The sequence below is a fragment of the Pseudomonas sp. R3-57 genome (genome assembly GCF_051132065.1).
Classification (GTDB): domain Bacteria; phylum Pseudomonadota; class Gammaproteobacteria; order Pseudomonadales; family Pseudomonadaceae; genus Aquipseudomonas.
In genome coordinates, this window is record NZ_CP071655.1 from 4520423 (window position 1) to 4635765 (window position 115343).

Sequence of the window (115343 nt, forward strand, 5' to 3'; positions counted from 1 at the left end):
CAGCAGCGCGAGCGCTTGTTGAAGAAGATCGAGGGCGTGCGCAAGGATTTCAATGACCTGAAATGCCTGAAGGCGGCACAGAAACCCTGAGTAAACCGAGATCCCCCTGTAGGAGTGAGCCTGCTCGCGATAGCGGTGGTTCAGTCACCAGTGATGTGACTGAAAAAACGCTATCGCGAGCAGGCTCACTCCTACAGGTCAGGTGTTGGCTTCAGGCAATCTGCGCCTTGGATGCCACTTCATCAAACGTCAGCTCATCCAGCGCATCTTCCTGCTCGTCCAGCACCTCACGCGGGTGGTCATTGCCGGGAATGCTGCTGTCGATCAGGCTCAGCAGGCTCGCACCGCGCGGGGTCAGGACGAAGTTTTCGCCGTTGCCGCCCTCGTCCTCTGGCCGTGGCTCGATGAAACCGCGTTCCAGCAGCAATTTCTCGTATTGGCACGCCTGCGTTTTCAAATGATCCAGATTCTCCACCGGCTCACCCGACGCCGCCATATTCGCGGCGTGTTCCTCGGCATACGGGCGCGGCGTAAAACTGTGCCCGGCGCTGTTCTGCACTTCATGCAGCAAGCGTTCAATCAAATCCCAGTTGTATGTGGTCATCCTGATTCAACCTCCGGTGCGCATCGGTAATGGTGCGTTCTTAGGTTGTGACCGGAGCGGCACACAGCCGTTCAGCCGCGTTCGCGGCACTGACCGACCGGCGGTCTGTCGATTTCCCTCCCCGTTGAACGACTAATCTGAAACAGCCGCTTCAACCCCGCAGGAGACATCGTCATGAACGTTGAAAACCATCCGGTGGTATCGCGCGAAGAATGGCTCGCCGCGCGCCAGCAACACCTGGCCCACGAAAAAGCCTTCACCCGCGAGCGCGACCGTCTCAGCGCCGAGCGTCGCGCCCTGCCCTGGGTCAAGGTCGACAAGGACTATCACTTTCAGGGCCCGAACGGCGAGCTGAAGCTCACCGACCTGTTCGGCAAGCACAGCCAGTTGATCGTCTACCACTTCATGTTCGCCAAGGACTGGCAGCAAGGTTGTCAGGGTTGCTCGTTCCTCAGCGACCACATTGACGGCGCCAACCAGCATCTGGCCCATCACGATGTCGCCGTGGTTGCCGTGTCTCACGCGCCGTTCAGCGAGTTTCAGGATTTCAAAAAACGCATGGACTGGAAATTCGACTGGGTGTCCTCAGAAGGTTGCGACTTCAATTATGACTTCGGCGTCTGCGCACGCGCGGCCGACGTCGCGGCAGGGACGGCTACCTACAATTACGAAAAGACCGACAGCGCCGAGGAAGAAATGCCCGGGTTGAGCGTGTTTTATCGCAACGATCAAGGCGAGATTTTCCACACTTATTCAACCTATGCCCGCGGCCTTGACATGCTGGTCGGCGCCTACCACTACCTTGACCTCACGCCCAAGGGCCGCAATGAAGACGAGATCATGGACTGGGTGCGGCATCATGATCGTTACGAAGGGGCTACCCGCTCCGGTTGCTGCCACGGCAGTTGAGACGAATGAACTTTTCCCTGCGTCTCGCCCTCAACCGCGTAACCCGCCTTAACCGGAACTGAGGCCTGCCCCGATGAAAACCCTGCTCAAGCTGTCTCTTGCCGCCACTCTCGCCTGCGCCCTGCCCGTCTGGGCCTGCACGCCGGAAGAAGCGACGATCAAACGTGAACAACTGGCGAAGGAAGTCTCCAAGCTCACCGAACAGAATCCGCAAAAAGCCAAGGAGATCAACGCCGAGTTGCAGAAGATGGATCTGGGCACAGCCAGTGCCGATCTACCGGACAAGTGCCAGTTGATCGATCAGCGTCTGAAAGAGCTGAGCTCGGCAGAGAAAAAAGCCGATAGCTGAAGGCATAAAAAACCGGACATCGTCCGGTTTTTTTGTGCGCGATGAAAACGCTTACTCAGCCGCAGGCTCGGCCGGCTTGCGGCGCTTGAGCGGGGCCATGCCGTCGCTGCTCACCAGCGAATCCGGCTTTGGCCGGTTGGCGCTCTTGCGCTTGGTCGGCGTCTTGGCCGCGGTTTTCTTCTTGTCGCCCTTGGCGTCAGTCTTTTTCTTTTTCACGCCTACCGCTTTGCCCGAGGCCTTGACCTTCTTCGGCCCGCCGTAGGTGCCTTTGACTTCCTTGATAGTGCGGCGCTCAAAGCTCTGCTTCAGATAGCGCTCGATGCTCGACATCAGGTTCCAGTCGCCGTGGCAGATCAGCGAGATCGCCAGACCGTCGTTACCGGCACGGCCAGTACGACCAATGCGGTGCACGTATTCATCGCCGCTGCGTGGCATGTCGAAGTTGATCACCAGATCCAGACCATCAACGTCCAGACCACGGGCCGCAACATCGGTCGCCACCAGAATCTTCACGCCGCCCTGCTTCAGGCGATCGATCGCCAGTTTGCGATCCTTTTGGTCTTTTTCGCCGTGCAGCACGAACGCCTTGTATTCCTGCGCCACCAGGCGGCCGTAGATGCGGTCGGCCATGGCGCGGGTATTGGTGAAAACAATCGCTTTCTGGTAGGTCTCGTTGGCCAGCAGCCAGTTCACAATCTGCTCTTTGTGCTGATTGTGGTCGGCGGTGATGATTTGCTGGCGAGTCGTCGAGTTGAGCTGGCTGACCGCGTTGAGCTGCAAGTGCTCGGGGTTGTTCAGCACCTTGGCAATCATCTCGCGCAGGCCGGAACCGCCGGTGGTGGCGGAGAACAGCATGGTCTGCTGACGGTTCGGGCATTCATCGACCAGACGCTGTACGTCTTCGGCAAAACCCATGTCGAGCATGCGGTCAGCTTCGTCGAGCACCAGCACTTCGACTTCCTTGAGGTCGAGGTTGCCGGCGTTGAGTTGCTCGATCATCCGGCCCGGGGTGCCAATGAGGATGTCGGGCACTTTGCGCAGCATCGCCGCCTGGACCTTGAAGTCTTCACCGCCGGTGATCAGGCCGGACTTGATGAAGGTGAACTGCGAGAAGCGTTCGACTTCCTTCAGGGTCTGCTGGGCCAGTTCGCGGGTCGGCAGCAGGATCAGCGTCTTGATGCTGACGCGAATCTTCGCCGGGCCGATCAGGCGATTGAGAATGGGCAGAACGAAAGCGGCGGTTTTGCCGCTACCGGTTTGCGCCGTCACCCGCAGATCACGCCCTTGGAGCGCCAGCGGAATGGCCGCGGCTTGCACAGGCGTTGGCTCGACAAATTTCAGCTCGGCCACAGCTTTAAGCAGGCGTTCGTGCAGGGCGAATTGGGAAAACACGGGTGCTACCTCGAAGATATGCAAAAAAACAGCTGCATAGGTTACCGGTTTCGAGCGCTCAGGCCGAGTTTCTTTATGCAAACGGGCGCAATCAGTGGTTTTTTTGTTGCCTGATTTGTCTCCAATCGTAATACGCAGCGTCTTAAATGCTCTAATCGTCCCTCGCGTCTTATAGAAGAACCGTTTCGCTTATGGATATCAAACAGCTCTGGCTCAAAGCTCAGGACCTCTGGGGCACCCTCGAACAGCACCCGCTGTTGCAATCAGGGCTGGCGCTGATGGTGCTGCTGGTGGTCGCCCTCGTCCTCGGACGAGTGGCGCGCTATCTGATCCTGCACGCCAGTCGCATGCTCGGGCGTCAACCGGCGCTGCACTGGATCAACGACTTTCGTCACAACAAGGTGTTTCAGCGTCTGGCGCAGATGACGCCGTCGCTGGTAATTCAGTTCGGCCTGCATCTGGTGCCCGAGCTGAGCAAAAACGCGATGAATTTCCTTGGCAACGTGGCGCTGGCGTTCACTATTCTGTTCCTGCTGCTGGCGGTCAGCGCCCTGCTCAATGCCCTGCTCGACATCTATGCGCGTACCGAACACGCGCGCACCCGCTCGATCAAGGGCTACGTGCAACTGGCGAAAATGGTCTTGTACGTGTTCGGCGCGATCATCATCGTCGCCACCCTGATCGACCGCTCGCCGCTGTTGCTGCTGTCCGGTCTGGGTGCGATGTCGGCGGTGATTCTGTTGGTCTACAAGGACACGCTGCTGTCATTCGTTGCCAGCGTGCAACTGACCAGCAACGACATGCTGCGGGTCGGCGACTGGATCGAAATGCCGCAGGTCGGCGCCGACGGCGATGTGGTCGATATCACCCTGCACACGGTCAAGGTGCAGAATTTCGATAAGACCATCGTTTCGATCCCGACGTGGCGGTTGATGTCCGAGTCGTTCAAGAACTGGCGCGGCATGCAGCAATCGGGCGGACGACGGATCAAGCGCAGCCTGTTCATCGACGCCAGCGGCGTGCGCTTCATCCGTGACGATGAAGAAGAAAAGCTCTCGCAAGTGCACCTGCTGACCGACTACATGAGCCGCAAGAAAGCCGAACTCAAGGCCTGGAACGAGGCGCAGGGCAATGTCGCAGCAATGTCGGCCAACCGCCGACGCATGACCAATATCGGCACCTTCCGCGCCTATTCGCTGGCATACCTGAAGAGCCATCCGGAGATTCAGCCGAACATGACCTGCATGGTCCGCCAGATGCAGACCACCGCGCAGGGCATTCCGCTGGAAATCTACTGCTTCACCCGCACCACGGTCTGGGCCGATTACGAGCGGATTCAGGGGGATATTTTTGATTACCTGCTGGCGGTGCTGCCGGAGTTTGGCTTGAGCCTGTATCAGCAGCCAAGTGGCGGGGATTTGCGTTCGGGGTTGTTGCCGGCGGTGTTGGGCGCTTCCAGCATTCCCGAGCCTGAAAAGCATTTGATGTAGTTCATAAAACCAATGTGGGAGCCAGCCTGCTGGTGATTGAGGGGTGTCAGTCACATCGATACTGAGTGACACTGCGGGCGCTTGAGCTTGAGCATATAAAGTCTCTCAGGCGCTACTTCGCTCCCCCCAAGATCGCGCCTCCCTTCGCCACCAATAACCAGCATGCATCCCCATCTGTCGAGCGCGGTCATAGAGGTCTGATCGGTGGACAACGCGCGTTGACATCGGATAATTTCCATAAAGACACTTGGAAACTGGTCATCATTCATGATCTCAAAAATTAGAGCTGAGCATGGTACCTGTTCGTAAGCCCCAGCACTTGGCAGCACTTCGGGAGGTACTAGCCCCCTACCAATATCTTCTGTGTATCGATCTTGAGGCGACGTGTGATGAGCCCCCCAGACCGGGCGAGCCTCCACGGCAACTGATGGTGAAACGCGATGAAATGGAAACCATTGAGATTGGCTTGGCTGTGATCCAGCTTTCGTCCCTCAAAGTGATTGATCAATTTCAGAGCTTTGTCCGACCTACTCTGCACCCCGTGCTTACCGACTTTTGTCGAGGGCTGACGACGATCAGGCAAAGCGACGTTGACGCAGCTCCCGGCTACGCCAAAGTTGGTCAGATGCTTGAAGTATTTCTGGCAGCCTACCCAAACTCGATGTGGTGTTCATGGGGGGATTATGACTTCAAGCAACTGCAGCAAGATGCCTCTCGCCTACATTGCAGACCAATGCTCGATGGGATGCTTCACACCAACTTGAAGAAATGGCACTGGAAAATTTTCGACTGCCGTGCATTAGGCCTTCAGCCTGCCGTGGCGATGTCAGGACTGGTGTGGGAAGGCACCTACCATCGTGGCATCGATGATGCCCGGAATGCGGCAAACGTGGCGACTCACATGCTTGGTCGGTAATAGACTGCGTACCAGGAGGCCCATCCAAGTCACAAGGGCCTGATCACGAATGGCCATACATCCACTTCCCGCGGCCATGAGCACCGACACTTGCCCGAACTCACACAAATTATGCTCAACGAACGATCAGCGAGACACCCTTGCGCGCTCAAGCAGCACCACTGACTGCATCAATGGCGTCATTGCTGGCTGCACAATGATCCAGCAAATAATGCGCGACCCTTGCAAACGCTGCAAAGCAGGTGTCGAAATCAGGTGTTTCTTCAGCGTAAAGCAGAGGTATGAGCCTTTCTCCGAAATTGGCTTTCAACCCATCATGTATCGCGGCGACCTCAAGGGCATGCCGCAAGACCCCGAACGGATCTGCTCCGAACTCTGGGTGCCGTCTGCCAAACTCGGTGACGTCCTTACCTACCGACAAGGCGAATACTTTTGCAGCAGGCTCTATCGCCCCGGGGTACGCCGTCGCGATACGCCACACATCGTATACATGGCGAACCAGCGCAGTATCGAACTCTTCAGGCTGATACCCAGCCCAACTGCTGGCACAGCGTCGCAGCAGTGAGAGTATCTTTTCCGCTAGGGTCTCAGCTACGGTGATGCACTCCATGGGGAACTGGAAAGGGTCTTTACACCCATCAAGTTTTTCAAGCATGTAACCCAATTTTTGTGTTTGCGACGGAATCATGGGAGGCCGACAAACGAGCTCAATCTTTAGCTGCGGACGCAAAGTTCCTACCGCATCCTGAAAGTGAGCTTCGTACGACACCATCAAACAGTAGTAACGATGGGTATCCCTATAAATTGGATTACTTCTATTCACGACTCATTGAAAATCAAGCTCGGACAAGGCCGCCTCGACCGCTCCGTGCAGCGCTTTCAGCCGGCTACGATCCCCCAGGTCTTTTGGAAAAGCGTAACCTTCAGGCGGATTATCCAGCTCAACCTTGATGTCAATATCTTCCGACATCCGCTCGATAAGGCCGTATGCCTTCGATAGACAGGTGCCGCCAGCAAAAACCATTCGCGTTGCAACATTGACCGTCGCAGGCTTGGGATCACCCTTTTTCCGATTCACCTGGGTTGCGAGGTGAACCATGTGGATTCGCGAAAGTGCATGCAGCGCATCAGTGATGTGCTGGTCTTTCTCTGCGACAGCAGCTGGCATGTTTTTAAGAATGCCAGCCGTGGACGCATCCTCGATGCTAACCCGCAGCGGTTCTGGAAGAGTTTTCATAAACTACAGCGTTGTCCCCTACCGTCACTTTACGAGAAATACGTCGACTTCCGGTATTGACAACCGTACCCATAGGGATTTGAGTCGTTCTACCGCTGTTGTACTCAGCAACAAGGCTACTGGGCGCGATCGTAATATTGAGCTTGCGGAAAAGCTCAGTAGCAATCTTTTCCAGAGTGCCTGCGGGCGTTGGTTTGCCCGTGTACTGATTAATACGCGCTTTCGCAAATGCGCCTTTACTCACACGCACAAGCATACCGTTCGCAACAAACCGCGCCAAAACACGGCCGACCTGCGAATCGCTACCCATGCTTGAAAACTCCGAGCGCAACACGACGATGCCCGCACGCTGCTTGATTGAACGGCTCATGCGGTCTTCGAGTTTCATAAATCACCTCCCAAGACAAGCTATTTACCTTCAGGTCACTATAGGTCTTCACCGCGAGATTGGCTAGTAGGAGCCAGCCTTTGACCTGACAAAACCTGCGCATCCATGCGCGAAGCTCTATTGGTGCAGGAAGGCCGAATTCAGAACTGGAAAAAGCACCGGGACGATGTCGAGTGGGGAAGATTCGCTCTCAGGCCTCCCGCCAGTAGCACTAGATCGGTCAGCATTCGCGAGCTTGGAAAACATATCAAGCAACGCCGATGAAATATGCGGGCAAGCCCGCTCCCATCGGATATTTTGTGGTCAGCAATTACGCGCTGGCCGGGAAATTGCGGAAACCCAACCGGCTAATCCAAACTGCGGCGAGAATCACACTCCCGCCAAGGAACAACCGCCCCAGTTCCTCATCCTGATTCCAGATCAGCAGGTTCAACAACAACCCCACCGGCACGTGCAGGTTGTTCATCACCGCCAGCGTGCCGCCGTTGACCATGCACGCGCCCTTGTTCCACCAGTACAGACCCAACGCCGTCGACACCAGCCCCAGAAACAACAACACGCCCCACTGCAGCGGCGCTTCCGGCAGGAAGTTGGCTTTACCGAACAACAGGAACGCCGGCAATACCACGGCCAGTGCGCCGAGGTAGAAATAACCGAAGCGCCGGTAATGCGGCAGATCGCTCGGGTGTTTCGCCACCAGATGCTTGTACAGCACCTGCCCCGCCGCGTAAGTGAAGTTGGCCAGCTGCAGCAGCAGGAAACCCATGAAGAAGTCCGGACTGATGCTGTCGAAGCGAATCACCGCCGCCCCGCCCACCGCCACCAGCGCAGCAATCAACGCCCAAGGATTAAAGCGACGGTTCAGCGCGTCCTCGATCAACGTAACATGCAGCGGCGTCAGGATGGTGAACAGCAAGACTTCCGGGACGGTCAGCACACGGAAGCTCAGGTACAGGCAGACGTAAGTCACACCGAACTGCAACGCACCGATCAGCAGCATGCCGCGCATGAACCCAGGCTCTACCGAACGCCAGCGCGTCAACGGAATGAACACCAGGCCGGCCAGCACCACACGCACCAGCACGGCAAAATAACTGTCAACATGCCCCGCCAGGTATTCGCCGATCAGACTGAAGGAAAACGCCTGGATCAGCGTGACAAAAAGTAGATAGCCCATGCTCGCCTCGGAAATCGAATGGCGGCGACGATAGCGGTTTTCGATTCTGCAACCAACAGAAATCCCCTGTAGGAGTGAGCCTGCTCGCGATAGCGGTCGTTCAGGCACATCTGCATTGGCTGACACACCGTCATCGCGAGCAGGCTCACTCCTACAAGGGAAATTGTGTTGGCCGTCAAATCGTGGGCAAAAAAAAGCCCGATCTCGCTAAAGCGTTCAATCGGGCTACAGCACTCAGGAGCAAAAGTGCAAAGGGAGGTTCGTTGCGCGTAAAGCCTTGAAGGGGTTGCGCCAGGTCACTAGACCATCCAGCGATTATCTGGCGATTAACATCTCAAGCGACCTGGGACAGTTTGGCGTTGGCCTGATTGAGGCCCTTCTCCTGGAAGTCGCCACCAAGGTTCATGCCCTCGGCGTGAATGAACGTTACGTCGTGGATGCCGATGAAACCCATGACCTGACGCAGGTACGGTTCCTGATGATCCGCCGGGCCACCGGCATACACCCCGCCACGCGCCGTCAGGACAAAGGCACGCTTGTCATTGAGCAGGCCTTGCGGACCGGTTTCGGTGTACTTGAAGGTCACCCCGGCGCGCAGCACATGATCCAGCCAGGCCTTGAGCGTGCTCGGAATAGCGAAGTTGTACATCGGCGCCGCCAGCACCAGCACATCGGCCGCCAGCAACTCATCGGTCAGGGCGTTGGAGCGGTCCAGCGAAGCTTGCTCGATTTCGTTGCGCTGTTCGACAGGCTTCATCCAGCCGCCCAGCAGGTTGGCGTCCAGGTGCGGCACCGGGTTCACGGCGAGGTCACGCACGCTGATCTGATCGTTCGGGTGCGCGGCTTTCCACTGAGCGATGAAGGTCTGGGTCAGTTGACGGGAAACCGAGTCTTGCTGGCGGGCGCTGCTTTCGATGATCAGAACGCGGGACATGCTGTGTAGCCTCCATCCGAATATGTTGTAGGTCGATGGAGTGAAGGTTAAACAGGGCTGAATCGATTAAAAAGCGCAATTATCCGCTGTAACCGATCGATAAATTCGTTTATAAGCTAACCCATACCTGTAGGAGTGAGCCTGCTCGCGATAGCGGTCGATCAGCCGACATCATCGGTAACTGACACACCGCTATCGCGAGCAGGCTCGCTCCTACAGGGGATTACCGTTATTTCGGGGTGCAGGTCAGTTTGATGCGCAGCTTGATGATCTCGCGGGTGAACTTGGCCGTGGCGTTTTTATGTTTTCCGGCCGGCACGTCGATGCTGCGCGTGCGCGGCGCTTCCGGGCCGTTGCTGAATACGGCACGACACGTTGCATCAACGTCACCGTAGTTGGCCACGCGGATCGAGCCGATATCGTTATCGGTGTCGAAGGTCTCGTAGTCGATCTTCATGCCGTTGAGGTCTTTCCGCACATCGATCGGATAAGCAAAGGCCGTCAACGGCAGCAACGCCAGCACCACACAACAGAATTTTTTCATTCGCCGCTCTCCATGGGGAACGGCCAGCTTAGGACAAGAGGAGCTATTGATGAAAGCGCCCCGCGTGACCCTGGATCAATGGCGAACGTTGCAGGCCGTGGTCGACCACGGCGGATTCGCCCAGGCCGCCGAGATCTTGCACCGTTCGCAATCGTCGGTGAGCTACACCGTCGCGCGCATGCAGGACCAGCTCGGCGTGCCGCTGCTGCGCATCGACGGCCGTAAAGCCGTGCTCACCGAAGCCGGCGGCGTGTTGCTGCGCCGTTCCCGGCAACTGGTGAAACAGGCCAGCCAGCTCGAAGACCTTGCCCACCACATGGAGCAAGGCTGGGAAGCCGAAGTGCGCCTGGTGGTCGATGCGGCCTATCCGAGCGCGCGCATCGTGCGGGCATTGACCGCGTTCATGCCGCAGAGTCGCGGCTGCCGGGTGCGTCTGCGCGAAGAAGTATTGTCGGGCGTTGAGGAAGTCCTGCTCGAAGGCGTTGCCGATCTGGCGATCACCGGCCTGAGCATTCCCGGTTACCTGGGTGCGGAGTTGAGCGATGTCGAATTCGTCGCCGTGGCCCACCCTGATCACCCGCTGCACCGGCTCAATCGCGAGCTGAGCTTTCAGGATCTCGAGACCCAGATGCAAGTAGTGATCCGCGACTCCGGTCGCCAGCAGCCGCGCGACGTCGGCTGGCTCGGCGCCGAACAGCGCTGGACGGTCGGCAGCCTTGCCACTGCCGCAACGTTTGTCAGCAGCGGACTGGGCTTCGCCTGGCTGCCCCGGCACATGATCGAGCGGGAACTGAAGGATGGCTCGCTGAAGCTGCTACCGTTGGACAGAGGCGGCAATCGCAATTCCAGCTTCTATCTGTATTCGAACAAGGACAAACCGCTGGGCCCGGCCACGCAAATCCTCATCGAGCTGCTGCGCACCTTCGATACCTTGCCGCTGGACGCCCCGTTCGCCGCCCCCGAACAAGCCTGACACGGAGTTCACCGATGGCTTTTTTCGAGCACGATGGTTGCAACCTGCACTACGAAGAATATGGCCACGGTGCCCCGTTATTGCTGGTCCACGGGCTCGGTTCGAGCACGCTGGACTGGGAGATGCAGATTCCGGCCCTGGCCGCGCATTACCGGGTGATCGTCCCGGACATTCGCGGTCACGGCCGCTCGGACAAGCCGCGCGAGCGTTACAGCATCGCCGGTTTCAGCGCCGATCTGCTCGCCCTGATCGATTATCTGAACCTCGGCCCGGTGCATTACGTCGGCCTGTCGATGGGCGGCATGATTGGCTTCCAGCTCGGCGTCGATCAGCCGCAGGCGCTGAAAAGCCTGACCATCGTCAACAGCGCGCCACAGGTCAAATTGCGCAGCCGCGACGACTACTGGCAGTGGTTCAAACGCTGGAGCCTGATGCGCCTGCTCAGTCTGGAAACCATCGGCAAAGCCCTCGGCAGCAAACTGTTTCCCAAACCGGAACAGGCCGACCTGCGACGAAAAATGGCCGAACGCTGGGCAACAAACGACAAACGTGCTTATCTCGCCAGCTTCGATGCGATTGTGGGCTGGGGGGTTCAGGAACGACTTTCCCGGGTGACCTGTCCAACCCTCATCGTCAGCGCCGACCGCGACTACACGCCCGTGGCGCTGAAAGAAACCTATGTAAAACTGCTACCGAATGCGCGGCTGGTGGTGATCGCCGACTCGCGCCACGCCACCCCGCTCGATCAACCCGAACGCTTCAACCACACGCTGCTGGAGTTTCTCGCCGCAGCCGATATTCAATCTCAGGATCACTGACCCATGCTGAAAAAACTCGCCCTCGCCGCTGGTACCGTGCTGTTTGCCGCCAACCTGATGGCTGCTACCCCAGCCAAGGCGCCCCATGTTTTGCTCGACACCACCAACGGCCAGATCGAAATCGAACTGGACCCGGTCAAGGCACCGATCAGCACCAAGAACTTCCTTGAGTACGTCGACAGCGGCTTTTACACCAACACGATTTTCCACCGTGTGATCCCGGGCTTCATGGCCCAGGGCGGCGGCTTTACCCAGCAGATGCAGCAGAAAGACACCAAGGCGCCGATCAAGAACGAAGCCAGCAACGGCCTGCACAACGTTCGCGGTACCCTGTCAATGGCGCGCACCTCCAACCCGGATTCGGCCACCAGCCAGTTCTTCATCAACGTGGCTGACAACGCATTCCTTGATCCGGGCCGCGATGCCGGTTACGCGGTATTCGCCAAAGTGGTCAAGGGCATGGACGTGGTCGACATCATCGTCAACTCGCAAACCACTACCAAACAAGGCATGCAAAACGTGCCTGTCGACCCTGTGATCATCAAGTCGGCCAAGCGCATCGACTGATTGCTGCAGGGCATTACGAGCGGCGACGGCCTGATCCCGCGCCGCTCACACTGATAAAAGGAGAGCCCGTCTTGCGGGCGATTATCTGATGCTCTATCGCCGTTTCGAACAACTGATCGACATATTCCGCGACGCCCCGACGGCGTCTCCTCCAGACCGTGTCTGGCCTTTCTATACCTATTATCTCAAGCAAGTCTGGCCGAGTTTCGCCGCCCTGCTGGTCGTCGGCCTGTTTGCCTCGCTGATTGAAGTGGCGCTGTTCAGTTACCTGAGCCGCATCATTGATCTGGCGCAGGGCACGCCGAACCCGAATTTCTTCAGCGACCACGCCCTCGAACTGACATGGATGCTGGTGGTGGCCCTGGTGCTGCGGCCGATCTTTTTCGCCCTGCATGACCTGCTGGTGCACCAGACCCTGAGCCCCGGCATGACCAGCATGATTCGCTGGCAGAACCACAGTTATGTGCTCAAGCAGAGCCTGAATTTCTTCCAGAACGACTTCGCCGGGCGCATTGCCCAACGCATCATGCAGACCGGCAACTCGCTGCGCGATTCGGCCGTGCAGGCGGTCGACGCGCTGTGGCACGTGGTGATCTACGCGATCAGTTCGCTGGTGCTGTTCGCCGAGGCCGACTGGCGCCTGATGATTCCGCTGCTGACGTGGATCGTCGCCTACATCGGCGCGCTGTATTACTTCGTACCCCGCGTCAAAGAACGCTCGGTGGAAGCTTCCGACGCGCGCTCGAAACTGATGGGCCGCATCGTCGACGGCTACACCAACATCGCCACGCTGAAACTGTTCGCTCACACCAATTTCGAACAGCACTACGCCAAAGAGGCCATCGAAGAGCAGACCGTCAAAGCACAAATGGCCGGCCGTGTGGTGACCAGCATGGACGTGACGATCACCACCATGAACGGCCTGCTGATCGTCGGCACTACGGCGCTGGCCTTGTGGCTATGGACGCAGTCGCTGATCACGGTCGGCGCGATTGCTCTGGCGACCGGGCTGGTGATCCGCATCGTCAACATGTCCGGCTGGATCATGTGGGTGGTGACCGGGATCTTCGAAAACATCGGCATGGTCCAGGACGGTTTGCGCACCATTTCGCAACCGGTCAGCGTCACCGATCACGAGCAGGCCAAACCGTTGCAAGTGGCCCATGGCGAAGTGCGTTTCGAGCACGTGGACTTTCACTACGGCAAACAGCGCGGGATCATCGGCGACCTCAACCTGAACATCAAACCGGGAGAAAAGATCGGTTTGATCGGCCCGTCCGGCGCCGGCAAATCGACGCTGGTCAACCTGCTGCTGCGTCTCTACGACGTCGAGGGCGGGCGGATTCTGATCGATGGCCAGAACATCGCCGAAGTCGGCCAGGAAAGCCTGCGCGAGCGTATCGGCATGATCACTCAAGACACCTCCTTGCTGCACCGTTCGATCCGCGACAATTTGCTCTACGGCAAACCCGACGCGACCGACGCCGAGCTGTGGGAAGCGGTGCACAAGGCCCGCGCCGATGAGTTCATTCCGCGGCTGTCCGATGCCGAGGGCCGTACCGGCTTCGATGCACATGTCGGTGAACGTGGGGTGAAACTGTCCGGCGGCCAGCGGCAACGTATCGCCATCGCGCGGGTGCTGCTCAAGGACGCACCGATCCTGATCATGGACGAAGCCACCTCGGCGCTCGACTCGGAGGTCGAAGCGGCGATTCAGGAAAGCCTGGAAACCCTGATGCAAGGCAAAACCGTGATCGCCATTGCCCACCGCCTTTCGACCATCGCGCGCATGGACCGGCTGGTGGTGCTGGAAAACGGCAAGATCGCCGAAAGCGGCACCCACGCCGAACTGCTCGCCCATCGCGGCTTGTACGCGCGGCTGTGGGCGCATCAGACCGGAGGCTTTGTCGGCATCGATTGACGCACCCCATGATCGTTCCCACGCTCTGCGTGGGAATGCAGCCCGTGACGCTCCGCGTCACTGGACGCAGAGCGTCCTTTGAGGCGTTACCACGCAGAGCGTGGGAACGATCATGTCAGGTCTGGCGGTAGGGCAAGGCGGCGCGGGCTTCTTCGGCATAGGCCAAGACGCCGGCCCGTTCCTGCTGGAGGAAGTCCTTCACCGCCGCCTTCAACCCTGGATGGCGCAAGTAATGCCACGAATGGGTGATCACCGGCTCAAACCCGCGAATCAGCTTGTGCTCACCTTGCGCACCGGCATCAAAGCGCTGATAGCCCTGGGCAATCGCATAGTCCATGCCCTGATAGAAGCACGTCTCGAAATGCAGCCGATCGAACTCGGCCAGGCAACCCCAGTAACGCCCGTAAAAACTGTCGCCACCGACCAGACTGAAGGCCATCGCCACCGGCCGTGAAGCTTGTTTGGCCAACACCACGCGAATCGCTTCGGGCATGCGCTCGGCGAGCAGACTGAAGAACTCACGGGTCAGGTACGGCGTCTGGCGCCGCACCGCGTAGGTATTGGCATAACAGGCGTAGACGAAATCCCATTGCGTCTGGTCCAGCTCACGCCCCTCCAGCCACTCGAATTTGAAACCCTGCCCAGCCACCTGCTCGCGCTCTTTGCGCATCTGCTTGCGCTTGCGTGAGCTGAGCGCATCGAGGAAATCCTGAAAGTCGCGGTAGCGGCGGTTCTGCCAGTGATACTGACAGCCGATGCGCTGCAGCCAGCCCGGCTGTTCAGCCATCGCCGCGTCGGTGAACGGGTCGGTGAAATTGATGTGCGCGCTGGACAGCCCTTCGATCTCCAGATAGCCCGGCAGGCTTTTGAGCAGTTCGAAACCGTCTTCAACCTTCGCTGCCAACAGGCGCGGGCCGCCAACCGGGCTGAACGGCACGGCGCTGAGATACTTGGGGTAATAGTCGATGCCGGCACGGGCACAGGCGTCAGCCCAGCCGTGGTCGAACACGTATTCGCCGTAGGAATGCCACTTGCGGTAACCGGGCAACGCGGCGATCAGGCGATCCCCTTCAACATGCAGCAAATGTTCGGGCTGCCAGCCGCTGTGCGGGCCGACGCTGCCGCTGTCCTCCATCGCACTGAGGAAAGCGTGACGCAGAAACGGCTGGTTTTCCGGCACCAGTGCGTCCCAGCTCGCCGGGGCGATTTGCGACAGGTTTTGCAGGCATTGCAACGGCATCGACAGGCTCTCCAGACAGACTTCAGCGCCCGGCGAGTATCGCCGATTGCGCACCGTTGCACACCCGCCATCGCGACGACAGTGCTCTAGCCCGATAGTTCAGGGCGCATCGCGATCGTCATCATCCTGCCATCACCGTGCCACTGCTCTGTCATAAACGATCGCGATACTGGCGCCTGTTTTTAGAGCGCCGGGTTCTAGCCCGGACACAGTTTTCCGACGTCAACGTCGGTTGTGCCCAGGATGGTTCAGCCATCCCTTTCATCTTCGGAGATTGCTATGCGTCTTGCTTCCACGAAAACTGCGGCAGCCCTGTGTGGCGGCCTGTTGCTGGCCATGAGTGTTCCGGCCAGTGCCGCAGTCGACGCCAAACTGCTCGACATGCTCAAGGCCAACGGTTCGATTTCCCAGGCGCAGTACATCGAACTGCAAACGGAGCTGGCCAAGGATCAGAAGGCTCAGCAAATCGCCCAGCAGGCGCAGCAAGAGACCAACGAACAAGTCGCGGCTGTCGCCAAGAAGAGCAACGAACAAAGCGCCTTCGACCAGAAACTGGCCTGGGCGGCCAAGACCCAGTTCAAGGGCGATGTGCGTGTCCGTCAGGAAACCATCAAGATCGATGGCGAGCCGAACAACGGCGGCCGCGACAAGGATCGTCAGCGTATCCGTGCCCGTCTGGGCGCCTACACCGAGATCAACCCGCAGGTCGACACCGGCATTCGTATCGCCACCGGCGGCGGTGACGACGCGCGTTCGACCAACCAGGACCAGGACAACTACTTCGACAAGAAGCAGATCTGGCTCGACCTCGGCTACATCGACTACCACCCAGACCAGATCAAGAACCTGCACATCATCGGCGGCAAGATGCTGCAACCGTGGGTGAGCATGGGCGACGTGATCTGGGACAGCGATATCAACCCGGAAGGTCTGGCACTGACCTACAAGTACCCGTTGGGCGGCAGCGCCGAGCTGTTCGGCAGCCTGGGTAACTACAACCTCAAGGACAACGTCGACGGCGACGGCGTGCAGTTCCGTCACGACTTGCGTCTGACCGCCGGCCAGTTGGGCAGCCGCTTCAACATCACCGATAACCTGAAAGTGACTTTGGGCGGCAGTGTCTACGCCTACCAGAACGACGACGACAGCCGTTGCACCGGTACTTCGACACCGTGCGCCCTGGCCGTCAACGGCAACTCGGCCAACAACGAATTCCGTCTGTATGAAGGGTTCAGCCAGGTCGACATCGGCGGTCTGCCGATGCCACTGTCGTTCTACGGTCAGTACGTGAAAAACAACGATGCCGTGACCGATCAGGACACCGCCTGGTTGCTCGGCGCGAAATCGAAAGTGTTCGGTATGAACCTCGACTACAACTACCGCGACGTGCAGCGCAACGCCGTGGTCGGTGCCTTCACCGATTCCGACTTCGCCAACGGCACTACCGGTTCGCGTGGTCACAAGTTCAAGGTCGGTTACGACATCGACAAGAACTTCGCCATCGGCGCGACCTACTTCCTGACCAAGGCCGACTTCGCCAGCCGCGGTCAGCGCGATGCAGACGCCAACACCCTGCAACTGGATGCCGAAGCCAAGTTCTAAGAAAACAGCTCCAGGCTTCGAGCGACAAGCTGCAAGTCACCGCTCCCCTTGCGGCTTGTCGAACGAAGCTGGTTTTCCTGCAGCCCGGTACAGTTACAGCGATCCCCATCATCCGTTCGCTGGCGCTGCCCCGGGCTGATTTTTTCAAGGGCTGTCGTCGCGTCTCTGCGTCGCCAGCCGTTCAGCCAGCGCGTCTATCCCTTCCTGCGGTTGCTCCGGCATCGCCTTCAGCGTCGCCTGCATCAAGCGCATCTGCCGAATGAACCGGCGGCAGTTGGGGCAGAACAGCAGGTGATGGCGCACCATCAGTTTTTCCCGAAAGCTCAACTGGCCATCGAGATAATCGCTGGAGCGCGCCACTTGTTCCTTGCAGGTCAGCATTCTCCGGTCTCCTCAAAATGCTCCACGGTCGCGAAGACTTTCAGCCGCGCACGATGCAGCAGCACACGCACGTTGGAGAGCGAGATCTCCAGAAGATTACAGATTTCTTCCAGTTCCAGTCCCTGCCGCTCGCGCAATAGCAAGACGCTGCTCTGCAGTTCCGACAGGCTCAGCAGCGTGTGTTCCAGGCAGTCACGCAATTCGCCTTCGGTGAGCAGCGCCTCGGGCGTGTCCTGATGCCAGGCGAACGGTGCTACCAGCCAATGGCCGTCAGCCGAGGAAAAACGATCGTCGTCGATGCTGCCGTGAGGCGATGGCAAGTCATCCATCAGCACTTCGCGACGATTGAGCTTGTAGCGACTTTTCGCCGAATTGGCGGTGATGGTCAGCAGCCAGGTCTTGAGGCTGGAACGCCCCTCGAAGCTGCCCAGATGGCGCACCACCGACAGCCAGGCGTCCTGTACCACCTCTTCGACGTGACGCTGACCGACGATGGCGTAAGCCACGGCGCGCATGGCGCTCTGATACGTCGTCACCAGTTCCTTGAATGCCTGTTGCTCGCCGGCCAGCAGGCGCGTGAGCAGGAGGGTATCGTCAGCCGCCATCCATCATCCCCTTGTTCCGATTCCATAGATGAACGCGGCAGGTGATTGGCCTGCCGCTCTCTGCGGAAAAATTACAGCGTCAGAGCCGATTCGGATGTAGGAAAGGTCGCCGCGATTAAGCGGAAATTAAACCGATTTTCAACGCTTGCGCAGAATCACGCTGCCGATCGAGTAACCCGCACCGAACGAACTGAGCACCGCCAGCGAACCGGAGGCGAGATCGTCCTGATATTTGTGGAATGCAATCACCGAACCGGCCGAACTGGTGTTGGCGTAGGTGTCGAGAATCACCGGCGCTTCTTCTTCGGTGGCTTCGCGGCCGAGCAGTTTGCGCACGATCAGGTGGTTCATGCTCAGATTGGCCTGGTGCAGCCAGAAGCGCTTCACGTCAGCGACATTGAGCTGGTTTTCCTGCAGATGGTCGCCGACCAGTTCGGCAACCATCGGGCAGACATCCTTGAACACCTTGCGGCCTTCCTGCACGAACAGCTTGTCGCGGGTGCCAATGCCCTCTTCAGCCGCACGGTTGAGGAAACCGAAGTTGTTGCGGATGTTGTTGGAGAACTTGGTCAGCAGCTTGGTGCTGACCACGTCGAACTGGTACTTGGAAGTGGCCAGATCGGCACGCTCGATGATCACGGCTGTGGCGGCGTCACCGAAAATGAAGTGGCTGTCACGGTCGCGGAAGTTCAGGTGCCCGGTGCAGACTTCCGGGTTGACCATCAGAATCGCTCGGGCCTGGCCCAGTTGCACACTGTTGGCCGCTGCCTGAATGCCGAAGGTCGCCGAAGAACAGGCGACATTCATGTCGAAACCGAAACCTTCAATGCCCAGCGCTTCCTGAACTTCAATCGCAATGGCCGGATAGGCGCGTTGCAGGTTCGAGCAGGCAACGATCACGCCGTCGATGTCGGCGGCGGTCTTGCCGGCACGCTGCAAGGCTTGCTCGGCCGCACCCACGGCCATCTGGCAGAGCACCGACCATTCGTCGTTGGAACGCTCCGGCAGACGCGGGGCCATGCGTTGCGGATCGAGGATGCCGTCCTTGTCCATGACGAAGCGGCTCTTGATGCCCGAGGCTTTTTCAATGAACGCGGCGCTGGATTCGGTCAGGGCCTGAATTTCGCCGCGGGCGATGGCCTCGGCATTGTCGGCGTTGAACCGGGCGACGTAGGTATTGAAGGATTCCACCAGCTCTTCGTTGGAGATGCTGTTGGCCGGGGTGTACAGGCCGGTGCCGCTGATGACGACGTTATGCATGCTCGTTTCTCTAATCTGTTCAGGCAGAAAGTGCTGGAACCGTCGTACCAACACACAAAGGGTCTATTCCCGTCCGAGGGACGCAAACCTGGCATCGTTTTATTCCGCGGCGCGACACGGCCGAAGGCTCTGAGTCGCGAAACCGGCGTTTATGGTGGCGAAGTTTGCCATAAACCCTGCGTTTTGGCGCCATTCTCCTGCTAAACGCCGCTCCCCCTGTAGGAGTGAGCCTGCTCGCGATAGCGATCTGTCTGCCAGTGATAATGTGACTGACACACCGCAATCGCGAGCAGGCTCACTCCTACAGGGGATTGCGCATGGCTCGAGGTCAGGGTTCTACCTGGCTCCACTGTTTGCTCAGGCGCTTGTCGGAGATCGGTACTTTCGTGCCCAACTGCTGGGCGAACAGCGAGACGCGGTATTCCTCCAGCCACCAGCGGTACAACTCAAGCTGCGGATCGCGTTTGCCTTCCTGCGCATGCTTGGCCGCGCGGGCCTGGTATTGCGTCCAGAGACCGGCGAGTTCGCCGCTCCAGACCCGGTCTTTCTGCAATTGCGCAGCAAGCTTGTCGAAGCGCTGTTCGACTGCTTTCAGGTAGCGCGGCAGCTCCTTGAGCCACTGCATCGGCGTTTCACGGACGAACCCCGGATAAACCAGATGGCCGATTTGCTGCTTGATGTCATTCAGCGCCACAGCCTGAGCGAGGTCGATCTTGCCCTTGAAGCGTTTTTGCAAACCGTGCCAGAGCTTGAGAATCTCCAGCGTCAGGCGTGCCACGCGCTCGGCGTGCTCGGTCCAGTTGCCGCGTTTGCGCTCGGCCAGTGCCGCCAGACCGGCACCGTCACGGGGCAACGGGTCTTCGCCGTCAAGGATGCAGCTGTCGAGACTGGCCAACAGAATGTCTTCGACCAGCGCATCGACGCGGCCCAGCTCACGATAGAGCAAGCCCAGCTCGGTCTGCCCCGGCAACTTGCCGCGCAGGAATTTGGCCGGCTCGGCCAGTTGCTGCATCAACAAGCGCTGCAAGGCGCGACGATGCTGGAACTCGGCTTCGGCCGGCGTCGAGAAGCGCCCTTCCTTGACCGTACCGCCCTCCTCGACCAGCGCCGGATACACCGTCATCGACAGGCCGGCAATTTTTTGCTGAGTCTTTTCCGCCACCGGTGCGAAGACTTTCGCCTCCACCGGCTGCTGACTTTTGGCACTCTGCGGCACCGCCAGCGCCGCCTGACTGGCTTCGGCAAAGCGCGCGGTCAGCTCGGCCAGATCGCGACCTTCACCGAGGAACTTGCCTTGGCCGTCGACGATTTCCAGGTTCATGCGCAGATGGCTTTCGACCTGCTGCGCTGCTTCCGCCCACGCCTCGTCACTGACCCGCGCACCGGTCATGCGCAGCAATTCGCGACCCAACGCCTGCGGCAGCGAACCTTCGGCGAAGGTCATGCGCTGCAACGCAGCCTTGATGAAGTCGGGCACCGGCACGAAATTTTTGCGCAGGGCCTTCGGCAGGTTGCGCACCAGCGCAACGCATTTGGCCTCGATCAGCCCCGGCACCAGCCACTCCAGGCGCTCCGGCGGCAGCATCGGCAACAGCGGCGCCGGCACACGCAGGGTCACGCCGTCGCGCGGGTGATTGGGTTCGAAGTGGTAGGTCAGCGCCAGTTCCAGATCGCCGATGTGCAGCGTGTCCGGGTAATCGCGTGCGGTGACTTCACTGGCCTCGCGGGCCAGCACGTCCTCTTCGCGCATGATCAGCAGTTGCGGGTTCTTATGGCTGTTGACCTTGTACCAACTATCGAAGGTCGCGGTCTGGTGGATTTCGGCTGGCAGACGGGCGTCGTAGAACGCGTAGAGGGTTTCTTCGTCGGCAAGAATGTCGCGGCGGCGCGCCTTGGCTTCCAGTTCGTCGAGCTGCTCGAGCAATTGCTGGTTGGCGCTCAGGCATTTGGCCCGCGACTGAATCTCGCCGCGCACCAGGCCTTCGCGGATAAACAGCTCGCGCGACACCACAGGATCGACCGGGCCGTAGTGCACCGGGCGCCGGCCGACGACGATCAGGCCGAACAAGGTGATCTGCTCGAAGGCCACGACCTGGCCGCGCTTCTTTTCCCAGTGCGGTTCGAAGTGGTTTTTCTTGATCAGGTGCCCGGCCAGCGGTTCGATCCAGTCGGCGTCGATCTTGGCGACCATGCGCGCATAGAGCTTGGTGGTTTCCACCAGCTCAGCCGCCATCAGCCATTGCGGGCGTTTCTTGCCGATACCCGACGACGGATGAATCCAGAAACGCCGCTGCCGCGCGCCAAGGTAATCGCCGTCTTCGGTTTTCTGGCCGATCTGGCTGAGCAAGCCGACCAGCACCGCTTTGTGCAGTTTCGGATAGTCGGCCGGCTCTTTGTTCAGGCTCAACTGCAGGTCGCGGCAGATCAGGCTCAACTGGCGATGCGAGTCGCGCCATTCGCGCAAGCGCATGTAATTGAGGAAATTCTTGCGGCACCAGTTGCGCAGCGGACTGGCCGTCAGCGCCTGGCGCTGCTCTTCAAAACCGCGCCATAGATTGACCAGCCCGGCGAAGTCCGAGTCGCTGTCTTTCCATTGCGCGTGGGCCTGATCGGCCGCTTGCTGACGCTCCGGCGGACGTTCGCGCGGGTCCTGAATCGACATGGCGCTGGCAACGATCAGCACTTCCTGCAGGCTGCCGAGTTTCGCCGCTTCGAGCAGCATGCGGCCCATGCGCGGGTCGACCGGCAAGCGCGCCAACTGGCGGCCGAGCGGCGTCAGTTGACTGTTGCGGTCGACTGCCGAAAGCTCCTGCAGCAGATTGAAACCGTCGCTGATCGCTTTGCCATCCGGCGGTTCGATGAACGGGAACGCTGTGATTTCGCCAAGGCGCAGGTGCAGCATCTGCAAGATAACGGCGGCGAGGTTGGTGCGCAGGATTTCCGGATCGGTAAATTCCGGGCGGCCGAGGAAGTCTTCCTCGCTGTACAGGCGCACGCAGATACCCGGCTCGACCCGGCCGCAACGGCCCTTGCGCTGATTGGCGCTGGCCTGGGAAATCGCCTCGATCGGCAGACGCTGGACCTTGGCCCGGTAGCTGTAGCGGCTGATGCGTGCGGTGCCGCTGTCGATCACATAGCGGATGCCCGGCACGGTCAGCGAGGTTTCGGCAACGTTGGTCGCCAGGACTACGCGGCGACCGGGGTGCGACTGGAAAATCCGCTGCTGCTCGGCCGGCGACAGGCGCGCATACAGTGGCAGGATTTCGGTGTGTTTGAGCTGCGCCTTGCGCAGCATGTCGGCGGCATCGCGGATCTCGCGCTCGCCTGGCAGGAACACCAGCACATCGCCGGGACTGCGGCGTTCGCTGCGCTCGTAAGCGGCGATTTCATCGAGAGTGGCGAGAATCGCCTGATCGACGGTCAGGTCATCCTCGACACGATTGCCCTCCTCGTCCTGCTCCAGCGTCAGCGGGCGATACCAGGTTTCCACCGGGAACGTGCGGCCGGATACTTCGACAATCGGCGCGTCGTCGAAGTGTTTGGAAAAACGCTCCAGATCGATGGTCGCCGAGGTGATGATAACCTTCAGATCCGGACGACGCGGCAGCAGGGTTTTCAGGTAACCGAGGAGGAAATCGATGTTGAGACTGCGTTCGTGGGCTTCGTCGACGATGATCGTGTCGTAGCGTTCCAGATAGCGGTCGTTCTGGGTTTCCGCGAGCAGGATGCCGTCGGTCATCAGCTTGATCAGGGTGTTGGCGTCGCTCTGATCTTCGAAACGCACCTGATAGCCGACCAGCGACCCGAGCGGTGTGCCGAGCTCTTCGGCGACGCGACTGGCGACGCTGCGCGCAGCGATTCGACGCGGCTGGGTGTGGCCGATCAAACCGTGCTGGCCGCGACCGATTTCCAGACAGATCTTCGGCAACTGGGTGGTTTTGCCCGAACCGGTTTCGCCGGCGATGATCAGCACCTGATGCTGTTCCAGGGCCTTTTTGATTTCGTCACGCTTGGCCGCGATCGGCAGGCTGTCGTCGTAACGAATCACCGGCAGGCTGGCCTTGCGCGCCAGCACCTGATCACAGGACGCCTGCATGCGCGCCACCCACTGAGCCAGTTTCGCCTCGTCGGGTTTCTTGCGCAGCTCAAGCAACTGCCGGCGCAACCGATGACGGTCGGCGAGCATGGCGTGATCGAGGTTTTTCAGCAGTTTGTCGATGGAGGGCGATTCGTCGGTCATCGGGTAGGCAATTCGGTCGTCTGTTAATGCAGGGGGCGATTGTGGCAGAAAAGCAGCTGTCAGCGCCAAGCCGCAAGCTGCAAGTTAAAAGCCGCTGTGACTTGTAGCTTGGTGTTTGCCGCTTGTAGCTGCTTGTCTGGTGATCGTTCCCACGCTCCGCGTGAGCATGCAGCCGGGGACGCTCTGCGTCCCAGAAGCGGACGCGGAGCGTCCGGTGAGGCATTCCCACGCAGAGCATGGGAACGATCAGGGCAAAGCAGCTTTCAGCAGCCAAGCCGCAAGCTGCAAGTTAAAAGCCGTAGCGGCCTTTAGCTTGAAGCTTGAAGCTTGTAGATGCCGTCATTCGTTATTGAGGCCCTTGCGCCGATACGGGAAGACGTCGATGACTTTCCCGGCGCGAATCGCCTCTTGCAGGCTTTTCCAGTAATCGGCGTCGTACAACTCGCCATGCAACTGATCGAACAGCTTGCGCTGCCCGGCATCGGCGAACAGAAACGGTGGAAACTCCTCAGGAAACACGTCCAGCGGCCCGATCGAATACCACGGTTCGGATGCCATTTCATCTTCCGGCGTGCGCGGCGCGGGGATGTGGCGGAAGTTGGCTTCGGTCAGAAAACAGATTTCGTCGTAGTCATAAAACACCACCCGCCCGTGCCGGGTGACACCGAAGTTTTTCAGCAGCATGTCGCCGGGAAAAATATTCGCCGCCGCCAGTTGCTTGATCGCCAGCCCATAATCTTCCAGCGCCTCGCGCACCTGAGCCTCGTTGGCATTTTCCAGGTACAGGTTGAGCGGGGTCATGCGCCGCTCGGTCCAGCAGTGGCGGATCAGCACCGTGTCGCCTTCCACGGAAACCGTCGAGGGCGCGACTTCGAGCAGTTCCTGCAGGCATGCCGGCTCGAACTTGCTCAGCGGAAAACGGAAGTCGGCGAATTCCTGGGTATCGGCCATGCGCCCTACCCGGTCGACACTTTTCACCAGTCGATACTTTTCGATCACCGTCGCGCGGTCGACGTTTTTCGACGGTGAGAAACGGTCCTTGATGATTTTGAACACGGTGTTGAAACCCGGCAGGGTAAACACGCTCATGACCATGCCGCGCACACCTGGCGCCATGATGAACTGATCGTCGGTGTTGGCCAGGTGATTGATCAGTGCGCGATAAAACTCGGACTTGCCGTGTTTATAGAAACCGATCGAGGTGTACAGCTCGGCAATGTGTTTGCCCGGCAGAATGCGCCGCAGAAAACCAATGAACTCCGCCGGCACCGGCACGTCGACCATGAAATACGAGCGGGTAAACGAGAAGATGATCGACACGTCGGCTTCGTCGGTGATCAACGCATCAATCTGAATCCCCCGTCCTTCGCGGTGCAGCAACGGAATCACCAGCGGCCATTGCTCGTCGCGGGTGTAAATGCGCCCGACCAGATAGGCGCCCTTGTTGCGGTACAACACCGAGGAAAACAGCTCGACCGCCAGTTCCGGGTCCTTGCACACCCAGTCCGGCAGGTTTTCCCGTAGTTGCGCTTCGAGCCGACTGAGGTCGCCGGGCAGATCGGCGTAATCCTCGCTGAAGCGGAAGTCGGCGAAGATACTGGCGAGCATGCCCGACAGTTGGCCCTGGGGCTTGTAGGTGCGGGTCTGCGCGGCGCGGGCGCGACGCAAGGTCGGCCGGGTGGTATGGATGAACATGCAGCCATCGCTGATCAGGTCATGGCTGAACAGTCCGCAGAAAATCGAGTTGTACCAGGTTTCGGACAGCTCATCGTCGAAGCGCAGGTCGATCACACTGATGTAGGCGCTTTTGACCAGCGGCCAGCAACTGACATTCATCAGCGTCTCTTCATCGAAATGCTCGCGCAGGCGCGCAACGGTTTCGCCGACCTTTTCCTCGTAGAGGCTGATCCGCGCGGCCGAGGCAGTCTGGGCCTCTTGCCAGCGAGCCTGCTCGAAACGCTCGCGGGCACCGTCGGTGATGCGCCGGAAATGCTCGCGGTAATCGTCGAAGCCAGCGAGGATCATGCGGGCGATATCGGTGGCTGGCCATTGCTGCGGCATGGGTGAAACCTCGGCGCGAATTCGGTTCGCTTGAGCTTAGTCACGGAAAGGCTCGCAGGAAAAGTGCAATTTCAGCCAAAACCGATACCGGGCTGCCCAACAAGCCCACTGGTGCGGGGTGATGCGAAATTAAATGCCCGATTAGCGGTTGCCATGGCCAAGGCACTCGGCAACACTCTCGTCCCGATCAAGGAAGGAGACCCGCCGTGAGCCCTGTCGATATTTTCCGCATGTTGTCGCTGGCCGCTATCTGGGGCGCGAGTTTTCTGTTCATGCGCATCATTGCGCCGGTGATCGGCACCATTCCGACCGGTTTCTTCAGGGTGTCGATCGCGGCTGCCGGCCTCTTGGTGATCCTCGGGCTGATGCGCGTCAGCTGGGATTTCAAAGGCAAACTGAAAACCGTGATGCTGCTCGGGGTAATCAACTCAGGCATTCCAGCGACGCTGTACTCGGTGGCGGCGCAAGTATTGCCGGCCGGTTATTCCGCGATTTTCAATGCCACCACGCCATTGATGGGCGTGCTGATCGGCGGTTTGTTCTTCAGTGAAAAGCTCACCGCAGCGAAACTGGGCGGAGTGTTTCTCGGCTTGTTCGGCGTCGGCGTTCTGACCCGCGCCGGTCCGGTGGCTTTTGACCTGCAATTGCTGATGGGCGCTGTCGCCTGTTTGCTCGCGACCACTTGCTATGGCTTTGCCGGGTTCCTCGCACGGCGCTGGCTGGATCAGGCCGGCGGCTTGGACAGTCGCCTCTCGGCGCTGGGCAGCATGCTCGGGGCAACCCTGTTTCTGCTGCCACTGTTTGGCTACAGCGTCATCACTGCGCCGCCAGTGAGCTGGGGCGGCTGGCACGTCTGGCTGTCGCTGCTCGGCCTGGGCCTGGGTTGCACGGCGTTTGCCTACATCATTTATTTCCGCCTGCTCAGCTCGATCGGCCCGGTCAAGTCGATGACCGTGACCTTCATGATCCCGCCGTTCGGGGTGTTGTGGGGGGCGTTGTTGCTGGATGAGCCGTTGTCGATGGCGCATGTGTATGGCGGGGTTCTGATTGCGCTGGCGTTGTGGCTGGTGTTGAAACCTGCGGTGGTGAAGCCGCCAGTAGTGGCTGATCGTTGATTGCTTTGCTGGCGAAGATCGCTATCGCGAGCAGGCTCACGCCTACAAGTTGAAATGCGTTCCCCCTGTAGGAGTGAGCCTGCTCGCGATGGCGGCCGAACAGCCACCATCGCAACTGAAGGTCATTAAGACTTACGAAACACAAACCCCAGACCAACAATAATCAACAACATCCCCAGCACGCTCAACGCCGCCAGGCGATTGCCGAAAATCAGGTAATCCATCACCGCAGTCACCGCCGGTACCAGATAAAACAGGCTGGTGACGTTGACCAGATTGCCCCGTGCGATCAAGCGATACAGCAACAGCGTCGCCAGCACCGAAACCACCAGTCCCATCCACAACACCGGCACGATAAACCCTGCCGAGTGTTCGAAATGGAATGGCTGAAACGGCACGAATATCCCGCACAACAACAGCCCGGCCAGATATTGCACCGGCAGTGTGCCGAGCGGATTGTCAGTGATGCGTTTCTGCATGATCGAGCCCAGCGTCATGCTCGCCAGCGCCAGCAGCCCTAACAGCATGCCGGCCCAGGACATCCCGGCCAGACCGATGCCTTGGTAAACCACCATGATCAACCCGGCCAACCCAAGCATCAGCCCGAAGATCCGGCTGGCCGAGCGCTGCCGCTCCATCAGCACCACCGTGAGAATCGGTTGCACGCCCATGATGGTCGCCATCACCCCCGGCGTTACTTTGCTGTTCAAGGCCAGCAGATAAAAAATCTGATAGGCCCCCAACAACACCACACCCGTAGCGAGCGCGAACAACATCGGCTTGCCGCCCTTGGGCAACTTCAGTTTGAGCAGCGGCACCAGCAGCACCAGCCCGCACAAGGCAATCGCAAAGCGGATCAGCAAAAAGGCGAACGGTGAAGCGTGGGCCAATCCCCACTTGGAGAAGATCGCCCCGCTGCTCCACAGCAGGACGAACAGGCTCGTGGACGCCGCCGCGAGCGCGGATTGTTTCGAAAGGACAAACATGAATACCACCTGTAGTCAGGCACAAAGCCAACTCAGCCGAAGCTGAAATTCAGTAGGTTGTTCTGGCGGGCGCAGGGGTCAGCAAAAAATTGCCGATCAGCCCGAAACGCCAACGCCCGGCGGTGCTACGACTGCGCGCACCGGCGTGCTACTGACAGGTGGGGGGTAATGACTGATCTGCACAGGCTGCTGATTCCCGCACGGCACGACGCCAGCGTTGACCGCTGAATCGACTACCGCGTAGATGTGGGATGCAGGCATTGAGCAGATCTCTTTGGGAGGAACGTGAACCGCCTGATTCACGAGCGCCGACTATAACCAGCCCGGGACACAGATTGCAATGACTTGGGCAAAGGGCCGCCAGCGACAATGCAGTGATGGGTGATTAGGGTAATTGGCAGTGGCAACGGATTGTCAGGAGACAGGAATGCAAGAGATCACATGCCAAGGGAACGGACGTATTTGCGGTATCAGTTGTATCGGTCAGAGGCCAGGAAACGAGCTGCAGCTACATTTTCGAAGCTGCAGAGCGAATTGGAGGGGCGCGGAATTGTTGACATCAATCATTCCAGAGTTCGCTTCGAAGCGATTGATGCGTCCGCCATGAATGCTTATGAGGAATGGCTTGATCCGCATTTCTGCTGGGAGGAAATTATCCGATGGAAAGCCAAGGAACCTATGAGCTTCGATCTGGCAATCTGGTTCAATCATGAACTTTGCGGGCTTTGCTTTGCCAATCCAAACCAAAGCCGCCTGCGCGTCAAGATTGTGCGGCTTGAAGGGCAGCCGGCAAACGATCACCCCCTCAAGAGCCGCATAGCGACTTTTGCCCTGACTGCCGTCACTCACTTCGCACTGATCATCGGCAGCCAGCAAATCGAAATCCAGGAGCCTCTTGCGGGAGCTATACCGCTATACCGACAACTAGGGTTCGAGTTCGATTCTGAGGGACGGCTTGTGAAGCATATTGACTGAGCCTAGTATTTGAGCAACTGCTTATTTACTGATCAACGTCGGGGGATCCATGAAAGCAGTCGTTGAAAAGAAAACATCAGGTTCCAAATCCAGAAAGACGGAAAAAAAGCGGCTTTCCAACGAATTGCCTGAAAGTGAGATGAATCGAATCAGAAATGCACTCGCCAGCCCAGCCATTGAAGAGCCAAGCGGCGTGTTGGCCGGTGCGTCCTTTTCCTTCAGCTAATAAAAAACCGCTCCTCAAGGAGCGGTTTTTTATTGCAAGGTTCAACCTCAGCCAAACAGCCAATACCCCAACAACGTCAGCACAATCACCGCCAGCACCGGGCGCATCACGCGGTAGGCCTTGGGATGACGGCGCTTCCACTGTTTGACCACGCCGCTGAATTTGTCGCTGAAATTTTTGCTCCACGCGTAAGCCTGATTGATCCCGCCGACGCGTTCGTCGTCAAGGTTCTGCGGAGCAGTGGCCCGACCGAGCCAGCCGCTGATGAAGCGGTTGATGCGGGTCATCAAGCGGTTGCTCAATGGCCGTTCGATATCGCAGAACAGGATCACGCGAGTCTGCTCGGTTTCGTTCTTGACCCAGTGCACATAGGTCTCGTCGAACATCACGTCTTCACCGTCACGCCAGGCATAGACCTGACCATCAACGAAGATCCGGCAATCGTCCGAGTTCGGCGTCGACAGGCCCAAGTGGTAACGCAGTGAACCGGCGAACGGGTCGCGATGCGGATTGAGGTGACTGCCGCCCGGCAGCAGCGCAAACATCGCACCTTTGACGTTGGGAATGGCACTGACCAGCGCCACGGTTTTCGGGCACAGGGTTTGCGCCGATGGCAGCGGTTTGTCGTACCACTTGAGGTAGAAACGCTTCCAGCCCTTCTTGAAGAACGAACCGAAACCGGCGTCGTTGTTCTGCTCTGCGGCGCGGATATAGCCTTCGTCGAACAGGTGCATCGCTTCGTCGCGAATGGTTTCCCAGTTATCGCGCAGCACATCCAGTTCCGGAAACTTGCTGCGATCCAGATACGGTTTCGACGGCACCCCGGAAAACAGGTACATCAAAGCGTTATACGGGGCGAACAACGCCGAGTGATTGACGAACTGACGCAATACCGGCAAACGCGCCTTGCCGCGCAAATGCACATAAAGCGTGCTGCCCAAAAACAGCAACAGCACAAACGCCTTGGCGGCAAACGAAACGGTCATCAACAACTCCTTGAATAAAGACAACGCTGCGCATGCCTTTTACCCGGCATGGCAGCCGGCCATGATAAACACTACCGGCGCCGGGAAAAACCCGCCTGACAAGATTCAGTGTCAAGCGGTTCGCAACAAAGCATTTATTAGCACAGGGCTCCTGAACCCTGGCTGACCTGCATCAATCTGCCTACTGCTGGTTCTCCTGGTCGGTGAACAAGTCGCTGAACAGCATGCTCGACAGATAACGCTCACCAGAGTCCGGCAGCACCACGACAATGGTCTTGCCTTGCATTTCCGGCGTTTCAGCCAGACGCACGGCAACCGCCATCGCCGCACCGCAGGAAATTCCGCACAGAATCCCCTCTTCCTGCATCAAGCGCAGCGCCATGGCCTTGGACTCTTCGTCGGTCACCTGTTCCACCCGGTCGACCATCGACAGATCAAGGTTCTTTGGCACGAAACCAGCGCCGATCCCCTGAATCTTGTGCGGGCTCGGTTTGATCTCCTGACCGGCAAGGGCCTGAGTGATGACCGGCGATGACGTCGGTTCCACGGCCACCGAGATAATCGGTTTGCCAGCAGTGTTCTTGATATACCGCGAAACGCCGGTGATGGTTCCACCGGTACCGACGCCCGCGACCAGCACGTCGACCGCACCGTCGGTGTCGTTCCAGATTTCCGGGCCGGTGGTCTTCTCATGGATTGCCGGGTTCGCCGGGTTATCGAATTGCGCCGGCATGAAGTATTGGTCGACATCGCTGGCGACGATCTCGGCCGCTTTTTCGATAGCGCCTTTCATGCCTTTGGCCGGTTCGGTCAGCACCAGCTCGGCGCCCAGCGCCTTGAGCACCTTGCGCCGCTCGATGCTCATTGAGGCGGGCATGGTCAGCATCAGCTTGTAGCCACGGGCCGCCGCAACGAAGGCCAGGCCAATACCAGTATTGCCCGATGTCGGTTCGACGATGGTCATGCCCGGCTTGAGCTTGCCGCTGCTTTCAGCGTCCCAGATCATGTTGGCGCCAATCCGGCATTTCACCGAATAACCCGGGTTGCGCCCCTCGATCTTGGCCAGAATGGTCACGCCGCGCGGCGCAATGCGGTTGATCTGCACCAGCGGTGTGTTACCGATGGAATGGGCGTTGTCAGCAAAAATACGGCTCATTGGCTGGGTCCTTGTGCAGCGTTGAATTCAGCTTTCCACGGTAAGCCTGTTGCCCATCACAGTCCAGTCGGGTCGAACGTCTGCGAACGCGCGCAGTCAATCGCAAAGATCCTCAAGGACCTTATTCAGGAAGCCTCGTCATGAAGCGTCGTTACAGCTGGCCGCTCTGGACCCTCGCAGGTGTCGTCGTGCTGCTGCTGGCCTTGCACATCGCCCTGCCCTATCTGGTGCGCGACTACCTCAATGACAAACTCGCCGACATGGGCGATTACCGCGGTCAGATCACCGATGTTGACCTTGCCTTGTGGCGCGGCGCGTACAAAATCAATGGTCTGAAAATCGTCAAGGTCGACGGCAAGGTGCCGGTGCCGTTCGTCGACGCGCCGTTGATCGATCTGTCGGTGAGCTGGCACTCGCTGTGGTACGACCATGCGGTGGTCGCGCAGGTGCAATTCCTCAATCCCGAAATCAACTTCGTCGATGGCGGCGCCAATAAACAGAACTCCCAGACCGGTCAAGGCACCGACTGGCGTGAGCAACTGGGCAAACTGCTGCCAATCACCCTCGACGAAGTGCAGATCAACGATGGCCGCATCACCTTCCGCAACTTCAACTCCAAGCCGCCAGTGAACATGAATGCGAGCAAGGTCAATGCGAGCATCTACAACCTGACCAACGTGGTCGACAAGGAAGGCAAACGCGATGCCCTTTTCGAAGGCAAGGCCCTGCTGTTGGGGCATGCCCCCGTCGAAGTGACCGCCACTTTCGATCCGCTGAGCGACTTCGAAGATTTCGAATTCCGCCTGCGCGCGCGCGATATCGAACTCAAACGCATGAACGATTTCGCCTCGGCCTATGGCAAGTTCGACTTCAATGCCGGCCATGGCGATGTGGTCATCGAAGCCAAGGCAGACAATGCAAGGCTCACCGGCTACATCAAACCGCTGCTGCGCGACGTTGACGTGTTCAACTGGCAGCAGGATGTAGAAAACAAGAACAAGGGCATTTTCCGCTCGATCTGGGAAGCGCTGGTCGGCGGCACCGAAACCGTGCTGAAAAACCAGAACAAAAACCAGTTTGCCACCCGTGTTGAAGTCAGCGGCAATGTCCACCAGCAAGATATCAACGCGTTCGAAGCGTTTTTGCAGATCTTGCGCAACGGCTTCATCCAGGCATTCAACGCCCGTTATGAGCGGCCGAAGCCAGACGAGGGTTAGGGTTTACGGTTGAGGATATAACGGCCGCTATCTTCTGCTGCGATGGTCGACGGCTGCAGCGAATCCCAGCCCAGACAAGCCAGCGCGAGCGAACGAGGCACGACCTCGCGACCATTACTGTAACGGCTGATGCTGCGAGCACTGACGCCCAATGCTTCGGCGGCCTGCTGAAGTGATAGTCCCGTTCGGGCGCGCCAGTCAATGAAGATCCGGGTGTTTTCATCCAATGCATTCTGTGCCAGCGCGTCCATATAAAGGGTGTCTGCGCCGATCTGTATATCCGGTTCAGGCCATTCAACCATCCAGCCGTCCTCATCGAGCGTTGCAGTGGCGAACACGTCGCTATCGAGCAACGGTCGTAGTCCCGGAAATCCACGAATGTCTCGTCCCAGATCGAGCGTCATCTGCTGGCCATCAATGAACGTCAGCGCAAGGCGCAGATCCGGCAGCACTTTTAAAGCGGCCAGACGAGGCCGCTTCATGGGTAACATCGTTGCCAATCCTCCAGTAATTGCGCCTGATGCGCGGCCACCCATGCGAGGGCCTCCTTGACAATCAGCGGCGGTGCCTTGCCCATCATCACTTCAATGGTCTCAAGGCTCAGCATCACATCAACGCCGCCACCGGTAAGGTGAACGTGAGGCGGTGGGTGATCCTTTTCCCGCAGCTGAATTCGGTATTTATCGCGAAATCGATATTTTAGTAGACATGCCGCAAGGCTATCGCCAAATCGGCGATACCTGAATACTGGCCATCAGCCGAGACTGAGTCAACATGTGACGCCCCATTCAGAGACTGAATAAGCCGTCTGCGTTCACAGTCGACCGGGCTGCGCGTTATAGTCGGGCATCCGATTATTTCGCCCCCGCCCTGCCCGTCAGGTCGGCGTTACCGTTCGAGGATTAGCAGATGAAGTTCGAAGGCACCCAGGCCTACGTCGCCACCGATGACCTGAAGCTGGCGGTCAACGCCGCCATCACCCTGGAGCGGCCGCTGCTGGTCAAGGGCGAGCCGGGCACCGGCAAGACCATGCTCGCCGAGCAACTGGCCGAGTCGTTTGGCGCGAAGTTGATCACCTGGCACATCAAGTCCACCACCAAGGCCCATCAGGGTCTGTATGAATACGATGCGGTCAGCCGCCTGCGTGATTCGCAACTGGGCAACGAGAAAGTCCACGATGTGCGCAATTACCTGAAGAAGGGCAAGCTCTGGGAAGCGTTCGAGTCCGAAGAGCGGGTAATTCTGCTGATCGACGAAATCGACAAGGCCGACATCGAGTTCCCGAATGACCTGCTGCAAGAACTCGACAAGATGGAGTTCTACGTTTACGAGATCGACGAAACCATCAAGGCGAAGAAACGCCCGATCATCATCATTACTTCCAATAACGAGAAAGAGCTGCCGGACGCGTTCCTGCGCCGCTGCTTCTTCCACTACATCGCCTTCCCTGATCGCAGCACCCTGCAAAAGATCGTCGACGTTCACTACCCGGACATCAAGAAAGACCTGATCAGCGAAGCGCTGGACGTATTTTTCGATGTGCGCAAAGTGCCGGGCCTGAAGAAAAAACCTTCCACCTCGGAACTGGTCGACTGGCTGAAACTGCTGATGGCCGACAACATTGGCGAAGCGGTGCTGCGCGAGCGCGATCCGACCAAAGCCATTCCGCCGCTGGCAGGCGCACTTGTGAAGAACGAACAGGACGTGCAATTGCTTGAGCGTCTGGCGTTCATGAGCCGGCGCGGCACCCGCTAAGAGGCTGCTGCCATGTTGCTCAACCTGTTCAATGAAATGCGCGCAGCGAAAGTGCCGGTGTCGGTGCGTGAAATGCTCGACCTGATCAACGCGCTGAAACAGCGCGTGACCTTCGCCGACATGGACGAGTTCTATTACTTGTCGCGCGCGATCCTGGTCAAGGACGAACGTCATTTCGACAAGTTCGACCGTGCCTTCGGCGCCTACTTCAATGGCCTGGAGAAGCTCGACGATCACTTGCAGGCACTGATCCCCGAAGACTGGCTGCGCAAGGAATTCGAGCGTTCACTGACTGACGAAGAACGTGCGCAGATCCAGTCCCTTGGCGGCCTCGACAAACTGATCGAGGAATTCAAGAAGCGTCTGGAAGAACAGAAGGAACGCCACGCCGGCGGCAATAAATGGATCGGTACCGGTGGCACCAGCCCGTTCGGCTCCGGCGGTTTCAACCCGGAAGGCATCCGTGTCGGCGATGCCGGCAAGCGCCAGGGCAAAGCGGTGAAAGTCTGGGATCAGCGCGAATACAAGAACCTCGATGATTCAGTGGAATTGGGCACGCGCAATATCAAGGTCGCCTTGCGTCGTCTGCGCAAGTTCGCCCGCCAGGGTGCAGCGGAGGAGCTGGATATCGACGGCACCATCGACCACACCGCCAAGGATGCCGGCCTGCTGAATATCCAGATGCGCCCGGAGCGACGCAACACCGTCAAGCTGTTGCTGCTGTTCGACATCGGCGGTTCGATGGACGCCCATGTAAAGATTTGCGAGGAACTGTTCTCGGCCTGCAAGACCGAGTTCAAGCATCTGGAGTATTTCTACTTCCACAACTTCATTTATGAATCGGTGTGGAAGAACAACATGCGCCGCACTTCCGAGCGCACCTCGACGCAGGATCTGCTGCACAAGTACGGCGCCGACTACAAAGTGATCTTCATCGGCGACGCCGCCATGGCGCCTTATGAAATCACCCAGGCCGGTGGCAGTGTCGAGCACTGGAACGAAGAACCGGGCTATGTGTGGATGCAGCGGTTCATGGAGAAGTACAAGAAACTCATCTGGATCAACCCGTATCCGAAAGATACCTGGGGCTATACCTCATCGACCAATATCGTCCGTGATCTGATCGAGGATCAGATGTATCCGCTGACCTTGCGCGGGCTTGAGGAAGGCATGCGGTTTTTGTCTAAATAAACCGGTTCGTCCCCCTCGCTTCACAGGGGGGACAATCCAGAGACCCGAGAATCCTTACCAGCCTAATTTGATATAGGACGTGCAAAGCCTGTCCATGAATTCACGGTCGTCCGTTTCGCAAATGACCGGAGGCTGCACACCTGGCCTTCTTGCCAACAGCTTCATTTTCGCTGTGTTCTGGGCCAGCAGCGTTCGCCGTTTTTTTCTTTCCAGATCGGTTTCAGGGCTGAGCAGCGTTTCATGTTTCAGCTCACCGTCTGCCGCAAAAAAACGAAATAAAACACCTGTAGCAACGCCGGCTTCGTTGTGCCCCTCGGCATTTAACAGCATGGATCTGCCGTGCTGATTTCCTCGGTGATGCCGGTCAAACATACGCTTCATACCCATACTGGCCCTGGATATGAACTGCTCGAACAAGCTCGCCGTTTCTTCGAAGCCGACCTTGTCGATACTCAACTTCTGCAGATTGCCGAAACGATCCAGTTCGCCTTTGTAAACGGCATCGTTATCGTCGGCCTCGTAGAATTCAACAATGCGAGTTTCAACACTGGCGGTGCCCTCAACGCTGACGTGAGCACTGACTTTCATATAACGCATCTGAAACTTCCTTGTGAGAGATGAAGTTCCATGATTTCACACATCGCCGAAAAGCAATGTAGGGCAATGTACTCAGCCTCAACGAATCGTCCCGGTTTTCAGTCCGAAGTTCGGACAGTCATAAGTAGGACTTCAGATAGTTGCTATGAACTTGCCAGGCACGCTCCTGCATGACCGGCGTAAATCGAACTCTGTCGCCCGGCAGACATTGCGCCAGCCGCGCCAGCGCCAGCGGCGTCAACGCTCCCAACCGTGGATAACCACCAATGGTCTGGCGATCATTGAGCAGCACGATCGGCTGCCCGTCCGGCGGCACCTGCACCGCCCCCAGCGGAATGCCTTCGGAAATCATCGGTTGTCCCTGGTATTGCAAGACTGTGCCCAACAAGCGAATACCCATGCGGTCAGCGCGACTGTCGAGGGTCCAGACCGTGTTGAACACATCGAACAGACTCTGCCCGCTGAACTCGCCGATCTGTGCGCCGAGCACCAGATCCAGCGGTTTATGTGATCGCAGATCAGGTTGATGCTGCCGGGGCACTTCAAGCATTGGCCGCGATGGCCCGTGATAGTCCAGCGTCGCCCCCTTGGCCAGCGGCAACCCCATGCCATCGAGACCGCCGAGCTCTTCGCGCAAAACGGTCGCAGTGCTGCCGAGCACCTTCGGCGCCACAAACCCGCCGGGCGCTGCCAGATACGCCCGGGCACCGAGCAAAGGTTGCGTGAGCTGCAACGTCTGCCCTTTATCCAGGTTGAAACTGCGCCACGGCGCCAGTGGCTGGCCGTCGATCTGCGCGCCAAGATCCGCGCCTGCCAATGCCAGGCAGCACGTTTCTTCAGCCACTAGCGCAAAGCCGCCGAGGGTGATTTCGATCACCGTGGCATCCAGCGCATTGCCGAGCAACCAATTGGCCCAGCTCATCGAGCACCAATCCGCCGCGCCGCCCTGTGTCACGCCCAAATGGCGCACGCCGAAGCGCCCAGAGTCCTGCAACAGACACAGCGGCGTGCTCGCGGTAATCGTCAGTCGGCTCATGCCAGCGCCTCCAACGGTGTGTCGTCACCGCCCAGGTTGATGAATTCGGCATGGCTGACCGCTTCGAAGCGCACCGTGTCGCCGGGCTGCATCAGGCTGTAGCCATCGCGTTCACGGTCGAACAGTTTTGCCGGGGTGCGCCCGATCAGGTTCCAGCCCCCCGGAGACACGACGGGATAAGCGGCGGTCTGGCGCTCGGCAATACCGACGCTGCCGGCCGCGACTTTCTTGCGCGGGGTATTCAAACGCGGCGCGGCGAGCACTTCTTCAACCAGGCCCATGAAGGCAAACCCCGGCGCAAACCCGAGGGCGAACACCTGATACTCCCGTGCACTGTGGCGGCGGATCACCTCCTCCACCGCCAGCCCGCTGCGCTCGCCGAGCAGGCGCAATTCCGGGCCGACGCTCAAGTCATACCAGACCGGCAAGACATGGGATTGGCCAGCGGCGCGCGCATTCGGCGACAGGTCAATCAGCGCTTCGGCGATTAACTCGCGCGCTTGCGTCGGGCTCAATGCACTCAGGTCGTAATGCACCATCAGCGTGGTATACGACGGCACCAGATCGATCAGATGCCCGGCGAAGACTGTGCGCAAACGCTCGCTGGCGGCGAGCATCCACGGCATGTTGGTTTCGGCGATCTCATCAAACAGACGCAGCATCAGACAATCCAGTGCTACCACTTCTACCCTGGGATTCATGGCGCACTCAGCTGATTCAAGGCTTCACGGATGCGCTGCACGGCGGCCACCGAACTGGCGTTGTCACCGTGTACGCAGAGGGTATCGGCGTGCAGGCGCAAGGCGCTGCCGTCGCTGGCGGTGAGGTCGCCGCCGCGAGCAATGGTGAGCGCTTGCGCGACGATTGTTTCGCCATCGTGATGCACCGCGCCCGGCAGTTGTCGCGAGACCAGCCGGCCGGCGCTGTCGTAGGCACGGTCGGCGAAAGCTTCGAACCACAGGGTCACGCCGTACTCATCGCCGATCCGCTGCGCCACTGCGTTGTCACGCGTGGCCATCAGCATCAACGGCAGGCTGCGATCGTAGGCCGCTATCGCCTGAATCACCGCGCGCAACTGCGCCGGGTTGGCCATCATGTCGTTGTACATCGCGCCGTGGGGCTTGACGTAACTGACCCGCGCGCCCTGCGCCTGGCAAATGCCGTCGAGAGCGCCGATCTGGTAATGCAGGATGTCCTGCAGTTCTTCTGCGGAATAGGCCATGGAGCGCCGGCCGAAGCCCACAAGATCCTGATAGGCCGGATGCGCACCGATCTGCACACCATGGCTCAAGGCCAGGCTGACCGTTTTGCGCATGATGCCCGGATCGCCGGCGTGAAAGCCGCAGGCCACGTTGGCGCAATCGATGAAAGGCATGACCTCGGCGTCCAGACCCATGGTCCAGCTACCGAAGCTCTCGCCAATGTCGCAATTCAAAAGCAGGCGGTTCACGGTGAACACTCCTGTAGGTGCTGATCTTTTTATCTGTAGGACTTTGCCTGGCAGGTTATCAGTTACTGCGCGTCGAGTTGCTTGCCACGGGTTTCCGGCAGGCTCAGCGCGGCGATTATCACCACGCCATACGACACCGCCGCGAACGCACCAATACCTACGCTCAACGGCACCTTCTGGCTGAGCAGGCCGATCAACAGCGGAAACAGTGCCGCCAATGCGCGGCCAATGTTGTAGCAGAAGCCCTGCCCGGATCCGCGAATACGGGTAGGAAACAGTTCAGTGAGAAACGCACCCATGCCGCTGAAAATCCCTGAAGCGAAAAAGCCCAGTGGAAAGCCCAGCCAAAGCATTACCCCGTTGCTCACTGGCATCTGCGTATAAAGCAGAACGATGGTGAACGAGCCGACCGCGAACAGGATGAAATTCTTTTTGCGCCCCAGCAGGTCGGTCAGATAGGCGCTGATCACATAGCCGACGTAAGAACCGACAATCACCATCGCCAGATAGCCGCCAGTGCCGAGCACACTCAAGCCGCGCTCGTTTTTCAAAAAGGTCGGCAGCCATGAGGTGATTGCGTAGTAACCGCCTAGCGCACCGGTGGTCAGCAACGACGCACGGAACGTGGTGAACAGCATGCCCGGGGCGAAAATCTCATAGAACTTCGCTGGGTTCTCCGGCGTTTGCGCCGCTTTGGCCTCGCGATAGATCTCCGGATCTTTCACCAGACGCCGCACGAATATCACGAAAATCGCCGGCACAATGCCGAGGATGAACAGCGCGCGCCAGGCGTCTTCCGGTGGCAACAGCGAGAACAGCACGGCATAGAGAATCGCCGTCAGGCCCCAGCCCAACGCCCAACCTGACTGCACCATACCGACTGCTTTGCCGCGGTCCTTGGCGCGGATCACCTCGCCGATCAGCACCGCGCCCGCGGTCCATTCACCGCCAAAGCCGAAGCCCATCAAGGTGCGCGCGATCAACAATTGTTCGTAGTTTTGCGCAAAGCCACAGAGGAACGTGAAGAAGGCAAACCACAGCACCGTCAGTTGCAAGGTGCGCACGCGGCCGATGCGGTCGGAGAGAATCCCGGCGACCCAGCCGCCAATGGCCGAGGCGATCAAGGTGCTGGTGTGAATCAGCCCCGCTTCGCCGGTGCTGATGCCCCACATCGCGATCAGGGTCGGCACGACGAAACTGAGCATCTGCGTGTCCATGCCATCGAGGCCATAGCCGATCTTGCAGCTCCAGAAGGTACGGCGCTCCTGCTGGTTGATGTTGCGGTACCAGTCGAACGGCCCCGGACGTGCCGCAGGCTCGGATAAAGGGAGGGTGTCGGGAGCACTCATGGCAAATCTCCGCAGGTTTTTATTGGTCTTGTTCGAAGCTCCGACGACGCCTATCGTGGGAACCGCATGCGCCGATTTTTCGCCGCACGGCGCTTGTGCGTCCAACGAATAAAAACCCGCCTTAGGCATAAGAAAAACTTGTCACCCGAGCCTTGCCCATGAACCTGAAGTTTCTCGAGACCTTTGTCTGGGTCGCCCGACTGAAGAGTTTTCGCCTGACCGCCGACAAGCTGTTTACCACGCAGGCGTCAATCTCCAGCCGCATCGCGGTGCTCGAAGGCGAGCTTGGGGTGAAGCTGTTCTTGCGTGACTCGCGCGGCGTGAGCCTGACGCCCGAAGGTTTGAAAGTACTCGACTACGCTGAGCAGATGCTCGACACCATGGCGGCGCTGAAACAATCGATCGAAACCCGTTCAAGCAAGATCGGCCGAGTGCGCATCGGTGTGATGGACACGGTAATTCACACCTGGCTCAGCCCGTTGGTGGCGCAGATGACCGATCTGTATCCACGGGTAGAAATCGAACTGGTCGCGGATACCGCGCTGAACCTCTGCGATCAACTGCAAAAAGGCTTTCTCGACATCATTCTGCAGACCGATCTGATCCGCCATGAAAGCGTGCGCAGCCTGGAACTGGCCAGCCATCCGTTGGGCTGGATCGTCGCCAGCCAGTCGATCTACCACCGCGACTACGCCGACCTCGCCGAACTGGCGCAGGAACGCATCATCACCTACTCGAAAAACTCACGGCCGCATCAGGACTTGCTGGCGTTGATGCAGGCCAATGGCGTGCTGGTGCCACGCCTGAACTGTGTGAATTCGGTGTCGGCGATCACGCGGTTACTTCGCGACGGATTTGGTATCGGTGTGCTGCCGCCGGTGCTGGTGGCCGAAGAACTGGCGCGCGAGGATTTGATCTTGCTGAATGTTGATCAGCGGCCGGCGGATTTGCCGGTGGTGGTGTCGTGGCGGATCGGGGTTGAGTGGGTCGAGGAGATTGTGACGTTGTGTCGGCAGGTGTTGGCGGACTATGCGCGCAAGGTGGGCACGGGTTACGTCACCCTCACGTCATGATCGTTCCCACGCTCTGCGTGGGAATACTTCCACGGACGCACCGCGTTCGGCTTGAAAGGGACGCAGAGCGTCCCGGGCTGCATTCCCACGCAGAGCGTGGGAACGATCAAAGGCCGCGCACATCGCGGTCTTCGATCGGTCGACTCTGGCGCAGGCGTCGGCCGCCGAGCACAACCCAGTCGATCAGGCGGAACAGGCATTCGATGCCGAACGACAGCAGCAGCGCGCCACTCATGCCCCAGATCATCGCCTCCGGGGTCAGCAGAATCTGATAGCTGTAGCCGTTCCAGGTTTCCTTGCGAATGTCCGGATCGGCGGCCAGCACCACTTGCAGAAAGCGGATGTACCACGGCCCTTGCATCGCCTGGAATTGTTTGTCCAGCGCAACCTGACGGGTGAGCAAGGTGTTCAGGCTGTCGGCATCGCTGCGGAATATCGGGTCTTCGCTGGCGCGGTAATGCGCGACCAGCGCCTGCATGTCACCTTTGAAAAACTGCTCGGCCGTGCCCTGGAAGCCACGCAGGCCGGTTTGCGCTTCGATCAGATGCGCCTCGACACGTTTCGCGTAATCGTTGATGAACCCCGGCACCTGGACACCGATCAACAGACCCGCCGCAAACAACACCAGCCGTACATAACTGAGCAACATGAGCTGCAATCCTTATTCGGTCTTGCCCTGGCTGACGCATTCGCCGCGTCGCCACAGGCTCCATTGGCCCGGTTCGTAGCGGGTCCAGGTTTCGTTTTCGGTCAACGGTTCGGTGGCGATCACCGTCACTACGTCGTTGGGCGTGGTTTCCGCCTGGAAGTCGACGATCACATCGACATCTTTCAGCCGCGCCGGGCCGAACGGTGCGCGCCGGGTTATCTGCGCCAGTTTGGTCGAGCAATAGCAGAACAGCCAGTCGCCGTCGCTGAGCAGGCAGTTGAACACGCCCTTGCTGCGATATTCAGCGCAGGCCGCGACCAGGTCTGGCAACAGCACTTCGATATCGACCGGCTCCGGGAACGCGGCGCGCACACGGTTAAGCAAATCGCAGAACGCCGCTTCGCTGTCGGTATCGCCGACCGGACGGTAGAAACTTTTGATCGGAGTGAATTCGGCAAGCTGGCCGTTGTGCGCGAAGCACCAGTTGCGGCCCCACAGCTCGCGCACGAACGGATGGGTATTGGACAGGCAGACCTTGCCGACGTTGGCCTGACGAATGTGCCCAATGACCACTTCGCTCTTGATCGGGTAGCGCTGCACCAGGTTGGCGACTTCCGACTCGCTGCTCGCCGCGGGGTCCTGGAACAGGCGCAAGCCGCGACCTTCATAAAAGGCGATGCCCCAGCCGTCGCGGTGCGGGCCGGTACGACCGCCGCGCTGCATCAGGCCGGTGAAGCTGAACACGATGTCGGTCGGCACGTTGGCACTCATGCCCAATAATTCACACATGTGCGGACTCTCGGATTACAGACGCGGCTCGACCCGCATGCGCTGCGGATTGTTCGGCACTGGCGGGCGGCCATAACGGTCATCACCGGCACCACCGAAGGGCTGATCGTCGTCGCGTTCATCGGCGCGCGCCGCAGCCCTGGCCGCTTCAGCCTGCTCGCGGCGTGCTTTGGAGGCACGCTCGATCGGTAGCCGAATCAATACGAACACCAGATAGATACCCAGCGCGATCATGCCGTACATGAACAGGTCGGACACCGCCCGCCAGGCGTTGTTGCCGACCTTGAACAGCAGGTCCAGGGCGGTAATGGCGATGGCCGGCGCGACCTTGGCTTTCACCGGATCGACGATGGTCGGGCTGAACAGCAACACCGCCATCAGCACACGCAGCGGCTCGCGCAACCAGCGCCACATCCAGGTGGTCAGGCGCATCCATACCAACAGGCAGCCTACGGCAGCAAAGGCGTAGAGGCCCCAGGCGATCAGATAGTCGTTCTCGGTCATGGTGTCCATGGCAAGGCAGGCAAAGAGGCGCTTATAGTAACGACTTTTCGCCCATGCGGCTTGTCCCAATAGACACACACCTTGTAGGAGTGAGCCTGCTCGCGATGGCGGTATCTCAGTCAGAATTGATTTGAATGACACACCGCTATCGCGAGCAGGCGAAGGCCTACAGGGTTTTGCGGCGCTTTCAAGACCCGCGAAAACCCTTATTCCGAATTGTCCGAGAGCCTTCCATGCCCGAATCCGCCAACGTCATCACTGCCCCGATCGCCCACCGGGCGCCCGGCGCCGACCCGTATGCCTGGCTGCAGGAGCGCGACACCGACGCGGTGCTCGATTACCTCAAGGCCGAAAACGCTTACCAGGAAGCGCAAACCGCCGATCAGGCCGAGCTGCGTGAAACCCTGTTCAACGAGATCAAGGGCCGGATCCTCGAAACCGACCTGTCGTTGCCGTCGCCGTGGGGCCCGTACCTGTATTACACGCGCACCACCGCCGGCGACGAATACGCCCGGCACTATCGCTGCCCGCGTCCGGCCGACGACAGCCTGACCCTCGACGAAAGCCGCGAACAATTGCTGCTCGACCCGAACGCCCTGGCCAACGGCGGCTTCTTTTCGCTGGGCGCGTTCAGCATCAGCCCCGACCATCAGCGTCTGGCCTACAGCGTCGATGCTTCGGGCGATGAAATTTACACACTGTTCGTCAAAGAGCTGTCCAGCGACCGCGTCAGCGAGCTTGAATTTGCCGACTGCGACGGCAGCATGACTTGGGCCAACGACAGCCTGACCCTGTTTTTCGGCGTGCTCGACGACACGCACCGCCCGCACAAACTGTTCCGTTATCGTCTTGACGGTACCGCAGCGGAAGAAGTGTTTCATGAGCCGGATGGGCGTTTTTTCCTGCACTGCTATCGTGCAAGCTCCGAGCAGCAGTTGCTGCTGTCGCTGGGCAGCAAGACCACCAGTGAAGTCTGGGCACTGGATGCCAACCAGCCGCACCTGCCGTTCACCTGTCTGGCGCCGCGGGTCGAAGACCATGAATACGATGTCGATCACGGCATGCTCGACGGCGTCTGGACCTGGTTCATCCGCAGTAACCGCGACGGCATCAACTATGCGCTGTATCAGGCGCCAGACACTGGCGTGCCGCCGAGCGAGGCGGAGTGGCAAAACCTGATCCCGCACAACGAAGAGGTGATGCTCGACGGGGTCAGTCTCAACGCCGAAGCCATGACCCTGAGCCTGCGCGAAGGTGGCTTGCCGATCATCGAAGTGCACCCGCACGGTCTGGCACCGTATCGCGTGCAATTGCCGGATGCGGCCTACAGTCTCTATGTGCAGAACAGCCTGGAGTTTGTCAGCGACCGCATTCGCCTGCGTTACGAAGCGTTGAACCGCCCGGCGCAGGTGCGTCAATTGATCCTCGCCACGGGCGAACAAACGGTGCTCAAGGAAACGCCGGTGCTCGGCCCGTTCGATGCCGATGCCTACGTCAGTCAGCGCCTGTGGGCGACCGCGCCGGACGGCACGCAAGTGCCGATCAGCCTGGTGATGAATCGCGAAATGCTCGGCAAACCGGTGCCGCTGTATCTCTATGGATATGGCGCTTACGGTTCCAGCCTCGATCCGTGGTTTTCCCATGCGCGCCTGAGCCTGCTCGATCGCGGCATGGCCTTCGCCATCGCCCATGTGCGTGGCGGCGGCGAACTGGGCGAGGCGTGGTACCGCGCCGGCAAACAGGAACACAAGCACAACACCTTCAGCGATTTCATCGCCTGCGCCGAGTTTCTGATTCTCAACGGCATCACCACCGCAGAAAAACTCGCAATCAGCGGCGGCAGCGCCGGTGGCTTGCTGATCGGCGCGGTGCTGAACCAGCGTCCCGACCTGTTCGGCGTGGCGATTGCCGAAGTGCCGTTCGTCGACGTGCTCAACACCATGCTCGACCCGGAACTGCCGCTGACCGTCACCGAATACGACGAATGGGGCAACCCGGAAGAACCGGACGTCTATGATCGGATCAAGGCTTACGCGCCGTACGAAAACGTCACCACGCAGGCTTATCCGCCGCTGCTGGTGATCGCCGGCTACAACGACAGCCGCGTGCAATATTGGGAAGCGGCCAAGTGGGTGGCTAAATTGCGCGCGACCAGGACCGACAACAATCTGCTGCTGCTCAAGACCGAACTGGGCGCCGGGCATGGCGGCATGAGCGGGCGTTATCAGGGATTACGTGACGTAGCGCTCGAATATGCGTTTGTGTTCAAGGTTTTGGGCCTGGCCTGAGGAACTCTGTGGGGCGCTTGGGTCTTAACTCAGACCCGAGCCTTCCACAGAACCCCTGTAGGAGTGAGCCTGCTCGCGATAGCGGTGTGTCAGTCACCGGTGATTTGAATATGGCACACCGCTATCGCGAGCAGGCTCACTCCTACAAGGGGATCGTGTAACGCCTGAAAATGTGAAAACAAAAAGACCGTGACGACATGTCAGAACCGACCTTACTGAACAACGAAATCCGCGACTGGCTGATGGATTGCGGCCTGTTCGACCAATTGCAACTGGCCGACTTTGCGGCCGCGTCCGGCTACTTCAGCATCAGCACCGTGGCGCAAGGCGAAGCAATCTTTCACGAGGGAGATGCCGGCAGTTTCATGTGCATCATCCATACCGGCCAGGTGGCGGTGCAGAAAACCGGCGCCGACGGCCAGGTCATTACCATGGCCACCCTGCGCAGCGGCCGGGCGTTCGGCGAAATGGCCGTGCTTGACGGCGAGCGGCGCTCGGCCACCTGCATTGCGGCGAGTAACTGCCAGTTGCTGAACCTGGGCAAGGATTCGCTGGAAAAAATGCTCAACGACGCGCCAAAGATCGCCGCAAAGATCATCCGCGCCCTCGCCGTCTCGCTGTCGAAACGCCTGCGCATGGCCGACGGCCAATTGGCGGCGCAACAGGTTTAACCGCCGGGTGATTTGGCCTTGGTGCCGTTCGGTTCGATGCCCGGTACCGGTTGATCCTTGCTTGGCGGGCTGGGCATCTCGATCGGCACCAGCGGCGGGCTGCCACTGCCGGCGCCGGACTTGGGCAGAGTGATCGGCGTAATCTGCGGATACGGCGTCGGTGTCGCGGTGCCGGGCGAACCGGGCTGCGGCGTCGGGCTGACCGGAATCGCCTGCTGCGCCTGCGCCGCAGTAATCGCGAGCGCGGCCAGGGCAATGACCGTTAGAATGGTGCGCTTCATCAAGGGCTCCGTTTGGCCTCTAGTCTGTGCTCAGGCTACTCCCAACAAGCCTGCTTGCCTTCCCCCCTGTAGAGATTTCCATGAAACGTTTCGTTCTGCTCGACACCACCCCGATCCCTGAAAGCGGCGGTGCCCTGTGCCTGTTCGAGTATGGCGAGGACTTCGTCATCAAGATCCAGGGCGGCGACGGCGGGCAATTGATGAACACGCGCATGCACGGCTCGGAAGATGCGCTGGCCGAGATTCCCTGCCGCAAGGTCGCCGGACGGCCGGATTCGCGCGTGCTGATCGGCGGCCTCGGCATGGGCTTCACCCTGGCTTCGGCACTTAAGCATCTGGGTAAATCCGCCGAAGTGGTGGTCGCCGAACTGGTGCCCGGCGTGGTCGAGTGGAACCGTGGCCCGCTGGGGGAAAAGTCCGGTCGGCCATTGCTCGATCCGCGCACGGTGATTCGTCAGGAAGACGTGGCCAATGTGCTGCAAAGCGAACCGAACGGCTTTGACGCGATTATGCTCGACGTCGACAACGGCCCCGAAGGCCTGACCCAGAAGGCCAACAGCTGGCTGTACTCCGCCGCCGGGCTGAATGCGTGCGCCAAGGCCTTGCGCCCCAAAGGTGTGCTCGCGGTGTGGTCGGCCAGCGCTGACCGGCAATTTTCCGACAAATTGAAAAAAGCCGGCTTCAAGGCCGAGGAAGTCCAGGTCTTCGCCCATGGCAACAAGGGCACCCGGCACACGATCTGGATTGCCGAGAAACTCAAGGGCTGAGCTAAACTGCCTGCATAACCGTCATTCGTCTTCTGCAAAGGTGAATCCATGAGTTCGTCCACCCCCACCAACACGTCGAAGCTGGACCGCATCCTCGCCGACAACCAGCGCGACAAGGAAATGGGCTACCGCGACAAAGCCCTGAAGATGTACCCGCACGTCTGCGGCCGCTGCGCCCGTGAATTCTCCGGCAAGCGCCTGAGCGAACTCACCGTGCACCACCGCGACCACAACCACGACAACAACCCCCAGGATGGCTCGAACTGGGAGCTGCTGTGCCTGTACTGCCACGATAACGAGCACTCGCGTTATACCGATCAGCAGTACTTCGGCGAAGGCTCGCTGAGCACGCCGAAAATCGCCAAGGCCACGCATAACCCGTTTGCCGCACTGGCCGGGCTGATGAAAAAAGAAGACTGAAATTCTTCAGTGCCTGAACTGGCCCCATCGCTGGCAAGCCAGCTCCCACAGTGATCAGGGTCGTTCACAAATTTTGTGGGTATCCCGGAAAACCTGTGGGAGCTGGCTTGCCAGCGATGAGGCCGGGCCAAACACCGCAGATCTTGAACCTGCCCGCCCTCCCCCAATCCCCGTATAATCGCGCTCTTTTTCCCGAAGGCACCCCGCTCGTGGCAGACAAACGGTACAGCTGCATTGGTTTGTATAACCCCAAATCACCCGAGAACGTCGGTTCGGTGATGCGCGCCGCCGGCTGCTATGGCGTGGCGTCGGTGTTCTATACCGGCAAGCGTTATGAACGCGCCGCGGACTTCGTCACCGATACCAAACGCGTGCACTATGACATCCCGCTGATCGGCATCGATGATCTGAAAAAGATTCTCCCGCTCAATTGTGTGCCCGTCGCCGTGGAACTGGTCGAGGGCGCCCGCCCGCTGCCGGAATACACCCACCCGGATCGCGCGCTGTACATCTTTGGCCCGGAAGACGGCTCGCTGGACAAAGAGATCCGCGACTGGTGTGAAGACGTCGTGTACATCCCGACCACCGGCTGCATGAACCTCGCCGCCACGGTCAACGTCGTGTTGTACGACCGCATGGCCAAAGGCCTGAACACTCGCTCCGGACCGAAATTCCGCTGAAGCGTCGCACATTCGATGGAACAAGCTGGTCGCCGCGGCAGTCAGCTTGTTTATCCATCATTGATTGCCTGGAGAACCATCATGTCCGAGCTCAAGCGCGTCGAATCGACCCCGTTTCAATCTCATTCCAACCAGAACGTCCACGGCTGGGAGCGCATTGGCTCGTTGACCGGCGGCGTGCTGATGGTCGGCAAAGGGCTGCGCCGCGGGGGGGTATTCGGCCTGATCCAGGTGGCCCTCGGCGGCATGGCCATGGCCCGCGGGATTACCGGGCACTGCTCGGCGAAGAGCCTGTTGGAGAAAAGTCGTCAGGACATGAATAACGTGCGGGCGAAAATCGAGCGCGCCGGGGAAGAACTGAACAAGCTGAAAACCAATGCCGAAGTGGCGACTGAAACCGCCACCGTGACCGGCAATGATTCGCTGAAGTCGCCGAAAGCTGCGGTTTGATCCGAATCTTGCGGTGAGGCATATGACGTCATCGCGAGCAGGCTCACTCCTACAAGGGAACGCGTTTCTAAGGTAGGAGTGAGCCTGCTCGCGATGACGGTGCCGCAGAAACATGCGGGTCTACAGGCTCATCCCGCGCGAAAGATCAGGTGATCCTCCCAGTCATCCTCGGGCACGCTGCCCTCGGCCAGCATGCGCCCGGACTGAGAAATCCGCTCGTGGTGCACCGCGTCGCGATCGCCACACACCAGGTGATGCCACAATGGCAGGTCCTTGCCCTCGCTGACCAGGCGATAGCCACAGGTCGGCGGTAGCCATTTGAATTCTTCAGCCTGACCCGGTGTGAGCTGAATGCAGTCTGGGACGAACTGGATGCGGTTCGGATAATCGCTGCACTGACAGGTTTTCAGATCCAGCAGTTTGCAGGCTATGCGCGTGTAATAGACGCTGTTGTCTTCTTCATCCTCGAGTTTCTGCAGGCAGCACAGACCGCAGCCGTCGCACAGCGATTCCCATTCCTCGTGATCGAGCTGATCGAGGGTTTTGCGTTTCCAGAACGGTTCGACTATCGCGGCCATGGCTCAAGCATCAACATCAGGTGGTGAAAAGGCCGCCAGTCTAGTGCCAGCGGGGCTGCGGGCCAAGCGCTGGCGACTGTCGGTAAAGGGCGCTTGTTAGTCATCGCCCCGCCAGCCTTCCGAACCACACCACAAAACACTGTGGGAGCCAGCCTGCTGGCGATAGCGTCCTGTCAGTCAACAGTGTTGCTTACTGCCACTGCGCAATCGCCAGCAGGCTGGCTCCTACAGGTTTTGCGCATCTCAAGGTAAGCAGCGGGTCAATAACCGCGGTCGAAATCCACTTCCCCGCGCAACGTCTCGCCCGCCTGATAGGCCTTCAGGTTGTCGACAAACAGTTGCACCATCAACGCCGGTGAAGTCGGCGCCGAGCTATGCCCGGTCAGCAACAGGCCCCAAGCGGTCCAGAACGGATGGCGCTGCGGCAATGGCTCCTGCCGACAGACGTCGATCACTGCGCCGGCCAGATGCCCTTCTTTCAGCGCCTCCACCAGATCAGCATCGACAACCGCGACACCGCGCCCGGCGTTAATGAACAATCCGGTCGGTTTGAATTGCTTGAACAGCGCCGCATCGTAGATATCGTGGGTGTGCTCGGTGTTGGGCAGCAGATTGACCACGTAATCGACCTCCCCGACCAGGCGCGGCAGATCCACCATCGAGCCGACTTCGACAAACGGCGCCTGCTCACGGGCGCTGCTGGCGATGCCGTACAACTCGATGCCGAACGGCAACAGAAACTGCGCCACGCTCTGGCCAATATCCCCGGTGCCGACGATCAGCACCTTGCGCCCGGCCAGGCTCTGGCCACTGCGGTTGTCCCACTTGCGCTCGACCTGGCTGACCAGACGCGCCAGCACTTCGCGCTCATGGCCGAGCATGTAGGTCAGCACGTATTCAGCCATCACCTGACCGAAAATCCCCACCGCACGGGTCAGGCGATAATCGCGGCGCAAGCCGTCGGCGAGCAACGGCGTGATCCCGGCCCAGGTTGATTGCAGCCATTGTGGCTGATGCCCTTGGCGCAACAGCGTTGCCAGCAGGTCCGGCTGGCCCAGCCACACCGGGCAATCGGCAGCCTGCCGCGCCAGTTCGGCGGAGTCGCCGCTGGTCAGTACTTCAAGCTCGGGCGCTGCCTGACGCAGCAGCCGGGCGTATATCGCGTGGTCGTGTTCAGCAATCAGAACGCGCATCTTCAAACCTTTCGCAAGCCGTGCAGACGGTCGCCGGATTCCGGCGGCCATCGCGGTAAAAACAGTTCCAGGGGGAATCGAGGCTCAGAACAGAGCCACGCCGATCAGACCGGGTCGTTGCGGCGCAGCAACTCTTCGGGCAAGTGCTCGATGTACTCGTCCTCGGCCGGCGGCATCTGCAGGTGATAGCCCTGCTTGTCGAGGTTTTCCAGGACCACGGTGATGTCTTCGCTGGCCAGTTTGCGCTCAGGCGACAGCACCAGATCGAAGGAATGTTTCGCTTTGCCGAACGCCAGCATCAGCGCTTCCGGCACGCGCTCGAGCGCATCGCTTTTGAGCACGTAAAGGTACATGCCGCTGCGCTTGGAGCTTTGGTAGATGGAGCAGATACGTTTCAAGGCTGTTCTCCGGCGGTGGCCAGGCTGTCGAGCAGCTTCTGACCCATGAGTTCGCGGCGCCAGCCACGCAACGACTCGGGCAATTGGTAAGGCCCCTCGGGGAAGCCGCTTTTGACCAGCGCTTCGAGGGTTTTCTTGCGCAGCATCAGTTCCGGCGCGATATCCAGACGCTCAGCCTCGGCCTGCCCCAGTGCGCGCAGGCGTTTGATCAGCGCAGCGGCTTCGATCGGCAACGGCTCCGGGACGGCGGGCGGCCATTGATCAGGCCCCACACTGCCAGAGCGCTTGATCAGATCAAGCAGAAACTGGCCGTCCTGACGCACGGTACGCGGGTGCATGTCTTCGATCTTGCCCAGCGCGGCGAGATTGTCCGGTTGCGTGCGGGCCAGCGGCCACAGTGAATGCTCGCGGACGATGCGGTTGCGCGGCAGGTCGCGGGCTCGCGCCTCACGCTCGCGCCAGGCGCACAGTTCGCGCAGCACGGCCAGTTGCGCACGGGACAGTTTCCACGCCAGCTTGGCCTCGCGGTAAACCTCGTACGGATCGGTTTCGCGGCGCAGGTTGGCGACCAGTTCGGCGCCATCTTCCAGCACCCAGGCGAACTTGTCGGCGGACAGCCTGGGCTGCAGTTCGACAAATACTTCGGCCAGATGCACGGCATCTTCGGCGGCGTAGCTGATCTGCGTCTCGGACAGCGGACGTTGCAACCAGTCGGAACGGGTTTCGCCTTTGGGCAGGTCGATGCCGAGCACTGACTGCACCAGCCGCGAGTAACCCATCGAGAAACCGAGGTTCAGGTACGCGGCAGCCAACTGGGTGTCGAACAGCGGCGCCGGCAGGCTGCCGGTCAGACGCAACAGCACTTCGAGGTCTTCGCTGCAGGCGTGCAGCACTTTCAGCACCGCCGGGTTTTCCAGCAACGCCGCCAGCGGTTGCCAGGCATTGATGGTCAGCGGATCGATCAGGTAGGCGCGTTTGCCGTCGCCAACCTGCAGCAGGCCAGCAATCGGATAGAAGGTGTCGACCCGCATGAATTCGGTGTCGAGGGCAACGAACGGCAGCTGCTGCCACTCAGCGCAAAACTGCGCGAGGCTTTCGTTGTCGCGAATCCAGTGAATATCGATAGCCACACGGCTCTCCCTTGAAGAATGGCGCGCAGTATATATCGCCACCGGCGATTTACGCGCCTGGGAAGGGTAACAGCTGTAACGAAATGTCCTGCGATATGGAAAGAATAGTCTGACAGAGGAAGTAGACAGGCCCGTCGCGTCAGCACGACGGGCCCGAGATTGTTCAGTCCTTGGCCAGCACGCCGTCGATCACCGCACCACGGCAACCGGCAAACAAGTCCAGATCGGCCTGGTAAACACTGCTTTTGACTTCCAGCAGGCCGAGCATCGAGTGAAACAGATTGTCCTGGCTCAGCGGTTTGTCGCGGCTCATCTGCAGGCAGTGCGTGTCGACCGAGTAGGCTTTTTGATAACTGTCGGAGAACCACGCCAGCATCGCCACATGTTTCTGTTGTTCCGGCGCCAGCATGTAAGGCGTGCCATGCAGGAACAGGTTGTACTCGCCCAGCGACTCGCCGTGATCGGACAGATACAACATCGCGGTATCGACTTTGTCTTGATTGCTGCGCAATACATCGATCAGGCTCGACAGCACATGATCGGTGTAGACCAGCGTGTTGTCGTAGCCATTGACGATACTTTCGCGGCTGCAATTGTTCAGCGCGTTACTTTCGCAGACCGGGGTGAAGTGCTCGTATTCCTTCGGATAGCGCTTGAAGTATTCCGGGCCGTGGCTGCCCATCTGGTGCAATACCAGCACGGTGTCCTTGTCCAGATGATCGATAAAGCTCTGCAGGCCTTGCAGGAGAATTTCGTCGCGGCATTCGCTGTTGGCGCACAGCGCCGGATCCTTCAGATTGCTGACATCCTGCACCGTGACGCGATCGCAAGTGCCTTTACAGCCGGACTGGTTGTCGCGCCAGATCACGTCAATGCCGGCACGCTTGAGCACATCGAGCAGACCTTCCTCATTCTTCGCCTTGCTCGCGTCGTAGTTCTTGCGGCCCATGTTGGAGAACATGCACGGCACCGACACGGCGGTTTCCGTGCCACAGGAATGTACATCGGTGAAGGCGATCAGCCCGGCTTCCTTGTCGAGTGTCGGGGTGGTGTCGCGGGGGTAACCGAGGATGCCGAAGTTTTCCGCACGGGCGCTTTCGCCGACGACCAGCACGGTCAGGGATTTACGCGGTTGCAACTTGATGTCCGGATTCCGCTGGGCGTCTTCGCCGATTTTGATGAACGGCTGCTGTGCGGAAGCGACTTGTTCACGCAAATAACCAGCAGAGGCGCCGATAAAGTTGCTCGGCACCAGCATCAAGCGAATTTCATGATGGTTGCGAAACAGCGAGGACAAGCCTTGATAGTTGGCCAATGCCACCCCGCCAATAACGGCAGCGCTGGCCACACTCACCACAACTTTACTGAAGAGCTCGCGATGCCAGCGACGATAATTAACCGGCACTTTCCACAGCAGCCATGAAGGCAAGACACCGAGCACCAGAATAAAAGCAAACAACTTCAACGACAGCAGATCGCGAACTTCCGTGACATTGGTTTCGGCAAAATTGCGAAACATGCCGGCATCCATCATCACGCCATACTGATTCATGAAATAAGCCACGCCGGCACTGGTTAAAAACAGCGCGATCAGCAACGGTTTAAGCAGCGGGCGAAAGGCAAATACCGTCAGCACCAGATTGAATGCGGCAAGGATCATCACAGCAAAAGCCACACACATGGCGATGCCCCGGCCATCGGCGCCGGTGATCGCGAACAGGCGCTGCCAGAGCACCAGGTTGAAACCGATCAGAAGAAAGGCACTGGCGATCAACGTCACCCATTCCGGGCGCACGGCTTTTGACTTGAACATAGAAGGGGCTGTTCCTGAAAAGAAGAGCCTTGGTTGTAACGACTTTTTCATTTGTGAAAAACTCATTAACCAAGTGCATACAAACTTTAGGCAGGCAACCATCAATTTTTTGTGAAAAAGACGCCAACGATTAGTTGGCCTTTAATAATATCGCCGGACCAAGTATGTATTTGAGAATGGTTCAGGTTTTATTCAGTTATACAGGGCCCCCTGTAGGAGCGAGCCTGCTCGCGATAGCGGTGTGTCAGGCAACACTTATGCTCAATGACACACCGCTATCGCGAGCAGGCTCACTCCTACAGAGGGTTGAGGTGGTATCGAGTTATTAAGTAGTGCTGTGGATTTTCTGGTTTGCCCGGCACGGGTGGCTTCGCGCCTAATCCATCGCCGCAGCTCGCCAGGGACACGCCATGCACACCGCCCACGCCACCGCTCGCCCCGCTGCGGGATTGATGCTCGCCATCATCCTCGTCGCACTCAATCTGCGGCCGTCGATGGCGGCGGTCGGCCCCCTGCTGTCGGCCATTCGCGGTGAAATCCCGCTGAGTTTCAGCCTCGCGTCACTGCTGACCATGCTGCCAGTGATGGCGATGGGGCTGGCGATGTTTTTCGGTCTCGCAATCAGCCAGCGCCTCGGCCAACAGCGCACGGTGTTGGTGTCGCTGCTGATCATTGCGCTGGCAACGCTGGCGCGGCTGTTTGTCGATACCGCGACCGGGTTGATTATCAGCGCCGTGCTGGCAGGTATCGGCATTGCGTTGATTCAGGCGTTGATGCCTGCGTTGATCAAGTCGCGTTTCACCGACAACGTGGCGCTGTGCATGGGCCTGTATGTCACGTCGATCATGGGCGGCGCGGCGCTGGCGGCGACCTTCGCGCCCTGGGTGATGGTGCAGACCGCGAGCTGGCGTATAGGTCTGGCGGTATGGTCCTTGCTGGCAGTAATGGCGCTGTTGGTCTGGTGGGCACAAGGGCGTCATTTGCGCGATAGCCTGACGCTGGCCGCGAAGAAGGACGTTTTCGCCAGTAACGGTCGTGCCTGGTTACTGGCGATTTTCTTCGGACTGGGGACTGCGTCCTACACCTGTGTGCTCGCCTGGCTCGCTCCGTACTACGTTGAACAAGGCTGGAGCGAAGAAAACGCCGGGCTGTTGTTGGGTTTTCTGACGGCGATGGAAGTGATTTCCGGCCTGCTCGTTCCCGCTATCGCCAACCGCAGCCGCGATCGACGCGCGATCCTGATGATATTACTGGCGCTGATCATTGCCGGGTTCTGCGGCCTGGTCCTAAGTCCACAGCAATTGAGCCTGGTCTGGCCGTGCCTGCTGGGCCTGGGCATCGGCGGTTTGTTTCCGATGAGTCTGATCGTCGCGCTCGATCACCTCGACGACCCGCAGCGGGCCGGTGGCCTGACGGCGTTCGTGCAGGGCATCGGGTATCTGATCGCCGGGCTCTCGCCACTGCTGGCCGGGTTGCTCCGCGACCGCCTGGGCAGCTTCGAGTGGGCGTGGTGGTCGCTGACGGCAGTCATGGCGCTGATGCTGCTGATGGTGTTGCACTTCGACCCACGGCACTACCGCCGACACTTTTCACCAGCGAGCTGAAGGCCTCTGGCCAGCTTTATCCGCTTTGATCGCTGACGTCGTATTGCTAAAAGTTTCTGTCCCACATGTGACCGTGAAATGTCTTACAGGGCTTTCTCCTGGCACCATCGTTCCGCTAGGATCGTTCGCACACGTTTGCGCGGTTTCAGCGCAAGGAGCACAGCGAGACAGAACGGATGCTGAACAGTAACTTGCTTCGAAAGCTCGACATGCAGGACCTCATGGTGTTTGTCGCCGTGTATGAGCAAAGCAGCGTCACCGATGTGTCGGAAACCCTGTTCGTCAGCCAGTCCACCGTCAGTTACTGCCTGAAAAAACTGCGCACCAGTTTTGAAGACGAACTGTTCATCAACACCCGCACCGGCATGCGCCCGACCTACAAGGCCAGCAGCATGTACGGCCATGTGCAGAAGATCATCGAAAGCATCAACCTGTGTCACGCCGGCGCCCCGACATTCGACCCAAGCCAGCAAGCCGTCACCTTCAACATCTGCGCGCCGGAATATTTCGAGCAACTGATCCTGCCGCGGCTGTTGAAGCGCTTCGACTTCGACGATTTGCCGGTGATGGTCAACGTGCACAAGCTCGAGACCGACGTCCCGGCAGAAGAACTGCGCGACGGCAGCCTCGATCTGGTGATCAGCTTCGGCCCCAACTTCCATCGCCAGCACAACGATCTGAAATCACGCCTGCTGCTGGAAGATGATCTGGTTTGCGTGTTCGACAAACGCGCTACACCGCTGGAACCGCGCTTGAGCCTGCAAGCCTTCACCGAGCGCCGCCACGTTTTCCCGACCCCCTGGACTTCATCCACCAACATGGTCGATGGCTGGCTGGCGCGGCAGGCGCAGAAACGCCAGATCATCGCGCGTTCGAACAGCTACAGCGCGGCGTTGAAGATGATTACCGGCACCGATTTCATCCTCACCCTGCCCCGCCGTATCCAGCGTCTGCTGACCAACGAGGCAGTCTTCAACCACTGCGAGGCGCCGAACGGCTTGCCCGGCTTCACCCTCGACATGCAGTGGTGCCAGAGCGTCGATCAGGACAGCGCCAACGTCTGGCTGCGCGAGCAAGTGGTCAATGTGTGCAGCGAACTCGATGCAAGCTGAGTCCTACACGCCCACCACAGCTTTGCTGTAGGACTCGCGGTCGATATCGAGCAGTTCTACACACAATTGCACTTCGACACCGGCCGGCCATTCGCAGATGTCCTGCAACGCCGCCAGCAGACTTTGCGACAACTGCTTCTTGATCTCCGGCGACCGCCCGCTGAGCAATGCCAGTTTTATGTGAACGAAAGCACGCTCGGCGAGTGCGGTACCGACCTTGAATGTCTCAACCTTGACCGCACGGCCCTTGATATCGAACTCGGCAGCAAACTGACCGGACCCCACCAGAGTGTTGTTGAGCCGGATCAATGCAACATCGGCGTTCAGCGGCAGGTTGGCGGTGTATTCCATGTGCAGATGGGGCATTTAAAGTCTCCGGTCAGTGGGGCGTAGGGCGGTACATATACCACAGTCGCACCCAGGCTTTTTGTAGGAGTGAGCCTGCTCGCGATAGCGGTGTGTCAGGCAACACTTATGCAGAGTGAAACACCGCAATCGCGAGCAGGCTCACTCCTACAGAGGATATGTTGGTCAAAGCGGATTTTGTGGCCGTTCGCTCATGAAGGCTTCCAGCCGCGAACGCAACCAGCGCTCGGCCGGATCGCTGTCGACGTGGCTGAGCCAGACCATCGACAGGTCCAGCATCGGCGTCTTGAACGGAAACGGCTCCTGGAACAGCAATCCAGACGCAGCCATCGCCGCCGCGGTGTAATCCGGCAGGCTGGCGATCAGGTCCGTACCGGCCAGCAGCGCCGGCAACGCGCTGTATTGCGGCACCGATAACACCACCTGGCGCGTGCGACCCAGCTCCGCCAGCCACTCGTCAGCGTAGCCACTAACATTGGCCGTGTGCGAAACCAGTACATGCGGACGCGCGCAATATTCATCCAGGGTCAGCGGCGTATCGCTGGCATCGGCGCGCAGAATGCTCGGCTGGATGTGCCGCAGCAATTTACGCTTGGCGTTGGCCGGCAGGCCGCGGGTCTGGCTGATGCCAACGGTGATATCGCCCGCCGCGAGCAGATCGGGAATCCGCCAGTAATCGGCGTGTTGCACCACAAACACCACGTTTGGTGCTTCCTGGCGTAGCGCTCGCAACAACGGCGGCAGCAGGCCGAACTCGACGTCATCGGACAGGCCGATGCGAAAGGTCATGGTGCTCACGGCCGGGTCGAAATCACGGGTCAGGCTCAGCGCCACCGACAGCGAATCCAGCGCCGGCTTCAGATGACGGAAGATATCTTCGGCGCGGGCCGTCGGTTCCATGCGGTGGCCGACCCGGATGAACAGCGGGTCGTTGAGCATCGTGCGCAGGCGGTTGAGTGCCGAACTGATGGTCGGCTGGCCGAGAAACAGTTTCTCCGCCGCCCGGGTCACGTTGCGTTCGAGCATCAAGGTCTCGAACACCACCATGAGGTTGATATCGGCCTTGCGAAGTTCATTGCGGTTCATCCATTGCCCCCTGCTCCCCGGAATGCGGGCAGTGTAGAAAGACGCCGAGCCCGGCGTCCATCAACGTTTTCGCAACAAAACGCGATTTCAACGGACGGTCAGCGATTTCAGCCCCAGCCCCATCACGCGTGCGTCATCGTTCAAGCCGAGGTTTCGCGGACTGGTCGCGTCCGGCAGATGGATTTGCAGGATCAACGGCTGGCCATTTTTCAATTTGTCCTGGACCGCTGCGCTGAGCGGAATTTCCAGCACGTTGTCTTGCACCTGAGTCAGGCGCGTCGACAAGGCCTCAACCCCGTCGATGCTGACGATCACCCGCTGAGTCAGCCGGGGCGGCATGACGAACGCCAGCACGTCCATGACGATCGCAGTGCTCTGCGGCGCGACACGCAGAGCGATTTGCGCCTCTAGCCCTTCGCTCCAGGTTCCCCAGCTTTCCGGCGCGGCCCAGCCCTTGAGCAACTGTCGGCTGTTGCGATTGAACAGTTGCACCAGTCCCGGTTGGCTCAAGGGCAGCGCCGACATCGAGCGCCCCTCATCGACCATTGGCAGGCATTGCTCGCAACGCTTCCAGCCTGGTGCCAGCACGACAAAGTCGTCAACGCGAGCCAGCAGATCTGTCTCGCTGCGCACACTCTTGACCGCCAGATCCAGCGCGTCATCGTCGAGGATGTACAGCGAATCGGCCGCATAATCTCCGGCATTCAGCCGGCGTTGTGCGTCACGCTGAGCCTGGTCGAGTGCCTTGGGGCTCATGCGGCCCATATACACGGCATCGGTGCTCAAGCCATGCGTCGCGGCAAACCAGGCAATGGGCTGCCATTGATCCGACTGGTTTTTCGGCATCAGGGCACGGATCTTCTTGTAGTGCGCCGCGGCGCTGCCCCAGAACGGGTCGCGCATCGGGCTGGTCCACACCGAGGACGCCGGCAGCATTTTGGTCGCGCGTAGCCCCTGCCAGGCAATACGGGTGTCGGTGACTTGTGCGGTCAACGCCACGGCCAGCAAGGCGATGGCGATGGGCGCCCGGTATCCACGCACAATCAGATAGATCACCAGCAGCACCAAGGTGTAGAACACCGGCCAGAACATCCGGCCCGAAGCGCGGAAAATGCTCGCCAGCCCTTCGATGATTTTCGGCAGCGGATAACTGAACGTGCTCGCGCCGAAGCCGATCTGATTGGACAGTGCAAACAGAGTCAGCCCGATCATTGCCACCAGCAGCCATGGCCAGCGCAGCAGCAGCGATTTCAGGCTGATGTTGCTTCGCCACAGTGCAATCGTTGCCAACGGCAACAGCATCAGCACACCGAGGCCCAGATAATTGAAACCTTCGTAGTCGCCGCCGCCTTTGGCGAAACCCGGCAGCACGTACGACCAGCCATCCGCATCGATCAGGGCGAGCAGATTCATCCGGTACCAGCCGAAACCGCCGCCGCCCGCCCCGTCGACAATGCTGAAATAGCCCGCCTGCCAGCAACACACGCTGACCAGCGCAAACAAGCCACCAAACTCGATCAGCCCCCGACGCCGACTCAGCTTGCCGGCCATGACTTTACCGAACAGGTCAGCCACCCAGATCAACGCCACCATCACTAATAAATAGGCATGCACCAACGCCGTCGCCCCCAGCAGCGTGCCCCATGCCAAGCGGCGCCGACCCAGTGCCGGATGCAAGGACAGATACAACGCGGCGAGAATCAGAAAGTGTGCGACAAGCGACAGGTGCCCCCCGGTGCGCAAGAACATCGGCGGCGAAAACACCAATAATCCGCAACCCAACAGGCGCAGCGCGGCGTTATCGGTGATGAGCCCAAGCAATTTCCAGCCGAACCAGGCTTGCAAGACAAAACAGGCCAGCAACCATAAGCCGAAATACTGAAACGTCTCGGGCAACCAGCCATCGACAGTTTTGAACAGTATTGCCAGCAGCGGATTGGAATCGGAAAAAATCACCGCACTGCCCAGCTCCAGTCCATAAGACGGATTGAGCCCGAGCGGAAATGTCCACGGCCCATGACGAAAATTCACCCAGCCCAGGTAATGCGTTGCCGGGTCGCCGTCCTTGAGCCAGGCGATGTTCTGCGGGTCCAGCGCATGCGGGCCGATCACCAGCAAAAACGCCAGCACACCCAGCAATACAGGTAAAAGCGCGAGGGCTGGATGCTTGTTCAATTCCCTCATCGGTACGTCCAGAAGTTATGCAGCACAAACGTGAAAGCCGGAATCGTCAGCGCTACCGCCACGATGCCCAGCAAATAATGCAGCCCCGCCATTTGCGCCGCCCAGGCGACCAACATGGCCAGGAAAAATCCGCCGAGCGACACCAGCAGGAACCGCAGCAGCGTTCGGCCATGTAACCGCGCCGAAAAGCTCCAGGTGGTGTTGATCACATACGACACTACCGTTGCCACGGCGAACGCCACGCCGTTGGCCAAGGGCGGTAAAGGGCTGATGAAGTTGATGAACCCGATCGCGACCAACGCATGCAAAGCCGTGACGAACAAACCGGTCACGGCAAAGCGCACGCCACGCTGGATAAACGCGGCTTTTTCGCGTGGGGTCACGGTTTCTGCGCCAGTATAAATACGCTCAGACCCGCCAGACGATTCATCCCCATCAGCGGTAACTCAAGGCTGCAAAGCGTCTTGAGCACGGTATTGACCAGCGGGTGATGCCGCTTGAGTTGCGAGCGCGGCGGTTGCGCCTGGGCGCCCTGCGGCAGCCAACGCAACGCTGCGGCAAGCGGAAACACCGCGCCGAAATAATAGGCACCGCGCTGCACTGTCAAACCGGCATCGCGCGCCAGGGTTTCGAACTGCGCCAGGGTGTAACGGCGCTTGTGTTCGAGAAAGTCGTCATGACCACTCCACAGGAACTGAAACGCCGGCACGGTCATCAGAAAGCGGCTGCCTGACGGCACTTTGTCGACGTACATCTTGAGCAGGCCGAGGTCGTCGTCGACATGTTCGAGCACGTCCATCAGCAGCACCAGATCGGCGTCGACGTGGTCGATGTCGCGGCGATAATGCACCGGTTTGCCAGCGGCAGTACCGCTGGAATCGGCGGGGTAACTGATGTCGACGCACCACGCCTCGCGCGCCTGGGTGTGGGTCAGCAGGTGGTGCGAGAAGAATCCCGAGCCGGCGCCCACATCGAGAATCCGCTGGATCGGCCCGTCGCCAAGCAAGCGTCGCGTGGCCGCTGCCTTGGAGCTGTAATACCAATGCTCATCGATGCTGTCGCCGAGGATGTCGGTTTCCTTGAGATCCATGTGTCAGTCCTTGGGGTCGTAGACGCGACGCACCAGAAAAACCGGCCGGCGTTTGGATTCGATATACGTGCGGCCCAGGTACTCACCGAGCACGCCGATGCCGATCAATTGCAAGCCGCCGAGAAACGTCACGGCAACCATCAGCGACGCGTAACCAGGCATGTCGACGCCATGGATCAACGTGCGCAGGACAATGAACATGGCGAAGGCAAACGATACCAGCGACACCGCCGCGCCCACATACGTCCAGACGCGCAGCGGTTCGGTGCTGAAACTGGTGATGCCTTCAAGGGCGAAATTCCACAGCCGCCAGCCGTTGAACTTGCTTTGCCCCGCCACGCGCTCAGGGCGTTCGTAATCGACGTGCGTGGTGCGAAAACCAACCCAGGCGAACAAGCCCTTCATGAAGCGTCGGGATTCGGGCAGCGTCAGCAACGCATCGACCACGCAGCGATCCATCAGACGAAAATCGCCGACATTCTCGGGTAATGGCTGTTCGGCGATCCGGTTGTGCAGGCGATAGAACCAATGCGCCGAGGTCTGCTTGGCCCAGGTGTCGCTGCGGCGACTGACACGATGCCCCAGCACGACTTCATAACCTTCGCGCCAACGCTCGATCATTGGCAGGATGACTTCCGGCGGGTCCTGCAGATCGGCATCGATCGGCACGACAATTTGCCCGCCTGCGATCTGCAGCCCGGCAGACAACGCCGCCTCTTTACCGAAGTTGCGACTCAAATCAACGATGCGCAGGCGCGGGTCATGCCGCTGATGCCCGAGCAGCCGTTCAAGCGTGGCATCGGTGCTGCCGTCATTGACGAACACCAGCTCAAGGTCAATCAACGGTTGCTGTTGAAAGACTTCATTGATCCGCTGCACAAAGGTGTCGAGGCTGTCCTCTTCGTTAAAAACCGGGACCACCAGCGATAACGTCACCTGCGCGGCCTGTTGCGTTCCGTGCTCAGTCAAAGGGAGTGCTCTTTTTTATAGTGTTTGTCGGTCGCCGATCAGTTTCGACGCCATGAGCCGTCCCGTATTAAGCAGTAGCGCTGGCAGCGTTGCAACAAACAAACAGCGGCATATCGGCCAATCCGGACGCCTATCCCCCCGCTCTAGTCCGCGCCCCTCGGAAACATCCGCCAACGATTGGAAACAAATGTCCGATAGCCAAAAAAACCGTCTGCGCTAGGCTTGCGACGATGCGCCACACCGACTGACGCACATCTAAATCGCATGGAGCGAACTGAATGTATTTCGAGATTTACAGGCAATCCAGAGGCACCCCCCGCACCGGCCAGGGACAATGGCGCTGGAGACTGAGAGCAGGCAACCACGAGACCATCGCCAGCGGCGAGTCGTATGTGAACAAGGCGGACTGTCTTCACGTGATCGGGTTGATCAAGGCGGTGCAGGGAGAGACGCCGGTGAAGGAGATTTGAAGCCTCGGCCTGATAGGAATTCGTTCTCGTAAAACCAGGAAGCCCTGCAGACACATAACCGTCTGCTGGGCTTTTATCCGTACCGGTAACGGAGCGAATCCTTGCGCAATGGCAGACAAGGTCACAGGATTTTTACGGGACGACCGGTTCCCAGGCTCTCGATGACCAATGGATTGCGCCAGAAAAAAGCGAGTTCAATGCGCAGTGTCGACCGGAATCATCGTCTATCGGTTTGTATAGGTCAGATGTGCGGACCCGCGTACGGCCGATACCGGCTTTTGTCATCCAATGAAGGCATTCACGACGAGATACTGCGCGCCTGGCTCTCACTTTCGTCTATGCATATGCGGGTCTCACCCAATGTCAAATTAAACATCTCCTCTTGCTGCCGCTTCCCCCTTTCCAATGATCGGACACAAGCAAAAGAGCTTTACTGAACTAATATTTCAGCGTTAGTGCAATTCTTGACCGAAGATCGATATCCGAAAACGGCTTATGCAGGACCGGACAATCCGCAAACTCTTCCGGCAGGCCGCTAGCGCCGTAACCCGTACTGAACAAGAACGGGATGTTGCGCGCACGCAGAGTCCGAGCTGCCGGAAAAACGCGCTCTCCAGCCAGGTTTACGTCGAGAATCGCCAAATCTACATCCACCACACTTGCCGCCTGCAGAGCCTCCGCTAGTCGGGCCACGGAGGCGACTACCGTGCACTCCCATTCCTCGAGCATCTCCTCGATCAACATGGCAATGGCGCCTTCGTCTTCAACCAGAAGCACCTTTATTCCTTTGATAGAGGTCATGATGAATCCCCAGCGAGTGTGAACGAGAACCGGCAGCGAACGCCCTCACGGGAGAAGTCGAGTTCAAAAGAACCGCCTAGATCACGCTCGATGCAGCGCTTCATCAACCGCGAACCCAATCCTTCTCGCTCAGGCGTGAACACGGGGGGACCGCCCTGTTCACGCCAGTCCAGGCTGAGTAGCGCTCCGTTCGGTTTGGGTTGCACGCTCCACCTCACCGAAAGTGTCCCCCTCTCGGTGGACATCGCTCCGTATTTAAGGGCGTTGATTGCCAGCTCATTGAGCGTCATGGTGAGGTTCAGTGCGACGCGACTGTCAACGTTGAAGGCATCACCAGTGATCACGACGCGGCCGGGCTCTTGGCCAAATATCGGCATTAACACTTCATGGGCTAGCAGATCCAGCGGGGTAAGGCCCCAATGCCGCTTAGTCAGCAGATCGTGGGCACGCGACAATGCGAGCAACCGGGCTTCGAACCGTGTGTACCCATCATTGGCATCCTTCGCGTTGCGCGCTGTTTGCGCCGCTAAGGACTGAACCGTAGTCAGCGTGTTCTTGACTCGATGATTCAGCTCGTCGATCAGGTTTTTTTGTCGGTCTTCTGCTTGCTTACGCTCGGTGATATCCACCAGCATGTTAATGGCACCGACAAGGTTTCCGTCGGCATCATGGAGGGGGGTCGGATAAGGCGTAAATGGCACACGTGTGCCATCCGGACGCTCTGCTATGGCCTCAACGCCCCGAATCGGCCGATTTTCCTTAAGAGCTACGGCCATGGGGCATTGGTCGTGAGGAAGATAGGAGCCATCGGTGTTGAACAATTTCCAGGTTACGCACCATAATTCGCCCAGTTGCGGCGTTCGCCCCGACAACTCGACTGCCGCACGGTTATAGAATGTGATGCGCCCCTCAGCGTCAGTAGTGTAGGTGGCCGCCGGCAGCGCTTCTAGTAAATTGCGCATGTGACGCTCGCTTTCTCGCAACCGGTTTTCCGTTTTTCGGGCCAGCGTCACATCCTGGATGACGCGCACACCATAGCGGAACCTGCCGTCAGGAGCCCTTACCGACGAGCTATGAATATCGAGATAAAGCGGCTGGCCATCGAGCTTCATGGCCCTTTTGCGCAACACGTAGTTGTCCAGGTTACCTGCCACCTGCCGTGCATATAACTCTCTATCCTGCTCAACACTGTCCGGATGGGTATAGTCAAAAAAGGTCATCGCCAGCAGCTGCTCGCGAGAGCGACCTAGCATGGTACATAGGGCATCGTTCACCCGGAGTAGGCGGCCATCCTCTCCCGCCTCAGCAATTCCGATGGTCGCCGCCTCGTAGGTAGCCGCAAGTCGATCATCGCTCTCCTGGCGCTCAACTTCAGCTTCATGCACGCGCGTCACATCCACAGTGAAGCAACGTGTGTTGAAGAACTTACCGTCTTCAAATCGCCCGTTAGAGGTAATCGCGACATGTTTGATGGTGCCGTCCTTAGCCCTCAGACGCGCCGGATAACTTTTCAGGCAATCACCGCTACTGAGTTTATTGAGGATGTCTCCGATTACCGGCTCGTCAACATGAAAATCGGTGATGTGACGGCCAATGTACTCGTTCGGGGAATAACCCAGCAGCGACAACTCCGCTTTATTGGCCCGCAGGATAATGCCCTCGCCGCTGACAATATGAAGGCCGACGGCGCTGTTTTCGAAAAAGTCTTCAAGATCGGAGCCTTGGCGTCGCAATTCTTCGGCCATTGCATGGTGCATCGAGACGTCTTGAAAACAATTGATCGCGCCTTGGATTTCCCCACGCCGGTCTCTAAGGGTGCGGATATTCATGAGCGCTACAAAGCGTGATCCGTCCGGGCGCTCGATCAAAACCTCCTGGTTACGCGAATTCAGGCCTTTGATGAGGGTGGAAGCCATGGGACATTCGTCAACAGCTAATGGCGTGCCGTTTGTCGTGTAGAGCCGGTACGAGCCGCAAAAACGGTCCCCATTCTCACCTAGGTCAGGTGTTCTTCCCCACAGATTGACCGCTTCGCTGTTGAAGCTGACGAGCCATCCATTGCGGTCACACAAGTAGATTGCCCCCGGGATGGCATCGAGCGAATGGGGCCCCCTGGTGATCAGACTCTCGTACTCAGTGGGTTGCCCATTGTCCGTGGGGAACTCGTCAACATTCAACATGCTTCTTCCTCAATGCCTGTATTCCTAAAACGCGCCATCTATCGACGTCTTGGCTTTCTCTGAGAGTATCTCCTGAGGTCGTATTCCACCTCAGATAAATTTCATGAGCACAGCAAGCTTTTTCTTGGGGCAGCAAGGGACTGGATCGCTACTTGTTGCGCTAGTTCAGTAATTGGTACAAAGCCCCTGCACGTTTTGACGACGTTAAGAGCGTAGCCTTGCTGGGCGGCGTGACGAGGCCACAATGAATATGATCGCCTCCAAGAGGCACTGTCGACCAAGCGAATAGCCCGTGATATCTACCATATGAATTTCCAGATTAAGAAAGCAGCCTCACCCTGTTCATCGAAAATACCACTTGGATAACCAGGCCGTCGGAATGCCATTCGCGTCATGATGATCAGAACAAGCCGCCCAACGATTCTGGCGCCCAGTTCATGATCACCCGCTCACCGCTCACCGCTCACCTCGGCTTTGCCTTGCCGCTGGTTGGTTGGTTGGTTGGTTGGTTGTGGTGTAGCGGATGTCTAAGGTTTCAAAATGGAAACCATCGAACACACGGCGGATATCCGGATGGTCGTTGATGCTGATCATCACCTTGCCTTTGCAGCGGCGCATGAAGTCGGCCATCCGCTCGTAGCTCTCGAACGGAAAGTCCACGCCGTAACCGGCTGTCTGCCAGTAAGACGGGTCCATGTAGTGGAAGGTGTGGACGCGGTCGTGACGTTCAGCGAATTCAAGCCAAGGGACATTTTCGACGTAGGTGCCGGACAGTCGTTACCAAGCGACTGAGAGGTTTTCCTCGATCCGCAGCAGGTTAATGGCTGGGGCAGTCGTCGCCGTGCCGAACGTCTGCCCCGAGACCTTGCCGGCGAAGGCATGGTGCTGCAGGTAGAAGAATCGGCATATGCGGATATGAGTCCGACAAGCAGATCGCTCGTGACACTGATCGTTGCGTCTGCACATAGAAATGCGGCAATAGCTCCGCCTTCCAAAAACTGCCACAAAGGCAACCTGAGGTTTATACCCCTGCCACCAACAGCCAACGCTGTCGTGCTTCCTGCCAAACCCACATACGTAACTCCCTGATAGGCTCCAATATCTCGCGCGCGCCCTCGCCATCAGCGCAAACCCAACAGCACGCTTTCGAAATTGGCTGAAGCATACACAGGCCTAAAGCGTCCTCATGATGTCATTTTTTGCCTTAAAAATGCCCTAAACGAAAGTCCGGAAACGAAAAAGCCCCCGTAATCATCAATGATTACGGGGGCTTCGTCTTGTTCAATAATGGCGGAGAGATAGGGATTCGAACCCTAGGTACCGGTGAAGGTACAACGGATTTCGAATCCGTCCCATTCGGCCACTCTGGCATCTCTCCAACGGCGCGCATCATAACAACACTTTTACCGAAAGCAAACCCTCTTTCGAAATTTTCTTCGTGCTATCAGATGCTTGCGTCGATTAAAGCGGTACACCCAGACGATTGGCGACTTCTTCGTAGGCTTCGATGACGTCACCGAGGCCTTGGCGGAAGCGGTCCTTGTCCATCTTCTTCCTGGTGTCCTTGTCCCACAGACGGCAGCCGTCCGGGCTGAACTCGTCGCCGAGGACGATGGAGCCGTCGCTGAACACGCCGAATTCAAGCTTGAAGTCGACCAGCAGCAGACCTGCGTCGTCGAACAGCTTGGTCAGTACTTCGTTGACCTTCAGCGACAGTTCTTTCATGCGCGCCAGTTGCTCGGCGGTGCCCCAACCGAATGCCACGACGTGGGATTCGTTGATGAACGGGTCGCCCTTGGCGTCGTCCTTGAGGAACAGTTCGAAGGTGTATGGGTTGAGCTTCATGCCCTCTTCGACGCCCAGACGCTTGACCAGGCTGCCAGCGGCGTAGTTACGCACGACGCACTCGACCGGGATCATGTCGAGTTTCTTCACCAGGACTTCGTTGTCAGCCAGCAGCTTGTCGAATTGGGTCGGAATGCCGGCCGCTTCGAGTTTCTGCATGATGAAGGCGTTGAACTTGTTGTTGACCATGCCTTTGCGGTCAAGCTGCTCGATGCGCTTGCCGTCGAACGCCGAGGTGTCGTTGCGAAACAGCAGGATCAAGCGGTCAGCGTCGTCGGTCTTGTAAACCGATTTGGCTTTGCCGCGGTAGAGTTCTTCACGTTTTTCCATGATGGGCTCCGCTTGCTAGGTAGGTGGGCTAGGCGATGTGGCGCCAGTCGAGCCCTGAATCTTGATCGGCCAGTTGCAGCCAGTCCGGGTCGCACCCGAGGGTGTCGACAAAACATTGCCGGGCCAGCTGCGGCAGGTTGTTCTTGCTGCTCAGATGAGCCAGGACCAGGTGTTGCAAACCCTGCCAGCCCAACTCGGCCACCAGGAATGCCGCCTGATGGTTGTTCAAATGTCCCAGCTCGCCGCCCACCCGTTGCTTGAGGAAGTACGGGTAATGACCGCGCGCCAGCATGTCGCGGCAATGATTGGACTCGATCATCAATGCATCGAGATCCCGATAATTGTCCAGCACCCGCTCGCAGTACGATCCCAGGTCGGTGAGCAGGCCGAAGCGCCGCTGTTCCTGATCGCTGAAGACATACTGGGTCGGTTCCTGCGCATCATGGGCCACGGCAATGACCCCGACGCTCAGCGCACCGATCTGCAGTTGCTCGCCGCCGGCCAGAAAACCTGCCGGCTCAAGCGGTTTGCGCATCCCGCGCAGTGTGCCGCGACTGAGGTAGACCGGCAGATTGTAGCGCCGAGACAGCAAACCCACGCCATGCACGTGGTCGGCATGTTCGTGGGTCACGAGTATCGCGCTCAGTTGCGCCGGGTGAACACCCAGGCGCAACAGGCGTTTTTCGGTTTCCCGCAGGGAAAAACCACAATCCACCAGCACGTACGTATCAGCACTGGCGATCAGCGTGCCGTTCCCTTGGCTACCGCTGCCGAGAACGGCAAAACGCATGGTCGATCAGCCCAGATTGTCCTGAATCACGCTCAGCACTTTACGCGCCACATCAGCTGGCGCGACGGTATTGATGTTTTTCTCGACGGTCACCTGAATGTTCTCGCCGACCTTGCTCAGGCGTACCTGATAACGCTCGGCGCGGGCTTCCACTTCTTCCTTGCTCGGCGCGCTGCCGAACAGGCTGCTGAAGAAGCCAGGCTTGTCGTCTTTCTTCTCGGCTTTTTCGGCCAGGTTGATGTAGTACAGGCCCAGGCTGCGGTTGATGTCTTCAACGCGCCACTCACCCTGTTCCAGTGCACGGCCAACGCTCGACCAGGCACGGTCCAGATCGGTGCCGACGTTCAATACCGGGTTGCCGCTGCCGTCTTCGCTGAGGCTGACGCGGCTTGGCGCGTCGAAATCACGCGAAGCCAGCATCGATACCGAACCGCCCTTCTCGGACGTACGGCTCATGCTCGCGAGCATGTCGTCGACCAGCGCAGCATCCAGACCGGTGTTGACCGAACGGTTGGTGAAGGCGACATCGGCGGTGCTGCCGGCAGGACGCTCGGCGCTGACCACGTAGATCTCACTGGTATTGCGCTGCACGCCCGGCTCGATGCGTACACGCACGCGGGTTTCGCTGTCGCTGGCGATGCCGGCCGCGCTCAGACGCTTGGCCATCGATGCCGAAAGCTCATCGGAGTGCTGCCAGGTCGTGGTGAACTCGCCGGTCTGCGGACGCTGTTCATCCAGACGGAAACCGTTGTCCTGGAAGAACTGCAGCGCCACTGGCCAGACTTCGGCCGGCGGATGCTGGGCCACGACCCAACGCGAGTCGCCGCTCTTCTGCAGCGAGTAATCGCTGGCATCGGCCACGGCGGACAACGGCTGCGGACGCGGCACGATGTATTCGCCCTTGGCGGTGTCATCGGCGACGTTGCGCGGGATCGGCAACAGCGGATCGAGACGCTTGGAGGTGTTCACATCCGGTGGCAATTGCATCGGTGCAGTCTGTTGCGCTTGCAGGTAATCGCTACCACGGTCGCGGAAATAACCTTCCGGCCCCCAGACCCATCCGCAGCCGCTGGTGCTGGAGATAATCAAGGCAAGTGCGGAAAGTCCGGCCATTCGCTTCATGCGTTGTACTTCCTCAATTAAACCAGGACGCTGCACTGGCGCAGGGCCGTGCGAAGCGTTTCGTGACAAGGTGTGCTCAGCCAGGTCAGTGGCAGGCGGATGCCTTCGTGCATCAGGCCCATTTCGACCAGCGCCCACTTCACCGGAATCGGGTTGGCTTCGATGAACAGGTCTTTGTGCAGCGGCATCAGTTTTTCGTTGATTGCGCGTGCGGTGTCGGCGTCGCCCTTGAGCGCGGCCTCGCACAGGTCGGCCATCTCACGCGGCGCGACGTTGGCGGTCACCGAGATATTGCCTTTGCCGCCCAGCAGGATCAGTTCGACCGCGGTCGGATCATCGCCGGACAACACGATGAAATCCTTGCCCACGCCATCGATGATCGCTTTGGCACGCTTAAGGTCGCCGGTGGCTTCCTTGATACCGATGATGTTCGGAACGGTGGACAGGCGAATCACGGTCTCGGCCTGCATGTCGCAGGAGGTGCGGCCAGGAACGTTGTAAAGAATTTGCGGAATGTCGACCGCTTCAGCGATGTGCTTGAAGTGCTGGTACAGACCTTCCTGGGTCGGCTTGTTGTAATAAGGAACCACCAGCAGGCAGGCGTCGGCGCCTGCTTCCTTGGCATTACGGGTCAACTCGACGGCTTCGCGGGTCGAGTTGGCGCCAGTACCGGCGATGACCGGAATGCGCCCGGCAACCTGTTTGACCACGGCTTTGATCACGGCGATGTGTTCATCTACATCAAGGGTTGCCGACTCGCCGGTAGTACCGACCGCGACAATGGCATGGGTGCCGTTCTTGAGGTGGAAGTCCACGAGTTTGCTGAGGCTGTCCCAGTCAAGACGCCCTTGTGCATCCATGGGAGTGACCAGTGCCACCATACTGCCCGCAATCATGAAACCGCTCCTGCCGGAAAAAGAGAGCGGTAATGGTACTGGCGCCAAGATGCTTGCACAAGCGAAGTACTGCGCTGCCGCCATTCCCCTTGGCGCCGCTTTTCGCTACCCTTCAGACTTTGATCGGTACTGATCAGCTTGTACGCCGGGTTTCTGCCTCCCGTTTCGGCCTTCCAGACCCTGTTCCTGCATCGCCTCGTCGTGCTCACGCGTCAATGGAGCGAGCCGCGGGCGCTGGCCGGGTCGCCTTGAACGGACCGTCACAACAGGCACCTTCCGGCATCCAACGCCTCAACCTACCGACCGCTCATCGCTTTAGGAATGCTGCATGTCCACCCCCACAGTTCGCGAACAATTCCTTGTCATCAGTGCTCTCGGCGCCAACCCGATGGAGCTGACCAACGTGCTGTGCCGCGCCAGCCATGAAAATCGCTGCGCCGTGGTGACTTCGCGCCTGACTCGCCACGGTGAGTGCAGTGCGCTGGTTCTCGAGATTACCGGCAGCTGGGACGCCCTCGCCCGCCTCGAAGGCAGCCTGCCTGGCCTCGCCAAGAAACACGCGTTCACGGTCAACGTGGTGCGCAGCGCACCGCTGGAAAACCGCCCACAGGCATTGCCGTATGTGGCTTACGTCAGCTCGGCGTATCGCCCGGACATCATCAATGAGTTGTGCCAGTTCTTCATGGACCACAACGTCGAGCTGGAAAACCTGACCTGCGACACCTATCAGGCACCACAGACCGGCGGCACCATGCTTAACGCCACGTTCACCGTGACGCTGCCGGCCGGCACCCAGATCAGCTGGCTGCGCGATCAGTTCCTCGATTTCTCCGATGCGATGAATCTGGATGCGCTGATCGAGCCTTGGCGCCCACAAAACCCAATGTAAGGAAGCTTTAATGGCTGTTGTCATCGACCAACCGGTTGCCGATTTCGAAGCCCCTGCCACCAGCGGGCAAACCGTCAGCCTGGCAGCGCTCAAGGGCCAGCAAGTGGTGATCTACTTCTATCCGAAGGACAGCACCCCGGGCTGCACCACCGAAGGCCAAGGCTTTCGCGATCAATATGCAGCGTTCAAGGCTGCCAACACGGAGATCTTTGGCATCTCCCGCGACAGCCTGAAGTCCCACGAGAACTTCAAGTGCAAGCAGGAGTTTCCGTTCGAGCTGATCAGCGACAAGGACGAAGCCGTCTGCCAGTTGTTCGACGTGATCAAGTTGAAGAAGCTGTACGGCAAGGAATACCTGGGCGTTGATCGCAGCACCTTTCTGATCGACAAGGATGGTGTGCTGCGTCAGGAATGGCGTGGTGTGAAGGTGCCAGGGCATGTAGATGCGGTTCTGGCTGCTGCGCAAGCTTTGAATAAAGCCTGATGCTCTTGCCTTGAATTTACCGACGCTTTCGCGAGCAGGCTCGCTCCCACGGGGAATCAAATTCCAAATGTGTGAGCGAGCCTGCTCGCGAATGCCCCTTCAGCTTGACCGAGCAATTGGAATCAATCGCTACAGCAGCGGCGCCACCACCGGCTCTTTTCGCGGCCATGCATCGAGCACAGCCTTGAACAGCGTCGCCAGTGGAATCGCAAAAAACACGCCCCAGAATCCCCAAAGCCCACCGAACAGCAGCACCGCGCAGATGATCGCTACCGGGTGCAGGTTGACCGCCTCCGAAAATAGCAGCGGCACCAGCACGTTGCCGTCCAGCGTCTGAATGATTCCGTAAACCGCCATCAGATAGATGAACTGATCGCTCCAGCCCCACTGAAACAGCGCAATCAGCAACACCGGCACGGTCACCACCACGGCGCCGACATACGGCACCACCACCGACAGGCCCACCAGCAACGCCAGCAACGCCGCGTAGTTGAGACCGAGCGCGATAAATGCGATGTAGGTCACGCCACCGCAAATGACGATTTCGATACCTTTACCGCGGATGTAATTGGCGATCTGCCGGTTCATTTCCTGCGCAACGCGAGTAATCAGCGCGCGCTCACGGGGCAGATACCCACGCACCCACTCACCGATCATCGCCCGGTCTTTAAGGAAGAAAAACACCAGAATCGGCACCAGCACCAGGTAGATCATGATGTTCACCAGCAGCGGCAGACTCGATAGCGAGAAAGTCAGCGCCCACTGGCCGAACTTGCCGATCTCGCCGCGCGCCGCCTCGATCGCCTGCAGCACCTGCTCATCGGAGACCAGATGCGGATAGCGCTCCGGCAGCAACAACAGCAACGATTGCCACTTGGCGAGCATGCCCGGCAGTTCGTTGAACAGGGTGATCAACTGATGCCAGAGCAACGGCAGCACGACGACGATGAACAGCATCAGTGCGCCCATGAACAGCGCAAACACCAAACCCACCGCGACACCGCCCGGCACGCGCATTCGCTCAAGCGTGACCACTAGCCCCTGCATCAGATAAGCCAGCACCATGCCGGCCAACACCGGCGCAAGCATGCCGCCGAGGGTGAGTACCGCGGTGAAAGCAAGAAACAGCAGCACCGCCAGCACCACCGCTTCCTCATCGGAAAAATAGCGCTGAATCCAGTCGCGCAACACTTTGAACATCAATAATCCTCAGGTTCTGACGCTGTCGTTTTCAGGCTTTTTTCAACCAGTAACGGAAGACGCCGGCTTCGTCCTCTTCACGCAGTAGTGCATGACCGGCGAGTTTGGCAAAGGTGCGAAAGTCGCGTTGCGAGCCCGCATCCGTAGCGATCACCTTGAGTACTTCGCCGCTGGCCATTTTATTGAGCGCCATTTTTGCCTTGAGCAACGGCAACGGACAGTTCAGGCCAGTGGCGTCCAGTTCTACGTCAGGGACTACAGCGTCACTCATTGCGTCACTCCGGTTCAGGTCTCGAGCTGCCTAGAATATCTGGTCGCAGCGTTGGTGTCCGGCTACAGTAAGGTCTTTGTCTTTTAAGGCTTTGTGCATGACTTTTCTGCGCCCTACCCTGCTGACGCTCGCTTGCCTGCTCGCCTCACCAGGCTTTGCCGACGATCTGCCGTCACTCGGGGACGCCAGTTCTGCCATTGTCTCGCCACAACAGGAATACCAGCTCGGCCGCGCCTGGCTGGCCATGTTGCGCAGCCAGGTGTCACAACTCAACGACCCGCAATTGAAAGACTACGTTGAATCCAGCGTGTACAAACTGGTGGAAACCAGCCAGGTCACTGACCGGCGTCTTGAATTCATCCTGATCAACAGCCCGCAACTCAACGCCTTCGCGGCGCCCGGCGGCGTGGTCGGGGTCAATGGCGGCCTGTTTCTCAACGCGCAGACCGAAGGCGAATATGCCTCGGTACTCGCACACGAACTGGCGCACTTGTTGCAACGCCACTTCGCCCGCGGTGTCGAGGCTTCACAGCGCATGCAGGTGCCGATGATGGCTGCCCTGCTGGCCGGGATCGTCATCGCTGCGGCTGGCGGAGGCGATGCCGGGATTGCGGCGATCGCCGGTAGCCAGGCGGCGGCGATTCAGGCGCAACGAACCTTTTCCCGACAGAACGAACAGGAAGCCGACCGCATCGGCATCCTCAATTTGGAAAAGGCCGGCTACGACCCGCGCTCGATGCCGACCATGTTCGAACGCCTGATGCGCCAGTATCGCTTCGATGCCAAGCCGCCGGAATTCCTGCTGACGCACCCGGTGACCGAATCGCGTATCGCTGACACCCGCAACCGCGCCGAGCAGGCCAGACCGGGCGGCATCGAAGACTCCAAGCGCTATCAACTGATCCGCGCGCGGGTGCAGTTGATCTATGAAGAAACACCGGGGCTGGGCGCCAAGCGTTTTCGTGCGCTGCTGGACGAGAATCCGAAAAACGATGTAGCGCGCTATGGTCTGGCCATCGCTCAGATCAAGGGCGGGCAACTGAACGAGGCGCGCGAGAACCTCAAACAATTACTGGCAACATCGCCGAACGAGATCATCTACAACCTCGCTCAGGTCGATCTGGATATCACCAACAATCGTTTGCCCGACGCGCAGTCACGGGTAGACCGCATGCTGACGCAGTATCCGGGCAACTATCCGCTCAATCAGGTGCGCGTGGATCTGCTGCTCAAGCAGAACCGCGCGCCGGATGCCGAGAAAGCCTTGGAAGCCTTGCTCAAATCGCGCCCGGACGATCCGGACGTCTGGTATCAAGTGGCGGAAACCCGTGGCTTGTCAGGCAACATCATCGGCCTGCATCAGGCTCGAGCGGAATATTTTGCCCTCGTCGGCGACTATCGACAGGCTATTCAGCAACTGGACTTTGCCAAGCGCAAGGCCGGCAGCAACTTCCCGCTGTCGTCCCGCATCGATGCCCGCCAGCGTGAGCTGATGGAGCAGGAGCGCATGATCAAGGACATGATGGGCTGAGCCCGGTCGCTGAGCAAAAGCTTCAGGCATAAAAAAACCGCCTCTTTCGAGGCGGTTTTCTTTTTATCTTCCCAGCGGATTATTCAGCCAGTTTGAAGGTGATGAAGCTGGCGCGACCCTGGCGCAGAACGCGCATCGACACCGAGCGGTTCTTCGGCAGTGCCTTGGCGATATCCGTGAACTCCTTGGCCGAACCGATGGCCTGGTTGTTCAGGTGGGTGATCACGTCGCCTGGCTGCAGGCCGATCAGGGCGGCAGGACCATCCTGCACCTCCTTGATCACCACACCACCTTTGAGGTCGTAGGCCTTCTTCTGCTCAGCGGTCAGCTCGCCGACCGCCACACCGAGGCGATTGCTGCTGCTTTCAGCGCCGGATTTCGCCAGCGTATCCAGCTCTTTGTCTTCGTCCGGAATTGCGCCGACCGTCAGCTCGACGTTCTTGCGCTTGCCCTCGCGGATCACCTCCAGATTGGCTTTGGCGCCAGACTTCAGCGCGCCGACCAGATGCGGCAGGTCTGCGGACATGACGATCGGCTGGCCGTTCATGCTCAGAATTACGTCGCCGACCTGCAGGCCGCCCTTGGCTGCCGGACCGTCATCCTGAATCTGCGCAACCAGCGCACCGGCCGGTTTATCCAGACCGAACGATTCAGCCAGATCCTTGTTCACTTCCTGGATCACCACACCCAGCCAGCCTCGGCTGACCTTGCCACCGCTCTTGAGCTGATTGGAAACGTCCATCGCCACATCGATTGGAATGGCGAACGACACACCCATGAAGCCGCCAGAACGGGTATATATCTGCGAGTTGATGCCGACCACTTCGCCGTTGAGGTTGAACAGCGGGCCACCGGAGTTGCCCGGGTTGATCGGCACGTCGGTCTGGATGAACGGCACATAGTTTTCATTCGGCAGACTGCGGCCAACGGCGCTGACAATGCCTTGAGTCACGGTGTGGTCAAAGCCAAATGGAGAACCGATGGCAACAACCCACTGACCGGCCTTCAGATCCTGGGACTTGCCGAGCTTGAGTACCGGCAGATCCTTGCCTTCGATTTTCAGCAGTGCCACGTCGGAGCGTGGGTCAGTGCCGATCAGCTTGGCTTTCATCTCACTGCGGTCAGCCAGACGCACGAGGATTTCGTCAGCGTCGGCAATCACATGGTTATTGGTGAGGATGTAGCCATCCGGGGAAATGATGAAGCCCGAACCCAGCGATTGCGCTTCACGCTGGCGACCATCACGCGGGGAGCGCTGTTGCGGCGGCATGCCACGTTCGAAGAACTCGCGCAGCATTGGCGGCAGGCCCTCCAGATCGGGCATCTGCTGATTGACCTTGCGATCCGGCAGTTTCTGCGTGGTACTGATGTTCACCACGGCTGGCGAAGCTTGTTCGACCAATTGGGTGAAGTCAGGCAGATCGGCCGCCTGCGCAGCAGGAACTGCCTGACCGAGCACCAGCACGGTGGCAAAAATGGAAAGATAAGACTTCAAGCTAAGTATCGACATACAGCTCCCGTTACGACGAGCAGGGTTAAGCGATATGGAGCAAGGAACACCGGAAACCACAGACCGGCATTTTTGTTCCGGCAACAACAAACAAGGCCAGAGCCGTGAGGCTCTGACCTATAAAAAATTTCCGGGGTATTTGCAAATGAAAATGCTCAGCAAACATTTCCACGCCTCGTTGATGAAACGCGAATAGCTGAAATCAGCTCACTGTTTGCTGGTTGCGGCGCCATCGGTATTTCGCATCGACAGAGCAATTCGTTCGGCAGTGCCGATCGGGATCTCGCCGACCACGGTCACCATCATTTCACCCGACGGCGTGGTCAGGCGACGGGACACGGCAACTGTCGGACCGAGTTGCGTGCGGGTATCGGTCACTGTCGCGCCGTTCAATGGCTCGAGAAAAACCGAGAAACGTGCAAGACCGTCGTCGTACAGCAGGCTGTTGACCTGCGTCTTGGTCTCGGCATCTTTGTGCGACGTACTGCTGGTCAGTTCGAAGCCCGGCGGCAGCCAGTCCGAATGCCAGGTTTGCGCCGTTTTGACTGCCGATGCCTTGTCGCTGTCGAGCTTGACTGGCTTGCAATCGGCATTGGCCTGCAAATCACCATCAGACGGCACTTCATCAGTGTCGAGGCTGGTGAACTGGAATCGCTCGAGCAACTGCTCCTTGTCGTTCAACAGCAACGACTTGAGCGGCAGGCCGGTTTTTTTGTCCAGATGCAATTCGAATCCGTAGCGATGCTGATCTCGAGGCTTCAACGCCACGATCACGGCGTCTCGGCCGGCCACGCGCGACTTGCCAATGACCGCAAGGTCATACCAGTTTTTCAGCTTTTTGGGATCAAGAGGACGAGCCGCAGCATTTGGCGAGTCTCCCAGCCCGGCAATCAGGGTGCCGCTGACGCATTGAGTATGCCCATCAATGCGCACGACTTCCTGTGCCGAACCGTCGAGCTGAAGCAACCGCTCGCGGACCTGACCGTTCTGGACGCGATGCCAGATGTTGTGGGTAGAAAAGCTACCGTTACGCTCGTAAACGAAAGTACCGTGAAAGCTTTGCTGCTGCTCGGCCTGGCCCAGCCGGGTCAACCAATCCTGGGCCTCATCAGCGTGGGCTGGAACAACGAACCAGCCACTGAGCAGAAGCGAAAGTAGAGGTATGGCGCGCATGATCCTCCTTAACGGTTTTCCAGGCTTGCGGCACGTGCATAAGGCAGCGCGCTTTCAGTGCCTTTCAAAGCAGCCTGTTGGGCATGCTGACGCAGGTAGCCCGGCAGACGCTGATCATGCCAGCCTGGCTGACCTTGCAGTACGCCGTTGGCCATCGGGCCAGTGGCTTCAGAGCTCTCACTGTAGCCTGCCAGAACAGCCGGACCCTTGACTTGCGGGGTCGCCAGCGTTGGCTGGTTGGATTGCTGAGCCAATTCGACGCCAGCGATTTCGTCCTGATTGTACAGGCGAACACCCGCCAGCACGGCAACCGTCACCGAAGCTGCAACAGCCAGACGGCCGAGGCTGCGCCATGGGCTGCGAGATACTTTGGCCGGGACCGTTTCGTCTTCCAGCGCAGCAGACACTGCCGCAGCGATATCCAGACGCGGAAGCAGCAGATCCTTGTGCATGGCTGCCCGAGCGATCTGGTAACGAGCCCAGGTCTCACGGGTTTCAACATCATCCAGTGCATTAAGCACTCGACGCAATTCCAGTTCGTCCGCTTCGTTATCCATCACTGCGGACAGCGATTCCTGCAGGGCTTCACGACTCATGGCGTTCCTCTCTTGGCTGTCGCCGCTGTCTCAGTTTTCCTGCAACAACGGTTGCAGGGCTTTGTCGATGGCCTCCCGAGCGCGGAAAATCCGGGAGCGCACGGTACCCACCGGACACTGCATGACGCTCGCAATGTCCTCGTAACTCAGACCGTCGAATTCGCGCAAAGTTAAAGCCGTACGCAAATCTTCTGGTAGTTGCTGGATGGTTCGATGGACGGTGCCTTCGATCTCATCCCGCAGCAACGCACGTTCTGGTGATTCGAGATCCTTGAGGCCGTGATCGCCGTCGTAGAACTCTGCATCCTCGGAACTTACATCGCTGTCCGGCGGCCGGCGGCCGCGTGAAACCAGGTAATTCTTTGCCGTGTTAATGGCAATACGGTACAGCCACGTATAAAACGCACTGTCGCCGCGAAAGTTTCCAAGCGCTCGATACGCCTTGATAAAGGCTTCCTGAGCCACGTCCTGGGCTTCATGGGTGTCGTGCACAAACCGCACGATCAACCCGAGAATCTTGTGCTGATACTTCAGCACCAACAGATCGAAAGCTCGCTTGTCGCCGCGTTGAACGCGCTCGACCAGCTGCTGATCCTCTTCCTGGGTTAGCATGAACACTCCTCGATAAGCCCGGAGGAGGCTTGCATAACTAAACGACCAGACTTGCAAACATAGACTCGGGCTTTTCGCAAAAGTTCTCCCCCTCCAAGCAAGTTTCCTGCGGGCTCTGATTTGACACGCACGAAAAACGCAGCGCGGGATGAACCGGCTGCGCGAATAATCTTGTCATCGGTTTCGCGGACCGCAATCCAACCACAGATTGCATACTGAAGCCGACACGTCCCTTATCTCTGGCACCGACTATTGATCTTGGGCCTTTGGCAAAAGTTCCAATTATTTATAGCCGCTACCTACCGACATTCGACAACCCTGCGCGGAAAAACCGTGTTTCAGCGCCGATACAGTCGCCTTCACCCGTTAGGGATAAGAAAAACTTCCGACGAAGCGTGCGGTTTTTGCGGTCACAGTAGTTTCACAATGCCATACCGGCCCGGCTATTGTGCCGTCCCACCCCTCTATATACTAGTGGGCTGTGTGGCTGTCTTGACTCGCCAATCCAGCTGTCTTGCGCCAACCCCGATCCGGGTCGCTTTGAGCGGAATCCTGAAATGAGCCAACAGTTCCAACACGATGTTCTGGTCATTGGCAGCGGTGCTGCCGGTTTGAGTCTCGCGCTGACCTTGCCCGGTCATTTGCGCATTGCCGTACTGAGTAAAGGCGATCTGGCCAACGGCTCGACATTCTGGGCCCAGGGTGGCGTCGCCGCGGTGCTCGATGACACCGACACAGTCGAATCCCATGTCGATGACACGCTTAACGCTGGCGGTGGCCTTTGCCATGAGGATGCCGTGCGCTTTACGGTCGAGCACAGCCGCGAAGCCATCCAGTGGTTGATCGATCAAGGTGTGCCGTTCACTCGTGATGATCAGTCGGGGACCGAAGACGGCGGATTCGAATTCCATCTGACCCGCGAAGGTGGCCACAGCCACCGGCGCATCATCCATGCCGCCGATGCCACAGGCGCGGCGATTTTCAAGACCTTGCTGGCCCAGGCCAAACAGCGTCCGAATATCGATCTGCAGGAACAGCGCGTCGCCGTCGATCTGATCACCGAGCGCCGCCTGGGCATGCCCGGCGAGCGCTGCCTCGGCGCTTATGTGCTCAATCGCAAAACCGGCGAAGTCGACACTTATGGCGCACGTTTCGTGATCCTGGCCACGGGCGGCGCCGCCAAGGTTTATCTCTATACCAGCAACCCCGACGGCGCTTGCGGCGATGGCATCGCCATGGCCTGGCGTTCGGGTTGCCGCGTGGCGAACCTGGAATTCAATCAGTTTCACCCGACTTGCCTGTATCACCCGCAAGCCAAGAGTTTCCTGATCACCGAGGCCCTGCGCGGCGAAGGCGCACATTTGAAGCTGCCCAATGGCGAACGCTTCATGCAGCGCTTCGATCCGCGCGCCGAGCTGGCGCCGCGGGACATCGTCGCCCGGGCCATCGACCATGAAATGAAGCGGCTGGGCGTAGATTGCGTGTATCTCGACATCAGCCACAAACCCGAAGCGTTCGTAAAAAGTCACTTCCCGACGGTTTATGAGCGCTGCCTCGGCTTCGGCATCGACATCACCCAACAACCGATCCCTGTGGTGCCTGCCGCGCACTACACTTGCGGCGGCGTGATGGTCGATCAGAACGGCCGCACCGATGTGCCGGGCCTGTATGCCATTGGCGAAACCAGCTTCACCGGCCTGCATGGCGCTAACCGCATGGCCAGCAACTCTTTGCTGGAGTGTTTCGTCTATGCGCGTTCGGCGGCCGCCGACATTCTTGCGCAACTGGACGACGTCACCGCGCCAAGCGCCCTGCCCGCCTGGGACGCCAGTCAGGTCACCGACTCCGATGAAGACGTGATCATTGCGCACAACTGGGATGAACTGCGCCGGTTCATGTGGGACTACGTCGGCATCGTGCGCACCAACAAGCGTCTGCAACGAGCTCAACACCGGGTGCGGTTGTTGCTCGACGAAATCGACGAGTTCTACAGCAACTACAAAGTCAGCCGTGACCTGATCGAACTACGCAATCTGGCGCAAGTCGCCGAACTGATGATCAGCTCAGCCATGGAGCGCAAGGAAAGTCGCGGTCTGCATTACACCCTCGACTACCCGCAGATGCTGCCCGAGGCGCTCGACACTATTCTGGTGCCGCCCACCTACGTCGGCTGAATTTGAGCCGTACGCGCAGGCGCCGATGCACATCGGCCGTCTGCGCGTCCCGGGGCACGCAGATCGACCTGACCTGCCACTCGCCGCGCAAGCGAAACCGCAACACCACGATCAGCGGCAGCGCCAGACTGTCGCGGCACAATTGCGCCGCTTGCCAGCCGTCAGCCTGATTCCAGACCTGCCAGCCATCGGCATCGCGACGCAATCCACAAAATGCCTCTGGATGGCTGAGCAAAATCTGCCGCGGCAACACCCAAAAGCCATGCAGCACGCAGCCGAACGCCGCGAGCAGACTGGCCCACAAGGGAATCGACAATAGAAACACAGCGCCCAGGGCGAACGCCTGGACCAACAGATATGCCGCCAGCAATTGCCGTGAGGCATGCCAGCGGCATTCGAACGTGTTACTTGGGCTGGACACGATCCAGAATCATCCGGACCATGCGCTGCAGCTCGGGGTCTTCCGACTCGCTGCGTTCCATGAACCAGCCGAACATGTCCTGATCCTCACACGTCAGCAAACGGACGTACAAATCGCGGTCCACTTGATTGAGCGTCGCGTAAACCTCCTGCACGAATGGCACCAGCAACACGTCCAGCTCAAGCATGCCGCGACGGCTGTGCCAAAAGAGGCGATTCAGTTCAACTTGTTCGACCATGGAGCCCTCCTCGAATTTGGCGGCAAGTATACAGACCCCGGACGGGTCGCACAGTCGGCTTTGGTCGGCCACCACCGATCCTTTATCAACTACCCATTTCACCAACGCACCCTTATGATGTGCCCCAGTCTATTTACCCTGCGATGACCCATGGCCGATTCTGCTTTTTTCTGCACCCTGTCTCATGAAGGCGTTCTCGCGGTTCGCGGCGCGGATGCCGGAAAATTCCTGCAAGGCCAGTTGACCTGCAATATCAATTACCTCAGCGACAACCGCGCCAGCCTCGGTGCCCGCTGCACGCAGAAAGGCCGGATGCAGTCGAGTTTCCGCATTCTGCTCGAAGGCGACGGCGTGTTGATGGCAATGGCCAGCGAACTGCTGGAGCCGCAACTGGCGGACCTGAAGAAATACGCGGTGTTCTCCAAATCGAAATTGACCGATGAAAGCGCCGCCTGGGCGCGCTTCGGCGTTGAACAGGGTGATGCCGCGCTGGCCAGCCTCGGTCTGGAGTTGCCGGAAGAAACCGACAGTGTCGTGCGTCACGAAGCACTGATCGCAATCCGCGTGTCGCCACAGCGTGCCGAACTCTGGGTGCCGGCCGAGCAGGCCGACGCGATCAAGACCAGACTCGTCGCAACGTTGCCTGAAGCCGATCTGAATCAGTGGCTGCTGGGGCAGATCCGCGCCGGCATCGGTCAGGTCATGCCGACCACGCGCGAGCTGTTCATCCCGCAGATGCTCAATCTGCAAGCCGTCGGCGGCGTAAGTTTCAAGAAAGGCTGCTACACCGGTCAGGAAATCGTCGCGCGCATGCAGTACCTGGGCAAACTCAAGCGCCGTTTGTATCGCCTGAGCCTGGGCGGCACGCAGTTGCCGGAGCCCGGCACGCCGTTGTTCGCCCCCAGCCACAACAGCTCGATCGGCGAAGTGGTACTGGCCGCCGTCGACGCGGGCCAGAACATTGAACTCCTGGCGGTGTTGCAGGCCGAAGCTGCCGAAGCCGGTGATCTGCATCTGGGCACTCTCGAAGGCCCGACGCTGCATGTGCTCGACCTGCCTTACGAACTGGATCGCGACCGCGAAATCCAGCGCTAAGCGCAGCATTTGTCGCAACACCTAGAGAGTTTAAATGAGCGAACTGGCAGAAAAAGTCCAAACGGATTTGGTTGCGGCCATCGATAACGATGACCTGGTTCTGCCCACGCTACCGGAAGTGGCCCTGCAGATTCGCAAGGCCGCGGAAGACCCGGAAATCAGCGTCAGCGACCTGAGCAAAGTGATCGGCCGTGACACGGCGCTGTCGGCGCGTCTGATCAAAGTGGTCAACAGTCCCCTGCTGCGCGCCGCTCAGGAAGTCACCGACCTGCACACCGCGATCACCCGGCTGGGGATCAACTACAGCAGCAACCTGGCCATCGGTCTGGTGATGGAGCAGATTTTTCACGCCCGCTCCGAGGTGGTCGAACAGAAGATGCGGGAAGTCTGGCGCAAGAGTCTGGAGATCGCCGGGGTCAGCTATGCCTTGTGTCGCCGCTACACCACCCTCAAGCCTGATCAGGCTGCGCTGGGCGGGCTGGTGCACCAGATCGGCGTGCTGCCGATTCTGACCTACGCTGAGGACCACTACGAACTGCTTTCTGACCCGGTCAGCCTCAATCATGTGATCGACAGCATCCACCCGCTGCTCGGCGACAAGCTGTTGCGTGTCTGGGAGTTTCCCGAGCGGTTGGTGGCGTTGCCGGGGCTTTATCAGGATTTCAAACGCGATTCGGCTGAGATCGATTATGTGGATGTGGTGCAGGGGGCGAGCCTGTATTGCCACAAGGATACCGAGCATCCTTTCGCGCGGATCGTTCCGTTGAGCGTTCCGGCTTTCCGCAAGCTCGGGATAGACCCGGAGAACAAGGAACTGTGTGCGGATCTGCAGGAGTCGAGGTCGATGTTTTACTGATCCGGGACCGTGGTGCTGCCATCGCCAGCAGGCTGGCTCCCACAGGTTTTGCATTGATCTGCACTTTCCCCATGTGGGAGCCAGCCTGCTGGCGATAACGACTGAACAGGCGTCACAAATCACCCGGCAATAAAACTCACCCGCACCTTCAACCCCGCCTGCTCGCCATCGTGCAGGCTGATCTGCGCCAGATGCGCGCGGCAGATTTCGCCGACAATCGCCAGCCCCAGCCCGGATCCGGCCACTTGCTGATTGCGCCGGTAGAAGCGCTCGAATACCCGATCACGCTCCTCCAGCGGAATGCCCGGCCCGTCATCTTCGACCTCAAGCACCGCCGGCGCGGCGACCCGCAGGATCACGTTGCCACCGGGCGGGGTATGCGCCAAAGCATTGTCGACCAGGTTGCTCAGCAACTCGTTGAGCAACGTCGGCTCGCCGCGCAGCCACACCGGCTCATCCGCCTCCAGCGCCAATGCCACTCCGCGCTTGTGCGCCAACGGTGCCATGGCCATTCCCAGCTCGCGCGCCAATTGACTCAGATCGAGCAGTTGCGCGCCACCCTCGGCAATCGCCCGGGCACCATTTTCGACACGCGCCAGCGACAGCAGTTGATTGGCCAGATGGGTCAGGCGATCAGTGCCCTGAGCGGAGGATTCCAGCGTATCGCGCCAGGTCTGTGGCTCGGTCGAGCGCAGCCCCAGTTCAAGCCGCGCCTTCAGCGCCGCCAATGGCGTGCGTAGTTCGTGGGCGGCATCGGCGATAAATTGCGCCTGGCGCTCGAACTGCGCGCGCAGGCGCTCGGTAAAGTGATTGAGGCCGCGCACCAAGGGGCCCAGTTCATCCTGAACCTCCACCAGTGGCAGCGGGCGCAGATCGTCGGGCTGACGCTCTTCGACTGCCGTGCGCAGGCGTTCCAGCGGGCGCAACGCTGCGCTGACCGCGAACCAGACCATCAGCAGCGCACCGATCGCCAGCATGCCCAGACGCAGCAAGGTATCAGCAGCCAGACTGCGCGCCATGCTGACGCGTGCCTCGTCGGTTTCGGCGACGCGGATTTCCGCCATGCCGTTCATGTTCGGCTCGGACACCGCCTTGAGCAGACTGACCACACGCACGTTCTGGCCGTTGTAAGTGGCGTTGTAGAAACGCGCCAGTGCCGGATAACTGTCGGTGCGTGGCGTGCCGGGCGGTGGGCCGGGCAGATTTTCGTAGCCGGAAATCAGCTTCTGATGGATGTCGTTGACCTGGTAATAAATGCGCCCGGCGCTGTCGTAAGCAAAGGTGTCGAGGGCGACATAAGGGACATCGGCACTCAGGCTGCCATCGCGCTGCGACAGGCCGGCGGCAATGGTCCGCGCCGAGGCCAGCAGGGTGCGGTCATAAGCGGTGTCGGCGGCTTCGCGGCCGTTCCAGTAAGCGCTCAAGCCACTGGCGAGCATCAACACCACCAGCAACACTGCGAGGTTCCACAACAACCGCCAGCGCAGGCTGCTGGGCTTATGCATCGCGGCTTTCCAACAGATAACCGAGGCCGCGGAAGGTCACGATCGCCACTGGCTGACCGTCGAGTTTTTTGCGCAGGCGGTGCACGTAGATTTCGATGGCATCCGGGCTGGCTTCTTCGTCGAGGCCGAACACCTGCGCAGCCAACTGCTCCTTGCTCATCACCCGGCCAGGACGGGCGATCAGCGCTTCGAGCACAGCTTGTTCGCGGGAGGTCAGGGTCAGCAGTTCTTCGCCAAGGGTGAAGCGCCGGGTGTCGAGGTCGTAGGCCAGCACGCCGCAACGCTGCTGGCGCTCGCCGCCGAGCACACTGCGGCGCAACAGGGCTTTGACCCGCGCCTCGAGTTCGGTCAGTTCGAATGGCTTGGCGAGGTAATCGTCGGCGCCCAGATTGAGCCCATGCACGCGGTCTTTCACATCACTGCGCGCGGTCAGCATCAGCACCGGCACGTTTTTGCCACGGGCGCGCAACCGCGCCAACACCTCGAAACCGTCCATGCGCGGCAGGCCGACATCGAGGATCGCCACGGCATATTCCTCGCTGCCCAGCGCCAGGTCGGCGGCCACGCCATCGTGCAACACATCCACGGTCAAACCGGTGCTCTTGAGCGCCTGGGCGACGCTTTCAGCCAGTTGCAGATGGTCTTCGACGAGCAGAACACGCATGGATTTTTACCTCGTTCAGGGATGGCCGGCGCCACGCTTTGCCGCGGAGTTTACAGCCGCAACCGCTGCTGTGAAGCCCGAAAACCGTGAAAGCGAGCTGAAAGGTTAGCGAAAGGTTAGCGGATTACAGTCCGCTTCACGGACAGTTGCGACTGTCGTCGCTGCAGCCACACAGCGTCCGAAAAACGCCACGAAGCGTTTTCGACCCATAAGAACAATAACGGAGTACCCCAGCATGCTATCCATGCGCACCAAGGCTCTAACGCCTGCTCGCCCCTCCCGCTTCCAGTATTCTCTCGCCGGTTTTTCACCGCAGGCCTGCGTTGTTGCCCTGTTCAAGCTCACGCCGCGAGAAAACCGCGCCTGCCGCTAAGCTCTAGCGTTGCTCTTTGGTCATTCAGTCCACCCATAACAACAACTCCTCTGGAGACTCAAATGAACGTATCCCTGCGTAAAGTTGCTTTAGCCGCTGGCGCAATGTTGATTGCCGGCCAACTCATGGCCGAGCCGAAACGCCCGGAATGCATCGCCCCGGCCTCGCCGGGCGGTGGTTTCGACCTGACCTGCAAGCTGGTGCAGAGTGCACTGGTGAATGAAAAGCTGCTGAGCAAACCGATGCGCGTGACCTACATGCCCGGCGGTGTCGGCGCAGTGGCGTACAACGCCGTGGTCGCTCAGCGCCCGGCCGACGCCGGCACGCTGGTTGCCTGGTCGAGCGGTTCGTTGTTGAACCTGGCGCAGGGCAAGTTCGGGCGTTTCGACGAAACCAACGTGCGCTGGCTGGCCGCGGTCGGCACCAGCTACGGCGCCATCGCCGTGAAAAGCGATTCGCCCTACAAGACCCTCGACGATCTCGTTCAGGCATTGAAGAAAGATCCGGGCTCGGTGGTCATCGGTTCCGGCGGCACCGTCGGCAGCCAGGACTGGATGCAGACCGCACTGATCGCCAAGGCCGCCGGGATCAACCCGCGTGACCTGCGTTACGTTGCTCTGGAAGGCGGCGGCGAAATCGCTACCGCCCTGCTCGGCGGCCATATTCAGGTCGGCAGTACCGACATCTCTGACTCCATGCCGCACATCCAGAGCGGCGACATGCGTCTGCTCGCGGTGTTCGCTGAAAAGCGTCTCGACGAGCCGGAAATGAAGGACATCCCGACTGCCCGCGAACAAGGCTACGACATCGTCTGGCCAGTGGTGCGCGGCTTCTACCTGGGGCCAAAAGTCAGCGACGAAGATTACGCCTGGTGGAAAGACTCGTTCGACAAACTGCTGGCGTCGCCGGAGTTCGCCAAGCTGCGCGATCAGCGTGAACTGTTTCCGTTCGCCATGACCGGCGCGGAACTGGACACCTACGTGAAGAAGCAGGTTGCCGACTACAAAGTGCTGGCCAAAGAGTTCGGCCTGATCCAGTGATCGTCTCTGTCTAGTGGTGGCGTCTCCTGCGCGGGGACGTCACACAGGAGCTCCCATGCTTATTCAACGCATTTTCGCCTCGGTGTTGCTGCTGGCTTGCGCCGGCCTGGCACTGATGGCGTGGCCGTACCAAGCGGCTTTTTCCTACGAACCGGTGGGCCCGCGCGCCTTCCCGCTGCTGATGCTCGGCTTGATGGGCCTGGCGCTGCTGTACATGGTGTTCCGTCCGGCACCGATCAAGCACAACCCGGATGAGCCGCCGCTCGACCGCGAAAGCCTGACCAAGATCGGTCTCTGCGTGGTGCTGTTGCTGGTGTTCGCCGGCACCTTCGAGCCCCTTGGTTTCATCATTGCCAGCATCCTCACCGGCGTACCGATGGCCCGTCTCTACGGTGGCCGCTGGCTGCCGAGCGTGGTGATCATCAGCCTGATGGCGATCGGTCTTTACCTGCTGTTCGACCGTTTGATGGACGTTCCGCTGCCCCTCGGCCTGCTCAGCGTTCTGGAGAACTGATATGGATACTCTTGGCTATTTGGGTCAGGGTTTTGGCGTCGCGCTGAGCCCGTACAACCTGGTGACCGCACTGTGCGGCACGCTGATCGGCACCGTCGTCGGCCTGTTGCCGGGCCTGGGCCCGATCAACGGCGTGGCGTTGCTGATTCCGATCGCATTTGCTCTCGGCCTGCCACCGGAGTCGGCGCTGATTCTGCTCGCAGCGGTGTACCTGGGTTGCGAATACGGCGGCCGGATCAGTTCGATCCTGCTGAACATTCCCGGCGAAGCCTCCACCGTGATGACCACCCTCGACGGCTACCCGATGGCCCGCAAAGGCCTGGCCGGTGTAGCGCTGTCGCTGTCGGCGTGGAGCTCGTTCATCGGCGCGTTCATCGCCACCTGCGGCATGGTGCTGTTCGCGCCGCTGCTGGCGAAATGGGCGATTGCCTTCGGCCCGGCGGAATATTTCGTGTTGATGGTCTTCGCGATTGTCTGTCTCGGCGGCATGGCCGGCGATCGACCGCTGAAAACCTTCATCGCCGCGCTGATCGGCCTGTTCCTTTCCACCGTTGGCATCGACGCCAACAGCGGCGTGTACCGCTTCACCGGCGACAACATTCATCTGACCGACGGCATTCAGTTCGTCGTGCTGGTGCTGGGTCTGTTCTCGATCAGCGAAATCCTTCTGCTGCTGGAAAAAACCCACCACGGCCAGGAAGCGGTGAAAGCCACCGGGCGCATGATGTTCAACTTCAAGGAAGCGGCCTCGGTGTTCACGGTCAACCTGCGTTGCGGCGTGCTCGGTTTCATCATGGGCGTTTTGCCCGGTGCCGGCGCGACCCTCGCCAGTGCCGTGGCCTACATGACCGAGAAGCGCATCGCTGGCACCAGCGGTAAATTCGGTGAAGGCGACGCCCGTGGCCTCGCGGCGCCAGAAACCGCCATCGGTGGCGCGGCATGCGGTGCATTGGTGCCGATGCTGACCCTCGGTGTTCCGGGTTCGGGCACCACCGCAGTGATGATCGGCGCGCTGTCGCTGTACAACATCACCCCGGGCCCGCTGCTGTTCCAACAACAACCGGACATCGTCTGGGGTCTGATCGCGTCGTTGTTCATCGCCAACGTCATGCTGGTGATCCTCAACATTCCGATGATCCGCGTGTTCACCCGCATCCTTGCTGTGCCGAACTGGGCACTGGTGCCGATCATCGCGATCATCACCGGGATCGGCGTTTACGCAGTGCATGCGACCACCTTCGACCTGTTCCTGATGATCGGTATCGGTATCTTCGGTTACATCCTGCGCAAGCTGGACTTCCCGTTGTCGCCGCTGCTGCTCGGTTTCATCCTCGGCGGTCTGATGGAGCAGAACCTGCGTCGCGCCCTGTCGATCTCCAACGGTGCGCTGGAAATCCTCTGGTCGAGCCCGATCACCTTCGGCTGCTGGATCCTGACGGCGATCATGCTGCTGATGCCGCTGATCCGCATCTGGCGCAAACGTTCGGCGGCCCGGCGCGTCATTGCCGATGTTTGATCGCTCTGCCCTGAAATCCTGGTGGGGCACCCCGCTGGTCGGTCTGCTTGGCGGATGCCTCGCCAGCCAGATCGGCTGGCCGTTGCCGTGGATGGTCGGCTCGTTACTGGCGATCATCCTCGTGCGCTGCCTGACCCCCTGGCAACTCACGGAAATCCCTGGCGGACGCAAGTGCGGCCAGTGGATCGTCGGCATCGGCATCGGCCTGCACTTCACCCCGCTGGTGATGGAGCAGGTGCTCAGCCACTTCGGTCTGATTTTCTTCGGTGCGCTGGTCACCAGCCTGTCGGCGGTGGTCGGCGTGTGGTTGATGCGGCGTACCGGCGAAGATCGCGCCACCGCATTCTTTTCCAGCATGCCCGGCGGCTCGGGCGAGATGGTCAACCTCGGCGCGCGCAACGGCGCTTTACTCAGCCACGTCGCGGCCGGGCAGAGTCTGCGGGTGTTGGTGGTGGTGCTGTGTGTGCCGGCGGCGTTCAAATACCTGCTCGGTGACGGCACGCCGATTTCTCATACGGGCAGCGTCGACTGGCGCTGGCTGGCGATTCTGTTTCCGGCGGGCGCCCTGCTCGCCTGGCTCTGGCAACGTCTGCGTCAACCCAATCCCTGGCTGTTCGGGCCGTTGCTGGTGAGTGCGGCGGTGAGCATCGCTTGGGATCTGCACATCGGCCTGCCCAATGGCGGCAGCCAGATCGGCCAGTGGCTGATCGGCAGTGGCCTGGGTTGTCATTTCAACCGCGAGTTTTTCCGCCGTGCGCCGTCATTCATGGGGCGGACGTTGATCGGCACAGCGCTGACCATGTTGATTGCTTCATTGGCAGCCTTGGGTTTGAGCGCGCTGACCCATCTGGATCTGCGCTCGCTGACCCTGGGCATGATGCCCGGCGGGATTGCCGAGATGAGCCTGACGGCTGAGACCTTGCAACTGTCGGTGCCGCTAGTGACGGCGATGCAGGTGATGCGGCTGTTGTTCGTACTGTTTCTGGCGGAGCCGTTGTTCAAGTACTGGAATCGTCAGCCAGAGTAAGTCCCGAACACCGAGTCGCCCCTATCGCTGGCAAGCCAGCTCCCACAGGGTTTTGGGGTGTTCACATGATCTGTGGCACCCACAAAACCCTGTGGGAGCTGGCTTGCCAGCGATGGGGCACTTCAGATCCCCATCAGATCGGCGGCAGGCGCCACTCGATCGGCGTCTCGCCATTCTGCTCGAGAAACTTGTTTGCCCGGCCGAAGTGCCCGCATCCGAGAAACCCGCGATAAGCCGACAGCGGCGATGGATGCACCGAGGTCAGCACCAGATGCTTGGTGGCGTCGATCAGCTTCTGCTTGCTCTGCGCATGCGCGCCCCAAAGCATGAACACCAAGTGCGGCTGCCGCTCGCTGACCACTTCGATGATGCGGTCGGTGAAGAACTGCCAGCCCTTGTCCTTGTGCGCATTGGCGTTGGCGCGCTCGACGGTCATGGTGGTGTTGAGCATCAACACGCCCTGATCGGCCCAGCTCTGCAGGTAGCCGTGATTGGGGATGTCGATGTTCAGGTCGCGCTTCAACTCTTTATAGATGTTGACCAGTGATGGCGGCGCCGGCACGCCCGGTTGCACCGAAAAGCACAAGCCGTGGGCCTGACCCGGGCCGTGATACGGGTCCTGGCCGAGAATCACCACTTTCACTTTATCGAGCGGCGTCGAATTCAGTGCGTTGAAAATCATCGGCCCCGGCGGATAGATTTCCTTGCCCGCCGCCCGCTCCTGCTGCAGAAACTGGCGCAACTCTGCCATGTACGGCTGGTCGAACTCAGCACGCAGTGCCTCCTTCCAGCTCGGTTCGAGTTTGATACGGTCGTCAGCAGTCATGGTCATACCCGGCAAAAACAATGGGGCGAACCCTAGGAAAGCCGACCACGCTTGTCAATTGATCTGACGCAGATCCGGCACTTTCCCCCACAACGATCATACTGATCGTTCAATTTCCCGATCGAGGTCACGATGAATCTGCACTTCGAAGAACTCACCGGCACCGATGGCGCGCGTATTGGCATCGCCAGCCTGGATGCCGAAAAGTCGCTGAACGCGCTGTCCCTGCCGATGATCAACGCCCTCAGCGACAAACTCAGCGCCTGGGCCAATGACCCGCAAATCGTCTGCGTGCTATTGCGTGGCAACGGCGCCAAGGCGTTCTGTGCCGGCGGCGAAGTGCGCAGCCTGGTCGAAGCCTGCCGCGCCCATCCCGGTGAAGTTCCGCCGCTGGCCGCGCAGTTTTTCAGTGCTGAATATCGTCTCGACTACCATCTGCACACCTACCCGAAGCCGCTGATTTGCTGGGGCCACGGTTACGTGCTCGGCGGTGGCATGGGCTTGTTGCAAGGCGCGAGCACGCGGATCGTCACACCGAGCAGTCGTCTGGCGATGCCGGAAATCACTATCGGTCTCTACCCGGATGTCGGCGCCAGTTGGTTTCTCGCCCGTTTGCCGGGCAAGCTCGGGCTGTTTCTCGGTTTGACTGGCGCGCACATCAATGGCCGTGATGCGCTCGATCTGGGCCTGGCTGACCGGTTTTTGCTCGACGAACAGCAACCGCAACTGATCAAAGGCTTGTTGCAGTTGAACTGGCAGGAACAGACCGACATGCAGCTCAACAGCCTGCTCAAGGCCTTGCAACAGGAAGCACTGGCGCAGATGCCCGAAGCGCAGTGGCTTCCGCGTCGGACGCAAATCGACGAATTGCTCGATGTCAGCGATGTTGCGTGTGCCTGGACCGCCCTCAGCCTGCAACGCGATAGCAGCGATCCGCTGATCGCCCGCGCAGCAAAGGCCCTGAGCGAAGGCTCGCCGCTGACTGCGCATCTGGTCTGGCAGCAGATCATTCGCGCGCGGCATATGTCACTGGCCGAAGTTTTCCAGATGGAATACACCCTGAGCCTCAACTGCTGCCGGCATCCGGAATTCAGTGAGGGCGTACGTGCGCGGTTGATCGACAAGGATCAGAAGCCACATTGGCACTGGCCGGATATTCATCACGTGCCGGAAGCGGTGGTTGAGGCGCATTTTCACAAGGCTTGGGAGGGGCGGCATCCGTTGGCGGATTTGACTCAGTATTGAAATGGCTCGTGGCCCGCGAGGCAATGGGGTTTGCATCGCGGGCTGGCTCATCGATCGTCCTTTTACTCAGACATTCAGTTCATAGAACTCGATGATTTCCGTCATTGCCTGTTGGGCTTCATCGTCGCCCTTTATCAAAATGTCTTCGACATCCCTCAGGGGCGGGAGAGGATGTAGTCGCTCGGCAATTTGCGTCGCGGTGTAGTCTTGAATCGCTGTTCCTTCGCTGACCCTTATGAATCCGATCGCGCTTTCGCCCCCGGCAAAGTGTCCGGCAACGCGAATCTTGGGGGCCATGCCGTAGTCCACGACAATCACCAGATCATCGTGCTCACGGTGAAACTTCAAATTGTCGATCGTCAGCCTGCGCTGTGAAAAATCGAGGCCATCCCGGCCGCCACCGCTGTTGATGAGCACATCTCTGCCGAGACCATCGTATTGGTAAATATCATTGCCAGCGCCGCCCGACAGCGTGTCATTGCCTGGCCCACCCAACAGCAGATCATCATCGGGGCCACCCGTCAGTACGTCATCTCCCTGCATGCCTCTCAACTCTCCGCTTGCGCTGAGCGTGTCATTGCCGCGACCGCCAACCAACGGCAGAGCTCGCCCTTCTCGGAGGGAAGTCGAACGCGTGGAAACATTAACCGTTACGCCCGTATGAAAAGTGTCGGGCGCAGGACCCAGCTGACTCGACTGCAGCAGTTGCTTCAAATCCACGCTTGTCCCGTCAGCAAACCGGACAAGTTCAATACCGGTCCCTTCCAGATCGCCAGCCTCAGGCAGGACGATGCGGACTTTCTGCGTTCCACCCCATTGAATATCGAGCGTCGAGTAGAGCCTTTTCGCCCGAGGTGGTTGGCGGTAAGCCGCGCGCGCCGGATGGGGTTGCAGCTCGACATGGGTGGTTTCAATCAGCGCGGCCCCCCAGCACAATTGCAGCGCATCGCGCTTCGCTTCTGCTGGTAGAACGACTGTATCCTGATCGACCAACCCGTATTCGTCTTTCCACCCCGCTACGCCAACTTCTGACCGGTGGAAAACAGGGTTCAGTACATCCGCAATCGTGGTTGTCGCGCCGGCATGCGCCTGGATGATGTAGGTGTCCGCGCCATCTTCACCGTAGAGCCAGTCATCCCCTGATCCACTAACGAGATAGTCCGCGCCTTCGGAACCCAGCAACGTATCGTTGCCGGCCCCGGCAGATAAATACGCGCCCGGTGTTCCGTGACCGACAGTGCCGTAATCAAGAGGGGAACCCGCGTAAGCGACGATCAGATCATCGCCCGCGCCGCCGTGGAAAACGTTTTCCACTTCAACGTTGACTCGCCCGCCGGCATCGTCGCCATGGACGATTTTGCGTTTGATCGTTGCATTATCAATGTTGCGACGAAACTCCTTGCGCAGCGTTTCGCCCGCTCCGAAGCTTTCAGCCGGATAGATGTACCAGCCTTGAAGGGCACCGGAGTCTTTTCTGTCTTCGACCAGAACATCTCCGGTTTTGAACGAAAAGCCACCGGCCGAACCGGATCGATAATAGCCCGGCGCCTGGTTTACGCGTGGTGTCGCGCCCTCGGCTTTTACCTGTTTCTGTTGCGTCTCGGTTGTGACGCCAGACTGCCTTTCACTGAGCACTGCTTGCCCGCCATGTGCCCCCATCCATGGCGGCACCTCGGACAATGTTCCCGTTTCGATGCGGTCAACAATCAGCTCGGTGTGGGTGGTGTACCCGGTATCGCTGGTGGTGATGTGGCTACGAACCCAGGCACCGTGTTCATTCAAGACAAAACCGGTGGCGTGTCTGCGGGTAGAACGCTCCGACTCGATTTGCGCGAGGAATTTTTCGCTCCAGTCAACGTGTGGATCGGTTGCAACAGGGCCTTGCGCCGCAAGGGTTTCATCGTTTCGCTGACCGGCAACCTCAACGTGGCTTTCATCGACAACGTCATTGGTTCGCATGGCGGTTACAACTTCAGATGCGGATAACTCAGGCGTCGGCATCGGTGGCAGTGTTTTGCGCAACACGTCTTCATAGCCCAGTACAACACCGTCATTGAAGCTGAAAGTCGAATCCTTCCACTTCTCGTGGTGCTTGATGAGCAGTGCGTCGCCCATCCCGTTGGCCAACCGCATGACCGTGCCGGCCGCCACTTCAAGGATGTCGGCTGTCAGGCTTTGCGCTGAAAAGCCTGCGCCGAACCGGACAATATTTCTGCCACCCGAATCGTTAACAACATCCAGCCCGTCGCCAGTGCCGAAATAGTAGATATCAGCCCCCTCCAGCCCTTCCAGCACGTCATGACCGGGACCGCCATCAAACACGTTGTTGCCCGAATCGCCGCGCAGGTAATCCGTTCCTTCCCCGCCCATCAAGGTGTCGTTGCCGCCGCCTCCGAGCAAGGTGTCGTTGCCTGAGCCGCCGTCGAGATAATCGGCGCCCGAATCGGCTTCAGCGGTTTGTTCGTAATCGCCGGCCAAAAGGTCCTCACCCATCCCGCCGTACAGTGTGTCGGCACCGAAGCCGCCCTGTAACGTGTCATTTCCTTCGCCGCCATCAAGGAAGTCATTGCTGATTCCGCCCGGTTGCAAGTCAGACACGTCGCCATCCAGGAAATCAGCGCCAGCGCCACCCAACAGCGTATCCGAGCCACCCATGCCTCGCAGGGTGTCATCCCCCGCGCCGCCATCAAGAAAATCGTTACCGTGGTAACGAACCGGATGTTCAGGGCTATCGGCAATCAGATCATCGTTGCCTTCGCCGCCGAAGAGCAGATCATCGGCACCACCGCCCCAGAGCCGGTCGTCGCCCGCACCTCCGTCCAGCAGATCATTGCCAAAAAAGTGCGCGGCATCGCCAGCGACGCCGTCCAGTACGTCGTCATCACCTTGCAAAGTGTCATTGCCGGAGCCGCCATACAACGCGTCGCTGCCACCGTTACCGGCGAGCAAGTCGTTACCGCTGCCGCCGTCCAGCACATCGTTGCCATGATGCTTGCTGGACAGACCACCGCTCCAATCGAGGTTGTCACCGAGCATCACGTCGTTGCCGCCGCCACCGGCCAGGGTGTCGTGACCTTGCTCGCCTTTGAGAAAATCGTCGTCAGCTCCGCCGTCAAGCAGGTCCTCACCCCAACCGCCGTTGATAACGTCCTTGCCGCCCTGCCCGTACAGCACGTCGTCACCGCCCTCGGTCGCACTGTTTACCGAGGCCTTTGAATAGACCGTGCGGTGACTGGTCACACCGCCAGCAATAGGGACGTTCGCGCGCTTGACCGACCAACCCTGCTCCAGCGCACCGGTGGTTTCGTCTCCGGATAAAACGTCGTCGCCAGCACCGCCGATCAAGGTATCGCTGTCATTGCCGCCGAGGAGAACGTCTCGAGATGTGGTCCCGATCAGCAAGTCGTTCCCTTGGCCGCCATCAAGCCAGTCTCCGCGGCTTGCCTTCCCCCTGACGTCACCGTCGGCCATGGCTATTTCGAGTGTCGTCGCCTTGTCGCCAAATAACCGATCGTCTCCAGCCTTGCCGAACAATCGATCAGAACCGCCCATGCCAAGAATGACGTCGTCTGCGGCGGAACCGTAAAGCACGTCTGCCTTGTTGCGATGTTTTACCTTCGGCAGCAGCACAGCGTTGCCCAATTCATCGTGGGTAGGCTGATCGCCGGGGACAGTGGGTTCAGCGTCTTTTGCTTTCCAGTCGCCCTGGAGTGTCAGATCTGCGACGGCGACCGGCTGTACCACGTACTCAGGAAGACGGATGCCAAGCATTCCAGGCTGGAAGTTTTTGATAACAACCAGATCGTTCAGGCCATATTTGATATTCAGCGTGTGTTCAACAAGCGTCAGGGTGATGGCCTGATCATCGGTAGACCAGATATTGCTCAACGGCGCGCGGCGTTCGAGTGAAGGAATGGGCGAACCGTTGATCCATAGCTGCCCGTTTACGTTGGCATCGACAATCTCGTCGATGCCATCGCCGCTGGAAAACTCGTAGCGATCATTGCCCTCGCCTCCGAACAATGAGTCGTTACCGGTTCCACCCACCAGAACATCATTTCCGGCCATTCCGTACAGCGCATCATTGCCGTCGCCTCCGGTTAGCGAGTCGTTGCCGCGACCACCTTCAATGACATCGTGACCGGCCATCCCATCGATTGTGTCATTGCCCACGCCGCCATAAAGATGATCGCCATTTGCGCCACCGGCGAAAGAGCGCCCGCCGTCATCACCGAACATGGCCAGCGGGTTCAATACTCCGGTGGTCATCGGCGCCTGTCTGCCTGATGCGAGATCGGAGTAGGAATACTTCTGCAGCGAGTGCTCTGCGAACGAGCCCCGGGTTCGAGCAATCAACCGGGCCAGCATCTGCGCACGATCTGCCAGCCACTGCGCGGTGATAAAGCCTTCGCCAGTGTGCGAATCGTAAAGTTCGAGGTTGCGGTTGTGATAACCGTCGGCTCTCTCTATGACGACTTCACTGAGTTGCTGCAAAGAGTTGCGCAACGCCAGACCGAGCGTCGTCGCCTCGCCTGCCAGTTTCGCCCATGCACTGGCATTGCCGAACTCGCCTATTGTCCGGGTGACAATGCTTTGCGACTGCTCCGGGGAGAATGCCGAGAAGAAGGCGTAAGCGTTGCTGGCGAAGGTTTCGTTGGTGGTGGGTGTGGCGGCAGAACCGCCATCGTAAGTGCGCTTGAACATGTCGAGAAATTCGTTCTGGCCGTAGCGCAAGATCAACTCGACCACGGCGGCAACAGGCGTGCCTTTGACGACATGCTGAATCAGCGGATTCACACTGCCACTCGCCAGCGCGATATTGATTTGTTCCGGCACCACTGAAAGCAGACTTTGCAGTGGATTGACGCCGAAATTGCTGATCGCCGCTCGCAGGCCGACGCTGTAGGCGTCGATGGCGAAGAGAATGTTTTTATAGTCGTCGAGCCGGTTGGGTTTTGCCTGAAGGGGTGGTCCGTCATCTTCCCCGTACGAATCACCGGCGGAAATCAATCGCCAGGTTTCATAGGGAGGCTTTCCACCTAACAAGCTGAAACCGACCGTTCCAGACCAACCGGCATTTCGTTTCACGGCAGTGTCGTCCTCCCCGCAAACCTCCTTGAACAGGGCCTCGCCAATCGCGCTGGCATCGATTTCTGCGATCTGGCTGATCGACGGAACGGTCCAGGGTGCCAGTTGACCGGCAAGGGATCCGTTGATCAGGGTATTGATGAAATTGACGGCAACCTGGTTGGATGAGAGCTGCATCAGGTCTTCGCTGAAAATTGTATTCAGTCTGAGTTCACCCTGGCGCGAGGTGTAACCACGAATCAGCGCAGAGTAGGCACCGTTTCCACCGTTGGCATCAATGGCCACGGCAAGCCAGAGTCTGGCGCTTTTCAGCACTTCTCCTGCCTCTTTATCGGCAGCTACAACGTCAGAAACTTTTCCGCCAATAATGTCGAATAGCTTTTGGTACAGGGGAGCGCAGCTCGCCCCTGCCGATTTCAGCGCTTCGTACTGAATTTGTTTTGAGTGCAGCCTCATTCCTTTGCACATATTGGCTGCGTTGAAAATCTCTGATTTTTCCATATCGCTAAAAACATAACTCATTGTTACTTCCTTGTAATAACAGAGCGTGAAAGATAATCACTGAGATACTTGAGCATCTCAGGTGCTTCGCGTAATGACGCTAATCCGAGTTTTACGCCACCGTGCCCACCAGCGAAGTCGAAGTTATCCAGATTGATAGCGCAGGAGAAATTTAGTTTTCCGAAATCAAGATTTTCCAATTCGGTTCTGTTGAGCCGCGCCAGTTTCTCGTCAGTCAGTTGTTCCTCCGAAGCCGGACGAATCAAGCCATCACAGTTGATCAACCGAGGGGTTCCATCTCGCCGCGGCCAGCCGGTAATAACAAACGTTCTAACCGAATCTTCATTCTTGAAATGTGGCGGAGGTGCATCCAGCCAAATCTCCAGCCCCGGATAATTCTTCAACTTCACAATCAACTCATCCGGCCAGTTGACGTGCCTATAACCCCGTTCATGGGGCTCGGTAGTTTCTTTTCTGGTAAAAAGTCCGGCATTCAATTTATAGAGCCGCCAACTTTTGGGAATCGACTCTGCGCGGTGATCTTGGTACCGGTGCAGTCCCGTCCCGGTCCACCAGAAAAAACCCTTCAGAGCAATCGCCAGGCAAGCTTTCTTATTCACCAATTCCGGCATGCCAACGCAAAACTCCGGGACCAGCGTCTTATCCACATAAGCGCCACCCAATATCGGCACCTGTTTCATGCTCGCCAGTTTCTGTTGACAGGCCTTCTGGTCCGCTTGATAGATCGCCGCCGCCTCGGCGGACTGTTCTCTGCGAATATGAAATTCCGCTACGCAATAACAGACATATACGAACAAGCCATACTTCAATAACCTTTTAAGCCACTTGACCGCTTGCTTACGCGACATCACGAGCATTTCAAATCCCCGCCCCAAACCGAACAGCAGCCCGTTTACCGTTAGGCCCCGACGTAGCGTTTTCAAACAGCTCAAAATATTGCTTCGTGCCGGCCGTTACATCGAATTTGCTCGCGGTCCGCTTGGCAGCGGCTTGCAGAGGGTTATATTCACCGCACGAGTTCAATACCTTGCTTACCCTTTCAGCAATCGCCTGACAGTCAAAGAAATCAACCAGCAGTCCATTAACCCCGTCCTGAATCACTTCCATTACCGGAGCCGTATCCGAAGCGACTACCACGCAACCGGAAGCCATCGCTTCCAATAACGACCACGACAACACAAACGGGTAGGTCAAATAAACGTGAACCGTCGAAAGCTGCAGAATGGCTCTATACGTTTGATAAGCAAGTTTTCCGGTGAAATGCACTCTGGAATGATCGAACTTCACTTCGGCCAGCATTCTGCAACGCCAATTGGCATATTCAGCCGGCCTCCGTCCGTAGCTGACTTCATCCCCTCCCACGATGACTATCCGGGCGCTCGGACACGCAGCCTGGATCTGCGGGATCGCTCGCATGAAACTGTGGAAGCCGCGATACGGCTCCAGATTCCTGGCGACATAAGTCACGATCGGTTGCCCGGCTTTCAGCTCGGCCCCACAGGGCAACACAACAGACTCGACTTGCGCGACGCTACTGTTCTGAACGACACCTTCGTGGATGACCTTGATTCTGGATCGATAAGCTTGAAGAAAGAGACTGCGTTGCCAGTGCGTAGGCGCGATCGCAATATCACATTGTTCAAGATTCAACAGATGCATCGAGTTGAGCACTCGAAGCCTTGAAGACTCACTTTCAGCGCGTGCAAACTCGGGATCGAACCCGGAGTCGGCGCCGTGGGCTCGATAGTAATACTCGCAATAGTGGACAAGCGGCGTATCGGGGAACACGTCTTTGACGAAGAGCGTTTCCCCCCAGCCAGGATGAGCAAGGACTACGTCGGGTCGATAGCTCGTCTGTTTCAAGCGGGTCAGAATCGTAAAGACCTTCTGGCCATCGATCACCGCTTGCTCGTAGCGGATCAGATAAGGGTGAATGTTGGCCGGTGTTTTCCTGCCAGTTCGATAGCGGAACAATCTCACCCCGTCGAGCCCCGGCGCCGTATCCCGGCCTATCGCCAGAACCTCATCGCCCCGGGCAATCGCGGCCAGCACCACATGGCGGAACTGGCCCGGAAAATTCTGGTGAACAACAAGCAGCCTCATAGCGGTAACGTCCGTTTTTCGCCGCTATCGAGCCAAGGTTTCCTCGCGTCGTTCGGCATCTGCAAACGCTAACAAATGCCTGGAAATGAAAATGTAGGAAGCGTCTGTGAATCCCCTCGGAGATCGCTACTGGAGCACTTTTCTGACGGGCATAAAAAAGCGGCGCTCGATGCGCCGCTTTTTCATTTGCCGGTAATTACCAGCGATTGCCACGGCCGTTGTAATCACGGCGACCGCTGTGCCAGTCGTAGTTGCCGCGACCGCGGTGGTCATTGTCCCAACCGCCGCGACGGTGGCCTTCCCAGCGTCCACGATCGTTGCCGTGCCAGCGGCGGCTTTCGTAATAACGCGGGGCCGGTTGGTAGTAGCGCGGCGCCTGGTAGTAGCGCGGTTGCTGGTAATAACGGGGTGCGGGCTGATAGTAACGCGGCGCCGAATAGTACGTGCTGCCGCCCCGGTAATACGTGCCACCTGTGTTGTAGTAGGCCGGTGCGGGTGATGTGTACACCTCGGAGTAATACGAGTCCGCGTAGGAGTACGGGACGCAACCGGCAACGGAAAACATCAACGCAGCAAGCAGAAGAATTCGTCTATACATGGCGGCCTCCTGGACCGCGGGTGGGCCACACCAGCGACGCTGGCAGGCATCAGCCGTTTATCGGTGACTGACGAAAAATCAGACAGCGATTTCGGCATCTGGTGCGTTCCTGCAACAAGTTGAAACAAGTGATCGATGAAAGGTTATTCACATGCGAAAAGCCGTCATTCATCCGCTGATTGATGGTCGTGATCGGTAAATTCGCCGCGCTGATATCGACGCCCTCGAGCGCTGCACAACGGTGCAGCCGCGCACCAACACAAAGCGCATCGAAACCGCTCAATCATTACCACCGCCAGCCAGCCCCCGAGCCAGAGGCTTCTTGCCGACTTGGCACGCCTCTCGCTTTAGCAACCTTGTGCAGGAGTCATCACAGGTTCGCGGCACCACAATTTGCAATGGCTGACTAGGGTTCCGGCTCGCATGTGCGAGTGGCTGGTCCGAGAGTTGGCGACCTCCAGTTGAGGTTACACGGCGGGACAAAAGCCCGGGAGACAAGCCACCGTTCGCGGTGCCGCGTTGCCTTCCTGTCCGCCCTCGATCAACTGGAGAACTCACCATGACCCGACTACGTTTGCCCGCCCTGCTCGCCGCCGCATTCGCCGCGCTGCTCAGCACGCAATCCCCCGCCGCCCAGAAAGACCACTTCAGCGTGTGCTGGACGATCTACGCCGGCTGGATGCCATGGGAATACGCCGGCAGCCAGGGCATCGTCGACAAATGGGCGAAGAAATACGGGATCAAGATCGACGTCGTACAGCTCAACGACTACGTCGAATCAATCAACCAGTACACCGCCGGCCAGTTCGATGGCTGCACCATGACCAACATGGATGCGCTGACCATTCCGGCCGCCGGCGGCGTCGACAGCACCGCGCTGATTGTCAGCGATTTCTCCAATGGCAACGACGGCATCGTCCTCAAGGGTGAAGGCAGGAAGGTCGCCGATCTCAAGGGCATGGACGTCAACCTGGTCGAGCTGTCGGTCTCGCACTACCTGCTGGCCCGCGCTCTGGACTCGGTGGACCTGACCGAAAAAGACCTGAAAGTGGTCAACACCTCCGATGCCGACATTTCCGCCGCTTTCAACACCGATGAAGTCAAGGCCGTGACCACCTGGAACCCGATGCTCTCGGACATCAAGGCCAAACCGGTTGTGACCGAGGTGTTCAACTCCAGCCAGATTCCCGGCGAGATCATGGACATGATGGTGGTCAACAGCGCCACCCTAAAAGACAACCCGGCGCTGGGCAAAGCGCTGACCGGCGCATGGTTCGAAGTGGTCGCGCTGATGAACGCGAAGAACGCTGCGAGCAAGGCCGCTCTGGAGCACATGGCCAAGGCCTCGGGCACCGACCTCGCCGGATTCCAGGCGCAACTGGACACCACAAGACTGTTCGCCACGCCAGCCGAAGCGCTGAGCTTCGCCACCAGCAAACAACTGCCGGACACAATGCGCAAGGTCGCCGAATTTTCCTTCGAGCACGGTTTGCTCGGCGAAGGCGCGAAAGACCCCAGCGCGGTCGGCATGAGTTTCGCCAACGGCGTGACCAGCGGCGACACCGGCAATCTCAAGCTGCGTTTCGATCCGACTTACGTGCAGATGGCCGCCGACGCCAAGCTGTAAGCCACGGAGGATTTGGCCATGCGCCTGATCAATCGCCACCCGGATCGACCGAGTCGCCTGTTGCTGGTGCTCTTGCCGTTCGCCCTGGTGCTGTTCGCCTATTTCACCGGCTCGGCCGAGCGTCTGGCGGACAACCCCAACGACAAACTGCTGCCCAGCGCCGTGCAGATGACGGAGGCGGTGAAGCGCCTGGCTTTCAGTGCCGACAGCCGCACCGGTGAATACCTGTTGTGGCAGGACAGCGCGTCGAGCCTGCGGCGTCTGGCCATCGGCCTCGGCATCGCTGCACTGGCCGGGCTGTGCCTGGGCATTGCCGCCGGCACGCTGCCGCTGTTTGGCGCACCGTTGTCGCCACTGCTGACGGTGTTGTCGATGGTGCCGCCGCTGGCGATCCTGCCGATTCTGTTCATCGTGTTCGGTCTGGGCGAGTTGTCGAAAGTCATGCTGATCGTGATCGGCATCACCCCGGCCCTCGCCCGCGATCTGGAACAGCGCGCCCGGGAAATTCCCGTGGAACTGCTGATCAAGGCACAGACCCTCGGCGCCTCGACCTGGACGCTGATGCTGCGCGTGGTGCTGCCGCAGTTGCTGCCGCGTCTGCTGATTTCGCTGCGGCTGATGCTCGGCTCGGCGTGGCTGTTCCTGATCGCCGCCGAAGCAATCGCTTCGACCGACGGCCTCGGCTACCGGATCTTTCTCGTCCGCCGTTACTTGGCGATGGACGTGATTCTGCCGTACGTGGTGTGGATCACCCTCCTCGCCTGGCTGATGGACTGGGCATTGAAACGCCTGACGCTACGCACCTTCCCCTGGTATGAGGGGGCCGGCAAATGAGCTTCATCACGGTGAAAAACGTCTGGCAGCAATACGCCGATCAAGTCGTGCTGGAGGGCTTGAACCTGAGCGTCAACGAGGGTGAATTCTGCACCTTGGTCGGCGCGTCCGGCTGCGGCAAATCGACGTTCCTGCGCCTGCTGCTCGGCCAGGAAACGGCCAGTCGCGGCGAGATTCTGCTCGACGGCCAGCCGCTGGCCAGCGAGCCGGACGCCAGCCGTGGCGTGGTGTTCCAGCGCTACTCGGTGTTCCCGCACCTGAGCGTGCTCGACAACGTCGCCCTCGGTCTGGAACTGCCGCACGCGCCATTGCTCGGCCGATTGTTCGGCAGCGCCAAGCGCGACGCGCGCGAGCAGGCGGCGGCATTGCTGGGCAAGGTCGGCCTCGGTCATGCGTTGGACAAGTACCCGGCGCAGCTCTCCGGCGGTATGCAGCAACGGCTGGCGATTGCCCAGGCATTGATCATGAAACCGCGCGTGCTGTTGCTCGACGAGCCGTTCGGCGCGCTCGATCCGGGCATCCGCAAAGACATGCACACGCTGCTGCTGGAGCTGTGGCGCGAGACGCGCTTGACGGTGTTCATGGTCACCCACGACCTGTCCGAAGGCTTCAATCTTGGCACCCGTCTGCTGGTGTTCGACAAGGTTCGCCTCGACCCGCATGCCCCCGGCGCCTACGGCGCGCGCATCACCTACGACATCCCTTTGAACAGCGACCGCCGCGCCCAGCGCGCCGCCGTCGACGCCCTGCCGCTGCCCCTGGCCGGCACCCTTCGCACCGCTTGAGAGGACTGCATTGATGAACACGCCAATGACTGATTCGACCCGATTGTTCCCGCCCTTTGCTGAGGAAATGCTGCCCGGTGGCGGCCACCGTTCGTTCGTGCTCAAGCGCGGCCAACTGCTGCGCCTGACCGATCTGCGCGGCGGCGCCAACGTCAGCCTGACCCTGCTCAACGCCAACGAAAAAACCGAGCGGCTGAACCTGCCCGACAGCCTCAAATGCCAACACACCGCCAAGCTCACCAGCGGCCATTGCCTGTACTCGGACATGGGCCGCGTACTGGCCGCGATCACCGCCGACACCTGCGGCTGGAGCGACAGCCTCGGCGGCGTGCTCTGCGCGCAAGAAGTCGCCGAAAAATATGGACAGGGCCGTTATCAGGAATTGCGCAACGGCTTCTTCCGCAACGGCACCGACAACCTGTTGGTAGAGCTCGGCAAGTGGGGCCTGGGCCTGTCCGATCTGCTGATGACCCTGAATCTGTTCAGCCGGGTGAATGTCGATGAGGCCGGACGTTTGCACTTCGTCGAAGGCAATTCCAAGGCTGGCGACTACATCGAACTGTACGCGCCGATGGACACCCTGGTCGTACTCACCGCCCTGCAGCATCCGATGGACCCGGCGCCGGAGTACGCGCCCAAACCGCTGAAGCTCAGCTGGATGAACGCCGACGCCAGCGTCGCCGAGCACTGCCGCACCTCGCGCCCGGAAAACCAGCGCGGCTTCATCAACACCGACCGTTTGTTCGCCTGAGGATCGCTGCCATGTCCGTTGCAATCGCCACTTCGCCAAAACAACTCGACGCTGCGGTGTACCGCGCCACCATCCCGGCCGGCGAGCCGTGGCTGCTGGAGGTCAAGGCCGGCCAGACCCTGCGCATCCTCGATCTGGAAGGCAATCAGGCCATCGACACCTTGTTCTACAGCCTCGCCAATCCCAAGGAACGCTACGACGTGCAGCGCACCCTGCGCCGGCAGAACAGCGTTTATCTGAGCACCGGCAGCGTGCTGTATTCCAACCTCGGCCAGCCGATGCTGACCATTATCGCCGACACCTGCGGGCGCCACGACACCCTCGGCGGCGCCTGCGCGCAAGAAAGCAACACCGTGCGCTACGCCTTGGAAAAACGCTACATGCACAGCTGCCGCGACAACTACCTGCGCGCCTGCGCCCACGACGGTCGACTGGGCAAAGGCGACATCGGCCCGAACATCAATTTCTTCATGAACGTGCCGGTCACGGCGGATGGCGGGCTGACCTTCGAGGACGGCATTTCCGCGCCGGGCAAGTACGTCGAGTTGCGCGCGGAGATGGACGTGATCGTGCTGATCTCCAACTGCCCGCAGCTGAACAACCCATGCAACGCCTATAACCCGACGCCTGCGGAGTTGCTGGTATGGAACTGAAAATCAGCCGGTTGCGGCGTTGGCTTTTTAGCCTGTGCCAGGCGCGGTCCGGGCAGTGTGTGAAGAAGTGAATTCACACCAGAAACCATTGTAGGAGTGAGCCTGCTCGCGATTGCGGTGTATCAGCCACAGCAGTCTTGACTGCCCCACCGCTATCGCGAGCAGGCTCACTCCTACAGGGGATCCGAGGTGGTTGGTGAATGTTTTTTCCATCCGGGACGGCCCGGGTGTCTGTCAAAAAACAGCGGGACGGCCCGCTTCCCCTTCAGGGGTTATGCCATGTTCGAAAAAGTCCTGATTGCCAACCGTGGCGCCATTGCCTGCCGCATTCTGCGCACCCTCGCGCAGCTGCAAGCGCAAGGCGTGGCGGTGTATTCCGAGGCCGATGCCGCCAGCCTGCACATCCTGCAAGCCGATGAAGCCCACAGCCTCGGTGAGGGCGCGGCGGCCAACACCTATCTGGCGGTCGAGAAGATCCTTGCCGTCGCCCGGCAAAGCGGCGCCACAGCGATTCATCCCGGTTACGGATTTCTGTCGGAAAACGCCGCGTTCGCCGAAGCCTGCGAAGCGCAAGGCATCGCCTTCATCGGGCCAACGCCTGAACAGTTACGCGTGTTCGGCCTCAAGCACACCGCCCGCGCCCTGGCCAAACAGCACGGCGTGCCAATGCTCGAAGGCACCGAACTGCTCGACAGCCTCGACGCTGCGCTGATCGCTGGCGAACACGTCGGCTACCCGGTGATGTTGAAAAGTACCGCCGGCGGTGGCGGCATCGGCATGCGTGTGTGCCGCAGCGCCAGCGAACTGCGCGACTCCTTTGACGCGGTGAAACGTCTCGGTCAGAACAATTTCAGCGACGCCGGTGTGTTCATTGAGAAGTACATCCAGCGCGCCCGGCATCTGGAAGTGCAAGTATTCGGCGATGGTCGCGGCGAAGTCATCGCCCTCGGCGTGCGCGACTGCTCGGTGCAGCGGCGCAACCAGAAAGTCCTCGAAGAAACCCCGGCGCCGAATCTGCCGGACGGCATGGCTGAAGCACTTTGCGCGGCGGCGATCAAGCTGGCGAAAGCGGTGAATTACCGCAGCGCCGGCACCGTCGAATTCGTCTTCGACAGCGAGGCGCAGCGCTTTTATTTCCTCGAAGTGAACACGCGTCTGCAGGTCGAGCACGGCGTCACCGAACAGGTCTGGGGCGTGGACCTGGTGCGCTGGATGGTCGAACTGGCGGCCGGTGATCTGCCCCCGTTGAGCGAGCTGTATCGCGAGCTCCGACCCGAAGGCCATGCGATTCAGGCGCGGCTGTACGCGGAAGATCCGGGACGCGATTTTCAGCCGAGCCCGGGCTTGCTGACGGCGGTGCAATTTCCGCCGGCCAATGGTGTGCAGTTGCGCATCGACACCTGGGTCGAGGCCGGTTGCGAGATCCCGCCGTATTTCGATCCGATGATCGCCAAGGTCATCACGTGGGCGCCGACCCGCGAACAGGCGCGCACCGAGCTGCACCAGGCGCTGGGTGACAGCGTGCTGTACGGCGTGGAAACCAATCGCGATTATCTCAGGCAAATTCTCCTCGACGCGCCCTTCGCCAGCGGCGAACCGTGGACCCGTTGTCTCGAGAACTTGCTCTATCGCGCCAATACCTTCGAAGTGCTCAGCGCTGGCACGCAAACCAGCGTGCAGGACTATCCCGGCCGTCTCGGTTACTGGGCCGTCGGCGTGCCGCCCTCAGGGCCGATGGACAGCCGCGCGCTGCGCCTGGGCAATCGCCTGCTCGGCAATCCCGAAGGCGCGGCGGCGCTGGAAATCACCATGAGCGGGCCGTTGCTGCGTTTCAATTGCGAGGCGGTGGTGGCGGTAACTGGCGCGGAGCTGACGCTGACCCTCGATGGCGCAAACGTGCCGATGAACACCGCGCTGTTGATCCCGGCCGGCGCGACCTTGCACTTGGGCAGCATCAGCGCCGCCGGCGCGCGCAGTTATCTGTGCCTGCGCGGCGGCTTGCAGGTGCCGGATTATCTGGGCAGCAAAAGCACTTTCACCCTTGGCCAGTTCGGCGGCCACGGCGGTCGTGCGTTGCGTGCCGGCGACGTGTTGCACATACCAGCGCTGAGCGATCACAGCAGCGGTCAGCAACTGGCCGAACAGCACATCACTGCGCTGCCGGCCGTGCGCCAGATCCGCGTCATCTACGGCCCGCACGGCGCCCCGGAATACTTCACGGAACATTACATCGATACGTTTTTCGCCACCGAATGGGCAGTGCATTTCAACTCCAGCCGCACCGGCGTGCGCCTGATCGGGCCGAAGCCGGAATGGGTACGCGCGGACGGTGGTGAAGCGGGTCTGCATCCTTCGAACATTCATGACAACCCCTATGCGATCGGCGCGGTGGACTTCACTGGCGACATGCCGGTGATCCTTGGCCCGGACGGCCCGAGCCTGGGTGGGTTTGTCTGTCCGGTGACGGTGATCGAAGCGGATTTGTGGCAACTGGGGCAGCTTAAGGCGGGCGATAAAATCCAGTTCATTCCCGTCGACCTCGGCACCGCCCGCAACCTCGCCCTGAAATGGGATTCCCCCTGTGGGAGCCAGCCTGCTGGCGATGAAGTTGATGCGGTGTCTGGACGGGCGCCATCGCCAGCAGGCTGGCTCCCACAGGGTCGGGTGTCGCCTGTGGTTCTTGAGCTGAGCCGTGGTGATCAGCGACTGGTTGCGCGAGTGTCTGGCGACACTCATTTACTGCTGGAAATCGGCGAACCTGAGCTCAATCTCGTTCTGCGCTTCCGGGCCCACGCGTTGATGCAGGCACTGGAAAGCAAAAACCTGCACGGCGTGATCGACCTCACCCCCGGCATTCGCTCGCTGCAGGTGCACTACCAGCCCGAGCAACTGCCACTGGCCGATCTGCTCGGAATCATCGCCGGCGAGTGGGACGCGGTGTGCGCCGCCAAGGACCTGCAAGTGCCGTCGCGCATCGTCCATCTGCCGCTGTCGTGGGACGACCCGGCGTGCCAGTTGGCGATCGAAAAATACATGACCACCGTGCGCAAGGATGCGCCGTGGTGCCCGAGCAATCTGGAGTTCATCCGCCGCATCAACGACCTGCCGAACCTCGACGAAGTGCAGCGCACGGTGTTCGATGCAAGCTATCTGGTGATGGGCCTGGGCGACGTCTACCTCGGTGCGCCGGTGGCGACGCCGCTCGATCCGCGCCACCGTCTGGTCACCACCAAATACAACCCGGCGCGCACCTGGACAGCCGAGAATTCGGTGGGCATCGGTGGCGCCTATATGTGCGTGTACGGCATGGAAGGCCCCGGCGGTTATCAGTTCGTCGGGCGCACGTTGCAGATGTGGAATCGCTACCGCGAAGTCGCCGCGTTCGACGGCAAACCGTGGCTGTTGCGCTTCTTCGATCAGATTCGTTTCTACCCGGTCAGCGCTGAAGAACTGCTGCGCATTCGCCGCGATTTTCCGCTTGGGCGCTTCGAACTGAACATCGAACACAGTCAGCTCAACCTTGCCGATTACCAGGCATTTCTCAGTCGTGAAGCGCAAAGCATCAATGCCTTTCGTGCTCAGCAACAAGGCGCCTTCAACGCCGAGCGCGAGCGCTGGATCGCCAGCGGCCAAGCGCATTTCGACAGCGAAGAAGTACTCACCGAGGCCATTGAAGATGCGCCGCTGGCAGCCGGAGAACACAGCGTCGACAGCCACATCGCCGGCAATCTCTGGCAGGTGCAGGTCGAGGCCGGCCACCGTGTTGCCGCAGGCGATGTGCTGGTGATTCTCGAGTCGATGAAGATGGAAATCCCGCTGCTCGCGCCGCTTGCCGGGGTGGTCCGCGAGATACGCGTGCAACCTGGCTCGGCGGTGCGCGCCGGCCAGCGCGTCGTGGTGCTGGAACTCGACTCAAGCCCATTCTGAACAAGGAACCACTGATGAACCTGCAACTCGATGCCCTGCGCCAGGCTTACCGCAATGGCGACACCACACCGCGGCAATTGCTGCTGCAACTGCGCGAAAAAGCCGCCGCGCTGAACCCGGATTATCACCTGTTCATCCACCTGCTCAGCGTCGCAGAACTGGAGCCGTACCTTGCCGCCCTCGACGGCCGCGACCTCGACAGCCTGCCGCTGTACGGCGTGCCGTTCGCGATCAAGGACAACATCGATCTGGCCGGCATCCCGACCACCGCCGCGTGTCCGGATTTTGCCTACGTACCGCAACGCTCGGCGACCATCGTCGAGCAATTGCTGGCGCTGGGCGCGATACCGCTGGGCAAGACCAACCTCGACCAGTTCGCCACCGGCCTCAATGGCAGTCGCTCGCCGTATGGCGCCTGTCCGAACAGCGTTTTGCCCGAGTATCCGTCGGGCGGCTCCAGCGCCGGTTCTTCGCTGGCGGTGGCATTGGGCGTGGCGAGTTTTGCCTTGGGCACCGACACCGCCGGCTCCGGACGAGTGCCGGCGGCGCTGAACAATCTGCTTGGACTGAAGGCGAGCAAAGGCCTGGTCTCGACGGCCGGCGTGCTGCCGGCGTGCCGCACGCTGGACTGTGTCACCACCTTTACCGCAACGGCGCGTGAGGCCAGTCAGTTGCTGGCATTGACCGCAAGACTCGATCCGCGTGACGAATACAGCCGCCGCAACCCGGCGTGGAATGACGGCTCAGCGTTCGGCGCGCCACGGCCATTTCGCTTTGGCGTGCCGCGCGCGCAGGACCTCGAATTCTTCGGTTGCAGCGAAGGGCCGCGGTTGTTCGAAGACGCCATCGAACGGCTCAAGGCGCTGGGTGGCGAAGCGGTGGAACTCGATCTGTCGCCGTTTCTGCAAGCGGCGCGTTTGCTGTATGACGGGCCGTGGGTTGCCGAGCGCTACAGCGTTGCCGGTGAACTCATGGAGCACAATCCGCAAGCAGTCCTGCCGGTGATCCGCGCGGTTCTGGCCAAGGCGCCGGCGGTGACCGGCGTGCAGACGTTCCGTGCGCAGTATCGGCTGCAGGCGCTCAAAGCGATCTGCGATCAAGCGCTGGAGAACCTCGACTGCGTGCTGACCCCGACGATCGGGCGCCCGGTGACACTGGCCGAACTCGACGCCGAACCGGTGCTGCGCAACTCCGAACTGGGTTATTACACCAACTTCATGAACCTGCTCGACTACGCCGCCGTCGCCGTACCGAGCGGGTTCATGGCCAATGGATTGCCATGGGGTGTGACGCTGTTTGGCCGGGCGTTCACCGACCAATACCTGTTGAGCGTGGCGGATGCGTTGCAGCGTCAGCAAGACCCGGCCTCGCCGGTTCCGGCGAACGTGGCGCGCAATGATCGCGCGCGCATCGTCGTGTGCGGCGCGCACCTGCAAGGGCTGGCGCTGAATTGGCAGCTGACCCAGCGTGGCGGACGCTTGCTCGAAACCACGTTCAGCTCGCCGGACTATCAACTGTTCGCACTGGCTGGCGGCCCGCCATTGCGACCGGGCATGGTCCGGGTCAAGGACGGCGGTGTGGCGATTGCCGTCGAGGTGTGGGAGTTGCCGAGCAGCGAACTGGGTTCGTTTCTCACCGGGATACCGGCGCCGCTCGGGTTGGGCAAGGTGCAACTGGCGGATGGACGCTGGGAGAGCGGGTTTATCTGTGAGGCGTATGGATTGGAGGGTGCGGTGGATATCAGTCATCTGGGCGGATGGCGGGCGTATCTGGCATTCCGGAGCTGATCCGAACGGTCGCCCTCACCCTGGCCCTCTCCCCCAGGAGAGGGAACTGACCGCGGTGTTTCTTCGTTGGTCGCCATTCGCTGATACCGAGTCGATCACAATCTTTGCCATCACCACAATGAGATCCCTCTCCCTCCGGGAGAGGGCTGGGGTGAGGGCCTGCGATCTAACTGACACCCCGCAGAGTCAGATCCCCCGCCCTTTCCGGCACAAATCCCGCAGTCTTTTCCTGGCCATCCCACTAAAATGCTTGCCATCGGGCCACTGCGAACGGATCTGCCATGCCGCTTCGTTCACCGCTGTACTCGCAACGCTCACTGGTGCTGACCCTGGTCGCGCTGCTCGGCGCCGGTTTCCTCGCCACGTCGTTGCTGAGCTATTACGCCTCGCGGGCGTCGATTCGCGACAACATCGTCAACACCGAACTGCCACTGACGTCCGACACGGTCTATTCGGAAATCCAGAAGGATCTGGTCCGGCCGATCCTGATTTCTTCGATGATGTCGCGCGACACGTTCATGCGCGACTGGGTGGTCAACGGTGAGCAAAACCCGGAGCAGATGACCCGCTACCTCGACGAGGTCATGACCCATTACGGCGCCTACACAGCGTTTTTCGTCTCCGACAGCACGCACACTTACTATCACGCCAAGGGCGTGCTCAAACAGGTCAAAGTCGACGAGCCGCGCGACGCCTGGTACTTCCGTGTGCGCGACATGAAAGACCCGTACGAGATCAACGTCGACCCGGATCTGGCCAACAAGGACAACCTGACGTTTTTCATCAACTACAAGGTTTACGACTACCACGACCGGTTCATCGGCGCGGCAGGTGTCGGGCTGACGGTCGACGCAGTGATCAAGCTGATCGACAAGTATCAACAGCGCTATCAACGCAGCGTGTACTTCGTCGACACCTTCGGTCGCCTGGTCCTGACCGGCGCCGAGGGCGGACCGCAAGGTGCACACATCGGCCAGAGCCTCGGCGAGCTGGACAGCATGAAGGGCTTGATCAGCCAGTTGCCGAAACCGCACAGCGGCAGTTATGAATATTCCACTCACGGGCAGGGGCATTTTCTCAACGTGCGGTTTATTCCAGAGCTGAACTGGTACCTGTTCGTTGATAAACGTGAAGACGGCGCGTTGAGTGAAATCCGCCAGTCGCTGTACCTCAATCTGTTGATCTGCCTGCTGGTGACCTTGATCGTGCTGGTGCTGCTCAACCGCGTGATCAAACGCTATCAGAACAAAATCCAGGCATTGGCCACCCTCGACAGCCTCACCGGCCTGCCCAATCGCCGCGGCTTCGACATTCTTGCCGCGCAGGCCTTGCACGAAGCCCAGCGCGAGACCAGACCGCTGACTGCGCTGTTGCTCGACCTCGATCACTTCAAGGCGTTGAACGACACCCACGGTCATATGGCTGGCGATCAGGTGTTGCTCGGCTTCGCCCGCGATCTGCAAAGCTGTCTGCGCCATGCCGACATTGTCTGCCGCTGGGGCGGTGAGGAATTTATCGTGTTGTTGAAGGACACCGACGGCGACACCGGTCAGAAAATTGCCGAGAAAATCCGCCAGCACGTCGAACAACACGAATATGCCTACAACGGCCACAGTCTGAATCTGACCGTCAGCATCGGCGCCACCACCGTGCAACGCGATGACACCTTGCACAGTCTGCTGTCGCGGGCCGATCATGCGATGTACCGGGCCAAGCAAACCGGCCGCAACCGCACCTGCGTGGAAATGCCTCACTCGACTTATGCCTGACGATATTGCCAAACCCGACCTTTGCCCGGCCTGCGGCGCTCGCAACGACTGCAGCCTGGCCGACCCGCGCAAGGCCGACCGCGCATGCTGGTGTTACGGCGTGACGATCGACCCGGCGGTGCTCGAGGCACTGCCGCCAGCGCTGCGCAACCAGTCCTGCCTGTGTCCGCGTTGCGCGCAGGTCGAGGCGCAACTGCAAGCAGGCCGGCGCCCGATCCCGTAAGATGCGCGGCCGTTTAGCCGTTGAATGCTGACCATGCGCGTCGATCGTTTCCTCAGTAACCTGCCCCGCTACAACCGTCAGCAGGTTCGCCTGTTGCTGGTAGAAAAGCGCGTGCGCGTTGACGGAAAAGTCGTCAGCGACCCGCACAGTGAGGTGCTGGAATTCAGCCGCGTCGAAGTCGACGACGATGTACTGCAACGCGGTAAACCAGCGCGCTACTTCATGCTGCACAAGCCGCCGGGCTGCGTCAGCGCCACTCGCGACCCGCAACACCCGACCGTGCTCGACCTGCTCGACGAACCGGACAAGGCCGACCTGCACATCGCCGGGCGCCTGGACTTCAACACCTCCGGGCTGATGCTGATCACCAACGACGGCGCCTGGTCGCGGCGCCTGACCCAACCGCAGACCAAGCTGCCGAAGGTCTATTACGTCGAGACCGAGCAAGAGATCGACGCACGCTACGCGCCGACATTTGCCGAGGGCATCTATTTCGCCTTTGAAAACCTGACCACGCAACCGGCGCACCTGCAACTGCTCGGCCCACGTGTGGCGCGGCTGAGCATCGTCGAGGGCCGCTATCATCAGGTGAAGCGCATGTTTGGTTTTTTCAACAACAAGGTACTGCGCCTGCACCGCGAATCAATGGGCGAACTGGCTCTGGACAGCGCGCTAAAACCGGGCGAGTACCGCGCTTTGCGCACCGAAGAGATCCATTTGTTCTAAGCTGGCGACCGCTCAGCCGAAGTTGTCGAACAATTTACCAACGGCACTTGCGCGATCCAGACTCCCCTGCTTGAATCAGGTCGTCGGCCGAAATGTGACCGATGAGTCACCACATACTTCCAAGAAACTTTTTGTCGGTCGCACGCCCTCGGGGCTGCACTGCAACCGGCAGACTGCCCGCCAATAACAATACCCGTCGACCTGCCTTACCGGATCGACATGGGCCAACACATTCCAGGCGTATGCCTACCTGTCACAAAGCTCGTGCAATCTTCATTGTGCGCATACCCGCTTGCTTGCCAGGAGTCTTACGACATGAGGCCAGAAATCGCTGTGCTGGATATACAGGGTCAGTATCGGGTTTACACGGAGTTCTATCGCGCAGACGCCGCAGAAAAGACCATCATCCTGGTCAACGGCTCGATGGCCACGACTGCGTCGTTTGCCCAGACGGTGAAAAACCTGCACCCGCAATTCAACGTGGTCTGCTACGACCAGCCCTACGCCGGTCGCTCGAAAGCCCACAACCGCCATGAGAAACATCTGACCAAGGAAGTCGAAGGGCAGATCCTGCTGGAGCTGATCGACCACTTCGCCGCCGAACACGTGCTGTCGTTTTCCTGGGGCGGCGCCGCGACGCTGGTCGCCCTCGCCCAGCAGCCACGACGCATCGAAAGAGCGGTGATCAGCTCATTCTCGCCGGTGATCAACGCACACATGCTCGATTACCTCGAACGTGGCGTCGATTACCTCGGCAATCTGGATCGCGACCGCGTCGGCCATCTGGTCAACAACACCATCGGCAAACATTTGCCGTCGCTGTTCAAGCGCTTCAACTACCGCCACGTCAGCAGCCTGGCCGAACACGAATACGGGCAGATGCACTTCCACATCAACGATGTGCTGCACAGCGACCGCCAGTGCTACTTGAACGCGGCGAAGAAGATCAACGTACCGGTGCTGTTTCTGAACGGCGAATGGGACGAATACACCGCCGCCGAGGACGCACGCCTGTTCGGCAATCATGTGGTGCAAAGCACGTTCACCACCCTGCAAGCCACCGGGCATTTTCTCGACATGGAACACAAAGCCGCGTGCCGCGACAGCCAGAACGCCTTGCTCGGTTTTCTGAAACCGGCGCAGCAGACCAGCCGAACGCGTTACTCGTATGTGCAGGACCAACATGCATTGGCTATTTGAAACAGCGTCGCCGCGGGCAAGGCTGCAGGCTTGAGGTATTCGTCTTGTACCTTTGCAGCCCTTGCTCGCGAGTGACCGGCTTCGACGAAAAAAAGCCGTTGGAAAGAAAAGAAAACTTCAAATCCGTGGCCGAGTCTGGTACAAAGTCAGCCGCTCTGAGCGGGTATAGTTTAGTGGTAGAACGAAAGCTTCCCAAGCTTTAGATGAGGGTTCGATTCCCTCTACCCGCTCCAACCAAATTTGGTCTCACGTCGCGCTTTTTGACGGGGACGCAGGAATGAAAAAACCGGCCTACAGGGCCGGTTTTTTTGTGTCCGGGATTTGGTGAAAAGACAAATTCAAGAGTACTCCCCGACACATCCCTTCCATATAAATCCATTTTTTTGTGTTTTATATCGGTATTGAGCGGATAACATCCATTAAAATGGATTTACGCTACACTTCATAAATCAGACTTCTCCAAGAGATCTTGCCATGCTGGAGCTTAATCTCAGCACGCCCGCCGAAATCGTCATACGCCTGTGTAATCGGCTGCGTACAGAACGGCTCGCTCTGGAAATGACCCAGGCTGATGTCGCCGCGCGGGCCGGTATCGGAATCAACACCGTGTCCAATCTGGAGTCTGGGCGCAATGTCGGGTTCGAGAATCTGGTGCGCGTTGCGACGGTGCTTGGCCGCGGAAAAGAACTCGAAGACTTGTTCCAGCCGAAGCTCGAAACCCTGGACGATATCCTGCGTTACGAAAACAGCGCCAAGCGTCAGCGCATCAAAAGGAAACCTGACAATGCTTGAGAAAGTGGACGTTTATTACGAG

At 59.5% G+C, this 115343-nt stretch carries 109 protein-coding genes, 2 tRNA genes, 3 pseudogenes and 1 riboswitch (2 of these 115 running past the window's edge); of the genes and pseudogenes, 51 read left to right on the top strand and 63 right to left on the bottom strand.

The genetic code is table 11. The features are described from left to right. Positions 1-90, top strand: partial view of a DUF6279 family lipoprotein gene (locus J3P93_RS20295; RefSeq protein ID WP_434591191.1) — the final stretch only. 780 nt of this gene lie to the left of the window's left edge; 90 of the gene's 870 nt are visible here — the last part of the coding sequence; its start codon lies off the left edge, out of view; it ends in the stop codon at positions 88-90. 121 nt (positions 91-211) lie between these two features. Here J3P93_RS20295 and J3P93_RS20300 read toward each other — a convergent pair whose 3' ends face one another. Continuing rightward, positions 212-604 (bottom strand): transcriptional regulator, encoded by a 393-nt coding sequence (locus J3P93_RS20300; RefSeq protein ID WP_434591194.1) that lies wholly within the window; start codon positions 602-604, stop codon positions 212-214. A gap of 174 nt (positions 605-778) precedes the next feature. On the opposite strand from J3P93_RS20300, the gene J3P93_RS20305 reads away from it, so the two are divergent. Then, a complete protein-coding gene (locus J3P93_RS20305; protein WP_434591196.1) occupies positions 779-1513 on the top strand; it encodes a DUF899 domain-containing protein in 735 nt (244 codons plus the stop codon). Between the two features lie 73 nt (positions 1514-1586). Then, on the top strand, positions 1587-1862 hold the full coding sequence (locus J3P93_RS20310; protein ID WP_434591199.1) for a hypothetical protein: 276 nt from the start codon (positions 1587-1589) through the stop codon (positions 1860-1862). 51 nt (positions 1863-1913) lie between these two features. Here J3P93_RS20310 and J3P93_RS20315 read toward each other — a convergent pair whose 3' ends face one another. Next, on the bottom strand, positions 1914-3254 hold the full coding sequence (locus J3P93_RS20315) for a DEAD/DEAH box helicase (protein ID WP_041070247.1): 1341 nt from the start codon (positions 3252-3254) through the stop codon (positions 1914-1916). 191 nt (positions 3255-3445) lie between these two features. Here J3P93_RS20315 and J3P93_RS20320 point away from each other — a divergent pair, with 191 nt between their 5' ends. Continuing rightward, entirely contained in the window at positions 3446-4744 is a 1299-nt protein-coding gene (locus J3P93_RS20320) for a mechanosensitive ion channel family protein (protein WP_434591203.1), read from the top strand. A gap of 292 nt (positions 4745-5036) precedes the next feature. Further along, a complete protein-coding gene (locus J3P93_RS20325) occupies positions 5037-5660 on the top strand; it encodes a 3'-5' exonuclease (RefSeq protein WP_090282266.1) in 624 nt (207 codons plus the stop codon). Positions 5661-5808: 148 nt separating this feature from the next. Here the strand turns inward: J3P93_RS20325 and J3P93_RS20330 are convergent. The 5 genes and pseudogenes from J3P93_RS20330 to J3P93_RS20350 all read right to left on the bottom strand — a co-directional run bounded on the left by J3P93_RS20330 (position 5809) and on the right by J3P93_RS20350 (position 9940). After that, a pseudogene (locus J3P93_RS20330) lies at positions 5809-6897 on the bottom strand (nucleotidyl transferase AbiEii/AbiGii toxin family protein). Next, on the bottom strand, positions 6866-7285 hold the full coding sequence (locus J3P93_RS20335; RefSeq protein ID WP_090282264.1) for a DUF6088 family protein: 420 nt from the start codon (positions 7283-7285) through the stop codon (positions 6866-6868). The pseudogene J3P93_RS20330 and the gene J3P93_RS20335 overlap by 32 nt, the downstream one beginning before the upstream one ends. A 310-nt stretch (positions 7286-7595) precedes the next feature. Beyond that, on the bottom strand, positions 7596-8462 hold the full coding sequence (locus tag J3P93_RS20340) for a carboxylate/amino acid/amine transporter (RefSeq protein ID WP_434591208.1): 867 nt from the start codon (positions 8460-8462) through the stop codon (positions 7596-7598). Between the two features lie 334 nt (positions 8463-8796). After that, entirely contained in the window at positions 8797-9396 is a 600-nt protein-coding gene (locus tag J3P93_RS20345) for an FMN-dependent NADH-azoreductase (protein WP_434591211.1), read from the bottom strand. Between the two features lie 229 nt (positions 9397-9625). Beyond that, positions 9626-9940, bottom strand: a complete 315-nt coding sequence (locus J3P93_RS20350) for a 3-phosphoglycerate kinase (RefSeq protein WP_258450130.1) — start codon at positions 9938-9940, stop codon at positions 9626-9628. A gap of 49 nt (positions 9941-9989) precedes the next feature. Between J3P93_RS20350 and J3P93_RS20355 the strand changes: the two genes are divergently transcribed. The 4 genes from J3P93_RS20355 to J3P93_RS20370 all read left to right on the top strand — a co-directional run bounded on the left by J3P93_RS20355 (position 9990) and on the right by J3P93_RS20370 (position 14219). After that, positions 9990-10913, top strand: coding sequence for a LysR family transcriptional regulator (locus J3P93_RS20355; protein ID WP_434591215.1), 924 nt, complete (start codon positions 9990-9992; stop codon positions 10911-10913). 14 nt (positions 10914-10927) lie between these two features. Next, positions 10928-11731 (top strand): alpha/beta fold hydrolase, encoded by an 804-nt coding sequence (locus J3P93_RS20360; RefSeq protein ID WP_090282260.1) that lies wholly within the window; start codon positions 10928-10930, stop codon positions 11729-11731. 3 nt (positions 11732-11734) lie between these two features. Beyond that, entirely contained in the window at positions 11735-12298 is a 564-nt protein-coding gene (locus J3P93_RS20365; RefSeq protein ID WP_093103676.1) for a peptidylprolyl isomerase, read from the top strand. An 88-nt stretch (positions 12299-12386) separates the two neighbouring features. Then, the gene (locus J3P93_RS20370; RefSeq protein WP_434591219.1) at positions 12387-14219 is read left to right on the top strand and encodes an ABC transporter ATP-binding protein; all 1833 of its coding nucleotides are present in this window, start codon (positions 12387-12389) and stop codon (positions 14217-14219) included. A gap of 115 nt (positions 14220-14334) precedes the next feature. Here J3P93_RS20370 and J3P93_RS20375 read toward each other — a convergent pair whose 3' ends face one another. Continuing rightward, positions 14335-15459, bottom strand: a complete 1125-nt coding sequence (locus J3P93_RS20375; protein ID WP_434598448.1) for a GNAT family N-acetyltransferase — start codon at positions 15457-15459, stop codon at positions 14335-14337. Between the two features lie 279 nt (positions 15460-15738). Here J3P93_RS20375 and J3P93_RS20380 point away from each other — a divergent pair, with 279 nt between their 5' ends. After that, positions 15739-17061 (top strand): putative porin, encoded by a 1323-nt coding sequence (locus J3P93_RS20380; protein ID WP_434591222.1) that lies wholly within the window; start codon positions 15739-15741, stop codon positions 17059-17061. Positions 17062-17205: 144 nt separating this feature from the next. On the opposite strand, the gene J3P93_RS20385 is transcribed toward J3P93_RS20380, so the two are convergent. The 5 genes from J3P93_RS20385 to aceK form a co-directional block, all read right to left on the bottom strand. After that, entirely contained in the window at positions 17206-17442 is a 237-nt protein-coding gene (locus J3P93_RS20385; protein WP_208938317.1) for an anti-sigma factor family protein, read from the bottom strand. Further along, positions 17436-18047 (bottom strand): RNA polymerase sigma factor, encoded by a 612-nt coding sequence (locus J3P93_RS20390; protein ID WP_434591225.1) that lies wholly within the window; start codon positions 18045-18047, stop codon positions 17436-17438. Before J3P93_RS20390 ends, J3P93_RS20385 begins: the two co-directional genes overlap by 7 nt. A 138-nt stretch (positions 18048-18185) precedes the next feature. Continuing rightward, positions 18186-19307: a beta-ketoacyl-ACP synthase III gene (locus tag J3P93_RS20395; protein WP_434591228.1), complete on the bottom strand. Its 1122-nt coding sequence runs from the start codon at positions 19305-19307 to the stop codon at positions 18186-18188. 328 nt (positions 19308-19635) lie between these two features. Next, positions 19636-23547 carry an ATP-dependent RNA helicase HrpA gene (gene hrpA / locus J3P93_RS20400; RefSeq protein WP_434591230.1) on the bottom strand — a complete coding sequence of 1304 codons (3912 nt, stop codon included), beginning with the start codon at positions 23545-23547 and terminating at the stop codon, positions 19636-19638. Between the two features lie 339 nt (positions 23548-23886). Beyond that, positions 23887-25608: a bifunctional isocitrate dehydrogenase kinase/phosphatase gene (gene aceK / locus J3P93_RS20405; protein WP_434591233.1), complete on the bottom strand. Its 1722-nt coding sequence runs from the start codon at positions 25606-25608 to the stop codon at positions 23887-23889. Positions 25609-25814: 206 nt separating this feature from the next. Here aceK and J3P93_RS20410 point away from each other — a divergent pair, with 206 nt between their 5' ends. Next, a complete protein-coding gene (locus tag J3P93_RS20410) occupies positions 25815-26723 on the top strand; it encodes a DMT family transporter (RefSeq protein ID WP_434591236.1) in 909 nt (302 codons plus the stop codon). 125 nt (positions 26724-26848) lie between these two features. On the opposite strand, the gene J3P93_RS20415 is transcribed toward J3P93_RS20410, so the two are convergent. After that, complete coding sequence (locus J3P93_RS20415; RefSeq protein ID WP_434591239.1) at positions 26849-27709, bottom strand: DMT family transporter; 861 nt, start codon at positions 27707-27709, stop codon at positions 26849-26851. A gap of 441 nt (positions 27710-28150) precedes the next feature. On the opposite strand from J3P93_RS20415, the gene J3P93_RS20420 reads away from it, so the two are divergent. Together J3P93_RS20420 and J3P93_RS20425 are read left to right on the top strand one after the other, a co-directional pair. Continuing rightward, the gene (locus tag J3P93_RS20420; RefSeq protein WP_434591242.1) at positions 28151-28684 is read left to right on the top strand and encodes a hypothetical protein; all 534 of its coding nucleotides are present in this window, start codon (positions 28151-28153) and stop codon (positions 28682-28684) included. Between the two features lie 49 nt (positions 28685-28733). Continuing rightward, on the top strand, positions 28734-28910 hold the full coding sequence (locus tag J3P93_RS20425) for a hypothetical protein (RefSeq protein WP_434591245.1): 177 nt from the start codon (positions 28734-28736) through the stop codon (positions 28908-28910). 47 nt (positions 28911-28957) lie between these two features. Here the strand turns inward: J3P93_RS20425 and J3P93_RS20430 are convergent, their stop codons facing one another. Continuing rightward, complete coding sequence (locus J3P93_RS20430) at positions 28958-29896, bottom strand: aspartyl/asparaginyl beta-hydroxylase domain-containing protein (protein WP_434591248.1); 939 nt, start codon at positions 29894-29896, stop codon at positions 28958-28960. 181 nt (positions 29897-30077) lie between these two features. Further along, the gene (gene cysK, locus J3P93_RS20435) at positions 30078-31052 is read right to left on the bottom strand and encodes a cysteine synthase A (protein WP_434591251.1); all 975 of its coding nucleotides are present in this window, start codon (positions 31050-31052) and stop codon (positions 30078-30080) included. A 140-nt stretch (positions 31053-31192) separates the two neighbouring features. Here cysK and J3P93_RS20440 point away from each other — a divergent pair, with 140 nt between their 5' ends. Next, positions 31193-32269 carry a DUF748 domain-containing protein gene (locus J3P93_RS20440; protein ID WP_434591254.1) on the top strand — a complete coding sequence of 359 codons (1077 nt, stop codon included), beginning with the start codon at positions 31193-31195 and terminating at the stop codon, positions 32267-32269. Here J3P93_RS20440 and J3P93_RS20445 read toward each other — a convergent pair. Both J3P93_RS20445 and J3P93_RS20450 read right to left on the bottom strand, forming a co-directional pair. Then, entirely contained in the window at positions 32266-32760 is a 495-nt protein-coding gene (locus J3P93_RS20445) for a helix-turn-helix domain-containing protein (protein ID WP_434598450.1), read from the bottom strand. The two genes, J3P93_RS20440 and J3P93_RS20445, sit on opposite strands and share 4 nt — an antisense overlap. Further along, positions 32748-32942: a DUF4160 domain-containing protein gene (locus tag J3P93_RS20450; protein WP_434598452.1), complete on the bottom strand. Its 195-nt coding sequence runs from the start codon at positions 32940-32942 to the stop codon at positions 32748-32750. Before J3P93_RS20450 ends, J3P93_RS20445 begins: the two co-directional genes overlap by 13 nt. Before the next feature lie 236 nt (positions 32943-33178). Between J3P93_RS20450 and J3P93_RS20455 the strand changes: the two genes are divergently transcribed. Both J3P93_RS20455 and J3P93_RS20460 read left to right on the top strand, forming a co-directional pair. Next, positions 33179-34024, top strand: a complete 846-nt coding sequence (locus J3P93_RS20455) for an AAA family ATPase (RefSeq protein WP_434591256.1) — start codon at positions 33179-33181, stop codon at positions 34022-34024. A gap of 12 nt (positions 34025-34036) precedes the next feature. Continuing rightward, positions 34037-35215: a vWA domain-containing protein gene (locus J3P93_RS20460; protein WP_434591259.1), complete on the top strand. Its 1179-nt coding sequence runs from the start codon at positions 34037-34039 to the stop codon at positions 35213-35215. Between the two features lie 54 nt (positions 35216-35269). Here J3P93_RS20460 and J3P93_RS20465 read toward each other — a convergent pair whose 3' ends face one another. The 5 genes from J3P93_RS20465 to J3P93_RS20485 all read right to left on the bottom strand — a co-directional run bounded on the left by J3P93_RS20465 (position 35270) and on the right by J3P93_RS20485 (position 39647). Beyond that, positions 35270-35812, bottom strand: coding sequence for a hypothetical protein (locus J3P93_RS20465; RefSeq protein ID WP_434591262.1), 543 nt, complete (start codon positions 35810-35812; stop codon positions 35270-35272). 118 nt (positions 35813-35930) lie between these two features. Beyond that, positions 35931-36848, bottom strand: coding sequence for a biotin-dependent carboxyltransferase family protein (locus tag J3P93_RS20470; RefSeq protein ID WP_434591264.1), 918 nt, complete (start codon positions 36846-36848; stop codon positions 35931-35933). After that, positions 36845-37549, bottom strand: coding sequence for a 5-oxoprolinase subunit B family protein (locus J3P93_RS20475; RefSeq protein WP_434591266.1), 705 nt, complete (start codon positions 37547-37549; stop codon positions 36845-36847). Before J3P93_RS20475 ends, J3P93_RS20470 begins: the two co-directional genes overlap by 4 nt. Further along, positions 37546-38298: a 5-oxoprolinase subunit PxpA gene (locus J3P93_RS20480; protein ID WP_434591269.1), complete on the bottom strand. Its 753-nt coding sequence runs from the start codon at positions 38296-38298 to the stop codon at positions 37546-37548. Before J3P93_RS20480 ends, J3P93_RS20475 begins: the two co-directional genes overlap by 4 nt. Before the next feature lie 62 nt (positions 38299-38360). Continuing rightward, positions 38361-39647: an MFS transporter gene (locus J3P93_RS20485; RefSeq protein WP_434591272.1), complete on the bottom strand. Its 1287-nt coding sequence runs from the start codon at positions 39645-39647 to the stop codon at positions 38361-38363. Between the two features lie 158 nt (positions 39648-39805). Between J3P93_RS20485 and J3P93_RS20490 the strand changes: the two genes are divergently transcribed. Next, a complete protein-coding gene (locus J3P93_RS20490) occupies positions 39806-40720 on the top strand; it encodes a LysR family transcriptional regulator (protein WP_434591275.1) in 915 nt (304 codons plus the stop codon). 106 nt (positions 40721-40826) lie between these two features. Here the strand turns inward: J3P93_RS20490 and J3P93_RS20495 are convergent, their stop codons facing one another. From J3P93_RS20495 to J3P93_RS20505, 3 genes are read right to left on the bottom strand one after another with little or no spacing between them, the layout of a single operon-like run. After that, positions 40827-41369 (bottom strand): DUF2937 family protein, encoded by a 543-nt coding sequence (locus J3P93_RS20495; protein WP_034153178.1) that lies wholly within the window; start codon positions 41367-41369, stop codon positions 40827-40829. 12 nt (positions 41370-41381) lie between these two features. Further along, on the bottom strand, positions 41382-42158 hold the full coding sequence (locus tag J3P93_RS20500; RefSeq protein ID WP_186532168.1) for a class II glutamine amidotransferase: 777 nt from the start codon (positions 42156-42158) through the stop codon (positions 41382-41384). A 15-nt stretch (positions 42159-42173) separates the two neighbouring features. Beyond that, a complete protein-coding gene (locus tag J3P93_RS20505) occupies positions 42174-42671 on the bottom strand; it encodes an MFS transporter (protein WP_434591278.1) in 498 nt (165 codons plus the stop codon). 224 nt (positions 42672-42895) lie between these two features. On the opposite strand from J3P93_RS20505, the gene J3P93_RS20510 reads away from it, so the two are divergent. Both J3P93_RS20510 and J3P93_RS20515 read left to right on the top strand, forming a co-directional pair. Further along, positions 42896-44950, top strand: a complete 2055-nt coding sequence (locus J3P93_RS20510; protein WP_434591281.1) for a S9 family peptidase — start codon at positions 42896-42898, stop codon at positions 44948-44950. Between the two features lie 197 nt (positions 44951-45147). Further along, a complete protein-coding gene (locus J3P93_RS20515) occupies positions 45148-45621 on the top strand; it encodes a cyclic nucleotide-binding domain-containing protein (RefSeq protein WP_090282232.1) in 474 nt (157 codons plus the stop codon). Here J3P93_RS20515 and J3P93_RS20520 read toward each other — a convergent pair. Beyond that, positions 45618-45902 (bottom strand): hypothetical protein, encoded by a 285-nt coding sequence (locus tag J3P93_RS20520; protein ID WP_203421118.1) that lies wholly within the window; start codon positions 45900-45902, stop codon positions 45618-45620. The two genes, J3P93_RS20515 and J3P93_RS20520, sit on opposite strands and share 4 nt — an antisense overlap. Before the next feature lie 80 nt (positions 45903-45982). On the opposite strand from J3P93_RS20520, the gene J3P93_RS20525 reads away from it, so the two are divergent. The 4 genes from J3P93_RS20525 to J3P93_RS20540 all read left to right on the top strand — a co-directional run bounded on the left by J3P93_RS20525 (position 45983) and on the right by J3P93_RS20540 (position 48219). Then, positions 45983-46669, top strand: a complete 687-nt coding sequence (locus tag J3P93_RS20525) for a spermidine synthase (RefSeq protein WP_093103748.1) — start codon at positions 45983-45985, stop codon at positions 46667-46669. Between the two features lie 48 nt (positions 46670-46717). Continuing rightward, positions 46718-47089 carry a YajD family HNH nuclease gene (locus J3P93_RS20530; RefSeq protein ID WP_007944009.1) on the top strand — a complete coding sequence of 124 codons (372 nt, stop codon included), beginning with the start codon at positions 46718-46720 and terminating at the stop codon, positions 47087-47089. 209 nt (positions 47090-47298) lie between these two features. Beyond that, positions 47299-47769: an RNA methyltransferase gene (locus J3P93_RS20535; RefSeq protein WP_007911337.1), complete on the top strand. Its 471-nt coding sequence runs from the start codon at positions 47299-47301 to the stop codon at positions 47767-47769. A gap of 81 nt (positions 47770-47850) precedes the next feature. Beyond that, positions 47851-48219 carry a YgaP family membrane protein gene (locus tag J3P93_RS20540; protein WP_090282229.1) on the top strand — a complete coding sequence of 123 codons (369 nt, stop codon included), beginning with the start codon at positions 47851-47853 and terminating at the stop codon, positions 48217-48219. Positions 48220-48347: 128 nt separating this feature from the next. Here the strand turns inward: J3P93_RS20540 and J3P93_RS20545 are convergent, their stop codons facing one another. The 5 genes from J3P93_RS20545 to J3P93_RS20565 form a co-directional block, all read right to left on the bottom strand. Beyond that, positions 48348-48797: a YcgN family cysteine cluster protein gene (locus J3P93_RS20545; RefSeq protein ID WP_090282228.1), complete on the bottom strand. Its 450-nt coding sequence runs from the start codon at positions 48795-48797 to the stop codon at positions 48348-48350. A gap of 260 nt (positions 48798-49057) precedes the next feature. Further along, positions 49058-49990 carry a D-2-hydroxyacid dehydrogenase gene (locus tag J3P93_RS20550; RefSeq protein ID WP_434591290.1) on the bottom strand — a complete coding sequence of 311 codons (933 nt, stop codon included), beginning with the start codon at positions 49988-49990 and terminating at the stop codon, positions 49058-49060. Between the two features lie 104 nt (positions 49991-50094). Beyond that, positions 50095-50388, bottom strand: a complete 294-nt coding sequence (locus tag J3P93_RS20555; RefSeq protein WP_203421116.1) for a YcgL domain-containing protein — start codon at positions 50386-50388, stop codon at positions 50095-50097. Continuing rightward, entirely contained in the window at positions 50385-51518 is a 1134-nt protein-coding gene (gene rnd, locus J3P93_RS20560) for a ribonuclease D (RefSeq protein WP_206414876.1), read from the bottom strand. Before rnd ends, J3P93_RS20555 begins: the two co-directional genes overlap by 4 nt. Before the next feature lie 163 nt (positions 51519-51681). Beyond that, positions 51682-53331 carry a phosphoethanolamine transferase gene (locus J3P93_RS20565; RefSeq protein WP_434591295.1) on the bottom strand — a complete coding sequence of 550 codons (1650 nt, stop codon included), beginning with the start codon at positions 53329-53331 and terminating at the stop codon, positions 51682-51684. Between the two features lie 410 nt (positions 53332-53741). Between J3P93_RS20565 and J3P93_RS20570 the strand changes: the two genes are divergently transcribed. Continuing rightward, complete coding sequence (locus J3P93_RS20570; RefSeq protein ID WP_434591298.1) at positions 53742-54935, top strand: cyanate transporter; 1194 nt, start codon at positions 53742-53744, stop codon at positions 54933-54935. Positions 54936-55111: 176 nt separating this feature from the next. After that, a complete protein-coding gene (locus tag J3P93_RS20575; RefSeq protein WP_434591301.1) occupies positions 55112-56047 on the top strand; it encodes a LysR substrate-binding domain-containing protein in 936 nt (311 codons plus the stop codon). A 3-nt stretch (positions 56048-56050) separates the two neighbouring features. Here J3P93_RS20575 and J3P93_RS20580 read toward each other — a convergent pair whose 3' ends face one another. The 6 genes from J3P93_RS20580 to J3P93_RS20605 form a co-directional block, all read right to left on the bottom strand. Further along, entirely contained in the window at positions 56051-56413 is a 363-nt protein-coding gene (locus J3P93_RS20580) for a 5-carboxymethyl-2-hydroxymuconate Delta-isomerase (protein ID WP_434591304.1), read from the bottom strand. Positions 56414-56578: 165 nt separating this feature from the next. After that, on the bottom strand, positions 56579-57499 hold the full coding sequence (locus tag J3P93_RS20585; protein ID WP_093103766.1) for a LysR substrate-binding domain-containing protein: 921 nt from the start codon (positions 57497-57499) through the stop codon (positions 56579-56581). An 87-nt stretch (positions 57500-57586) separates the two neighbouring features. Next, on the bottom strand, positions 57587-59683 hold the full coding sequence (locus J3P93_RS20590) for a DUF6311 domain-containing protein (protein WP_434591307.1): 2097 nt from the start codon (positions 59681-59683) through the stop codon (positions 57587-57589). Further along, on the bottom strand, positions 59680-60066 hold the full coding sequence (locus J3P93_RS20595) for a GtrA family protein (RefSeq protein ID WP_434591310.1): 387 nt from the start codon (positions 60064-60066) through the stop codon (positions 59680-59682). Before J3P93_RS20595 ends, J3P93_RS20590 begins: the two co-directional genes overlap by 4 nt. Next, a complete protein-coding gene (locus J3P93_RS20600; RefSeq protein WP_434591313.1) occupies positions 60063-60773 on the bottom strand; it encodes a class I SAM-dependent methyltransferase in 711 nt (236 codons plus the stop codon). Before J3P93_RS20600 ends, J3P93_RS20595 begins: the two co-directional genes overlap by 4 nt. Before the next feature lie 3 nt (positions 60774-60776). Then, a complete protein-coding gene (locus J3P93_RS20605) occupies positions 60777-61742 on the bottom strand; it encodes a glycosyltransferase family 2 protein (protein WP_434591316.1) in 966 nt (321 codons plus the stop codon). A gap of 278 nt (positions 61743-62020) precedes the next feature. Between J3P93_RS20605 and J3P93_RS20610 the strand changes: the two genes are divergently transcribed. Next, the gene (locus J3P93_RS20610; RefSeq protein WP_090282215.1) at positions 62021-62212 is read left to right on the top strand and encodes a YegP family protein; all 192 of its coding nucleotides are present in this window, start codon (positions 62021-62023) and stop codon (positions 62210-62212) included. Positions 62213-62650: 438 nt separating this feature from the next. Here J3P93_RS20610 and J3P93_RS20615 read toward each other — a convergent pair whose 3' ends face one another. From J3P93_RS20615 to dapA, 8 genes and pseudogenes are all read right to left on the bottom strand, one after another. Continuing rightward, entirely contained in the window at positions 62651-63013 is a 363-nt protein-coding gene (locus J3P93_RS20615; RefSeq protein ID WP_434591320.1) for a response regulator, read from the bottom strand. Next, entirely contained in the window at positions 63010-65193 is a 2184-nt protein-coding gene (locus tag J3P93_RS20620; RefSeq protein WP_434591323.1) for a PAS domain-containing sensor histidine kinase, read from the bottom strand. Before J3P93_RS20620 ends, J3P93_RS20615 begins: the two co-directional genes overlap by 4 nt. Positions 65194-65593: 400 nt before the next feature. Continuing rightward, positions 65594-66105, bottom strand: a pseudogene (locus J3P93_RS20625) (DNA adenine methylase); the annotation flags it as partial. A 376-nt stretch (positions 66106-66481) separates the two neighbouring features. Next, positions 66482-66571, bottom strand: a tRNA-Ser gene (locus J3P93_RS20630). 83 nt (positions 66572-66654) lie between these two features. Beyond that, positions 66655-67368 carry a phosphoribosylaminoimidazolesuccinocarboxamide synthase gene (gene purC, locus J3P93_RS20635; RefSeq protein WP_332762245.1) on the bottom strand — a complete coding sequence of 238 codons (714 nt, stop codon included), beginning with the start codon at positions 67366-67368 and terminating at the stop codon, positions 66655-66657. 28 nt (positions 67369-67396) lie between these two features. Beyond that, positions 67397-68158, bottom strand: coding sequence for an MBL fold metallo-hydrolase (locus J3P93_RS20640; RefSeq protein ID WP_394506070.1), 762 nt, complete (start codon positions 68156-68158; stop codon positions 67397-67399). 6 nt (positions 68159-68164) lie between these two features. Next, entirely contained in the window at positions 68165-69280 is a 1116-nt protein-coding gene (bamC, locus tag J3P93_RS20645) for an outer membrane protein assembly factor BamC (RefSeq protein WP_090282211.1), read from the bottom strand. A 17-nt stretch (positions 69281-69297) separates the two neighbouring features. Continuing rightward, positions 69298-70176 (bottom strand): 4-hydroxy-tetrahydrodipicolinate synthase, encoded by an 879-nt coding sequence (gene dapA / locus J3P93_RS20650; RefSeq protein WP_434591328.1) that lies wholly within the window; start codon positions 70174-70176, stop codon positions 69298-69300. A gap of 328 nt (positions 70177-70504) precedes the next feature. On the opposite strand from dapA, the gene J3P93_RS20655 reads away from it, so the two are divergent. Continuing rightward, entirely contained in the window at positions 70505-71065 is a 561-nt protein-coding gene (locus J3P93_RS20655; RefSeq protein WP_434591331.1) for a glycine cleavage system protein R, read from the top strand. A 10-nt stretch (positions 71066-71075) separates the two neighbouring features. Next, on the top strand, positions 71076-71549 hold the full coding sequence (locus J3P93_RS20660) for a peroxiredoxin (protein WP_434591334.1): 474 nt from the start codon (positions 71076-71078) through the stop codon (positions 71547-71549). Between the two features lie 129 nt (positions 71550-71678). Here the strand turns inward: J3P93_RS20660 and J3P93_RS20665 are convergent, their stop codons facing one another. Together J3P93_RS20665 and J3P93_RS20670 are read right to left on the bottom strand one after the other, a co-directional pair. Beyond that, on the bottom strand, positions 71679-72749 hold the full coding sequence (locus J3P93_RS20665) for an AI-2E family transporter (protein WP_090282206.1): 1071 nt from the start codon (positions 72747-72749) through the stop codon (positions 71679-71681). A gap of 31 nt (positions 72750-72780) precedes the next feature. After that, positions 72781-73020, bottom strand: coding sequence for a sulfurtransferase TusA family protein (locus J3P93_RS20670; protein WP_434591338.1), 240 nt, complete (start codon positions 73018-73020; stop codon positions 72781-72783). 97 nt (positions 73021-73117) lie between these two features. On the opposite strand from J3P93_RS20670, the gene J3P93_RS20675 reads away from it, so the two are divergent. Beyond that, on the top strand, positions 73118-74551 hold the full coding sequence (locus J3P93_RS20675) for a M48 family metalloprotease (RefSeq protein WP_434591341.1): 1434 nt from the start codon (positions 73118-73120) through the stop codon (positions 74549-74551). Positions 74552-74630: 79 nt separating this feature from the next. Here J3P93_RS20675 and J3P93_RS20680 read toward each other — a convergent pair whose 3' ends face one another. The 4 genes from J3P93_RS20680 to rpoE form a co-directional block, all read right to left on the bottom strand. Next, positions 74631-76061 (bottom strand): DegQ family serine endoprotease, encoded by a 1431-nt coding sequence (locus J3P93_RS20680; protein ID WP_434591344.1) that lies wholly within the window; start codon positions 76059-76061, stop codon positions 74631-74633. A gap of 207 nt (positions 76062-76268) precedes the next feature. After that, a complete protein-coding gene (locus tag J3P93_RS20685; protein WP_434591347.1) occupies positions 76269-77234 on the bottom strand; it encodes a MucB/RseB C-terminal domain-containing protein in 966 nt (321 codons plus the stop codon). A gap of 8 nt (positions 77235-77242) precedes the next feature. Next, a complete protein-coding gene (locus J3P93_RS20690; protein ID WP_434591350.1) occupies positions 77243-77830 on the bottom strand; it encodes a sigma-E factor negative regulatory protein in 588 nt (195 codons plus the stop codon). A 30-nt stretch (positions 77831-77860) separates the two neighbouring features. Beyond that, positions 77861-78442, bottom strand: a complete 582-nt coding sequence (gene rpoE, locus J3P93_RS20695) for an RNA polymerase sigma factor RpoE (protein WP_003172477.1) — start codon at positions 78440-78442, stop codon at positions 77861-77863. Between the two features lie 557 nt (positions 78443-78999). On the opposite strand from rpoE, the gene nadB reads away from it, so the two are divergent. Continuing rightward, complete coding sequence (gene nadB / locus J3P93_RS20700; protein WP_434591352.1) at positions 79000-80616, top strand: L-aspartate oxidase; 1617 nt, start codon at positions 79000-79002, stop codon at positions 80614-80616. On the opposite strand, the gene J3P93_RS20705 is transcribed toward nadB, so the two are convergent. Together J3P93_RS20705 and J3P93_RS20710 are read right to left on the bottom strand one after the other, a co-directional pair. Beyond that, the gene (locus tag J3P93_RS20705; RefSeq protein ID WP_434591354.1) at positions 80585-81037 is read right to left on the bottom strand and encodes a protein YgfX; all 453 of its coding nucleotides are present in this window, start codon (positions 81035-81037) and stop codon (positions 80585-80587) included. The genes nadB and J3P93_RS20705 overlap by 32 nt on opposite strands. Then, the gene (locus tag J3P93_RS20710; RefSeq protein ID WP_007911418.1) at positions 81021-81275 is read right to left on the bottom strand and encodes a succinate dehydrogenase assembly factor 2; all 255 of its coding nucleotides are present in this window, start codon (positions 81273-81275) and stop codon (positions 81021-81023) included. The genes J3P93_RS20705 and J3P93_RS20710 overlap by 17 nt, the downstream gene beginning before the upstream one ends. Before the next feature lie 150 nt (positions 81276-81425). Between J3P93_RS20710 and J3P93_RS20715 the strand changes: the two genes are divergently transcribed. Beyond that, positions 81426-82370: a YgfZ/GcvT domain-containing protein gene (locus J3P93_RS20715; protein WP_434591357.1), complete on the top strand. Its 945-nt coding sequence runs from the start codon at positions 81426-81428 to the stop codon at positions 82368-82370. 34 nt (positions 82371-82404) lie between these two features. Continuing rightward, a complete protein-coding gene (locus tag J3P93_RS20720; RefSeq protein WP_434591359.1) occupies positions 82405-83226 on the top strand; it encodes an HDOD domain-containing protein in 822 nt (273 codons plus the stop codon). A 119-nt stretch (positions 83227-83345) separates the two neighbouring features. On the opposite strand, the gene J3P93_RS20725 is transcribed toward J3P93_RS20720, so the two are convergent. Both J3P93_RS20725 and J3P93_RS20730 read right to left on the bottom strand, forming a co-directional pair. Then, positions 83346-84731, bottom strand: a complete 1386-nt coding sequence (locus tag J3P93_RS20725; RefSeq protein WP_093103814.1) for a sensor histidine kinase — start codon at positions 84729-84731, stop codon at positions 83346-83348. After that, positions 84724-85395 carry a response regulator gene (locus J3P93_RS20730; RefSeq protein WP_090282195.1) on the bottom strand — a complete coding sequence of 224 codons (672 nt, stop codon included), beginning with the start codon at positions 85393-85395 and terminating at the stop codon, positions 84724-84726. Before J3P93_RS20730 ends, J3P93_RS20725 begins: the two co-directional genes overlap by 8 nt. Before the next feature lie 435 nt (positions 85396-85830). Here J3P93_RS20730 and J3P93_RS20735 point away from each other — a divergent pair, with 435 nt between their 5' ends. From J3P93_RS20735 to J3P93_RS20750, 4 genes are read left to right on the top strand one after another with little or no spacing between them, the layout of a single operon-like run. After that, entirely contained in the window at positions 85831-86808 is a 978-nt protein-coding gene (locus tag J3P93_RS20735; RefSeq protein ID WP_203421090.1) for a Bug family tripartite tricarboxylate transporter substrate binding protein, read from the top strand. Between the two features lie 55 nt (positions 86809-86863). After that, entirely contained in the window at positions 86864-87322 is a 459-nt protein-coding gene (locus J3P93_RS20740; protein WP_434591364.1) for a tripartite tricarboxylate transporter TctB family protein, read from the top strand. A gap of 1 nt (position 87323) precedes the next feature. Beyond that, positions 87324-88838 carry a tripartite tricarboxylate transporter permease gene (locus J3P93_RS20745; RefSeq protein ID WP_203421088.1) on the top strand — a complete coding sequence of 505 codons (1515 nt, stop codon included), beginning with the start codon at positions 87324-87326 and terminating at the stop codon, positions 88836-88838. Further along, complete coding sequence (locus J3P93_RS20750; protein ID WP_434591367.1) at positions 88831-89865, top strand: AbrB family transcriptional regulator; 1035 nt, start codon at positions 88831-88833, stop codon at positions 89863-89865. Before J3P93_RS20745 ends, J3P93_RS20750 begins: the two co-directional genes overlap by 8 nt. A 133-nt stretch (positions 89866-89998) precedes the next feature. Here the strand turns inward: J3P93_RS20750 and ung are convergent, their stop codons facing one another. Further along, a complete protein-coding gene (gene ung / locus J3P93_RS20755) occupies positions 89999-90691 on the bottom strand; it encodes a uracil-DNA glycosylase (protein ID WP_434591370.1) in 693 nt (230 codons plus the stop codon). A gap of 132 nt (positions 90692-90823) precedes the next feature. Between ung and J3P93_RS20760 the strand changes: the two genes are divergently transcribed. Then, positions 90824-91936: an enoyl-CoA hydratase/isomerase family protein gene (locus tag J3P93_RS20760; protein WP_434591373.1), complete on the top strand. Its 1113-nt coding sequence runs from the start codon at positions 90824-90826 to the stop codon at positions 91934-91936. Positions 91937-92002: 66 nt separating this feature from the next. Here J3P93_RS20760 and J3P93_RS20765 read toward each other — a convergent pair whose 3' ends face one another. From J3P93_RS20765 to J3P93_RS20790, 6 genes and pseudogenes are all read right to left on the bottom strand, one after another. Beyond that, positions 92003-93595 (bottom strand): hypothetical protein, encoded by a 1593-nt coding sequence (locus J3P93_RS20765; protein ID WP_434598454.1) that lies wholly within the window; start codon positions 93593-93595, stop codon positions 92003-92005. Positions 93596-94225: 630 nt separating this feature from the next. Then, positions 94226-97546 (bottom strand): annotated as a pseudogene (locus tag J3P93_RS20770) (calcium-binding protein); the annotation flags it as partial. A gap of 2 nt (positions 97547-97548) precedes the next feature. Beyond that, positions 97549-98403 carry a hypothetical protein gene (locus J3P93_RS20775; RefSeq protein ID WP_434591376.1) on the bottom strand — a complete coding sequence of 285 codons (855 nt, stop codon included), beginning with the start codon at positions 98401-98403 and terminating at the stop codon, positions 97549-97551. A 1-nt stretch (position 98404) separates the two neighbouring features. Continuing rightward, positions 98405-99649, bottom strand: a complete 1245-nt coding sequence (locus J3P93_RS20780; RefSeq protein ID WP_434591378.1) for a glycosyltransferase family 4 protein — start codon at positions 99647-99649, stop codon at positions 98405-98407. A gap of 196 nt (positions 99650-99845) precedes the next feature. Continuing rightward, on the bottom strand, positions 99846-100247 hold the full coding sequence (locus J3P93_RS20785) for a hypothetical protein (RefSeq protein ID WP_434591381.1): 402 nt from the start codon (positions 100245-100247) through the stop codon (positions 99846-99848). 49 nt (positions 100248-100296) lie between these two features. Next, entirely contained in the window at positions 100297-100530 is a 234-nt protein-coding gene (locus tag J3P93_RS20790) for a hypothetical protein (protein ID WP_434591384.1), read from the bottom strand. A gap of 112 nt (positions 100531-100642) precedes the next feature. Continuing rightward, positions 100643-100743: riboswitch (guanidine-I (ykkC/yxkD leader) on the top strand. Positions 100744-100806: 63 nt separating this feature from the next. Here J3P93_RS20790 and J3P93_RS20795 point away from each other — a divergent pair. From J3P93_RS20795 to J3P93_RS20860, 14 genes are all read left to right on the top strand, one after another. Further along, positions 100807-101874: a putative urea ABC transporter substrate-binding protein gene (locus tag J3P93_RS20795; protein WP_434591387.1), complete on the top strand. Its 1068-nt coding sequence runs from the start codon at positions 100807-100809 to the stop codon at positions 101872-101874. An 18-nt stretch (positions 101875-101892) separates the two neighbouring features. Further along, complete coding sequence (locus J3P93_RS20800) at positions 101893-102708, top strand: ABC transporter permease (RefSeq protein WP_434591389.1); 816 nt, start codon at positions 101893-101895, stop codon at positions 102706-102708. Beyond that, the gene (locus J3P93_RS20805; RefSeq protein WP_434591391.1) at positions 102705-103493 is read left to right on the top strand and encodes an ABC transporter ATP-binding protein; all 789 of its coding nucleotides are present in this window, start codon (positions 102705-102707) and stop codon (positions 103491-103493) included. Before J3P93_RS20800 ends, J3P93_RS20805 begins: the two co-directional genes overlap by 4 nt. A gap of 25 nt (positions 103494-103518) precedes the next feature. Further along, complete coding sequence (locus J3P93_RS20810; RefSeq protein ID WP_434591394.1) at positions 103519-104244, top strand: urea amidolyase associated protein UAAP1; 726 nt, start codon at positions 103519-103521, stop codon at positions 104242-104244. 11 nt (positions 104245-104255) lie between these two features. Next, on the top strand, positions 104256-104897 hold the full coding sequence (locus J3P93_RS20815) for an urea amidolyase associated protein UAAP2 (protein WP_434591397.1): 642 nt from the start codon (positions 104256-104258) through the stop codon (positions 104895-104897). 279 nt (positions 104898-105176) lie between these two features. Further along, positions 105177-108824: an urea carboxylase gene (gene uca / locus J3P93_RS20820; RefSeq protein ID WP_434591400.1), complete on the top strand. Its 3648-nt coding sequence runs from the start codon at positions 105177-105179 to the stop codon at positions 108822-108824. Positions 108825-108838: 14 nt separating this feature from the next. Further along, positions 108839-110611, top strand: coding sequence for an allophanate hydrolase (gene atzF / locus J3P93_RS20825; RefSeq protein ID WP_434591403.1), 1773 nt, complete (start codon positions 108839-108841; stop codon positions 110609-110611). Between the two features lie 281 nt (positions 110612-110892). Beyond that, positions 110893-112380, top strand: a complete 1488-nt coding sequence (locus J3P93_RS20830; RefSeq protein WP_434591406.1) for a sensor domain-containing diguanylate cyclase — start codon at positions 110893-110895, stop codon at positions 112378-112380. Between the two features lie 4 nt (positions 112381-112384). Next, entirely contained in the window at positions 112385-112603 is a 219-nt protein-coding gene (locus J3P93_RS20835) for a cysteine-rich CWC family protein (protein WP_434598456.1), read from the top strand. Positions 112604-112636: 33 nt separating this feature from the next. Next, entirely contained in the window at positions 112637-113329 is a 693-nt protein-coding gene (locus tag J3P93_RS20840; RefSeq protein WP_434591409.1) for a pseudouridine synthase, read from the top strand. Between the two features lie 315 nt (positions 113330-113644). After that, entirely contained in the window at positions 113645-114529 is an 885-nt protein-coding gene (locus J3P93_RS20845; protein WP_434591412.1) for an alpha/beta fold hydrolase, read from the top strand. 159 nt (positions 114530-114688) lie between these two features. Beyond that, positions 114689-114762 (top strand) — tRNA-Gly (locus tag J3P93_RS20850). Between the two features lie 241 nt (positions 114763-115003). After that, positions 115004-115321: a helix-turn-helix transcriptional regulator gene (locus tag J3P93_RS20855; RefSeq protein ID WP_434591415.1), complete on the top strand. Its 318-nt coding sequence runs from the start codon at positions 115004-115006 to the stop codon at positions 115319-115321. Beyond that, on the top strand, positions 115314-115343 hold the beginning of the coding sequence (locus tag J3P93_RS20860) for a type II toxin-antitoxin system HipA family toxin (RefSeq protein WP_434591418.1). Its footprint extends 1230 nt past the window's final position; 30 of the gene's 1260 nt are visible here — the first part of the coding sequence; its start codon is at positions 115314-115316; its stop codon lies beyond the right edge, outside the window. The genes J3P93_RS20855 and J3P93_RS20860 overlap by 8 nt, the downstream gene beginning before the upstream one ends.

Coding starts and splice junctions, on each gene's coding strand:
- J3P93_RS20460 (WP_434591259.1), top strand. CDS start 34,037: ATGTTGCTCAACCTGTTCAATGAAATGCGCGCAGCGAAAGTGCCGGTG.
- J3P93_RS20760 (WP_434591373.1), top strand. CDS start 90,824: ATGAATCTGCACTTCGAAGAACTCACCGGCACCGATGGCGCGCGTATT.
- J3P93_RS20765 (WP_434598454.1), bottom strand. CDS start 93,595: ATGGGGGCACATGGCGGGCAAGCAGTGCTCAGTGAAAGGCAGTCTGGC.
- J3P93_RS20665 (WP_090282206.1), bottom strand. CDS start 72,749: ATGTTCAAAGTGTTGCGCGACTGGATTCAGCGCTATTTTTCCGATGAG.
- J3P93_RS20300 (WP_434591194.1), bottom strand. CDS start 604: ATGACCACATACAACTGGGATTTGATTGAACGCTTGCTGCATGAAGTG.
- ung (WP_434591370.1), bottom strand. CDS start 90,691: ATGACTGCTGACGACCGTATCAAACTCGAACCGAGCTGGAAGGAGGCA.
- J3P93_RS20455 (WP_434591256.1), top strand. CDS start 33,179: ATGAAGTTCGAAGGCACCCAGGCCTACGTCGCCACCGATGACCTGAAG.
- J3P93_RS20740 (WP_434591364.1), top strand. CDS start 86,864: ATGCTTATTCAACGCATTTTCGCCTCGGTGTTGCTGCTGGCTTGCGCC.
- J3P93_RS20490 (WP_434591275.1), top strand. CDS start 39,806: ATGAACCTGAAGTTTCTCGAGACCTTTGTCTGGGTCGCCCGACTGAAG.
- J3P93_RS20325 (WP_090282266.1), top strand. CDS start 5,037: ATGGTACCTGTTCGTAAGCCCCAGCACTTGGCAGCACTTCGGGAGGTA.
- J3P93_RS20545 (WP_090282228.1), bottom strand. CDS start 48,797: ATGGCCGCGATAGTCGAACCGTTCTGGAAACGCAAAACCCTCGATCAG.
- J3P93_RS20565 (WP_434591295.1), bottom strand. CDS start 53,331: ATGTTCAAGTCAAAAGCCGTGCGCCCGGAATGGGTGACGTTGATCGCC.
- J3P93_RS20855 (WP_434591415.1), top strand. CDS start 115,004: ATGCTGGAGCTTAATCTCAGCACGCCCGCCGAAATCGTCATACGCCTG.
- J3P93_RS20515 (WP_090282232.1), top strand. CDS start 45,148: ATGTCAGAACCGACCTTACTGAACAACGAAATCCGCGACTGGCTGATG.
- J3P93_RS20465 (WP_434591262.1), bottom strand. CDS start 35,812: ATGCGTTATATGAAAGTCAGTGCTCACGTCAGCGTTGAGGGCACCGCC.
- J3P93_RS20710 (WP_007911418.1), bottom strand. CDS start 81,275: ATGGTCGAACAAGTTGAACTGAATCGCCTCTTTTGGCACAGCCGTCGC.
- J3P93_RS20375 (WP_434598448.1), bottom strand. CDS start 15,459: ATGCCGTTGCAATGCCTGCAAAACCTGTCGCAAATCGCCCCGGCGAGC.
- J3P93_RS20795 (WP_434591387.1), top strand. CDS start 100,807: ATGACCCGACTACGTTTGCCCGCCCTGCTCGCCGCCGCATTCGCCGCG.
- J3P93_RS20775 (WP_434591376.1), bottom strand. CDS start 98,403: ATGCTCGTGATGTCGCGTAAGCAAGCGGTCAAGTGGCTTAAAAGGTTA.
- J3P93_RS20655 (WP_434591331.1), top strand. CDS start 70,505: ATGTCCACCCCCACAGTTCGCGAACAATTCCTTGTCATCAGTGCTCTC.
- nadB (WP_434591352.1), top strand. CDS start 79,000: ATGAGCCAACAGTTCCAACACGATGTTCTGGTCATTGGCAGCGGTGCT.
- J3P93_RS20355 (WP_434591215.1), top strand. CDS start 9,990: ATGAAAGCGCCCCGCGTGACCCTGGATCAATGGCGAACGTTGCAGGCC.
- J3P93_RS20420 (WP_434591242.1), top strand. CDS start 28,151: ATGCCAAGGGAACGGACGTATTTGCGGTATCAGTTGTATCGGTCAGAG.
- J3P93_RS20505 (WP_434591278.1), bottom strand. CDS start 42,671: ATGGACACCATGACCGAGAACGACTATCTGATCGCCTGGGGCCTCTAC.
- J3P93_RS20380 (WP_434591222.1), top strand. CDS start 15,739: ATGCGTCTTGCTTCCACGAAAACTGCGGCAGCCCTGTGTGGCGGCCTG.
- J3P93_RS20800 (WP_434591389.1), top strand. CDS start 101,893: ATGCGCCTGATCAATCGCCACCCGGATCGACCGAGTCGCCTGTTGCTG.
- J3P93_RS20520 (WP_203421118.1), bottom strand. CDS start 45,902: ATGAAGCGCACCATTCTAACGGTCATTGCCCTGGCCGCGCTCGCGATT.
- J3P93_RS20475 (WP_434591266.1), bottom strand. CDS start 37,549: ATGAATCCCAGGGTAGAAGTGGTAGCACTGGATTGTCTGATGCTGCGT.
- bamC (WP_090282211.1), bottom strand. CDS start 69,280: ATGAAGCGAATGGCCGGACTTTCCGCACTTGCCTTGATTATCTCCAGC.
- J3P93_RS20785 (WP_434591381.1), bottom strand. CDS start 100,247: ATGTATAGACGAATTCTTCTGCTTGCTGCGTTGATGTTTTCCGTTGCC.
- atzF (WP_434591403.1), top strand. CDS start 108,839: ATGAACCTGCAACTCGATGCCCTGCGCCAGGCTTACCGCAATGGCGAC.
- J3P93_RS20660 (WP_434591334.1), top strand. CDS start 71,076: ATGGCTGTTGTCATCGACCAACCGGTTGCCGATTTCGAAGCCCCTGCC.
- J3P93_RS20445 (WP_434598450.1), bottom strand. CDS start 32,760: ATGTTACCCATGAAGCGGCCTCGTCTGGCCGCTTTAAAAGTGCTGCCG.
- J3P93_RS20675 (WP_434591341.1), top strand. CDS start 73,118: ATGACTTTTCTGCGCCCTACCCTGCTGACGCTCGCTTGCCTGCTCGCC.
- J3P93_RS20340 (WP_434591208.1), bottom strand. CDS start 8,462: ATGGGCTATCTACTTTTTGTCACGCTGATCCAGGCGTTTTCCTTCAGT.
- J3P93_RS20685 (WP_434591347.1), bottom strand. CDS start 77,234: ATGCGCGCCATACCTCTACTTTCGCTTCTGCTCAGTGGCTGGTTCGTT.
- J3P93_RS20440 (WP_434591254.1), top strand. CDS start 31,193: ATGAAGCGTCGTTACAGCTGGCCGCTCTGGACCCTCGCAGGTGTCGTC.
- J3P93_RS20305 (WP_434591196.1), top strand. CDS start 779: ATGAACGTTGAAAACCATCCGGTGGTATCGCGCGAAGAATGGCTCGCC.
- J3P93_RS20715 (WP_434591357.1), top strand. CDS start 81,426: ATGGCCGATTCTGCTTTTTTCTGCACCCTGTCTCATGAAGGCGTTCTC.
- J3P93_RS20570 (WP_434591298.1), top strand. CDS start 53,742: ATGCACACCGCCCACGCCACCGCTCGCCCCGCTGCGGGATTGATGCTC.
- J3P93_RS20680 (WP_434591344.1), bottom strand. CDS start 76,061: ATGTCGATACTTAGCTTGAAGTCTTATCTTTCCATTTTTGCCACCGTG.
- cysK (WP_434591251.1), bottom strand. CDS start 31,052: ATGAGCCGTATTTTTGCTGACAACGCCCATTCCATCGGTAACACACCG.
- J3P93_RS20310 (WP_434591199.1), top strand. CDS start 1,587: ATGAAAACCCTGCTCAAGCTGTCTCTTGCCGCCACTCTCGCCTGCGCC.
- J3P93_RS20580 (WP_434591304.1), bottom strand. CDS start 56,413: ATGCCCCATCTGCACATGGAATACACCGCCAACCTGCCGCTGAACGCC.
- J3P93_RS20735 (WP_203421090.1), top strand. CDS start 85,831: ATGAACGTATCCCTGCGTAAAGTTGCTTTAGCCGCTGGCGCAATGTTG.
- J3P93_RS20510 (WP_434591281.1), top strand. CDS start 42,896: ATGCCCGAATCCGCCAACGTCATCACTGCCCCGATCGCCCACCGGGCG.
- J3P93_RS20385 (WP_208938317.1), bottom strand. CDS start 17,442: ATGCTGACCTGCAAGGAACAAGTGGCGCGCTCCAGCGATTATCTCGAT.
- J3P93_RS20610 (WP_090282215.1), top strand. CDS start 62,021: ATGTATTTCGAGATTTACAGGCAATCCAGAGGCACCCCCCGCACCGGC.
- J3P93_RS20590 (WP_434591307.1), bottom strand. CDS start 59,683: ATGAGGGAATTGAACAAGCATCCAGCCCTCGCGCTTTTACCTGTATTG.
- uca (WP_434591400.1), top strand. CDS start 105,177: ATGTTCGAAAAAGTCCTGATTGCCAACCGTGGCGCCATTGCCTGCCGC.
- J3P93_RS20360 (WP_090282260.1), top strand. CDS start 10,928: ATGGCTTTTTTCGAGCACGATGGTTGCAACCTGCACTACGAAGAATAT.
- J3P93_RS20640 (WP_394506070.1), bottom strand. CDS start 68,158: ATGCGTTTTGCCGTTCTCGGCAGCGGTAGCCAAGGGAACGGCACGCTG.
- J3P93_RS20600 (WP_434591313.1), bottom strand. CDS start 60,773: ATGGATCTCAAGGAAACCGACATCCTCGGCGACAGCATCGATGAGCAT.
- J3P93_RS20845 (WP_434591412.1), top strand. CDS start 113,645: ATGAGGCCAGAAATCGCTGTGCTGGATATACAGGGTCAGTATCGGGTT.
- J3P93_RS20780 (WP_434591378.1), bottom strand. CDS start 99,649: ATGAGGCTGCTTGTTGTTCACCAGAATTTTCCGGGCCAGTTCCGCCAT.
- J3P93_RS20830 (WP_434591406.1), top strand. CDS start 110,893: ATGCCGCTTCGTTCACCGCTGTACTCGCAACGCTCACTGGTGCTGACC.
- J3P93_RS20395 (WP_434591228.1), bottom strand. CDS start 19,307: ATGCATAACGTCGTCATCAGCGGCACCGGCCTGTACACCCCGGCCAAC.
- J3P93_RS20525 (WP_093103748.1), top strand. CDS start 45,983: ATGAAACGTTTCGTTCTGCTCGACACCACCCCGATCCCTGAAAGCGGC.
- J3P93_RS20320 (WP_434591203.1), top strand. CDS start 3,446: ATGGATATCAAACAGCTCTGGCTCAAAGCTCAGGACCTCTGGGGCACC.
- J3P93_RS20485 (WP_434591272.1), bottom strand. CDS start 39,647: ATGAGTGCTCCCGACACCCTCCCTTTATCCGAGCCTGCGGCACGTCCG.
- J3P93_RS20840 (WP_434591409.1), top strand. CDS start 112,637: ATGCGCGTCGATCGTTTCCTCAGTAACCTGCCCCGCTACAACCGTCAG.
- J3P93_RS20335 (WP_090282264.1), bottom strand. CDS start 7,285: ATGAAACTCGAAGACCGCATGAGCCGTTCAATCAAGCAGCGTGCGGGC.
- J3P93_RS20615 (WP_434591320.1), bottom strand. CDS start 63,013: ATGACCTCTATCAAAGGAATAAAGGTGCTTCTGGTTGAAGACGAAGGC.
- dapA (WP_434591328.1), bottom strand. CDS start 70,176: ATGATTGCGGGCAGTATGGTGGCACTGGTCACTCCCATGGATGCACAA.
- purC (WP_332762245.1), bottom strand. CDS start 67,368: ATGGAAAAACGTGAAGAACTCTACCGCGGCAAAGCCAAATCGGTTTAC.
- J3P93_RS20670 (WP_434591338.1), bottom strand. CDS start 73,020: ATGAGTGACGCTGTAGTCCCTGACGTAGAACTGGACGCCACTGGCCTG.
- J3P93_RS20350 (WP_258450130.1), bottom strand. CDS start 9,940: ATGAAAAAATTCTGTTGTGTGGTGCTGGCGTTGCTGCCGTTGACGGCC.
- J3P93_RS20550 (WP_434591290.1), bottom strand. CDS start 49,990: ATGCGCGTTCTGATTGCTGAACACGACCACGCGATATACGCCCGGCTG.
- J3P93_RS20540 (WP_090282229.1), top strand. CDS start 47,851: ATGTCCGAGCTCAAGCGCGTCGAATCGACCCCGTTTCAATCTCATTCC.
- J3P93_RS20365 (WP_093103676.1), top strand. CDS start 11,735: ATGCTGAAAAAACTCGCCCTCGCCGCTGGTACCGTGCTGTTTGCCGCC.
- J3P93_RS20415 (WP_434591239.1), bottom strand. CDS start 27,709: ATGTTTGTCCTTTCGAAACAATCCGCGCTCGCGGCGGCGTCCACGAGC.
- J3P93_RS20500 (WP_186532168.1), bottom strand. CDS start 42,158: ATGTGTGAATTATTGGGCATGAGTGCCAACGTGCCGACCGACATCGTG.
- J3P93_RS20750 (WP_434591367.1), top strand. CDS start 88,831: ATGTTTGATCGCTCTGCCCTGAAATCCTGGTGGGGCACCCCGCTGGTC.
- J3P93_RS20345 (WP_434591211.1), bottom strand. CDS start 9,396: ATGTCCCGCGTTCTGATCATCGAAAGCAGCGCCCGCCAGCAAGACTCG.
- J3P93_RS20745 (WP_203421088.1), top strand. CDS start 87,324: ATGGATACTCTTGGCTATTTGGGTCAGGGTTTTGGCGTCGCGCTGAGC.
- J3P93_RS20720 (WP_434591359.1), top strand. CDS start 82,405: ATGAGCGAACTGGCAGAAAAAGTCCAAACGGATTTGGTTGCGGCCATC.
- J3P93_RS20390 (WP_434591225.1), bottom strand. CDS start 18,047: ATGGCGGCTGACGATACCCTCCTGCTCACGCGCCTGCTGGCCGGCGAG.
- J3P93_RS20815 (WP_434591397.1), top strand. CDS start 104,256: ATGTCCGTTGCAATCGCCACTTCGCCAAAACAACTCGACGCTGCGGTG.
- J3P93_RS20725 (WP_093103814.1), bottom strand. CDS start 84,731: ATGCATAAGCCCAGCAGCCTGCGCTGGCGGTTGTTGTGGAACCTCGCA.
- J3P93_RS20430 (WP_434591248.1), bottom strand. CDS start 29,896: ATGACCGTTTCGTTTGCCGCCAAGGCGTTTGTGCTGTTGCTGTTTTTG.
- aceK (WP_434591233.1), bottom strand. CDS start 25,608: ATGCCGCAGCAATGGCCAGCCACCGATATCGCCCGCATGATCCTCGCT.
- J3P93_RS20530 (WP_007944009.1), top strand. CDS start 46,718: ATGAGTTCGTCCACCCCCACCAACACGTCGAAGCTGGACCGCATCCTC.
- J3P93_RS20495 (WP_034153178.1), bottom strand. CDS start 41,369: ATGTTGCTCAGTTATGTACGGCTGGTGTTGTTTGCGGCGGGTCTGTTG.
- rpoE (WP_003172477.1), bottom strand. CDS start 78,442: ATGCTAACCCAGGAAGAGGATCAGCAGCTGGTCGAGCGCGTTCAACGC.
- J3P93_RS20470 (WP_434591264.1), bottom strand. CDS start 36,848: ATGAGCCGACTGACGATTACCGCGAGCACGCCGCTGTGTCTGTTGCAG.
- J3P93_RS20585 (WP_093103766.1), bottom strand. CDS start 57,499: ATGAACCGCAATGAACTTCGCAAGGCCGATATCAACCTCATGGTGGTG.
- J3P93_RS20690 (WP_434591350.1), bottom strand. CDS start 77,830: ATGAGTCGTGAAGCCCTGCAGGAATCGCTGTCCGCAGTGATGGATAAC.
- J3P93_RS20620 (WP_434591323.1), bottom strand. CDS start 65,193: ATGTTGAATGTTGACGAGTTCCCCACGGACAATGGGCAACCCACTGAG.
- J3P93_RS20575 (WP_434591301.1), top strand. CDS start 55,112: ATGCTGAACAGTAACTTGCTTCGAAAGCTCGACATGCAGGACCTCATG.
- hrpA (WP_434591230.1), bottom strand. CDS start 23,547: ATGACCGACGAATCGCCCTCCATCGACAAACTGCTGAAAAACCTCGAT.
- J3P93_RS20805 (WP_434591391.1), top strand. CDS start 102,705: ATGAGCTTCATCACGGTGAAAAACGTCTGGCAGCAATACGCCGATCAA.
- J3P93_RS20810 (WP_434591394.1), top strand. CDS start 103,519: ATGACTGATTCGACCCGATTGTTCCCGCCCTTTGCTGAGGAAATGCTG.
- J3P93_RS20730 (WP_090282195.1), bottom strand. CDS start 85,395: ATGCGTGTTCTGCTCGTCGAAGACCATCTGCAACTGGCTGAAAGCGTC.
- J3P93_RS20425 (WP_434591245.1), top strand. CDS start 28,734: ATGAAAGCAGTCGTTGAAAAGAAAACATCAGGTTCCAAATCCAGAAAG.
- J3P93_RS20370 (WP_434591219.1), top strand. CDS start 12,387: ATGCTCTATCGCCGTTTCGAACAACTGATCGACATATTCCGCGACGCC.